We start from the raw sequence: 115,343 nt of genomic DNA, 5'->3' as shown, positions 1-115,343 counted from the left end.
CATGGCGCCGGAGCAGGCGCGTGGGTCGAAGGTCGACGGGCGCGCCGACCTCTACGCTCTCGGCGCGATCGCCTATCGCTGCGTCACGGGGCGGCCGCCGTTCGACATCGACGACGCCGCGGCGGCGCTGCACGCGGTGCTGACGTCGGAGCCGCCGCGGCCGCGCGCGATCCTCCGCGAGCTGCCGGAGGCGTTCGAGATGGTGCTGCAGCGGGCGATGGCGCGCGAGCCGGCGCAGCGCTACGCGGACCTCGAGGAGTTCGACGCCGCGCTGGCCGGCTTCGTCGCGCCGGCCGACCCGACCGAGGCGGTCGCGCTGCGCGCGTCGACGTCGCTGGCGGCCCGCAGTGCCACCGACATCGACGAGCTGTCGGCGGTGGCGCGGCGCGCCCGGCCGGAGATCGCGGCTTACTCGGGCATCGGCGCGGCGCTCCTGATCGGCGGCCTGGCCGATGTGCTGGCGCTGATCTTCTCGGCGTCGTCGGTGCCGGGCGGGCTCGCGGTGGCGGCGGCGTTCGGGGTGCTGGCCACGCCGGGCTACCTCTACGTCCGCTACTTGCAGCGCGAGGTGTGGAGCAACAGCCCGCGCGCGGTGGCGTGGGCGCGCTCGCTGGCGGCGATGGTCAGCGCGGCGGGGATGGTCTACGCGGCCTCGTTCCTGTGCCTGCGCCTTCTCGACCTGTCCCTCGGGTCAGGTGATGGTCCGGGCGGGTGGGGCCGCATCCCGCCGTGGGTGCTGGCGCTCGGCGCGGCGGTGGCGGTCTGGCGGCTGCGCCAGCAGGCCCGCTCGACCCGCGAAGAGGCGCTCCTGTCGATCTCGGTGTTCTGAGGCCCCTGCAGCCGCCGCACGCCGCGCCAAAGGGGGTGCGGGTTCTCCGCCGAACGAGCCGCCGGCCCCGGAAGTTGACGCAAAGCACACTTTGCGGCAGCGCCGGGGACGCCGCTTCGACGCGTCGCGCAGCGGTGCTCAGACTCCCAGAACCATGACGGAGGGGGGCCCGTGACCGACCTGGTGGACCCACAAGCCCGGAATTTCTACGTCCGCACGATGCAAGCGCTGACGGCCGCCGAGGTGCCGTTCATGGTCGGAGGCGCCTACGCCTTCGCCCGCTACACCGGCATCGAGCGCCACACCAAAGACCTCGACATCTTCGTCCTGCCCGAGGACGCGGAGCGCACGCTCGCGGTGCTGGCCGCCGAGGGCTACACAGTCGACATGGCGTTCCCGCACTGGCTGGGCAAGGCCCACTGCGGCGAGGACTTCGTCGACGTCATCTTCAGCTCCGGCAACGCAGTCGCCCGCGTCGACGCGCAGTGGTTCGACCACGCCCGCCGCGACCTGGTGCTCGACCAGGACGTGCTGCTGGTGCCGCCGGAGGAGATGGTGTGGAGCAAGGCGTTCATCATGGAGCGCGAGCGCTTCGACGGCGCCGACGTGGCCCACGTGCTGCGCGCCTGCGCCGACGAGCTCGACTGGTCGCGCCTGGTCCGTCGCTTCGGCGACCACTTCCGCGTGCTGCTGTCGCACCTGATCCTGTTCGGCTTCATCTACCCCGGTGAACAGAGCAAGATCCCCGGCCCGGTGATGCTCCACCTGCTCGACCGCCTGCGCCGCGACACCTACGCGCAGAAGAGCGTGTGCAAAGGGACATTGCTCTCGAGACAGCAATACCTGACCGACATCGACTGCTGGGAGCTGGCCGACGCGCGGCTCGAGGAGCGCTGGATGTCGCGCGAAGACATCGCCCACTGGACGGCCGCGATCGACAAGCACGGGAGGTGACGGATGGACGCAGCGACGGGTACGACCATCCGGATCGCGGCGGTGAGCGATCTGCACTGCACCAAGCAGTCGCACGGCGCTCTGTCGCCGCTGCTGCAGCAGGCCGCCCAGGCCGCCGACGTGCTGGTGATGTGCGGCGACCTGACCGACTACGGCCTGCCCGAGGAGGCCCACGTATTGGCGCGCGAGCTCCACGGGCTGCGCGCGCCGATCGTGGCGGTGCTCGGCAACCACGACTTCGAATCCGGCCACGAGACGGAGGTGAAGGAGATCCTCACCGCCGCCGGAGTGACGGTGCTCGACGGCGAGTCGGTCGAGGTCCGCGGGGTCGGGATCGCCGGGATCAAGGGCTTCTGCGGCGGCTTCGGCCGCTACTCGCTGGGCCCGTGGGGCGAGTCCGGGACCAAGGCGTTCGTCCGCGAGACCCTCGACGAGGCGCTCAAGCTCGAGTCGGCGCTGGCCCGCCTGCGCACGCCGCAACGCCTGGCGCTGCTGCACTACTCGCCGATCCGCGCGACCGTGGAGGGCGAGCCGCTCGAGATCTTCCCGTTCCTCGGCTCCAGCCGCCTCGAGGAGCCGCTGATGCGCTACCCGGTGTCGGCGGTGATCCACGGCCACGCGCACAAGGGCTATCCCGAAGGGACCATGAGCAACGGGGTGCCGGTGTACAACGTGGCGCTGCCGCTGATGCGCCGGCTCCACCCCGACGGGCCGCACTTCCGGCTGATCGAGCTGCCCGCCGCGGAGGCGTGAGCCGCGAGATGGACATGTCCTGAAGGACATGTCATGCTTCGACCCCACGTCTTCGCTCGCAGGCGTCGACCTCGGACATGTTCTGAAGGACATGTTCTGATCGACAGCGCGCGGTCGGGCGCAGTCACTGCGCGGCGATGGCGTTGGCAGCGAGCAGCCGGTCGAACAGCTCGGCGGCGACGGGCTCGCCCGCCAGCGGCCGCGGCCAGGCGGGCAGCCGCAGGTCGCTCCAGGCGTAGGCGTCGAGCACTGCGCGATCGAGGAGGTCGTGAGCGGCCCGCAGGTCGTCGAGCAGCGATTCGCGGCGCGGGCCGAGGAGGGCGTTGTAGAGGGCTGTCAACGAGCGCGCGGGGCCGGCGAGGGCGGCTGCGCGGGCGGCGAGCAGTCGCGCGGCCGAGGCCGCCAGGGCGGGGCTGTCGACGCGCGGGCCAGCGGCGGGGAACGGGAAATTATTAAAACAGTCGGAGATCGAGTAGCGCAGGTCGGTCTTCATCGACGAGGCGAGGTGGCGGGCCCACAGCTCGTGGACCCGCGACTGCAACACCGCGAACAGGCTGAGCGGGGCCGGGCTGGCGTAGACGTAGGTGGTATGGCTATAGACATAGTCGGTGGCGACGAGGTCGAAGACGAGGTGCTTGCCGACCTGCGAATTGACGACACAACGGTCGAGGCCGCGGAGGGCGGCGTAGAGGCCAGGCGCGGGCTCGCCGAAGCGCCACCAGTGACGCCGGCGGACCTCGCGGGGATTGCGGTCGCGCTCCGGCTTGACGCGCTCGCGCACGAGCGCCAAAAGGTCGGGCCAGGCCTCGGCCTCGGCCAGGCTGCAAGCGCCGAAGTTGATGACGAAGCGCCGCGGGCCGCCAGCGTGGGCGATGTCGTCGCCCCCGAGGTAAGGGAAGATCCGCGCGCCGTTGCGCGGGTCGCGAGCGAGCAGCTCGGCCCGCTCGGCGGCGGTGAGCAAGAAACCCTGGCCGTAGACCTTGCTGCCGGCGAAGGCGATCCTGCGGTTCGCCGCGAGCGGACGCGGATCGGGCCGCTCGCTCCCGGCGTGCAGGTGGGAGGTGAGGCCGGCGACGAGACGCACGCGGTGGGTGGAGGCGGGGGGTTCGTCGGCGACGGGTCGATGGGACAGGTCGAGATCGAGGGGGTCGATGAGATTGGATGGTTTTTGGGACAGGTTATGCGCTGGCTCGCGCAGCAGGTAGGGAGCGGCCGCAGCCGCCGCGGGGCCGCGGGCGAGGTGGACGACCGCGACCGTGACGACTGCCGCCTCGGGCCAGGGCAGGTCGCGGGTGACGTCGTAGAGGACGTGGCCGCGGGCGAGCAGAGGCTGCAGGCCGGTGGTCCGCGTGTCACCCTGGCCGATGGTGTTGGTGGCGATGAAGCCGATGGTGCCGCTGGCGGCGAGGAGGCCGTCGACGCGGCGGAGGAAGTGCGCGCACAAATCGGCGTTGCCGTGGGCGCCCGGGTGGAGGGCGAGCAGCCACGCGAGGTAGGGATCGCCGAAGGCGCCGGAGATCTGGCTGCCGCCGAGGAAGGGCGGGTTGCCGACGAAGGCGTCGAAGGGGTGGGAGAAGGCGAGCGGCCAGTGGAGCGGCGGGGCGAGCGGGGCGGGCGCGGGGAAGGCCGGCAGATCACCGCCGCGGGCGAGCGCGGCCTCGACGGCGAGGAGCCGGCGGCGGCGCTCGCGTTCGCGGTCCCGATCTGTCCGCTGGGACAGGAATGCGCCGACGACGAGGTCGCCCAAACGAACGGCGAGCTCGGGGTCGCGGGCAATTGCAGCGGCGATCGCCGGCTGCGCGGGAGCAGGCCGCCAGTGGAAGGCGCGCAGGGCGGCGAGGTCGAGGCCGAGGAGGGCGTCGCCGTGTCGAAGGTTTTTTAAAAGGAAGCCCGCCGGCGGGTCACCTGTCCCGAAGAGCAGCCAGAGCGAACGCCGGGCGAGGGCGACTGCGAAGGGGTCGGCGTCGACGCCGAAGACGCAGCGCTCGACGACGAGCCGGCGCGCTCGCCGGTGCCGATCGGGCGAGAGGTCGCCGGCGCGCTCCCAGGCGGCGACGAGGTGGAGGGCGAGGCGGCGGGCGACTGCGAGGAGGAAGGCGCCGCAGCCCATGGCCGGGTCGCAGACCTTCAGCCGGAGCAGTTGGTCGGCCGTCGGCGCGGGGCCCAGCGCGGCGAGCAGGGGTCGCAGGGCGGCGCAGACGACGGTGTCGGCGAGGTAACGCGGGGTGTAGTGAGCGCCGGCGCGGCGGCGGTCGGGAGATGGCTGAAAGACCAGGTCACCCGGGCGGCCGGTGGCTGGCGGATCGCCGCGGGCGCGGGCGAGGACCTTGCGGGCGAGGGTCTGGTCGTCGACACCGGCGAGCCCGCTCACGCACCGCCGGGCGGCCTCGCGCGAGAGGCCGAGGCCGCGCAAATGGTGGGCGCGCGAGGCGTGAGGCGCCGCCAGGAGCTCGGGCAGGGAGATCCAAATGGTACGACCGTAAAGGTCGCGCAGCGGGAAGGCGCCGACGTCGAGGCGGACGATCCGGCGGCCGGCGAGGGCGGCGTAGACCTCGCCGAGCGCCTCGACGGGGAGCGGCGGCGAGTGGGTGCGGGCGGCGATCTCAGCAGTCCCAGGGGACAGGTCGGAACGGACAGGTGACTCGTTCGCCAAGGCCGGTGGATCGGGGCCGGGGAGGGCGAGCGGCGTGGAGGTGAGGGGCCGGTCTCGCAGTGCGGCGGGATCGGGACCGGGGTGTGAGGAAGGTGGCCGAAGGGGCAGGTCGCGCCATGCGGGGTCCGGCGCGGGCGGATCAGGGCCGGGGAGGGCGGCCGAAGAAGATGATCGAAGGGGCAGGTCGCGTGATGCGGAGGCCGGCGCGGGTGGATCGGGGCCGGGGAGGGCGACCGAAGGAGATGACCGAAGGGACAGGTCGCGCGGCGCGGGCGGATCGGGGCCGGAGAGGGCGACCGCAGAAGACGACCGAAGGGGCAGGTCGAGCGGCGCGGGCGGATCGGGGCCGGGGAGGGCGATTGAAGAAGATGACCGAAGGGACAGGTCCTGCGGTGTAGGCGCGGGCGGGTCGGGCCCGGAGGCGGTGACTTCTATGTCTTCACCAAGATGAGATGGCCGAGGGGGCAGGTCCGAAGCGACAGGTGGGTCGCGCGTGCGAGGCGGATCGTGATCCGGCCATGGGTCTGTCTCAAAAGACAGGTCGGGAGGAACAGCCTCCAAGAAGAGCTCGGGCGGGATGGCGAGCAGGGCGCGGGCCAGGAGCTTGGCGTGGGCAGCGGCGCCGTCCTGCGCGGCGGCGCGGACGAGTTCGGGGCTCGGCGCGACGAGGGCGGCGTCGAGGGCGGCGGCGACTCGCTCGAGCAGGGCGCGCGGCGGCGACATGGGGGCTCAGCGCGCGGCGGCCCGCTCCTCTTCGCGGAGGCGACGCTCGAGCACGAAGGCGCCGAACGGGATGACGCTGGCGATGAAGGCGCCGGCGATCTTCGCCAGCGGCCAGCGCGCGGCGGTCGAGGCCGACAGCAGGGCGAGGATGAAGAGCACGAACAAAAGGCCGTGCGCCCAGCCGACGTAGCGCACCGCCTCGGGGATGCCGGCGGCGTACTTGAGCGGCATGGCGATCCCGAGCAGCACGAGGAACGAGATGCCTTCGAGGAGGCTGACCAGGCGGAACCGACCGATCTCGGTGTTGAGCATCGAGCGTGAAGCTAGCGCGTCCGCGCCAGCGCGACCACCGCTCTGCTGGCTGCGACGATCCGCCGCGGACTCACTGGCAGGGCGGTCTCCCGGCTCGGGGACGACGATCGGCCGCAGACTCACTTGCAGGCGAGTCGTCGATCTCGCGGTCGCACGCGCGGACGAGAATCCGTCCGCGGACTCGCTGGTAGGGACGTTTTTCGTGATCTCGCAGTCGTACACGCGAGGCGACGTTTCGCTGCGGACTCACTGGCTGGGTGGTCGCGGACGGCGATGTGCCTGCGGACGGGCAGGCAGGCGCGGTTCTCGAGATCTCGCGGGGGCACGCGCTGGAAGGGGCCCGGGGGCCCCGGCGGGGCGGGGCGACAGGCCGGGGCGGGTGCGCTAGGCTCGGTCATGGCCGAAGAGCTACAGATCGAAGACATCGTGGTGGGCACCGGCGAGACCGCGGAGCCGGGCAAGCAGGTCAGCGTGCATTACACCGGCTGGCTGGTCGAGGGCGGCACGAAGTTCGACAGCTCGCTGGACCGCGGGCGTCCGTTCAACTTCCAGCTCGGCGCCGGCGACGTGATCAAGGGCTGGGACCAGGGCGTGGTCGGCATGAAGGTCGGCGGCAAGCGCCGCCTGACGATCCCGCACCACCTCGGCTACGGCCGCCGCGGGTTCTCCGACGTGATCCCGCCACACGCAGCGCTGCTGTTCGAGGTCGAGCTGCTGGCCGTAAAGTGAGCACGACTCGAAGCGCGGCGAGCCGCGCGACCGAGGTTGCGATCGACGAGGCGACGAGGGCCCGCGGCTCTCGGCGAGCGCGAGCGCGACTTCGAGGTCGCGCTCGCGGGGCGGCGAGGGCTGGCGCTACTCGGCGAGCGCGAGCACGAACTTGAGGTAGCGGCCCTCGGGGAAGTGCAGCGGGGACGGGTGATCGGGCGGCTCGTGGCGCACCTCGAGCAGCCGCAGCGGGCGACGGGCCTGGCGCGCCGACTCGCTGAGAATTTTTAAGAACATGTCCATCGGGACATGGCTCGAACAGCTGGCGGCGGCGAGCAGGCCGCCGGGGCGGACCTGGCGCAGGGCGCTGGCGTTGAGCCTCGCGTAGGCGGCCTCGGCGGCGCGCACTGCCTTGTGATTCGGCGCGAACGAGGGCGGGTCGACGATGACGAGGTCGTAGGTGGTGCCCGCGGTGTCCTCGAGGAAGGCGAAGGCGTCGGCGGCGACGAAGCCGTGCGCGGCCGGGTCGAGGTCGTTGAGGGCGAAGTTGTCGCGCGCGGCGTCGACTGCGTTGCGCGCGAGGTCGACGCTGGTGACCCGCGGGGCCCCGCCGAGCGCGGCGGCCAGCGAGAAGCCGCCGGTGTACGAGAACAGGTTGAGGGTCTCGCGCCCGCGCGCGACCTGGCGGATCAAGCGCCGGTTCTCGCGCTGGTCGAGGAACATGCCGGTCTTCTGGCCGCGTCGGACGTCGACGTGCATGCGCATGCCGTGCTCGCGGATCTCGACGCGCTCGGGCGGGGCCTCGCCGGCGAGCACGCGCGGGCGCTGGGCCGCGGGCACATCGTCGCCGCCGCGCTGGCCGCTCAGGCCCTTGAACCACAGCGAGCGCGGGCGGACGACGTCGACGATCGCCTCGGTGAGGTCGCCGAGGTGCGGCAGCCAGGCCGGGGTGTCGAGCTTGAGCACGGCGCAGCCGGCGTAGAGGTCGACGACGACGCCGGGCAGGCGGTCACCCTCGCCGTGAAGGACGCGGAAGGCGTCGGTGGCCGCGAGGTCGAGGGTGGTCTGGCGCAGGCGCCAGGCGGCGTCGATGCGCCGGCGCCACAGCGCAGGCCCGGGCTGCTCGTCCTTGCGGGTGCCGACGACCCGCAGGGCGATCGGCGAGTCGGCGTCGAACAGGGCGTGGCCGATCGGCCGCCGACCCTGGCCGAGCAAGGTGACGAAGTCCCCGTGCGGGCGCCGACGACCTCGGGGACGGCGTCGACGTACAGCCACGGGTGGCCGGCTGCCACGTGGCGGGTGAGGCGGTCAGGGACGAGGACGGCGGGCACGCGAGGCCGAGTCTACGCGATCTCGCGCGCAGGGAACCCGGGCCCGCGGAGGCGCTCGCGACAGCGACGTGAGCAGAGCGGCGCCGCGGTAAGAGCCGGCGCGGGGCGCTCCCGGGGCGGCTGGCGCCGGACCTGCTGCCTACGCGAAGACGAAAACGTGCCCCGCGCGCTCACGCCGTGAGCAGAGGTTCGGCCGCGCGAAGAAGAGGACGTGCCCCCGCATGCTCGTGAAATCTCTTCCACGGGCGACTCGTCGCGAGCAGAGGATTCGGCCGCGACGCGAAGGAGAGGAATGTGGATCAGCAGCGGTGCGAGGAGCATGTCCGCGCCCGTGCGTGGCGTGCAGCCACGGGCGTGCAGGGAAGACATGCACCGAAGGACATGCATTTCGTCGCCGGCCGCAGGTCCGACTGCGGCCAGCGGTTCGACAGGACATGCCCCGACGAACATGCCCTATTCAACATGCCCTTGCGGGCATGTTTTTTGGAGCATGCCCGATCAGGCAGCCGGCTCGGCGCGGCAGACCTCGTCGGTGTCGAACTCGGCGGTGTAGTCGACGCCGGGGATGGAGAAGCCGCGGGTGCGGGCGTACTCGTCCATGAAGCTCTGGTAGAGCTCGGGGTCGAACGGGTCGCCGGGCTTGCCGGCGAAGAAGCGCCGCGAGAGCTCGGATTGGACGGCCTCGTCGAGCTCGACGTCGTCGAGACGGACCAGGCCCTCGGCGTCGACCACGGGCTCGCCGCCTGCAGGCAGCTTGTCGCGGAACAGGCGGAGCATGGAGGCGAGCGGGTCCTCGAAGCGGTCGCCGAGGACGTCGCGGACGAGGGCCATGTAATAGGGGACTCCGGGGATCCCGCCGGACGCCTCGGTGACGACCGCGGGGCCTTCGACCGCGACGGCGCGGCCGTTCACGCGCGCGCGCAGGACCGCGTCGATGGCCCGGGTGTAGAACTCGAGGTCGGCCTTGGCGAGGCCGATCAAGCCGTTGCGGTAGACGGCGGCGTTGAGCGGGTTGCCGCGGTACGAGATGGTCGCCAGCGTGAAGCCCGGCGCCAGCAGGTCCTGCTGCAGCAGCGCCTCGATCCACTGCTCGACGATCCGCCCGCCCATGACGAACTGGGTGGCCACGGCCTCCTCGGGGCTGCCCGGCGGCAGCTCGAGCTCGACCAGCTTCGGCGCGTCCTCGGGCGTCTCGCCGCGGCCGCTGAAGGTGCGCACCGTGGCCGGCTTGCCGAGCGGCCTGAGGGCGCTCTGGACCGGCTTGCCGGTGCGTGGGTCGGTCGCCCGCGGGGCCGCCAGCGCCCACACCAGGCCGTGCAGCTTGCCGCCGAAGTGCTCGCGGATCTCCTGGATCGCGGCCGCCAGCACGGCCGGGTCGAACGCGTCGCCGAGGACGGTGCGGTGCACCGTCCCGCGGGCCCGCAGGCGCCGCTCGATCGCCAGAGTGCGGTGGAACCCGGGCGAGCCGATCTTGCGCAGCTTGTTGGAGCTCTCGGGCTGCGGCGCGGGGTCATAGGAGACGTTCAGCGTATGTGCTCCGAGACATGTCCCCAAGACCACACGCGCGGCGCTGCCGAAGCCGCCCGAGCCGCCGATCACCAGCCAGGCGCCGGGCTCGCCGCCCCCGCGCGACAGGCCGCTGGCGGCGGCGCGGTCGACCAGCGCCTCGGCCGAGCGCTGAACACCGACCGGATGGAAGTTGCCGGGGTGGATGACGTGGCCGAGCGAGGGCACGAAGCGGAACTGGAACTTCGGGACAGCGAGGCGCATGACGGGGCGCCTTCTACCACGCCCGCGCCGCCGCCGGGGAGCGCGGGGCGAGGGCGCGCATCCGCAGGCGCGACCGGGCCTGCGCGGGCGCGCTGGCGTTCGCACGCGCGTGCGGACGGCCGTGCTGCGGGCGCGGACGGCGCAAAGCGGTCGCGCGACGCAGGTTCAGGCGGGCCGCAGAGCAGTGTGAGACGCGTCGGAGTGGGGCGGAGCGTGACGGGGATCCGCGGTGGTCGAGCGGAGGTCTCGAGTCATGCTGCAGGTCATGGCCAACATCAGCATCCGCCGTTCAAACGCCCTGGGGAAGGCGATGGCGCGGCAGAAGACCGAGTCCCTGGCCCTCAGCATGGAGGCGAAGCTGGGGATCCGCTGGCACTGGAGGGGCGATCAATTGAACTTCGACACGCCGCGCGGCGCGGCGCGCGGGACCTCGGGGACGGTCAGCGTCGATGACACCAGCGTGCGCGTGGAGATCGACCTGCCGCTGGTGCTGCGCGGGTTCCGGGGCGCCGTCGAGGGCAAGATCCAGGACGAGCTCGATCGCCTGCTGCGATAGCGCGGCGGACAATGGACAATGTTCTTCGGGACATGTCCCGGAGTTTTTTTGCGCTCACACCTTGGCAGCGACCGCCTTGAGGCGGGCGGCGGTGAGCACCTGACGCACGCGCGCCAGCTCGCGCCAGGGGTCGCGGTGCAGCTTGGCGAGGCGGGCGACGGTGCTCTCGAGGTCGTAGGCCTGGGGCGTGGTCAGGCCGGCCAGCTCGTTCCAGCGCAGCGGGACGGACACCGAGGCGCCGGGGCGGGCCCGCGGCGAGTAGGCGGCGACGCTGGTGGCCTTGCGGTCGTTGCGGAGGTAATCGACGTAGATCTTGCCGCGGCGCTTGTGCTTGGAGGCGACGTCGACGAAGTGCTCGGGGTCGGCGAGGCTGAACTCGTGGGCGATCGCGCGGGAGAACGCCTTGACCTCGGCCCAGCTCTGGCGACCCGCGGTCAGCGGGACGACCACGTGCAGCCCCTTGCCGCCGGTGGTTTTTAAGAAGCTGTCGAGGTCGAGCTGGGCGAGGCGCTCGCGCATGGCCACGGCTGCGCCTTTGACCATGTCCCACGGGACATCCTCGGCGGGGTCGAGGTCGAGGACCATGCGGTCGGGGGCGTCTGGGTCGGCGACTGTGGCGCCCCAGGCGTGCAGCTCGAGCGCGCCGATCTGGGACAGGCCGATCAGGCCGCGGGCGTCGCGGACGTAGACGTAGGCCGGCTCGTCGTCGTCGTCGAGGTCGATCGCCTGGATGCCGTCGGGCAGGTCGTGCTTCATGTGGCGCTGGAAGAAGCACGGCTTGCCGATGCCGTCGGGGCAGCGCACCAGGCTGAGCGGACGGTCGGCGACCTGCGGGAGGATCCACTCGGCGATCTTCTCGTAGTACTCGGCGAGGTCGCGCTTGGTGATGCCGTCGTCCGGCCACAGCACGCGCCCCGGGTTCGACAGCGGGACGCCGAGGACCTCGAGGCCGCCGGTGCTTTCGGGGGTCGGGGCCGGGGCCTCGCGGTGGACCTGCTTCGGCCGCTTGTCCTCGCGCACCCCCTCGTAGACGGCGTGGCGGATCCGGTCGTCGCGGGTCCACTCGCCGAAGCGGACCTCGACCACGACCTCGGGGCGGACGAATTGGACGTCGCCGAGGCCGGTGGGCAGACGACCGGCGAACGGGGAGCGCGAGGTGTCCTTGTCTGCCAGCAACTTCTTGAGGCGCGCCGCCTCGGCGAAGTCGAAGCCGGTGCCGACCTTGCCGGCGTATTGCAGCTTGCCGTCGTCGTCGAACACGCCGACCAGCAGGGCGCCGAGGGCCCGCGGGCCGCTGCGCGCGGTCGCGTAGCCGCCGACGACGACCTCCTGGCGGCGACCGCACTTGATCTTCAGCCAGTCGCGGGTGCGGCCGCTCCTGTACGGAGCGTCGGCGCGCTTGGCCAGGATGCCCTCGAGGCCGAGCGAGCAGGCGCGCGCGAGCAGCTCCTCGCCGCCGCCGACGATGTGCTCGGACAGGCGCACGCGCCCGGGGGCGTCCTCGGGCGGGAGTAACGCGGAGAGCAGCTGCTTGCGCTCGAGCAGCGGCAGCGCGCGCAGGTCGTTGCCGTCGAGCCACAGCAGGTCGAACGCGTAGAACACGAGCTCGCCGGGGCGCTCGGCCGCCAGCGCTGCCTGCAGCGGGCCGAAGCGGGTCAGGCCGTCCTCGTCGACGTGAACCAGCTCGCCGTCGACCAGGGCCTGGTGCTCGCCGAGCCGCTTCTGCAGCGATTTGGCGAGCGGGGCGAGCCGCTCGGTCCAGTCCTGCTCGCCGCGGGTGATGAGGCGGACGTCGCCATCTTCGAGGCGCGCGAGCAAGCGGTAGCCGTCGAACTTGATCTCGTGGCACCACGCCTCGCCGGCCGGGAGTTTTTCGATCAGAGTGGCCAGCTGCGGGGCGACGCGCTCGGGGAGCGGGCGCTCGGGTGATTTTTTTCCCGAGGCGGCGCGCTTCTTGGCGGACTTCTTCTTGGCCGCGCGCGGCCGCTTGGTGGTCTTCTTCGCGGCCTTCTTGGCCGCGGTCTTCTTGGCGGCGGTCTTCTTGCTCGCTGCTTTTTTGGCGGTCTTCTTCGCCGTCGGCGGGCGCGCGGGCTCGTCGGATTTCTTCGCGGCCGACTTCTTCTTGGTCGCCTTCTTCGCCGTGGGCAGGCGCGCGGGCTCTTCGGATTTCTTCGCGGCCGACTTCTTCTTCTTGGTCGCGGGCTTCTTGGCGACAGCCTTGACTGCAGCGTTGGCGGCGTCGCGCTTGGCCGGCTTGTTGCCGCCGGCGCCTCGGATCGACTTGTTGCTCGGCTTGTCCGCGGCCGTCTTGTTGGTCGTCTTGCGCGGCTTCTTCTTGCCCGGCTCGCCGGCGGCGATCTCCTCGACCGTGCGGCCGCTGACGACGCTCTCGGGTCGGTCGCGCACGAGGGCCTCGCCGTCGTCGCTGGCCTCCTCGTCGTCCTCCTTGATCAGCAGCCAGTTGTCGTGGTCGTCGTCGCGGCGGCCGTGCATGCGCACCAGGGTGTAGGAGCCCTGCAGCTTGTGGCCGTCGAAGCGGAACTTGAGCTTGCCGGCGCGGTAGTCGGCGCGCGCGTCGCCCTCGGGGTACCAGCGGCCGCGATCCCACAGGACCACGGAGCCGCCGCCGTACTCGCCCTGCGGGATGGTGCCCTCGAATTCACCGTACTCGAGCGGGTGGTCCTCGACATGGACCGCGAGCCGCTTGTCGTGCGGGTCGAGGCTCGGGCCCTTGGGGCAGGCCCAGCTCTTGAGCACGCCGTCGATCTCGAGGCGGATGTCGTAGTGAAGGCGCCGCGCGGCGTGCTTGTGGATGATGAACTCGCCCTGCGCGCGGCTCCTGGGCGACTTCCCGCGCGGCTCCGGAGTGACGGCGAAGTCGCGCTTCCGATGGTAGCGCGCGAGCGACATCAGGCCGCCTTTCGGCGGGACGTCTTGGCCCGCTTGGCCGTCTTCTTGCGGTTGGTGGCGGAGGCCTTCTTGGCCTTCGCCGGGCGCGGGTTACGGGCCGCCGTGCGCTTCGGCTTGTTCTTCTGCTTGTCGGCCGCCTCGGCGGAGGCCTTGCCGCCGCCCTGGAGGCTCTTCTTGAGCAGCGCCATCATGTCGACCACGTTGGTCGCCGGCGCCTCGGCCTCGACGTCGACCTCCTCGACCTCCTCGCCCTTCCACTTGCGCTTGATGAAGGCCAGGAGCTCGTCGCGGTAGGTGTCCTTGAACTCCTCCGGCTTGAACTCGGCGGTCATCTCGTCGATCAGCCGCTCGGCCATCTTGAGCTCGGGCGCCGAGATCTTCGGGGCGTCCTTGCCGGTCGGCAGGTCGTAGTCGGCGAGCGAGTGCAGCTCGTGGCTGTAGCGCAGCAGCTCGAGCACGAGGGCGTCGTCCTTGACCATCACCGCCGCCAGGCTCTCGCGGGTGCGGATGACGACCCGGGCGATGCCGACCTTGCCCGACTTGCGCAGCGCCTCGCGCAGCAGCACGTACGGCTTGGCGCCGCGCTTGCCGGGCACCAGGTAGTACGGCTTCTCGAAGTAGGTCGGGTCGATCGCCTCGGCGTCGGTGAACTGGACGATGTCGACAGTCTGGGTCGCCTTGACGTTGGCGCGCTTGAAGTCCTCGTTCTCGAGGATCACGTACTCGCCCTTCTTGACGGCGTAGCCCTTGACGATGTCGTCCCAATCGACCGGCTCGCCGGTCTCGCGGTTGTACCGCTGATAACCGACGGGCGACATGTCGCGCTTGTCGAGCAGGTCGAAATTGAGCTCGTCCCGCGATTCAGCGGAGTACAGCCCGACGGGGATCTGCACGAGACCGAAGCCGATGGTTCCTTCCCAAATTGCTCTGGCCGCCATGCCGGGCTTGTTAGCGCGCGAGGCCGCGCTGTCAAGCCGCCCGGCCTGTCAGATGCGGCCGAGGCCCGACGAACGCTCGCGTTCGCGGCGAGTCCGGGAGATGCCGACGAGAGCAGGCTCAGCGCGGCGGCAGGGCCCTCGGCCCCAGGGCGGTGATCACGCCCGCGGGCCCTGCAGGCCGCGCGGCGGTCGCGGACGCGGCGGCGAGGCCAGGGCCTCGCGACAGGACGGAGATGTCCCGGGGGACAGGTCGGCTTGACACAGGCGACCCGGTGGCGGTCAGCTCGCAGCATGCTCCGCCCCGCGTGGTTCCTCCCTGTCGTCCTGTCGGCCTGCGGCGGCGCCTCGGGAGCGACGGCCGGCGGGAGCGAGTCGGAGACCGGCGCGAGCACGACGACCACGGGCGCGGCGCCGACCACGAGCGAGGCGCCGGGGACCACGAGCCCGGGGACGGCCGAGCCGACGAGCTCGACCGCGACGAGCACGACCTCGACGAGCTCGACAGTGACGACCTCGGAGCCGACGACGACGACGGACGCGACGACGGAGGACGCGACGACGGAGGACGCGACCACGGGGGACGAGGCGAGCGGGCCGCGCTATCACGAGGTGCGGCAGAAATCGTCGCACAACGCGTTCCAGCGGCACGAGGCGCTGTTCGACCAATTCGTGTACCACCGGATCCGCTCGCTCGAGTTCGACATCTTCACGAGCAAGGCGTTCGAGTCGGCGCTGACCGGCGATTGGTTCGTCTATCACATCGACGTGATCGACGACGACACGCACTGTCGCACCCTGTCGCAGTGCCTCGGCCAGGTGGCCGCGTTCGCCCGCGCGGTGCCCGAGCACGAGGTCGTCACTGTGTGGATCGACTTAAAAAACGGGTTCGGCGACGGGCACCAGCCGGAGGACCTCGACGCGCTGCTCGCGGCCGCGTTCGCCGACGCGCTGGTGCGGCCTTCGGAGCTGCTGGCGGCCTGCCCCGGGGCGACGACGCTGCAGGAGGCGGTGACGACCCGCGGGTGCACGTGGCCGCATCTCGAGAGCTGGCGCGGGCGGGTGATCGTGATGCTCACCGGCGGTGACCTCGCCGATCCGTCGGGACCGCTGGCGACCTACGTCGGCGCCGACGCCGGGGCCCGCGCGGCCTTCGTCGCCCCGGGGCTGAGCGACGCGCAGGATCTGTTCACGCATCCGGAGGCGATCGTGCACAACCTCGAGTTCGGGGACGTGGCAGTGGCCTATGCGGTGCGGTCGGCCGGGATGGTCAGCCGCGTGTGGGTGGTCGACGACGAGGACGCGTGGGCGGCGGCGGCGGGGACGGGGGTGAATCACATCGCCACCAACCAGATCAACCGCGGCGAAGATCCATGGGCGAACACGGCGGGGCCGCAGGGTTGGCCGTTCGAATGCATCGACGTCTGCGAGGCGCCGGCGAGCGAGTCGGCGGCGATCGTGACGCTGACGGTCGACTCGGGCGACCTGTGGGACAGCAGCGACGAGGGGCTGTTCGCCGCTGTGGAGGCCGGGGCGGGCGAGGTGGTGTGGACTGCGGCGATCGCCGCGCCGAACAGCCACGTCGAGCCGTGGGCCAAGGCGTGCCTGGCGGCCCGCGCGGGGCTCGCGGCCGACGCGGCGTACCTGGCGATCTGTCGGCCCGCCGACGAGCATCCGCTGCGGGTGCAGCTGCGCGAGGCGGCGGGGGCGGGCACGGAGGCGTTCGAGTTCGCGGGCGTGTCGGGGTTGACGGGCGAGTCGCCGGCGTTCGTGCGGCTCGAGCGGACGGCCGACGGGACCTGCGTGCGCGGGCTCGGCTCGAGCGACGGGGTGGGCTGGACGGCGATCGCCGAGCACTGCTTCGCGGAGCCGCTGACACATGTCGGACTGGCGGCGGCGTCGCACGGGGCGGGCTCCCTGCCGCTGCTGTTCGTGGCGCCGACGGCGACCCCGGGCGGGCCGGTGGTGGCGACCGATCTGGCCCTGACGTCGCTCGGGGCCGGCGTCGGCGGGGCCGCCGACGGCTGGTGAGGATGTCTCGAAGGACAGGTGCGCCGGCGAGCGAGGTCGGCAGGCCACGCGACGGAGGCGCGCGGCTCCGGTAAGCTCGTCCACCATGACTCACGACGAGCGCGACTCCGGGCGACTCTGGCAGCGTGTGCGGGATCGACTGGCGACGGCGGTGCGCGGGCGCTTGCCCGATCCGCCGCCCGACCTGCAGCTGCTGCGGGTCAGCTGCGAGGTGGCGCCGGCCGCCCTCCGACCGCTGCTCGAGGCGCGCCGGCTGACCGAGGCGATCCTCGGCGAGGCGCGGCCGAAGCCGCCGGACCGGGCCAAGTCGCTGCGCCGGCGCACCCTGTTCGGCGAGGCGCCCGAGCGGGCCACCGAGGCGGTGCTGGTCGAGCTGTGGAATCACCTGGCCCAACAGCCAGGTTCGCGGTGGGTCGTGGTGTTCGACGCGGTCGAGCAGGCCGACGAGGCGACGCTGGCGGCGCTGACCCAGATCGTGCGGCGGCAGGGGTGGCTGCAATTGCCGCTGGTGCTGGTGTTCCACGGCGAGCCGAAGGAGGCGGCGGCCGAGCTGCTGCTGGCGGTGCGGACGCGCGACGCGGCGGGGGTGCTGCGCGGGGAGGAGCCGCCGAGCGGCGAGGCGCAGGCGATCCAGTGGCGCACGCTGCCGCCGGAGGTGCTGCGGGTGCTGCGGGCGGGCGCGCTGATCGGGCCGGGCTTCGAGACGCGGATCGTCGCCGACCTGCTGTCGCTCGAGCCCGTGGTGGTGCTCGAGCTGCTGCAGCAGGCGACCGACCTCGGCCTGCCGGTCGAGGATCGCGGCGAGGGGCGGTTCTCGCTGCCGACGTCGGCGCTGACGGCCCTTTCGACGTCCTTGATGCCGTCGCTGGCGCAGGCGTGGCACCGCAAGCTCGGGCGCCTGCTCGGGGCGCGCGCCGGCGAAGAAGTCGCGGGCGCAAGGCCGCCGCGGCCGCCCGTGCCCAAGCCGCGCGGGAAGATCCCCAGCGCCGCCCACGTCGCCGAGATCATCGACCTCTCGGCCGAGGTCGTCGACCTGGTCGACGAGACCGGCCTCGCCGCGCAGGTCGCCAGCGAGATGGCCGCAGGGACAGGTGTCGACAATGCCGCCGGCGAGGCGGGGGCACCGAGCGACGTGTCCGCGGGGACAGGTGCAGGTGATTCGACGGAGGTGTCCGAAGGGGCAGGCGGCACGACCGATGCCCCGAAGTGGACCGTGCCGCGCCAGGGCGAGCGGTCGGGGCCGATCGACGTGTCGCTGGGGGCGAGCTCGTTGAAGGGGATGCGGGCGACGAGCTCGGACATGACCTCGGAGACAGGTGTGAAGGAGCAGGTGGAGGAGCGCCCGGCGGGCTGGTCGCCGGCGCGGCGCAAGACGATCTTCGCGGCGCCGGCCGTCGAGCCGCGGGCGGAGGAGGCCGATCCGGCCGGCTGGGGGGCGCCGTCGCGGGTGGTGCCGACGCGGCTGGAGGACCCGCTGGTCGACGAGGCGCGGGCGGCCGAGCACATGCGCCTGGCGGGAGAGTTCGACGCGGCGGCGCAGCACCTGTGCGAGGCGGCGCGCAAGGCCGCGGAGATGGGGGCGCCGCAGGCCGCGGCGCAGCACGCTCAAAACGCGCTGTCGCTGCTGGCGACGCTGCCGGCCAGCGCGACGCGGCGGCTGTTGCGGGTGCAGGCGTTGATCGAGCTCGGGCGGCTGCAGTGGCAGTCGGCGGGCTACGAGTTCGGGTTCACGCTGACGCAGGCGCAGGCGACCCTCGACACCGCGCGCGCGGAGCTCGGCGCCGACGCCCCGGTCGTGCTGGGGGCCGACCTGGCGCAGGCGATCGCCGGGGTGTGCTTCGACCTCGGCGATCCCGGCTCGCTGGGGCGCGCGCACGCCGAGCTGGTCGCGGCCGGGAGCATGCTGCAGGCCGCCGGCGACGCGATCGGCGCGGCCTGCCTGCTCAACGACCAGGCGGCGGTGCTCGTGCGCATGGGCGACCCGGGGCGCGCGCTGCAGCTGCTCCGGCAGTCGCGCAAGGTGTTCGACCCGCACGTCAACAGCGACCCGGTGGCCCTGCGCGAGCTCGCCGAGACCGAGCATCTGTTCGCCCGTCTGCCGTTGCACGCGCAGCTGCGGGCCGGGCGCGAGGCGGAGGGCTTCGAGATGGGGCTCGACCACGCGCGGGCGGCCGAGCGCGCCTATCGCGACCTCGGCGAGGTCCGCGAGCTCGGGCGCGTGTGGGAGACGATGGGCCGCCTCGAGCTGCGCGCCGGGCGGACCGAGACTGCCAAGCAGCGCTTCGACGCGGCGGCGGAGGTGCAGACCCAGCTCGGCGACCTGACCGGCCTGGCTCAGACGACGGAGGGGCTGTCGCAGGTGCTGGCGCTGCTCGGGCGCGACGCCGAGGCGGTGACGCTGCTGCGCGACTCGGTGGTGTTCAACCGCGACAAGGGCTCGCCGCTCGGGCTGCAGCGGAACCGCAGCGCGTTCACCGAGCTGTCGGAGCGGCTGGCCCAGCGGGCGGAGCACGCGGCAGGCCTGCAAGAGGTGGCGATCCTGCTGTCGGCCGGCGAACGCGAGCTCGGGGCCTTGCTGCAGCCGTCGGCATAGGCAGCCGGATCGCCGCCGCGCGGCCGACAGGCGGATCGTTCACCCGACGTCGCCGCACCTCGGCCGTCAATGTCATGAGCCGCCGCGAGGCATGACATTGGCGGCCGCGCCGGCGTACGCTGGCGGCGGAGGTTGGTCGTGATGCGAGACGAGGACTCCGCGAGGATGATGGCGGCGGTGCGTGATTTGGGCCCGACGATCGCCGGGCGAGCCGGGGAGATCGATGGATCGCGGCGGGTGCCGCCGGACCTGCTGGCGCAGCTCGAGGCGGCGGGGCTGCTGCGAATGTTCGTACCGCGCAGCCACGGCGGGGCCGAGCTCGAGCTGCGCGCGGGCCAGGAGATCTTCGAGGCGCTGGCGCGGCTCGACGGCTCGACGGCGTGGACGGTGATGATCGGCGCCGAGAGCCCGCAGGTGCTGGCGCTGCTGCCCCGGGCGCGCTTCGACGCGATCTACGCCGCCGGCCCCGACGTGGTGCTGGCCGGCGGCTCGAGCGTGCAGGGCGAGGCGCACGTGGTCGAGGGCGGCTATCGCGTGACCGGCAAGTGGGCGTTCGCCAGCGGGTGCGAACATTGCGACTGGATGATCGGCAACTGCGTGGTGGTGCAGGACGGTCAGCCGCGCGCGGGCGCGGCCCCGGGGACGCCCGAGCTGCGCGGGATGATCTGGCCGGCCGCGGCCGGGCGCGTCGTCGACTCGTGGCACGTGCTCGGCATGCGCGGCACCGGCAGCCACGACATCGCGGTCGAGGCCCAATTCGTACCGGCCTCCGATTCGCTCGACCTGTTCGCCGGGGCGCCTTCGGTCGCCGGCCCGAACTTCGTCGCGCCGGTGCTGCACATCCTGGCCCACATGGCCGCGGTCGCGGTCGGCGTGGCCCAGGGCGCGCTCGACGAGGTGGTGACGCTGGCGCGAGGCGGCAAGAAGCGGGTGTTCGCCCGCGCGTCGCTGGCCGAGTCGCCGGTGTTCCACATCCACCTCGGGCGCGCCGAGATGGACGTGGCCGCCGCGCGCGCGCTGGTGCGGGCGACGAGCGAGGAGTTCTGGGCGGCGTGCGTGGCCGACCCGGCCGCCGTGCCTGCCATCGTGCCGCGGCTGTCGGCGATGCTGGCGTGGGTGGTGGAGACGTGCACCCGCGTGGTCGACGCCTGCTACCGGGCGGGCGGCGCCGGGGCGGCCCGCGACGCCTCGCCGCTGCAGCGCCGCTTCCGCGACATGCACACGCTGTCGCAGCACGCGGTGGCCGCGGAGGGCTTCCTCGGCCAGGTCGGCGCGCTGCGGCTGGAGCAGCCGGCGGGCTTCTGGAGCTGACGCCGCGGCCCGCGCTGGGATGTTTTAAAAGACATGTCCAGACAGACATGTAGATCCGAGCCCGGGCGGTCGCGTCGCCCGGGCGGCAGCGCGGCGCCCGCGCTCGCCCGCACGCGGGGCCATGGGCCGTGAGTCGGCCGGGGCTGCGCCGGGGCCCGGGCGCGTGATACCTCTGGGCGCCGTGATCGACGCGCTCGAGCTTGTCCGCCCCGACGACTGGCACCTCCACCTGCGCGACGGCGTCGTCCTCGCCGACGCGGTGGCCCACACCGCGCGGCAGTTCGCGCGGGCGATCGTGATGCCCAACCTGAAGCCGCCGGTCACGCGGGTCGAGGACGCGGCGGCTTACCGCGAGCGGATCGTCGCCGCAGTGCCGCCGGCGCTGGCTGGGCGGTTCACGCCGCTGATGACGCTGTACCTGACCGACGCGACGCCGCCGGAGGAGGTCGCCCGCGCCCGCGACTGCGGCTTCGTGCACGGCGTCAAGCTGTACCCGGCCGGCGCGACCACCAACTCGCAGTCGGGCGTGACCGACCTGGCGCGGGTGTTCCCTGTCCTCGAGGCCATGCAGCAGCTCGGCCTGCCGCTGCTGGTCCACGGCGAGGTCACCGACCCGAGCGTCGACGTGTTCGACCGTGAGGCGGTTTTTCTCGAGAGGCAGCTCGCACCGCTGCTGGAGCGCCTGCCCGACCTGCGCGTGGTCGTCGAGCACATCACCACCGCCGAGGCCGTCGCCTTCGTCCGCGCCGCCGGCCCGCGCGTGGCCGCGACGATCACCGCGCACCACCTGCTGTACAGCCGCAACGCCATGTTCACCGGCGGCGTGTGCCCGCACTACTACTGCCTGCCGGTGCTGAAGCGCGAGCGCCACCGCGAGGCGCTGGTCGAGGCCGCGACCAGCGGCGAGCCGAAGTTCTTCCTCGGCACCGACAGCGCCCCGCACCCGCGCCGGGCCAAGGAGAGCGCCTGCGGCTGCGCCGGCATCTTCACCGCCCACGCGGCGCTCGAGCTGTACGCCGAGGCGTTCGAGCGCGTAGGGGCGCTGGAGCGGCTGCAGGGCTTCGCCAGCGAGTTCGGCCCGCGCTTCTACGACCTGCCGGTGAACCGCGACAAGGTGCGGCTCGAGCGGGCGACCTGGGAGGTGCCGGCCGCCTATCCCTTCGGCCAGGACGAGCTGGTGCCGTTGCGCGCCGGCGAGCAGCTCGCCTGGCGCCTGGTCGATTGAGCTCTTTTCAAAGGGCATGTCCTTCGGGGCATGTTCCCGGGAGCATGCTGCGAAGGACAGTTCAGCGCCCGGTGAGCAGGTGTTCGCCGCCGCGGCCGCCCTCGTGGGCGCGGACGGGCGGGAGCTGGCCGGTGGCGATCCAGTAGCGGAGGTACCGGGCGATCAGCGCCCGGTCCATGGCGACGAAGCGGACGCCGCTGCCGGCGAGCGCCTCGTTGGTGTTGCTGGTGTCGTACTGCGGCATGTCCTCGTAGAGCTCCCAGCGGGTCAGCTCGTCGCGGTAGACCCGCTCGAACAGCATCGGCAGCAGCGAGCACAGCGGGTTGTCGCGCTCGCGGGCGTCGCGGATGGTGCGGTCGACCCACTGCGCGTAGGTCCACTGCCCCAGCGAGTAGCCGAACTCGCAGATCATGGCGAAGAACTGGTTGAGGTCGGGCGACTGGCGCAGCTCGGGCGGGACCAGGTGATAGGCGCGGCCGTGCGTGCCCGCGGCGCCGGCGATGTGGAGGATCGACCGACTGACGAAGTCGACCGGCACGAACTCCTTGCGCTGCCGCGGCAGGTCCGGGTAGCCGCCGATCTGCACCGCGCCGCGCACCGAGCGGCCGACGAAGTCGTCGGCGTTGCCGGCCCCGCTGCGGCTGTCGCCCATGATGAAGCCCGGGCGGTAGACCGTGACCGGCAGCCCGAGCGCGCCCGCCGACCACACCGCCTTCTCGGCGACCCACTTGCTCGCCGAGTAGCCGATGTCGAGCACCAGGTACTGCAAGTGGTCGTCGAGCGGGTCGTCCTCGCGGACCACCCGCTTGCCGCCGAAGAACCCGCTCGGGCCGAACACCGCGATCGACGACACGTAGTGCAGCGGCTTGAGCCGACCGGTGGCGGCGAATCGCAGCACCTCGAGCGTGCCGCCGACGTTGGTCGCGCGGTGGGCCGCGTAGGGCTGGACGTAGTTGACCTGCGCGCCGGCGTGGAGGACCGCGTCGACGCGGCCGGCGAGCGCGGTGAAGGTCGCCTCGTCGAGGCCCAGGCGCGGCCGGGACAGGTCGCCGAGGACGGCCTCGATGCGCGCGGCGAACTGCGGCTGCCACAGGCCGTACTTGGCCAGCGCCTGTTTCAGTCGGACCATCCCTGCGTGGTGGTCGGGTGCGCGCACCAGGCAGTGCACGCGGGCCTGCGTGTGCGTCAGCAGGTCGCGCAGCAGGAAGGCGCCCAGGAAGCCGGTCGCGCCGGTCAGGAACAGCTCGCCGGTGCGCCACGCGTCAGCCGCGGGGCGCGGCTGCTCGGCCGCGCGGACGATGAGGTCGCGGACGTCGTCAGGGATGCGGGCGTCTGCCTGCCACGTCTCCGGGCCGACCACTGTGGCGCTGCGGATCGCCTCGCCGCGCAGCGCTCGTCGCAGCTGGGCCGCGAACTCGCGCAGCGTGCCGGCCTCGTACAGCGCGTAGACCGGGAAGCGGACGCGGTAGACGTCGCGCACTCGCAGCACCAGGCGCGCGGCCAGCAGCGAATTGCCGCCGAGGCGGAAGAAGTCGTCCTCGGGCAGGACCACCGGCACGCCCAGGAGGTCGGCCCACAGCGTCGCCAGCTCGCCGATCAGCGGATCGTGCGTGGCAGCGAGCATCGCATTGAGGCTGAACACCCCCGAATGCGCCTGGCCGGCGACCAGCGCCTTGCGGTCGACCTTGCCGTTGGCGTTGAGGGGCAGGGCGTCGAGCTCGACGAACCGCGACGGTACCATGAATCGCGGCAGCTTCTGCTGCAGGTGCTCCTGCAGCAGCGAGGCGCGGAAGCCGGCGCGATCGCGCGGGACCACGTGGGCCACCAGCGATTTGTCGCCGCTCGGGCTCTCCTGCACCGTGACCGCCGCGGCGGAGACCATCCCGCTGGCGAGCAGGGCTGCTTCGATCTCCTCGAGCTCGATGCGATGACCGCGGATCTTGACCTGAAAATCGGTGCGTCCGACGAATTCGACGAGGCCATCGGGGCGCCAGCGGACCTGGTCGCCGGTGCGGTACAGACGAATCGGCGCAGCTCCTGTCAATCCTGCCAGTGAGACGAAGCGCTCGGCGGTGAGCTCGGGGCGATTCAGGTAGCCGCGGGCCAGGCCGTCGCCGCCGATGTAGAGCTCGCCGAGCTCGCCGACGCCGACCGGCCGCTGCTGCTCGTCGAGGACGAAGGCCAGGGTGTTGCTGATCGGGCGCCCGATCGGCACGTTGAGGCCGGCCGCGCGCTCCCGGTCGAGCTCGCAGGTGACCGCGAAGGTGGTGCTCTCGGTCGGGCCGTAGCCGTTCAGCAGGTGGCGCGGCGGGGCGGCCTCCAGGACCGCGCGGATCGCCTCGGCGTTGAGCTTCTCGCCGCCGACCAGGAGGTAGCGCAGCGACGCGAACGCGTCGGGGCAGACGCCGGCGACCAGGTTGAACAGCGCGGTCGTCAGGAACATCACCGTGACGCCGCGGGCGGCCAGCTCGGACTTCAGTTCATGGGGGTCGAGGGCGCGCCGGCGGGGAATGAGGACAATCGCGGCGCCGTTGAGCAGCGCGCCCCAGACCTCGAAGATGGCGGCGTCGAACGAGAAATTGGCGATCTGCGCGACCCGGTCGGTCGGCTCGAACTGCACGTAATTGGTGCAGAGCACGAGGCGGCTGACCCCGCGGGCGACGATCTCGATGCCCTTCGGTTTGCCGGTCGAGCCCGAGGTGTAGAGGATGTGCGTGCGTTGCTCGGGGCCGCCTTGGACCCGCGGGAAGGTCGGCGGGTTGCGTTCGAACTGCAGGCGCTCGCGGTCGACGCACAGCTCGCGCCGGCCGCCCAGCTCGAGCCCGAAATGTCGGCGGTCGGTGAGTACCAATTCGACCCCGGCGTCGGCGATCATGAACTCCAGCCGCTCCCGCGGATAATCGGGGTCGAGCGGGACGTAGGTGCCGCCGACCAGGCAGATCGCCACCTGGGCGACGATCTGCTCGATGCGCGGACTCATGAAAACCCCGACAGGCGTCTCCAGGCCGACGCCAGCGGCCTTCAGCGCGTGCGCCATCTGACTCGCGCGACGGTCGAGCTCCGCGTACGACAGCCGCTCCTCGCCGGCATCCACTGCCAGCGCATCCGGGCGGCTCCGAACCTGTCGCGCCAGCAGCTGCGCGAGCCCCTCCGCGTTCGGATATGGGGAAAAACCGCCGGTCCACGCTGCGTCGATGGGGGGGGCGTCAAACTCCTTCATTCCAGTCCTCCGGCGAATCGAGGTCACGACGGCGGGCGCAGGCCACGGCCGTCCCAGCGTCTTGATCCTGTCTTGATTATATAGACTACTATGATTTAATCATGCACAATTTTCGGCCCCCGCAGGCGTGCCCCTGGCGTCCGCCCGCGACCGACGTGTGGGTGAGCACTTTTGCCACTTTGTTACTATTGCACGGGCCTGATTCCACTCATGCGTCTGTGGCAATCACCACACCAGCGGTGACCGCCACACATCGGCCGCGCCTCGCGCAGCGCCGAAAGCGGCCGCAAGCCCCCGCCGACGGCCGTCCGACGAATGCTCGCACGACGTCCTGGGTCGATTCGACCCCACGGCGCACCGGGGGTGTTGCCACCCCAGAATGTACTGACAGCGGCGTCAGCCTTGCTGCATGGCGAACGCGATGCCGCTCTGCAGGGTCGCGCGAGTGACGATGCCCTCGAGATTCGTCCCGAGGTTGACCAAAGTCTGCGCGACGTCGGGGCGGATCCCCGTGAGAATCACCTCGGCCCCGAGCAACCGCACCGCGCGGGCGGCCTTCAGCAGCGCGTCGGCGACCTGCGTGTCGACCACGGCCACGCCGGTGATGTCGAGGATCGCGGTGCTGGCCCGGGCCTCGCTGATACCCGAAAGCAGGGTGTCGATGATCCGCTGGGCCCGCGCCGCGTCGACCGAGCCGATCAGCGGCATGGCCACGATCTTGCCGCTGATCGGGATCAGCGGCGTCGACAGCTCGGCCAGCGTCGCCGCCTGCACGGCGATCACCTCCTCCTGCAGCCGGCGGCGCTCGTCCTCCTCCCGCTTGCGATCGGTGACGTCGACCCCGAACGACACCACCTCCTGCAGCGAGCCGTCGGCCCCGAAGCGGTGATACGAGTTCCACGCCAGGACCCGGCGCTCGCCGGTGTGCGACTCGATCATCAGCTCGTAGTCGCTGACGTCCCCGCCCTCGGCCGCGATCTTGAAGTACTCCTCGACCGCAGGGTACAGGTCGCCCGGGTACAGCAGCGGCATGATGTTGGTGCCCGCGATCTGCTCGGTCGTCTTGCCGATCAGCCGCTCGCACGTGGCGTTGGCGTAGATCATCCGCCCGTCCGGGGTCATCCGCGAGATGAAGGCAGGCGCGTGATGCACGACGTGCTTGAAGACGTCGCGCTCCTGCTCGAGCGACGCGACGCTGCGCTCCAACTCCGCCACGCGCCGCCGCAAGGCCTGGATCTCGGTGTCGGATTCCGGGTGGTTGGAGGCGCTTTTGTCGTTCATCGGAACCGCTCCGACCCGGCGTGCGGGCCACAATCCAGGGTATATAGCCGGCTCCGCGCTGACCAGCCCCCCCTCGATTGGTGAACAGCGCTCTCTGCGGTCGCGCAGGCGCCTACGCGATCGCTTCCGCGCGAGGTCGGTGCCGCGGCGGTATCATCGTACATACGGTGTTATGATCAATACATTGTTCTGCGCAGTACAATGCATGTTTGTTCGCACATGTGTGAACAGACATTGAACAGGTTTCAACGCGCCTGCGAATGGGACTGCAGGCGTTGCGCTCGCCGCCAAAAATGCCGCTCCGCCGCAAATTCGCCGCTTCCTCGCGCTCGGCGGGGAGGCCGCGGCGCGCCCCCGCGGCGGGCGCCGAGCCGCGAAAGTTGTGCGAACGCTGTCTCATCCCCTGTGCGATATGGTGGCAGCGACGCGAACGACCAAATCGCACTGATCATACGGATCCATCCGGCTCGTCCGGAGCATCGTCCCGCTCAGGAGCGCAGACCAGGTAAACCCGTGAGCCAGTCTCCGCGCCGCTCCGTACCGTGCAGACTCCGGGTACTGGCCAGGACATTACCCCGGTTCTCCGGCGAATCGCCGGATGTGCCGATCTCCCTGCTGCGCGTCGGGATGAAGGTCTGTTCGCTGCTCGCGCCGCTTCGGCTGTACCCCCGCGCGGCCACGCTCGCGCCCAGCGGGCTCAGCCGCGGCGGAGCGGGCGCCCCGCGGCCTCGAGCACGCGTTCGCGCGGGGGAGCGAGCGTCCCCCTGTCATCCTCACGCGGCTCGCCCCGCGGCCCGCGTGTCGATACCATCTCCACCATGTCAGGACCGCATTTGCGCGATTTCAAGCGCATCGTGTTCTTCACCGGCGCCGGTATGTCGGCCGAGAGCGGCGTGCCCACGTATCGCGGGGCCGGGGGGATCTGGAAGGAATACGACTATCGCCGTTACGCCTGCCAGGAGGCGTTCGTCCGCGATCCCGCGGCAGTGTGGGAGTTTCACAACTACCGCCGCGGCCTGGTGGCTGCCTGCTCGCCGAACCGCGGTCACCACATCGTCGCCCGCGCCGGTGAGCGCTCGGCTCGCGTCACCGTGGTCACCCAGAACATCGACGGTCTGCACGCGCAAGCGGGCAGCCGCGAGATCTGCGAGCTCCACGGCAACCTGTGGCGCGTCCGCTGCGACACGTGCCGCGTCAAGCAGCAGGACGGCCACGTGGTCCGCGAGGAGCTGCGCTGCGACGGCTGCGGCGGCTGGTGGCGGCCCGACATCGTGTGGTTCGGCGACCATCTGCACGAGCCGATCCTCGACGCCGCCCAGGCCGCGATCGAGGGCTGCGACCTGTTCGTCTCGATCGGCACCTCGGCCGTGGTCTACCCCGCCGCCTACCTGCCCGAGTACGCGCGCAAGGCCGGGGCCGTACGCGTCGAGATCAACCCCGACGAGACGCCCGCGTCGTACCTCTACGACGTCCACCTGCGCGGGCCGGCGACGGAGATGCTGGCGCGGCTGGCCGACGGCGACGCGGAGCTGCTGGCGTGACCGCGGTCCGCGCCCCTGAGACGCTGACCACCGCGCGCTTGCGGGGCGCTCGCATCACCGCCGACGACGGGCCGTTCTACCGCGCCGTGTGGCAGGACCCGGCCGTCGCGGCGACGCTCGGCGGCCCGCGCACTCTGGCGCAGATCGACGCGAAGATCGATCGCCTGCTGGCGATGTGGCCGGACCGCGGCTACGGCGTCTACACCCTCCGCGAAGGCGACGTCGCCTGCGGCTACGCCGGCCTGGCCCCGACCGACGCCGGCGGCCGCGAGAGCGTCGAGATCCTCTATGGATTCGCCCCGCAGGTGTGGCGCCGCGGCCTGGCCACCGAGGCCGCAATCGCCCTGGTCCACCTGGCCCTCGCGGCGCTCCGCCTGCCCGAGGTGTGTGGATTCACCTGGACCGAGAACCTCGGCTCCCGCCGGGTGCTCGAGCGCGCCGGGCTGGTCTATCGATTCGACTTCGAGCGCGCCGACCTGCCGCACCGCTATTACAGCCTGTCGCGCGCGTCCTCGTAAACTGCTCAGGGCGCTGCGCTGATGGATTCATCGCACCAGCGAGCTCGGCCTCGGCTCCGCGCGAGGCGCGAGAGTGCCGATGTCGGCGAACTGCAGGTCGATCCGAGAACATGTCTTTTCAGTCATGTCCAAGCAGGCATGACTCGAAAAAGAATCACTCCGGCACGAACACCGCGAACAGGGCCGCGTCGCCGCAGCAGCCGCCGGTGCGGACGGCGCTGTCGAACACGTTGGCGCCGACGGCGAGGTCGACCGCGTGGGGGCCGGCGCCGGGCAGCAGCGCCTCGTTGGCGAGCACCAGGTGGCCCTGGCCGCCCGAGGCCGGCAGCAGCATCTCGGCCTGGTGGAGCACCGCGCCGCCGTCGCGCAGCTGGCTGACGAGGGTCTGCGTCTCGGCGCCGCACACCGCGTTGGGGTTCTTGTCGGGGCTGCCCTCGACCACCGACATCAGCAGCGCCTGCGTCCCCGGCGGCGTGTCGATCGCCAGCGCGAGGATCGGGCTCATCATCGTCTGCCACACGTAGGTCGCCTCGAAGCCCTGCGTCGCGTACCAGCTGGTGTAGGCCACGCGCTCGCAGCCCGGCGTCGGGTCGGCGTACCACACGGTCAGCGTCGAGCCGGTGCGGACCGCCAGCGCGCCGTCGGTGCACGGGGCCGAGCCCTGGTACATCGGCACCTTCACGCGGTCGCTCGCCTCGGTGAGCACGCCGTAGCCGAGGTTCTGCCGGGTCACCGGCTGGTAGCCGCTGCACAGGTCGTCGCCGATCCCGAAGCCGTACTGCGACTCGCCGACCAACACGGTCGCGTTCCAGAAGTGGATCTCCGGCACCGACTGCGTGTGCTCGATCGTCAGGGTCGCGCGGGCGACCGCCGGGCCGCGGTGGCGCAGGGGCACGTCGAACACGTCGACCGCCGCCATCGCTCCGCACGCGAGCAGCACGTCCTGCGCGAGCGTGAAGGTCTCGCTGGTGACCGGCGCGCATTCGCCCGGACCGGTGGTGATCGCCGTGGTCGCGACCTCCGTGGTCGAAGTCGCCTCGCTCGTGCTCGTGTCGCTCGTCGTCGAGGTCGAACTCGACGTCGTCGGTGCAGCGCTCGTGGTCGCGCTCGCGGTCGTCGTGGTCGTGGTCGTGGAAGTCGTCGAGGTCGACGAATTCGCGGTCGTATCGCCGATCGGGCTGCCCCCCGCGCAGGCCGAGGCGATCAGGAGAAGCCCGCACGCGCGCGCGGGTCGATACCTGACTGCGGGGGTCATGCCCCGTCATCGTACGCGAGCGTGGGGGTCGTGGCGACCGTGTGAGAACTCGCGCCCGCACCTCGCCCGCGTGGGTGGGTGCGGGTCCTATCGTGAAGCTCCGCTCGAGGTTCTTCGCATGCACATCGTTTCTCCGCGGCTCGCTCCCCTCGGCTCGTTCCTGCTCCTGCTCGCTGCCTGCAGCGACGACGGCCGCAACGAGACCTCCGCTCCGATCACGGGGGTGTCCTCGATCGCCAGCCTCGGCCCGACCGGCAGCCCGACCACCGAAGAGCCCGGCACCGAGTCCGCGAGCGGGCCGACCAGCACCGGCGGCAGCACCACCACGCCGGCGGGGCCGACCGAGGCGACCTCCGTGAGCAGCGACTCGACCCCGAAGTTCGACTTCGGCAACGAGATGCAGCCCGACTTCGGCGGGCCCGACGAGGGGCCGATCATCCCCGAGACGTGCGACCAGGCGTCGGCCGGCAAGAGCACCGTGGGCTGCCGCTTCTACGCCGTCGACATGGACTCGCACGACTCGGTCGAGACCTCGCAGTACGCGATCGCCGTCGCCAACGTGCAGCTCGCGGCCTCCGCCAACGTCGTCGTCGAGGTCAAGAACGGCGGCGTGTGGAGCCCGGTCGGCGGGCCGCAGGCGGTCGCGCCGCTGTCGCTCTTCACCTTCAACCTGCCCGACCGCCACATCGACGACTCCGGCGTCAACCCGGGCGGGTCTTACCGCGTCACCTCCGACGTCCCGGTCGTCGCCTACCAGTTCAACCCGGTCGACGGCGCCTCGTCGTTCCTGTCCGACGCCGCCATGCTCTACCCCGCGGCCGCGCTCGACACGATCAACCGCGTCACCGCGTGGAAGTCGATGTACGACAACACCAACGGCTTCCAGCACAGCTACGTCACCGTCATCGCCACGGTCGACGGCACGATGGTGCAGGTCGAGCCGAGCGTGGTGACCGCGGCGGGCCCGAGCGTGCCGCAGGGCGCCCCCGGGGCCCCGTTCACGATCCCGCTCAACGAGGGCGACGTGCTCTCGGTCGCGGTGCAGTCGATCCCCGACAGCATGACCGGCACCAAGATCAACAGCAACGAGAACCACCCCGTCGCGGTGTTCGCCGGCCAGGAGTGCGCGCTCATCCCCGAGTCGACCTGCTGCTGCGACCACATGGAGGAGCAGCTCGCCGGCGTGCGTCAGTGGGGCAAGCACTTCATCGCCTCGCGCATGCCGATCCGCAGCGGCGGCGCGCCCGAGAACACTCTGTGGCAGATCTACGCCTCCGAGGACGGCACCAACGTCACCATCCACGCCGACGCCGGCGTGACCGGCATCCCCGCCACCAACTTCGTGCTCAACGCCAACCAGATGAGCGAGTTCTACGCCACAGGTCCTGCGACCGAGCCCGGTGACTTCGAGGTCATCGCCGACAAGCCGATCGCGGTCTACGGCTACATGGTCGGCGCCGAGGCGTTCGGCAGCTCGATCGGCGACCCGGCGATGGTGCAGATGGCCCCCGTCGAGCAGTACCTGCCGCGCTACGTCGTCCTCGTGCCCGGCACCTGGATCACCGACGTCGCCGTCGTCACGCGCCCGGTCGGCGCAGTCATCACCATGGATGGTGTCCCGATCTCCGACGCCGAGTTCAACCCCGTCGGCGCCAGCGGCTACGAGGTCGCCCGCATCGCCTGCCCCGACGGCGTCCACGTGTTCGACGGCGGCGACTCGCCGTTCCAGGTCATCATCGTCGGCTACGACCAGCACGACTCCTACGCCTATCTGGGCGGCACCGGCACCGGCAAGATCAACCCCAACCCCCCGGGCTGAGCGATGGACCTGCGCGCGCTCGTCGAGGACAGGCTCGCCGCCTACCCGGGCGACGCTCTGTGGTTCACGCAGGGCCATCCGCTGCCCGAGGCGTGCCTGTCCTATGAGACATATCGCGCCCGCGTCGCCGCCGAGACCGCGCGCAAGCTGGCCAAGGATTGGTCCCACGTCCCGACGCCCGACCGCGCCACCATCGAATCGTGGGACCGTCCTAACGAGGGCGACGAGCGGCTGCGCGGCATGGCCGGTGCGGTCTACCTCCGCCTGCAGATGTACGGCGGCGACGGTGGGCCCTGGCTGTCGTCGGTGCGCTGGCGCGAGTACCTCGCGGCCCTCGAATCACCCGAGCGCTGGCTCGCGGCCGGTCGCGCGCGCGAGGCCGAGGGCTGGACGATCGAGGCGAACGCCTGCTTCGCCGCCGCTCGCTGGCTCGCGCCGGGCTGCGCCCGCGAGATCGCGGCGATCGTCGCGGCTCGACCGGCCGGCCTGCCGGAGCTGGTCCTGAGTCAGCCGCTCGCCGACTTCCCGCAGATGAAATTTCGTGCGCGTCACTCGCAGGCGTGGAGCATGAAGACGGCCGGTCGCCTCTACATCCCGTCGCTGCTGCGCTGGGAGTGCGACCCCAACTTCTCGGTCCGCGCCCGCCTCTACCGCTCGCTCGGCCAGCGCCCGCACCCGGCCGCGATCGCGGCGCTGCGCGAGGGGACCGACGATCCGCACCCGTTCGCCCGCGCCCAGGCGGTCCGCTCGCTCGGCTGGTGCGCCGACCCGACCTTCGTCCACCGCCTCCGCGAACTGGCGGTCGCCGATCCGCACGCCGACGTCCGCCGCACCGCCGCCAAGGCGGTCCAGCGAATCGTCGGCTACTGGACCTGGTATGGTGAATGGTCGGCGATCGCCGCCAGCAAGGCGCGCACGGTCGCCGTCGTCCACGCAGCGGCGGCCGCCGGACTGCCCGCATTCGCGTACGAATTGGCGTTCCGCTCCGGCTGGGTCGACGACGGCGAGCTCGCCACCTTCACCGAGGCGCTCGAGCCCGAGGCCCTGTGCCGCGACCTCGCCGACCGGGCCGGCAACTACGACCACTGGTTCGCCGAAGCCGCGGCCGTCGAAGCGAACCCCCTACCCGTGCTCACCGACGCCGCTGCGCTGGCCGCCTGCTCCGAACCCGGCGCCGAGGGCTTCGAGGCGCGTCGGGTGCTGCGTCAGCGCGAGCTGGGGACGGGCGCCCAGCGCCGACGTCACCTGCTCGATGGGCCACAGGTCGTGGCGACCCCGGAGTCATGAATCGGCGGTGACGATCTCCAGGCGACTCATCGCTGAACGATGAGCTGCAGCAGGTCCCCGACCTGGCGGTGGGCGGCGATCGAGCGGCGCAGCGGCTGGCGCTGATGCACCAAATAGCGATTCCGGCGACCGTTCCGCTCGCGCGTGATGTAACCCGAGGTCGCCAGTTCCTTGACGATCCGCTGGACGCCGCGTTCGGTGAGGCCGACTTCGGCCGCGACATCGCACAAGCGAATCTCCGGGTCTTGCGCCAGGCACAGCAAAACGTGCGCGTGATTGGTAAGGAAGGTCCAGCTGTCTGGGTTGTCGGGCATGAGTTCGCTCATCATCGGAAGCATCCAGGGGGTCTTCGATGTTGCGGCAAGGGGCTGGAGGCGTCAACGTCGAGGGGCCCGCTCGCCCGAGAGCCTGTGCATCGAGGTGCACACTCGTCGCTCACGACCGCCGCGACTGCGGCGCACGACAATGAGGTGGGCGCGAAAGATGAACTCGAATGCGCCGATCGGCGGGCGCAAGTCGCTCAGGGCGAGCGACGCGGAATTTCGCCGAACCGTTCGGGCCCGCGAAACAATGCGTGGCCGCGCCTGCCGCCCCGTGAGAAACAAAGTAGCCGGAGAGCGCGCGGCCTGCGAGGAAAAACCCCGGGGGCCAGCGGACGCGGCCGTGATCGATGTGCCCCGCCCGCGCAAGCAGCTTTCGGCGGCCGCCTTTCGGTCCTGTCATACGAGCCGAACGGTATGTAGTAAATGCCGGCACCCTCGCGCACCTGTTTGTGCCAGTGGCCGCTGGTGCGACGGCGTCGTTGAGGCGACGCACGACCGATCGGTCCCCGGTCGTGGCCGCCCGCGCGAGCGCCGGAGCGGCGCCTGACCGCCGCAAGGTTTACGCGTGCGCGGCCCGGCGTTCGCTCCCATCCCGGAGCATGGCCCGCGCGGCCGCGAAATCACATGTCCCTGCGGACAGCTCCGATCGCGCCGCCAACCTGCGCGTCGCCGCGGTGTTCGGCGAGATCGCCGACCTGCTCGAGGTCGAGGGGCAGAATCCGTTCCGGGTCCGCGCTTACCGCAACGCGGCGCACGAGCTCGGCGGACTCGGTCGCGACCTCGCGGCGATGGTCGCGGCCGGCGACGACCTCACCGAGCTGCCCGGCGTCGGCGACGACCTGGCCGGCAAGATCGCCGAGATCGTCGACACCGGCAGCTGCGCCGCGCTCGACGAGCTGCATCGGGCGTGGCCCCCGACCATCCACGACGTCATGCGCGTCCCCGGCGTCGGCCCCAGGCGCGCCCGCAGCCTGTTCGAGCAGCTGGCGGTGCGCACCCTCGCCGACCTGCGGGCCGCCGCCGAGCAGCGGAAGATCCGCGAGCTGCCCGGGTTCGGGGCCACCAGCGAGCGCAACATCCTCGACGCGCTGGCCGGCCTGCTCGGCACCGGTCGCCGCCTGCCTCTGGCGGACGCGCGCGTCCATGGTGAGCGCCTGCTGGCCCGCCTGCGCGCCGCGCCCGGGGTGATCGAGGCAGTGATCGCGGGCAGCTACCGCCGCGCGCTGGCCACGGTCGGCGACCTCGACTTCCTCGTCACCGCTCGCAGCCACAACGGCGCGATCGCGGCGCTGGTCGGCGCGCCCGACGTCGTCCACGTGCTCGCCGAGGGCCCGACGCGCGCGACGGTGGTGCTGCGCTCGGGCTTGCAGGTCGACCTGCGCGTGGTCGGCCGCGACAGCTTCGGCGCCGCGCTGCACTACTTCACCGGCAGCAAGGCCCACAACATCGCCGTCCGCCGCCTCGGCGTCGCTCGCGGCTTGAAGATCAACGAGTACGGGGTGTTCCGCGACGAGCGGCGGATCGCCGGGCGGACCGAGGCGTCGGTGTTCGCCGCCGTCGACCTGCAGTTCATCCCGCCCGAGCTGCGAGAGAACCGCGGCGAGATCGCGGCCGCCCGCGCCGGCGAGCTGCCGCGGCTGGTCGCGGCCGAGCAGCTGCGCGGCGACCTGGTGCTGGTCGAGGTCGGCGACGAAGCGAGCGCAGTGGTCGCGGCCGCGGCCGCCGCGGCGCGAGCTCGCGGGCAGGAGTACCTGCTGATCGTCCACGAGGTGCCGGCCCGCGCGCGCGCCCACGTCGACTGGGCCGCGCGTCTGAAGGCCGCCGCGGCCGCCTGCGCCGAGCACGAGCTCGCGCCGCTGCAGGGGCTCGAGCTCGACATTTCTCAAAGGACATGTCCCGACGAGCATGTCGATTTCGTGGCCGCCCGCCTGTCGCACGCCCCGCGCGGCGCGTCGCACCCCGCGCTGCTGCGGATCGTCGGCGGGGCGCGCGAGGGCGACGCGGCGCGCGACCCGACCGCGCTGGTGCGCATGGCCGTCGGCGGGGCGCTCGCGGTCGTCGGCGACCCCGCACGCCTGACTGCGCTCGAGCCCGAGCTGCAGGCGGCGCGTGCAGCCGGGGTGCCGGTGGTGCTCGGCTCGGGCGGCGAGCCGGGCGGGGGCCAGGCCTCGCGCCTCGAGCTGGCGGTCAGCCAGGCGCGCCGGGCGTGGTTCGAAGCCGAGGCGGTGGTCAACTCCCGGCCGCTGGCCGAGGTCCGCGAGCTGCTGGCGCCGCGGCGCCAGGCCCGGCGGCGCGCGTGACTGCGCGGGCTCTTCGTCATGTCCGATCGGGCATGCCCGATCGGACATGTTCGTGAGTCACTCCGCGGCGATCGGCAAGGTCAGCACCGGCGCGGTGTTCTTGATCTCGCCCGACTGCAGCTCGAGCACCTGGGTGATGAACGAGAACGTCGACTTGGAGTCGAGGTCGTTGTCGGCGATCCAGAACCACAGGCCGCGGTAAAACACCGAGACGTAGGCGTTCTTGGGCTCGCGCGAGCCGTGGTGCACGCGCATCAACGCGCCGGTCATGCGGGCCCAGTCGAACACGTTGCCGTCGCCGTCGCGGGTGGTGGGCACGCGGCCGATCGCGTAATCCTCGGCCGGGACCTCGACCCCGTGCGATACGTAGTACATGCCGCCGAGCAGCGATCGCGTCACCAATTGCACCGCCCCGACCTCGTCCGGGCGCGGCGCCTCGGTCAAGATGATCTTGTAGGTCGGGCCCGGCAATCCCAGCAGCGCGCACAGCCTGGCGATGCGCGCCTCGGAGTCGGTGCGGGCCGTCAGCGTGAGGGTGAGGCTGTTGCCGGCGACGCTCGGCAGGAAGCTCAGGTCGACCAGGCCGTCGGCCCACAGCGAGCGCATCAGTTCGGTCGCGGCGAAGAACGACTCGAACTCGGGCGCATTGTGAGGGGTCGGCCCCGACGCGCGCGGGGCGTTCTGCAGCGGCCCGAGCTTCTGCACGAACAAGCGGAAGATGCGGTCCATCGCCCAGCCGGCGTGGTAGAGGAGCAGGATGTCGCTCAGCTCGACCGGGCTGAGGAATTGCGTGCCGAAGCGCGAGCCCTGCAGCGGGGCGTAGGTGATCGTCGGGCGATCGATGTAGGTCACCGCGGTGCCGGGGGCGACCGAGCTGTTGGCCCGGCCGACGGTGCCGCCGAGGCCGGCGCCGAGCTCGAGCGAGAGGCTGCTCGAGATGCTGGTGACCTCGAGGAACAGCGGTGAATCGCGGTAGCGCAGGCGGACCAGGTTGAGGAGCAGCTGCTCGCTGTTGGTCTGCTGAATCGCGGTATTATAGGTCCCGCGGCCGTAGCGGAGCGAGCGCGGGCCGACGACGCCGCAGGCGAGGGTGAGCGCCGTGGCGGTGACGAGGGCCAGGGGAGCTGCTTTGGGCCTCACTGCGGGCGCGAGGATACCCGAGAACGCGGCCGTCGGCGGCGCAGGGCCAGGGGCGCGAGCAGGAGGCCCAGGGGCGCCCCGCGGCCGTTCGCCGCGCAGCCGCAGCCCTGGTCGCCGACCGCGGCGCCGCCGCTGTCGCTCGCCCCGCTGCTCGTGCCCGGGTCGTCCGTCGTGCCCGAGCTCGCGTTCGCGGTCGACGCTTCGCCTTCGCCGGTGCCGCTGCCTCCCCCGGTGGTCTGCGCGCCGGTCGTCGGCGCGCAGGCGAGGTCGCCCTCGCCGTCGCAATCGTTGTCGATGCAATCGTCGGGGTCCTCGGGCGCGCCCGGCGTGCGCGCGGGGTCGGCGTCGTCGCAATCGCCGGCGCACTGCAGGACGCCGTCGCCGTCGCCGTCGACCTCGCCGCCCGGCACGACGTCGTCGCAATCATTGTCGCGCCCGTCGCAGGATTCGGTCGCCCCGGGGTGGCGCGCGGGGTCGGCGTCGTCGCAGTCGTCGCCGCCGCAGACGCTGGCGAAGTGCCCGTCGCGGTCGCCGTCGGTGCACGTGCAATAGAGTCCGGCGGCCGCGTAGCCGTCGATCATGCCCCAGCCGCCGTCGTTGTCGGGCGCGTCGGGGTGCGACGCGGTCGCCCGCAACAGCGCCAGCATCTCGCCGGGCGTGAGCTCGGGCCAGGCTTCGAGCAGCAGCGCGCCGACGCCCGCAGCCAGCGGGGTGGCGAAGCTGGTGCCGTTGCCCGCGAGATATTCATTCGTGGTACCCGGGCGGACTACCCATACATCCTGGCCCGGCGCCAGCAGGTCGGGCTTGACCCGCCCGTCGCTGGTCGGCCCGCGCGACGAGAAGTCGGCGACCACGCCGTCGAGGTTGGTCGCGCCGAGCGCGATGATGCCGTCGACGTCCGCCGGGGCGATCAGCGTGCCCGGCTCGGGCCCCTCGTTGCCGTTGGCGGTGAACATGACGAGGCCGTTGGCGATCGCCACCACCGCCGCCTGCGACACGACCGCGGTCTTGCCGTCGTACTGCGGGTGCTCGTACCAATTGAAGTAGCCGAGCGAGGCCGTGAACAGATCGGCGCCCATGCCCTCGATCCACTCGAGGCCCTCGACGAACAGGTCCTCCTCGTACGGCTCCTCCTCGTCGATGCGCTCGGTCTTGGCCAGGATCACCGACACGCCCGGCGCGGCCCCGGAGTAGGCGTCGCCGTCGTCGCCGGCGAGCAGCGACAGCACCATCGTGCCGTGACGGTCCTGACCCTCGCCGTCGCCCGGCTCGTCGGCGACCACGTCGTCGCCCTGCACGAAGTCGCGGGCCGCCAGCACGTGCAGCCCGGCGAACGCGGCGTGCTGCAGCGAAAAACCGCTGTCCTGCACGCCGATCACCACACCCGCGCCGGTCAGTCCGCACTCGCGCAGCGCCGGCACGCCGAGCAGCGCGAGCTGGGTCTCGGCCACGCCGAAGGCCGCGGACGTCGGCGATTCGGCGGTCCACACCGGGCCGTGATCGGCCCGTCGCGTGCGGGCGACCGGCCGCAGACCGGCGACGAACGGCAGCCTGGCGATCGCGGCTCGCTGCGCCGCGTCGGCCTCGATGCTCACTGCATTGAGCCAGCGCGAGGCGGCACGGATCCGCGCTCCAGTCGCCGCGACCGCCTGCACGTACTGCGAGTCCGGTGAAAGATCGCGGACGTCGACCCCGCGATCGCCTCGCGTCCGCATGCGCCGGCGCAGCGTTCGCGGCGCCAATTCGTCCGTCCGTCGCGCCAGCGCTGCCTCCAGTTCGTCCGCGGTCAGGTGCTTGTCGGCGAAGAACACCCACGTCGGCGGGTCGGGGGTCGGCGTCGGCGCCAGCAAGATCGTGGCGAGGGCGAGAGCGGCGATCGGCGGCACGAGGAGGGTCCTTTCTCGCGACCGGACCGCGCCGGCACACGACCTTCGCATTATCGCCGGCCGGCCGTGAGCCACCGGCCGGGCAGGGAGGCAAAAGCGTGAGACTTGTCTCGGCCTTTCGCCCCCAGGCAGCAATTGATGGCACTTCACGGTGCGAGGTATCGCGGGCCCCGGTGTGCTGCGATCGCAGCGATGGCGCCGCTCTCGCTTTGATAAGCTGCGGGCCTGTGACGGACCGAGACGAGGAGATGGCGGCGTTGCGCGCGGCCCTGAGCGCGGCGGAGGCCCGGGCGGCCGAGCTCGAGCGCGACCGGGACGAGCTGGCGCTGCGCGAGCGACTGCTGCGCGAGCGGCTCGACGGGCTGGCCGCCCACATCCCCGGCATCTTGTGGGAGAGCTACTTCGAACAATCGGCCGCGAAGATGACCGTCGATTACGTCAGCGATCGCATCGAGCCGCTGTCCGGCTACACGATCGAGGAATGGAAGCAGCCCAATTTCTGGCTCGAGCTGGTCCACCCCGACGATCGCCCGGGCGCGATGGCCGACGCCGGGAAGGTGTTCCATGCCGGCCGCGGCGAATCGTCGTACCGCTGGATCACCCGCGACGGCCGCACCCTGTGGGTCACGAGCCGGATGTCGCTGATCTACGGCGACGACGGGACGCCGATCGGCCTGCGCGGCGTGACGATGGACGAGACCGCCATCAAGCAGGCCGAGGCCCAGCGCCTCGAGATGCGCATGCGAGAGGAGGTGATCCGCGCCCAGGACGAGGCCCTGCTGGCGCTGTCGACCCCGCTGATCCCGATCGACGACGCGACCGTGGTGATGCCGTTGATCGGCACGCTCGACCCTCGCCGCGTCGAACGAGTGCTGCAGACCCTGCTCGACGGGGTGGCCGCGACGCGCGCCCGGATGGTGATCCTCGACGTCACCGGGGTGCCGGAGATCGACGCGCCGACCGCCGATGCGCTGCTCCGGGCCGCCCGCAGCGCGGCGCTGCTGGGCGCCGAATCGGTGCTCACCGGGATCCGCCCCGGCCTGGCGGCGACGCTGGTCGACCTCGGGGCCGACCTCGGCTCGGTCGTCACGCTCGGCACGCTCAAGGCGGGTATCGCCTATGCGATGAATCGCCGCCGCGGCTAGCAGCCGCCGCGAGGGTCGGCCCGTATGGCGTCTTGCGGCGCTGTCAGGTGCCGGCGGCCCTGATCATGGCACTGGGCGAAATCGCGCTGAATGTGAAGAGGCCCGAGCCCCTGCGCAGAATTGCCCCGCGATGCGCCGCCTGTGGTATGAGCCGGCGATGCGACGCTCCGCCCCGCTCCTCTGCGCCTTCGCCCTCGCCTGCGGCACCGACGACGCCACCACCGATCAGGCCGCGACCGCCACCGCGGACACGACCACCGACGCCACTGCGAGCACCGCCGAGACGGACACCACGAGCGACAGCGCCAGCACCGGCGATGGTGGCACGATCGGCACGACCACCGAATCGTCGCCGACGACGACCACTGCGCCGACGACCACCGAGGGCCTGACCGAAGGGACATCCACGACCGAGACCGTGACCTGCCAGCCGGGCGAGGAGAATGCCTGCTACACCGGCGACCCGGCCCACGCCGACGTCGGCAACTGCAAGTCGGGCGTCGCGGCCTGCGAGGACGGCGAGTGGGGCGCGTGCGTCGGCGACGTGATGCCGGCGCCGGAGACCTGCGAGTCGGAGGGTGACGACGACTGCGACGGCGTCGACCCGTGTACCGGCGACGGTGCGGCGGCGTGGCACACGACGTGGGGCGATCCGAGCGACCAGCGGGCGCTCGCGGTCGCGTTCGACCCGGACGGGGCGGTAGTGGTCCTGGCCCAGGGCGCGGGCACCTCGAACTTCGGCGGCAGCGACCTGGCCAGCGTGGGCAACTACGACGTCTACGTCGCGAAGTTCGCGCCCGACGGCGCGCACGAGTGGAGCAAGAGCTTCGGCGATGCGGTGGTCCAGCTCGGCGACGGCTGGGGCCTCGCGACCGATCCGAGCGGCGACATCGTGCTCACCGGCGACTTCGCCGGCACCGTCGATTTCGGCGGCGGCCCGCTGGTCGCCGCGGGCGACCGCGACGTGTTCGTGGCCAAGCTGTCCGCGACCGGCGAGCACGTGTGGAGCGCGGCGCACCCGTCGACGGGCTCGGCGATCCCGCGCGACCTGGCGATCGACGCGTCGGGGGCGATCGTGGTGGTCGGCTACTTCACGGGCTCGCTCGACCTCGGCGGCGGGCCGCTGCTGGGGCAGGGCGACTCGCTCGACGCGTTCGTCGCCAAGTTCGCGCCGACCGGCGAGCACGCGTGGAGCTTCCACTTCGGCGACGACACCGAGCAGGACGCGCGCGCGGTCGCGGTCGACGGCGACGGCAACGTCTACGTCGGCGGCTCCTTCCAGGGCACGATCGACCCCGGCAACGGCCCGCTGGTCAGCGCCGGCAGCAGCGACGTGTTCCTCGCCAAGCTCGACCCCGACGGCGCCGCGCTGTGGGCCGCGAGCTGGGGCGACGTCAAGGAGCAGAAGCTGTCGGCGATCGCGGTCGATCCACAGGGCCGCGTGACCACCTCCGGCCACTTCGTCGGCGCGCTCGACTTCGGCGGCGGCGGGCTCGAGGCGCCGATGTACCGCGGCTTCGTCGCCCAGTTCGCGGCCGAGGACGGCGCCCACGCGTGGTCGAAGCTGCTCGGCGACGGCATCGTCTGGCCGGCCCATCTCGCGGTCGACGACAGCGGCACTCTGGTGATCGCCGGCCACTACTACAGCGAGAACGACTTCGGCGGCGGCGTGCTGCCGTGGGCCGGCATGCGCGACGCATTCGCGGTCAAGTACACCTCGGCCGGCAGCCACGTGTGGAGCAAGCACTTCGGCGACGCGACCGAGCAGGAGAGCGACGGCGTCGACGTGCGCCCCGACGGCACCACGGTCGTCTCGGGCGCGTTCTACGGCGCGGCCGACTTCGGCGGCGGGCCGGTGACGAGCAAGGGCTTGTTCGACGGCTTCGTCGCCGTGTTCGCGCCGTGAGCCCCGCGAATCATCACACCCGCGCGTGAGCGCGCGCGATTGACCATAGCGCGGGGCCTGCGGGCCTCTGGTGATCGATCGCGCCGCGGGCGACAATCACCGCGATGCCGCCGCCCGCAGCAGCGCCCACGCCCGCCGGCACCTTCGTGCGCGTGCTGCTGACCGGCTGCTTCCTGGCGCTCGCGCTCGGCTTCCCGGCCTTCGCGGTCGCCTCGGCGCTGAGCGGCGGGCCGCTCGGCGCGGTCGCAGTGGTCAAGGCGATCATGGTGGCGCTGCTCGGGGCGGCGATCACGACGTGGATCGTGCGCGGCGCGGTGAGCCCGCTGTGGATCGCGTGGGTCGGCCTGCTCGGCGGGTTCGTGCCCGCGGCCCTGGCGGCCCCGCGCTCGCGCTGGATCGGCCTCGCTGTGGCCCACCTGGCGGCCGGCGGTCTGCTCGCGCTCGCGGGCCTGCGCCTGGTCGCCGTCGCAGTCGACGCGGCCTCCGACACCTGGTCGTTCTTCGGCCTCGTCACCGCGCTGGTCGGCCTCGGCCTCGGCCTCGGCGGGGCGGTGCCACGGCTTTGGTGGGCCTGGCGCGGCGGCGAGGTCGAGCCGGCCGACGACGCAGTCGCCCGCGATCTGCAATGGTTGTTATGGCTGGCCCTGGCCGCGCTGTCGCTCGCGTCCGGGCTGGCCGAGACGCTGCCGACGGCGCTCCACTTCGACGGCACGATCGCGCTGCGACGCGGCCACTGGGAGCACGGCTGCACGTCGACGCTGCAGGCGGTCCAGGACATCTGCCCCGAGCAGCGCCGCTACTCGCTGCGCGCCCGCGGGGAGGCATCGATGCAGATCGAGTGGCGATTCCCCCGCGATTGCAGCGTGACGATCGCCGCCGACGGGGCCTCCGAGACCTTCGCCGAGTCATCGTCGTACCAGGTCGAGGTCGGGCCCGAGCGCGAGGTGCTGGTGACGGTCGCCGGGCTGTCGTACGAGTCGTGCTGGTATCAGCTGCGGGCCCGGCCGGTCGCGGGAGGGGCGCGGTGAGCCTCGCCACGCTGCACTGCCCGGGTTGCGGGGCCGCGGCGCCGCTGGTCGCCGGGGCGGCGATCGATTGTCGCCACTGCGGGCGGTCGATCGCGGTCCCCGAGACCTGGCGCGCGGCCGCCGAGGGCCATGCCGCGGCGGCGCAGGTGCGCCGCGAGGTCGAGCCGCGCTGGCAGCAATTGGCGGGCGGCGTCGGCACGCCGGTGCTGGCGGCCGCGAAGGCGCTGCTGCTGGTGCTCCCGCCGCTCGCGACCTGGCTGGTCCAGTCGCGGATGGTCCCGCCGCCGACGCCGGTCGAGAACTTCGGTTACGTGGCGTTCCCGGCGCTGCTGCCCGGAGCGCTGTTGTGGTTGTGGGCGACGACTGTCAACGCCGCCGTGCTGCGCGTGCGCCGGGACGTCAGCGCCCACGAGGCCGCCGGCGCGCTCGCCTGCCGCAGCTGTGGCGCCCCGCTGGCGCCCGAGCCCGAGGCTCTGGCCACGACCTGCCTCTACTGCGGGACCGACAGTCTGGTCCGCGACCTGCCCGCGAGCACGCGCGCCCGCGACCACGCGGTGCGCACTCTGGCCGAAGCCGCCGGCGTGCTGCGGCGCCGCCGAATCAACCTCGGCCTCGGCGTGGCCCTGCTCGGCCTCGGCGTCGCCGCGATGGTCGTCGCCGCGGCGCTGGCCCTGTCGCTCGCGTTCGGGGTGTAATCTGTGGGAATGACAATGTCTTCAAGAACATGTCCACAAAGGCATGTCTTGAAAGACATATGAAAAATCAGAAGGCCGAGACCATGACGCCGGCGTCTCGCGGGTCGCGGGCGGTCGCGGGCACCTGGACGCGGAACACCGAGCCCTGACCGAGCTCGCTCTCGGCGCTGATGTCTCCGCCGATCAGGTTGCAGTAGTGGCGGCACAGCGCCAGGCCGACGCCGAGGCCGCCGAAGCGGCGCGTCGGCGAGTCGTCGGCCTGCGAGAACGGGGTGAACAGCCGCGGCATGTAGGCCGGGTCGATGCCGACGCCGTTGTCGCGGACGCTGAGCAGGTACACCGGGCCGGTGGCGGTGACCATGGGCTCGACGCGCAGCTCGACGAGGCCGCCGTGGGTGAACTTGCAGGCGTTGCCGAGCAGCTGCACGAGCACCTGGCGCAGGCGCGTGCGGTCGCTGCGGATCGTGCCGAGCTGGCGCGACAGCTTGAGCTTGAGCTTGTTGTGCCCGCGCTCGGCCAGCGGCGTCACGGCGGCCACGCACTCGTGGACCAGGTCGAGCAGCGCGAACTCCTCGATCTGCAGCTCGAACTTGCCGGCCTCGAGCCGCGCCAGGTCGAGCACGCTGTCGATCAGCGCCAGGAGCTCGTGCGCGGCCCCGAGGATCCGCGTCAGGTCGGCCTGCAGCTCGCCCGGCTCGGCCTCGTCCGGGTGCTCGAGCAGCAGCTCGGTGTAGCCGACGATCGCGTTGAGCGGCGTGCGCAGCTCGTGGCTGATCTTGAGGAGGAAGGAGGTCTTGGTCCGACTGGCGTCGAGCGCCTGCTCGAGGACCCGCCGCCCGCGCTCGACCTCGGACTGCAGCGCCTGATTGGCCCGCGTGAGCGCGACGAGCCGGCCCTCGGCCCCGGCGACGTGCTGGCCTCGGAGATCTCGCAGCTCGCTCCGCACGCCGGCCAGCTCGTTCTCGCGGCGCCGGAGGGCGTCGTCCCGCGCCTCGCCGCGCCGCTGCTCCGCTGCAGCGAACAGACCGACCGCGGCGATCGCTACGGCCGCCGACAGCGCGATCGATCCTGCTCCCGCGATGAAGAGGCCCGCACCTGCGGCCGCCCCGAGTGCGACCGCGGTGATCCCCGTAGCCAGGCTGGTGGCATGCACGGAGACCGCCGCGATCGGCAACAACAATAACCAGAGCGGCGTCGTCGCACCCGCGACCTGCGGCCCCGCGATCGCCACCGCCGCGACGATCACTGTCCAGAGGAGCGCACCGATGCGACCCCTCGAACCCTCCCCGCGCCCCAAGAACACCGTGGCCGCGAGGTGTCCTCCGAGGAGGAGCGCGCCGCCGAAGGTCGCGACCAAACGATGTTCGCTCGCAGCGGCCACAGCCACGCCGAGGAGCAAGGCGAGGCTTGCGATCACCAACACCAGGCGCAAGCCGGTGTCACGCGACGACACCGCACTTGCGGATCGTCCTTCTCGTCGCGCGTGGTCTTCGCCGGTCGTCATCGGAGCAGAGGACACCTCCATCATAGAAGGTGCGACCCGTGCCGCGCCACGTCCCGACGTGAGCCGACCCGACGCCCACCAGGAAGCCTCTGACGCCCGTGAAAGACGCACGCGCGTTCTCGCCCGGCGCCCGAGCCTTCACGCCGCCGAAACCCAGGGATAGGATCGAAGATCAGCAGGGCTTTCTTTTTGTGGAGGATGGAACGATGGCGTTCAAGACCGGCGTGGTGAGTTGTGCGGTGGTGCTCGCGCTCGGATGTATCGGCTGTGACGAGGCGAGCATCGAGGACGAGGCGGTCGGTTTCGGCGAAGGCGTGGTCTCGGCCCGCGATACCGTGTGGAACGACTTCCGCATCAACGACTTCCGCATCAACGACTTCCGCATCAACGGCTTCAGGCTCGAGTCGGCCAAGCTCTACAGCACCGACTCGAGCGAGTGGATCGAGTTCTACGACTTTTACACGGACGACGGCGACTACGTCTACGACGGGCAGGTCGTCAACAGCGAGCTCAAGATCGACGGCAACTGGCTCACCGGCACGGGTGTCGTTTACTCGACCTTCGACTTCAAAGTGAAGCAGGACGGCGTCACGAGCTGGCGCTACGTGTGGATCAAGGACGCCGACAAGGTGGCGGGCACCGATGTTTGGGAGTACGACCTGGACCTGCAGATCGGCGCCGGACCATGGCAGCCGCTGTGCGTCGATCCGCTCGGCAACCCGACTCGCGCGATCCTCCTCAACGATGTCTGGGATCCGGTCACCGGGGCCAAGATCTCGCCGCGACCGAACAAGGCCCTCACCTTCGCCTGCAAGTCCGCTGCTCTCGCCAAGTGCGTCGACTTCGGGTACCGCCCGTGGGCGAGTAAGAATGGCGTCTCGCTCGCCGACTACCACCAGGCCTGCACCCGCATGGTCCGCGCCGACTACTGCGGCAACGGCACGCCGCACACCGTGTCGGGTACGCCGATCCATGTCCTCGATCAACTCGGGATCCAGACCGCCGCCGTGAACACGTCCTACGTCGTCGAGGCCGAGTGGGGCCCGAACGGCGCGGTCTGTCTGAATACGAGCAACACGCGCCTGGCGAACCAGACCATCGGCTGCAACATCCCGGCCTGTGGCGCCCCGTTCGCGTCGGGCGGTTTGATTCAGAGCGGCAAGATCGTACCCTGAAGGGCGTGACCGAAGGCGCAGAGCCCGCCGCGATCGGCCCGTTCGTCGTCCTCCGCAAGCTGGGCGAGGGCGGCATGGGGGTCGTCTACGCGGGCTACGACGTCGCGCTCGACCGCAAGGTCGCGCTCAAGCTGATCCGCCGCTCGTTGATCGACCGCAGCGAAGTGCGAGCCCGCATGGTCCGCGAGGCGCAGGCGATGGCCCGCCTGTCGCACCCCAACGTGGTCCAGGTCTACCAGGTCGGCGAGCACGGCGACGGCATCTACGTCGCCATGGAGTACGTCGAGGGCCAGACGCTCACCGCGTGGCTGCGCGCCGAGAAGCCCCCGTGGCAGCTGGTGCTGCGCACGATGATCGGGGCCGGGCGCGGCCTGGCGGCGGCCCACGCGGCCGGGCTCGTGCACCGCGACTTCAAGCCCGACAACGTGCTCGTCAGCAAGGACGGCCGCCCGTGCGTCCTCGACTTCGGCCTGGTCCACGCGGAGAGCAGCCCCGCGCTGCCGCTCGGCGGCATCGACGTGCGCACCTCGGTCACCGGCCTGCCGACGATCTCCCGCATGTCGACCCAGCCGTCGGGCCCGCCGTTCAGCTCCACCGGCAGCGGCCAGACCGACCGCGGCGACGTCCTCGACATCCGCCTCACCCGCGCCGGCAAGGCCCTCGGCACGCCGGCGTACATGTCGCCCGAGCAGCACTTCGGCGACGAGGCGGTCGGCCCGGCGTCGGACCAGTTCAGCTTCGGCACGACGCTCTACGAGGCGCTGTACGGCGCGCGCCCGTTCCCGGGGGCGACGTGGGAGGAGATCAAGCGCGAGGTCCGGCGCGGGATCGTGCCGCCGCCGCCCCGTGATTCGGCGGTGCCGGGGCGGATCTTCCGCATCCTCGTCCGCAGCCTCGCGCCGACGCCCGACATGCGCTGGCAGAGCCTCGAGCACATGCTCGACGCGCTCGAGCGCGACCCACGAAAGTCGATGCTGCGCGCGGCGGGCATCGTCGCGGTCGCGGGCACGGCAGCGATCGGCAGCTACGCGTTCGCGCTGTCGCAGCGCGAGGCGTCGATGCAGTGCAAGGGCGCCGCGGCCGAGCTCGCGGGGGTGTGGGACGACGCGCGCGGGGCCGCGGCGGAGCGGGCCTTCGTCGCCAGCGGTTCTCCGTTCGCGGCCGACACCTGGCGCCGTGTCCACGCCCGCCTCGACGCCTATGCCCTCGCGTGGACCGAGGGGCGCACGCAGGCGTGCGAGGCCCACGCGAGCGGCTCGCAGTCGACCTCGCTGTTCGACCGCCGCACCGCCTGCCTGTCGCGCCGTCGCGCCTACCTGTCGGCGTTGGTCGACGTGTTCATCGCCGCCGATCGCTCCGTGATCGAAAATGCCGTGCAGGCGGCCGCCGCACTGCCGAGCCTCTCCTCGTGCGCCGACGCCGACGCGCTGCTGGCCGCCGTCGCTCCGCCCGACGATCCGCACGCTGCGGCCCAGGTCGAGACGCGGCGCAGCCAGCTCGCCCGCGCGGCCGCGCTCGAGAACACCGGGCAATTCACGGAGGGTCTGCAGCTCGCGCGCGAGGTCGGAGCCGCCGCCCAGGAGCTGCGCTATCCGCCGCTGACCGCCGAGGCCGCCCTGCGAGAGGGCAGCCTGTTGATGGAGATGGCACGCGATGCCGACGCCGAAGCTGCGCTGAGCCGGGCGATGCGTGAGGGGTTGGTTCACGGCCTCGATGCCATCGCGGCGGAGGCCGTGGCCAAGCGGATCTTCGTCGTCGGCGAGCGGCAGGGACGCCGCGAGGTCGCGCTCGATGCCGAAGCCCTGGCCGAAGCGCTGAGCGAGCGCGCCGGCGATGACGGCAGGATCGGCGGCCTCGTGCACAACAATTTGGGCGTGGTCTATTCACGCGACGTCACCGACGACCGGGCGCGTCTCCACTACTTGCGCTCGATGGAGCTGTTCGGTCACCGCAGCGACGGGCCCGATCCGATGATCGCCGCTGCGCATCACAACCTCGGCGGTCTGTACCGCAGTCAGGGTCGACTGGACGACGCGCGCAAGCACTACTCGCAGGCCGTCGCGGTGGTCACGGAGCTCCTCGGCGAGCAGCACCCGATGGTCACGCACCCGCTCGGCGGCGTCGCCGACATCGACCTGCTGCAGGGCCGCAGTGCCGAGGCCGCTGCGGGCTATCGCCGTCAGCTCGCCCTGATGGAAGCGACCTACGGCCAGCAGCACCTCTATCTGCTTCACCCGCTGGTCGGTCTTGGCAAGGTCGGCCTCGCCGCCGGGGCGATCGACACCGCGGCCGCCGAGTTCCGCCGCGCCGTCGCCATTGGCGAGCAGCTCGGCACCACCCACTCGATGTACGCGGAGGCGCTGGTCGGCCTCGCCGAGTGCCTCGCCGCGGGCGACCTCGCCGAGGCGCGCAGCTTGCTCGCCCGCGCCATCACCGTCTACGAGGCCGACGGCGGGCCCAAGCACCCGGCGATCGCCGCGGTGGCGGTGCGCGCCGGTCAACTCGCGGCGAAGGCGAAGGACCTCCCGGTCTCGCGGCAATGGTTCGAGCGCGTGCTGGCCGATGCGACAGGTTCCAAAGAACAGCTCGAGTCGCGCTCGCTCGCGGCCCTGGAGCTCGCGCGCTTGCTCTTCGATGCCGGCGAGCGTCAACGCGCTTGTTCCTTGTTGATCGACGCGCGCGTCGGCCTGACGGGCGAGGCGCACAAGGCGGAGCTCGCGGAGCTCGAGGCTGCCTGCGCGCGTGGGGCGTGAGTCACACGTTCGGCTATGATCGCGCGTCCCCGTCCATGACCGAGCGCGCGCCAACTTTCCGGATCGGCCCCTTCGCCGTATCGCGCAAGTTGGGCGAGGGAAGCATGGGGATCGTCTATGCCGCCCACGACGCCGCGCTGGCGCGCGAGGTAGCGATCAAGGTCCTGTCGCGACGGCACTTCGACAACCGCCAGATCCGCGCTCGCATGGTCCGCGAGGCGCAAGCTCTGGCGCGGCTGTCTCACCCGAACGTCGTGCAGGTGTATCAAGTCGGCGAGCACGACGAAGGGATCTACGTCGCCATGGAGTACGTCCACGGCCAGACGCTGCGGTCGTGGCTGCGCGCCGAGAAGCGACCGTGGCGACAGGTCCTGCGCACGCTCATCGGCGCCGGGCGAGGCCTCGCGGCGGCCCACGCGGCGGGGCTCGTCCACCGCGATTTCAAGCCCGACAACGTCCTGGTCGGCGAGGACACGCGTGCGCGCGTGGTCGACTTCGGCCTGGTCCACGCCGACGGCTCGGTGCTGACTGCGAGCCTCGAAGAGCCGCTGCCGCAAGCGACCGAAGCGATGTCGTTGTCGCACGCCTCGACGCAACTGCAGCCGATCGCCGAGTCGCAGGAGGAACTGCTGGGCGGTCGGCTCACGCGTACCGGGATGATCGTCGGGACGCCGACGTACATGTCGCCCGAGCAGCACTTCGGCGGCGCCATCGGGCCGGCGTCGGATCAGTTCAGCTTCGGCGTCACGCTCTACGAGGCGCTGTACGGGACTCGCCCTTTTCTCGCCGCGAGCTGGGAGGAGCTGCGGCAGAAGGTCCGGCGCGGGATCGTGCCGCCGCCGCGGCGCGACTCGCCGGTGCCGCGGCGGATCTTCCGCATCGTCGCCCGCAGCCTCGCGCCGACGCCGGAGTTGCGCTGGCCGAGCCTCGAGCACATGCTCGACGCGCTCGAGCGCGACCCACGAAAGACGATGCTGCGGGCGGCCGGGATCGTGGCGGTGGCCAGCGCGGCGGCGGGGGGCAGTTACGGCTTCGCGCTGTCGCAGCGCGAAGCGTCGATGCAGTGCAACGGCCTGGCGGCAGAGCTGTCCGGAGTGTGGGACGAGACGCGCGCGGCCGCGGCGGAGCGGGCCTTTGTCGCCACCGGCTCGCCGTTCGCGGCCGACACCTGGCGCCGCGTCGACGCTCGCCTCGACGCTTACGCGACATCATGGACCGAGGGCCGCACCCAGGCGTGCGAGGCTCACGCGAGCCGCTCGCAGTCGACCTCGCTGTTCGACCGCCGCACCGGCTGCCTGTCGCGCCGCCGCGCGTATCTCTCGGCGCTGGTCGACGTGTTCATCGCCGCCGATCGCTCGGTGATCGAGAACGCGGTGCAGGCGACCGCCGCGTTGCCGAGCCTCGAGTCGTGCGCCGACGCCGACGCGTTGCTCGCGGCCGTCGCTCCGCCCGACGACCCGCACACGGCGACCCAGGTCGAGACGCGGCGCAGCCAGCTCGCGCGAGCGGCCGCGCTCGAGGGCACCGGGCAATACACCGAGGGCCTGCAGCTGGCCCGGGAGATCCGCGCGGCCGCCGGTGAGCTGCACTACCCGCCGCTCACCGCCGAGGCCGCGCTCGGCGAGGGCAGCCTGCTCATGGCGGTCGCGCGCGCCGAGGAGGCCGAGGCGGCCTTGGCCGCGGCGCTCAAGCTGGCGCTCGTCCATGGCCTCGACGCAGTCGCGGCGGAGGCGGCGGCCCGGCGGGTGTTCGCGCTCGGCGACGGGCTGGGCCAGCGGACCGCGGCGCTCGCGGGCGAGGTGGTCGCGGAGGCGCTGGTCGAGCGCACGCGCGACGACGGCCGCGTCGCGGCGCTCCTCCACAACAACCTCGGGGCAGTCTACGAGCTCGACGGCGCGAACGCTCGCGCGCGCGAGCACTACCTGCGGACGATCGATCTGCTGGGTCGCCGCACCGGCGGGGGCGATCCGCTGCTCGCGGCCGTGCATCACAACCTCGCCGGACTACTGCGGCGCGAGGGTCGCCTCGACGACGCGCGCGAGCACTACTCGCAGGCCGTGGTGCTGTTCTCCGAGATGCTCGGCGAGCAGCACCCGATGGTGGCGCACCCGATCGGCGGCGTGGCCGACGTCGACGTCCTGCAGGGCCGATACGACACCGCGGCCGCCGGCTACCGCCGCGCGCTCGCCCTGATGGAAGCGACCTACGGCCAGCAGCACCTCTATCTGCTGCACCCGCTGGTCGGCCTCGGCAAGGTGAGCCTGACCGCCGGGGCGATCGACACCGCTGCCGCCGAGTTCCGCCGCGCCGTCGCCATCGGCGAGCAGCTCGGCACGACCCACTCGATGTACGCCGAGGCGCTGGTCGGCCTCGCCGAGTGCCTGGCCGCCGGTGACCTCGCCGAGGCGCGCAGCTTGCTCGCCCGCGCGATCACCGTCTACGAGGCCGACGGCGGGCCCAAGCACCCGGCGATCGCCGCGGTGGCGGTGCGCGCCGGTCAACTCGCGGCGAAGGCGAAGGACCTCCCGGTCTCGCGGCAATGGTTCGAGCGTGTGCTGGCCGATGCGACAGGTTCCAAAGAACAGCTCGAGTCGCGCTCGCTCGCGGCCCTGGGGCTCGCGCGCCTGCTCTTCGATGCCGGCGAGCGTCAGCGCGCTTGTTCCTTGTCGATCGACGCGCGCGTCGGCCTGACCGGCGAGGCGCACAGGGCCGAGCTCGCGGAGCTCGAAGCCGCCTGCGCGCGCTGAGCGTGAGCCAAAGGTTGGCCGTGCTCGCGCCCCGGTGGGCCGTGCGTCCCGGTCAGCTCGCGTTCGCTGCCAAGGACGTCCTTGCAGCGCGTCAGTGGTTCGAGCACGTGCTGGCCGATACGACAGGTGCTAAAGGACAGACTTCGTGGCGGGCCTGTCCGCCCTGCTGAACTGTCCTAGCGGGCAGGTGCTTCCGCGGCCAGGGTCGACGCGTGGTTCTCGACCAGCGCGACCAGGCGTGACAGGCCGAGCTTGCGCACCAGCACCGCCGGCCGCGAGCGCTCGCGCAGCAGCTTGCGGGTGGTCTGCACTGCGCCGTGGCTGTTCACCTCGGTGACGATGACGACGAGGTCGCTGCGTTCGACGAGCCGCTCGAGCTCGAGCGAGGCGTGGCCCCGCATGTAGCCCGTGTGGTGCTCGAGCTCGTGGCCCATCGCGCGCACAGCGCGCTGGTAGCTCTGTTCGCTCCGGTCGAGGCCGCCGACGATGCCCACGCGCATGCCAACACAGTATTTCATTAAAATGGAATTTTCAAGTCGCTGAACAGGAACGGCGTCCCTTGCGAGGTTGGCGCCAGGCGGCAGACGCGGCCGTGATGGCGCAACGCGAGGCGCCAGGGACTACGAGAGGAAATGACGAGCGAGCTCAGCCGGCTCCATGGCACGAGAGAAATTTCCGCTATTCTGAAATCGTGCGATCCCCCGCGTCCCCGCCATGCTGACCCTGCTTCTCGTGAGCCTCTGGCGCGCGCACCTGCGCCGACGCCGCGCGGCGGCGCTGCCTGCCGCTTGAGCGGGCCGGGGGCCGAGCGAGTTCGCGCGAGCGCGTCGGCAGCGAGGGGGTTCTGCCCGCGTCAGCCGACGCCTCGCTATTCTTTTCTAGATCTGTCCTCAGGGACAGATCCCATCGCGCTCGCCGGCCCAAGGGTTCGTCCGTGGCATCTGTCCCATGAGACAGGCGCACACGGTCTCGCCGGTGTCTCGCCGAGCGCCTGTCCCGTGGGACAGGCGAGAGCGCCCGCCGCTCAGCGCAGCTCGACCACCGCCCCGACCTCGACGAGCGTGGCCTGCAGCTGGCGCGCGGCCGCCAGCTCGAGCTTCGCCTTGATCAGCGTCGGCGCCGACTCGACCAGGTCCTTGGTCTCCTTGAGCCCGAGGCCGGTCACTGCGCGCACCTCTTTGATCACCGAGATCTTGTTGGGCCCGACGCTCTGCAGGAACACGTCGACCTCGGCCGCCTCGCTGCGGCGCCACATCTCCCGCACCTCGACTGTGGCCCCGAGCGCGATCAGCTTCTGCGCCAGGGCGTCGGCCTCCGGGCGGCCGATGCCGTCGCGCAGCAGCGCGCCTGGCGTTTCGGACAGGTCCTTGGCCTCCTTGAGGCCGCAGGCGAGCTCCTCGCGGATCACCTTGATCACCATGATCTTCTGCGGCCCGCAGTCGCTGAGGATCACGTCGCACGGCGTCGTCGCGTCGGGGACGTCGTCCTCGTCGTCCTCCTGGCCCGTGGAAAATGCCGGGCTGCGGACCTCGACGCGCGCGCCCACGGTCGTCAGCGCCTGCGCGAGCGCCCGCGCCTCGCTGCCGCCGAGGCCGTCCTTGATCAGCACGTCGGTCGACTCGGCCAGGTCCTTGGCCTCCTTGAGCCCGAGAGCGGTGGCCTCGCGGATGAGCTTGATGACGCTGATCTTGTGCTCGCCGCAGGACCGCAGCACCACGCCGTAGCCGACCGTCGGCTCGGGCAACCGCGACGGCTCCGGCGCCGCCTCGCCGCGGATCGACACGCGCGCGTCGACGGCCGTCAGCGCCTGCGCTAGCTTCCGCGCCTCGTCCTCGCGCAGGCCGGCCTTGATCGTCACGTCGGTCGACTCCGACAGGTCCTTGGCGTCCTTGAGGCCGAGCCCCGTGGCCTCGCGGATCAGCTTGATCACGTCGATCTTGCGCGTGCCGAAGTTGTGCAGCACCACCTCGAAGCCCCCGGTCGCGCTGACGGGCAGGGGCGCCGCCGGGGCCGCGCTGCGGACCGACGCGCGCGCGTCGACGGCGGTGAGCGCCTGCGCGAGCGACCGCGCCTCCGGCTCGCTCAGGCCCTGCTTGACCACCGCGTCGGGCGACTCGGACACGTCCTTGGCGTCCTTGAGCGTGAGCCCCGTGTGGTCGCGGATCACCTTGATCACGTCGAGCTTGCGCGGGCCGCATTGGTGAAGGATCACCGCGAAGCCCCCGCCCGACTGGCTCGTCGCCGTCCCCGTGCGCGCCGGCTCGCTGCTCGCCGCGCCCCACGTCACCGCGGTCGACTCGCCGCTCACCGCCCGCTCGGGCGGCGCGCTGCTCTCGTGGCCGCGGACGTCGACGGTCGCCCCGGCCTCGACCAGCTCGTGGCGCAGCGCCTCGGCCTCGTCCTGACCGATCCGCCGCCGCACCAGGCACGGCGCGTCGTCGACCAGCTCGACCGCCTCGCGCAGGCCGAGGCCCATCATCATCTTCAGGGCGCGCACCACATTGATCTTGTTGGCGCCCTTGTCTTGCAAGTACACGTCGAAGAACTCGGGGGCCGGCGCGGCGCCATGGGTCCGCAGCTCGACGGTCGCGCCGGCGGCGACCAGCTTGACGCGCAGCGCCTCGGCGAGGGCGGGGGCGATCCGCGTGCGGACCGTACTCGGCGTGCGCGCGACCAGCTCCGCCGCCGCCGCCGGCTCGAGGCCCGTCATCGCTCGCACCACCTCGGTGACCGCCGCCGGGTTCGACCCGGCGTCGCGCAGAATCACGTCCTGCGGGATCACTTCGCCCGACTGACCTCCGACCGTCATCGCTCGCCCTCCGCGGGCGACGATACCCGAAATCGCCGCCCGACCGGCAGCGAGCGCGAGCGCACCGCCCGGGCCCGCGGTGGTCTCGGGTCGCCACGGGCGATCTCCCGTCGGCGGTCGCGGCAGGTCGCGAGCGACCTGTCCTCGCGGGCATCCGCATCATCCGCGGGCGTATGGTCGATGCCGAGCTCGCGCATCCGGCGAGCGCCCGGCCGTGCGGGGCGATCTGCCGCCGGCAGCAGCGAGCGACCTGTCCTCGCGGACATCCGCCTCATTCGCGGACGAACGGCTCGCGGTCGATGCCGAGCTTGCGCATCTTGCTCTGCAGCGTGCCGGGCTTGAGGCCGAGGGCCTGGGCGGCGCCGCCGGGGCCGTAGATCCGCCCGTCGCAGGCCTGCAGCGCGGCGGTGATGCAGCGGCGGATCGCCGCCTCGAGCGGCTCGACCGCGGCCGGGGTCGGGGCGGGCGCGGGCTCGACGGCGAGGGCGGCGTCGAGGGCCAGGGTCGTGCCGCGTCCGAGGATGATCGCCGCCTCGAGCACGTTGGCGAGCTCGCGCACGTTGCCGGGCCAGTCGTGGCGGGCCAACCGTACCAGCGCCGCGGGCGGCACCGGGGGCGCGGGCAGCTTGAGGCGGGCGGCGACGTCGGCGACCAGCGCGGCGGTGAGGGCCGGCAGCTCCTCGAGCCGCTCGCGCAGCGGGGGGACGCGGATCGGGAACACACATAGCCGGAAGAACAGGTCACGGCGGAAGCTGCCGGCGGCGACCATCGGCTCGAGCTCGCGGTGGGTGGCGGCGATCACCCGCACGTCGACGCGCACCCGCTCCTCGCCGCCGACGCGCTCGAACTCCTGCGACTGCAGCGCGCGCAGCAGCTTGACCTGCACCTCGAGCGGCAGCTCGCCGACCTCGTCGAGGAACAGGGTGCCGCGGTCGGCCCGCTCGAACACCCCGTGGTGGCGCTTCGTCGCGCCGGTGAAGGCCCCCGCCTCGTGGCCGAACAGCGCGCTCTCCACCAGGTTGGCCGGCAGCGCCCCGCAGTTGATCGCCACCATCGGTCGATGCCCGCGCGCCGACAGCCGGTGCAGCCGCTGCGCCAGCAGCTCCTTGCCCGTGCCCGACTCGCCGGCCAACAGCACCGTGGTGTCGAACGGCGCCACCGCGTCGATGCGGCGCAGGACCTCCTGCATCGCCGCGCTGCGGGCCACCAGCGGCCGCTCGCGCTCGCCGTGGCGGGCCTGCTCGCGCAGCTCGCGGTTCTCCGCGTGGGCCCGACGCGACAGCTCTGCGACCCGCTGCGTGACCTCCTGGCCGCGCAGCAGGTGGAACAGCACGTCGCCGAGCGTCGCCGCGAGGGCCGGCGTCAGCCGCCCGCCGGGGCCGAGCGACAGGGCGACGAACATCGCCGCCCCGGCGCCCCCGAGCGGGACGACCAGCCGCTCGCGCCCGCCCGGCCCGCGCCGCTCCGCCTCGTCGACCCGACCCGAGCGCAGCGCGGCGATCTCCCGCTCCTGCAGCCGACGGCGGGTCGTCGCCACCGCGCCGCCGTCGGGCGCGCCGCTCACGACTTCGACTTCGTCGGTGCCCTCGATTCGCTCCCCGAGCTCGAGCCGCGCCAGAGGCAGCGCCCGCGCCAGCACCTCTGCCACCCGCCGCACCCACGTCCGCCGCGTGTGCGCCTCGCTGGCGGCCGCCACCAGCGCCGCCAGCAGCTCGACCGGCTCCAAACCCGCCTCCGCCATCGCGCAGCGCACTGTAGCTCAAACACACTGAAATATCAGTGCGCTGTCACTGAAATTTCAGTGTGCCGACCTCGGAGCGTCGCCACCCGCTCCTAAGTGGCTGTATTTTCCAGGGTTTCTTCTCGTCGACGATCGGCGCGAGGCGTGCTGGGGCAGCCTGCAGAGGAGAAATTTTTAAACGATGCCGCACGTCATCACCCGTCACTGCGCTGGCACCTGCGACACGGTCTGCGCCGAGGTTTGTCCGGTCGAATGCATCCACGGGCCGATCGCCCACGCCACCCTGCGCACCGTCCCCGCGGCCGAACGCGGCGTGCGCTTCCCCGGGGTCCAGCTCTACATCGATCCGGACGAATGCATCGACTGCAGCTGCTGTGTGGCGGTGTGCCCGGTATCGGCGATCCACATGGATTACGACCTGCCGCTCGAGCTGCGGGACGACATCGAGGCCAACGCGCGCTTCTTCGGCCGGCGGGGGCGATGAACCGCGCCGACGCCGCGGGCGTGGGCCGTCCGATCGACGCGTGACGAGGTGGCGCGGGGCTTCTACACTTCTCGGCGTGCTCCGCCGCGTCGTCGCTGCTCGTTATGTGGTCCCGCTGCGCGAGGGCGGCTCGTTACCCGCGGTCGTCGAGGCCGAGGACGGCCGCTCTTACGTCGTCAAGTTCCGCGCCGCCGGTCAAGGCGCGCGCGCTTTGATCGCCGAGGTCGTGGTCGGCGAGCTCGGGCGCACGCTCGGCTTACCGGTGCCGGAGCTGGTGATCATCGAGCTCGACGCGGCGGTCGGCCGCAACGAGGGCGACCCCGAGATCCGCGACCTCGTGGTGGCGAGCGCCGGCGACAACGTCGGCATGACCTTCCTGGCCAGCGCGATCGGCTTCGACCCGGCGGCCAAGCCGAAGCTCGACCCCACGCTCGCGGCCCGGATCGTCGCCTTCGACGCGTTCGCGCAGAACATGGACCGCACGGCCAAGAACACCAACCTGCTGTGGTGCACCGGCCAGCTCTGGCTGATCGACCACGGCGCGGCGCTCTACTGGCAGCATGACTGGGACGGCGGCATGGGCGGCGCCGATTCGAAGTTCCCGCTGATCGCTCGCCACGTGCTGCTGCCGTGGGCCGGCCCGATCGCCGCCGAGGCGGAGTGGTTGACCGCGGGCCTGACCGACGCGGCGATCGACGCCGCGACCGCGGAGGTGCCCGACGCGTGGTGGACGGCCCCGCCCGCGCTGCCACCCGACGAGTACCGCGCCGCCTTCGCGGCCCGCCTGCGAGCCCGCCGCGACGCTGCGTCCATCTACCTCGAGGAGGCCGACCGTGCGCGCGCCGTTTGATTACGCGATCGTCCGCGTGGTGCCGCGAGTCGAGCGCGAGGAGTTCGTCAACGTCGGCGTGATCGTCCACGCGCCGACGCTCGGCTTCCTCGGCTGCGCACTGGCCCTCGACCGCCACCGCGTGCTCGCCCTCGCGGAGAAGGTCGACCTCGAGGCGCTCACGCGCCACCTCGACGCCTTCCGCGCGGTCTGCTACGGCGACCAGGGCGCCGGCTCGATCTCCGCGCTGCCGATCTCCGAGCGCTTCCACTGGCTGGTCGCCCCGCGCAGTACGATCATTCAGACCTCCGCGGTCCACGGCGGGGTATGCAGCGACCCCACGTTCGCCCTGCGCGACCTGTTTAAAAAGCGCGTGGCCTGAGCGGGTCAGTCGTCGACGACCTGCGCGAGAGTGCGGGTGATCGTCCGGCGCTACGTCTTCTCGTGGGCGTGCGAGGCGGTACAGGGGCTCGGCGCGGGCGGGCGGGCGATCTGCGGGCCGTCACGGCTGGGGGAGCGCGTGCGAGCCGTTGCAGTGGCACCGGATTCTCGAAATACAGGCGCTCGCGGCGTCGCTGCGCCTGCCCGCGAGCTGAGTGCGGGCGGCACTGCATGGCCGGGCGGGGCACGTTTCGTCTTCGGGAGGCGCCCTGTCTTCGGTGCACCGACGGCGCCTGCGACCAGGGGGAAAGGTGAGACCCGCTTCGGGACGCTGTATTCGTGCCATGCGCGAGCACGGCGATTCTATTGGTCGTCGGCTGAAAAATTGGCGTGACTCTTCCCGCCGTCGATCTCGGAAGTCACCCTCGTTTGTGATTCGCGGCCGACAGGGGCGCGTGCTATCCCCTCCCGTTCGATGACGATGAAGCTACGTGCCACCCGCGCTATTCCTGGGATTGCCACGCTCGCGCTGATCGGGGCGTTCGGCGCCGCCTGCGGGTTTCCGCTGCCTCCGGCCCAACCCGAAGAGGCCGACTATCTGGCGCAATGTGACCTCCCGTCCGGGCTGTCGGCCTATTGCTCGGCCTGCGCGGGGGGCAGCGCGGGGGCCTGTCTCGCGGTCGCACGCGCGTACGAGCGGGGCGAGGGGCTCGGGCGCGACGTACTGGGGATGGTCGCCTTCGAGCGCCGGGCGTGCGACCTCGGCTCCGGCCGCGGGTGCACGAATCTGGCCGGCTCCTATCGCAACGGCGAGGGCGTCGAGCGGCACAGCGGGCAGGGCGACATGCTGTGGAAGTACGGCTGCGGCCTGGCGGAGCGCACCTGCCAAAAGCAAGACCTCGCCTACGAGTGCGTGGCGGCGGGCCAGTGCCGGATCTCGCGGAACGAACCGCTGGCGGCGCGGCACGTCGAGCACTCCACGGTGGCCTGTGAAAGCGGCGACCGGCTCGGCTGCAAGGTCGCCGTGGACGTGGCGATGCGCGGCCCGCAGGTCGATCCGGCCGAGGTGGCCGGGCTGTTCGTCCACATGTGCGAGTCCGGCTCGGAGTTCGGCTGCGAGGTCGTGGCGATGCAGCAGTGGCTCGGTCTCGGGGTCGTCGCCGAACCCGAGGCGGCGCGGGCGACCTTCGCACGCCTGTGCGCCGGCGGCCTGCAGTCGTCGTGTCACGCCGAGCGCGGCTACATGCACCTGCTGCTGGTGTCGCCGTTCATCGCCGGGGCCGCGACGCCGTACCCGCACAAGGCGATCGCCGCCGCTCTGGCGCGGAGCCGCGGGCCCGTGAAGGACGGCGGCATGGTCGGCTTCTGCGTCGCGCCCGACGGTACGACCGACAAGACGGTCGTGCTCGACAGCTCGGGCAGCGAGGAGGTCGACGGCGAGGTGATCGCGGCGGTCAAGACCTGGCGGTTCCCGAGCCGCCTCGACATCCCGCAGCCGGAGCTGTGCATGCAGACCGCGTTCCAGCTGCCGCGGACCCGCTGAACGGCCGATGCGAGGGTGACCCCCGATCGGTCTCCGCGATCGGGCGCCCTCGGCGTCCTCGCCGGACGAGCGCTGCGCCCTCGTCCGCCCCGGCCTTTCCGCCTCGCGGCGCGCCCGCCTCGGCGCGCGGAGGACGGTGCGTCCATCCATACATAAAACATGTCTGAAGGGACATTCACCGCAGTCTCCGCATCTCCGCGCCGCCCGCCCCGGCGGCGCCTGGATTCGAGTGAGGACGAATCATCGTCGTCGCGGGCGCCGCGCGAGGCTGCCGGGCCCCGGGTGATGAATTCTCCGTCTCGGCCCACCCCGTGACGAGCATCCCGGGCGGTGCTCAGAATCCTCGCTGCGCCGTCGGCGAGCGACATGGTTATCCGCGGAGAAAATCGACAATGCGCAAAGCATCGATCGTCACCGTTTCTGCATTCGCGCTGTTCGGCTCGCTCGCCGTCGCGGCCCCGCCGCCGTTCAATGCTCTCCCGACCTTCACCGACAATGGCACGACGTTGACCGCCGCAGGGAGCCTCAACGGCCTCGGCGGCGGCGACCTCGAGATCACGATCGAGGCCACGGGCACGGAGACCGTGGTCTGCGCCGACCCCGTGGGCGTGGATCCGCCGGCGCCGGCGGAGGTCATCCTGGTCGGCTCGAAGGTGGTGACGGCGACGGCGAACGTGCCCGTCGCGTTCGCCGACCTGGTGTCGTCGCTCCCGCCCGCGCCGGCCTGCGCGCTGGCCGAGGGCGAGGGGATCGCCCCGCAGCACGACGTGACCTTCACGAAGGCGTCGCTGAAGATCCGTCCGGTTCAGACGGACCCCATGCTGCCCCCGCTGAAGATGCTGCGGTGCATCCAGTGCACGTTCAAGGCGCCCACCCTCGACGGCCCGGCGAAGCCGCAGCACTGCCTGAGCATGACGGTGTGCTGATCTCGCAGCAGCGGCGTCGACGGGCCGCCCGGCGCGAGCTGTCCCGTGCGCCGCCTGTCTCGCAGAAGGAGAGCCCGGGCGGGCGGAAGCCGACGCCGAGCTCGCTCGGGTGCTGACTTTCACCTGCCCGAAGGGACATGTCTTTCCGCGCCGCGGCCCCAGGCTCGCTCGCGCGGGGGAGGCCACCGGGGCGCCCACGGCAGCGCGCGCCGGCCCTACATCACCGGCGGCCCCGACGCGGCGGGGCCTGACCTGGGCGTCATACCTGTCCTGACAGACATGCTCCTGAGGACATGACCGTCACGCCATGTCCCCGAGAACATGCCCGCGAGGACATGTCTCTGGCCTCAGCGGACCGTCGCCCGCCGGCCGCCCTGCGCGCCGCGGCTCGGCGCCGCGGCGGAGCGCTGCTGCTGCGGGCGCGCCTGCTGGGCCCGCGGCTGCTGTTGCTGACGCGGCTGCTGCGGCTGCTGACGGGCCTGCTGCTGGCGCGGCTGCTGGCGCGCCTGCTGCGGCTGCTGGCGGGCGGGCGCGACCTCGGCGACCATCCCCGCGAACGGGTGGTTCTGCACGACCGGCACGCGGCGCTGGATCAGCCGCTCGATGCCCTTGAGGCGGGTCTGCTCGTCGCCGCTGCAGAACGACAGCGCGACGCCCTGCGAGCCGGCCCGGGCGGTGCGGCCGATCCGGTGCACGTAGGCCTCGGGGTCCATCGGCAGGTCGTAGTTGATGACGTGGGAGATCCCGCTGACGTCGATGCCGCGGGCGGCCAGGTCGGTGGCGACGAGGACGCGGACCTCGCCGTCGCGGAAGCGGGACAGGGCGCGCAGGCGGGTGTTCTGGGCCTTGTCGCCGTGGATCGCCTCGGCGTGGATCTGGCCCTGCGCGAGCTGGCGAGCCACGCGGTCGGCCCCGTGCTTGGTGCGGGTGAAGACGATCGCCCGCGTGACCGCGCGGTCGCCGAGGACGTGGCGCAGCAGCTCGCGCTTGTGCTCCTGCGCGACCAGGTAGACCGACTGGGCGATGGCGTCGGGCGCCGACGCGACCCGCGTCGCCTCGATGTGCAGCGGGTCGCGCAGCACCTGGGCCGCGAGCGGGGCGATCTCGGGCGGCATGGTCGCCGAGAACAGCAGGGTCTGGCGCTGCTTCGGCAGCACGCCGACGACGCGGCGGATCGACGGCAGGAAGCCCTCGTCGAGCATGCGGTCGGCCTCGTCGAGGACGAAGAACTCGACCCGCTGCAGGCGGACCAGGCCCTGGGCCATGAGGTCGACGAGCCGGCCCGGGGTGGCGACCAGGAGGTCGACGCCGGCGCGCAGCGCCTGGACCTGGTTCTGCATGCCGACGCCGCCGTAGATCACCGCGTGGCGCAGCCCGCTGAAGCGCGCGTAGACGCCGATCCGCTCGCCGATCTGGGCCGCCAGCTCGCGCGTCGGCGTCAGGATCAGCGCGCGGACGCCCGCGTCACGCGTGGCCGGGCGCTGCAGCATCTGGTGGACGATCGGCAGCACGAACGCCGCCGTCTTGCCGGTGCCCGTCTGGGCGCAGCCGAACAGGTCGCGGCCGGCGAGGGCAGGGGGGATGGCCGCCGCCTGGATCGGCGTCGGCGTGGTGTGACCCTCCTGGCGCAGCGCGCGGAGCAGGGTCTCGGACAGGCCCAGAGCGGCGAAGTCCGACGCGTGGGCAGGGGGAACGACAGGAAGGTTGTCTTGCACGGAAAAGTTTCTCGAACGGCCCGTGAGGGCCAGGTCTTCGCGCGGCGCAGCGCTCGCGGCCGCGAACGCGGGCTCGCGGTCGACCCGTTCATTCGCCGGTCGAGGCGGCTGCAGGCCTCGCGCCGTGGAGGGCGGGAGGCCTTGCGCCGCGGACGAAGGCCCGCGGACGGGTACCACGCCTGGACGGCTGAGGCAACGAGACGGCGCGGACGGCCGCGCCGGGGGTCTAGCGGCGCTCGGTGGCGATGTTGACGACGATCGAGGAGCCCTTGAGGTCGGCGCCGTTGAGCGCCTCGATCACCCGCGGGGCGTCCTTGCGATTGGCCATCGTGACGAAGCCGAACCCGCGCGAAGCGCCGGTCTCGCGCTCGGTCATGACGACCGCGTCGGCGACCGGGCCGAGGGCGCCGAAGGCGTTGCGGAGGTCGCTGGCGGTGGTGCTGCTGCTCAGGCTGCCGACGAACAGGCGCACCGGAATGGTCGCCGCCGAGCGCTCCTGGCCGGGGTTCTCGATCGCCCGCATCGCGTCTTCGATCGAGGGCATGTGCCCCGTGAGGTCTTCGGCGGTGGCGATCGGGATCTCCCGCGGACCACGCTCGCGCCGGGCCTCGCGGGCCTGGGCCTTCTCTTGCTGCTTCTTGGCTTTGTTGGCCTCGCGGGATCGCTTCCCGGAAGAGTAGTAGTTGCTCACGTCTGGTCTCCTCGGTGAAGGTCGCGCGCGGGACGGCGGATCGAACTGTGATAAATGTTCAAATGCGTCTCGGAGGTTGGCGGCGAACAGATCGCCAGGTCCGTCCAGCTTACGGCAAAAACCGCCGCAGCGCCCCCCCCATCTCGCCGCCGTCGGCGCCGGTCCGCCCGAGCACGCCCGTCCCGCCCCGGTGAGGGGCGTTTGCGCCGCCAGCGTTCGCTTGCGCACACGCCGTAGAGGCCGTCAGGCGGGCCGTCAGGCGGGGCCGCGCTCCAGCGGGAACACGGCGACGGTGCACAGTCGGTTGCCCAGACGGTCGCCGATCGCCAGGGACCGCTGCTCGCGGGGCATGAGCCGCAGCCCGCGCAGGCTGGCGCCGGACGACCACACGCCGAGGTCGTGATCGGCGACTTCGGCGTCGGTGGTGAACAGCACCAGCACCGCGGCCCCGTGCAAGATGAGCGGGTCGGCGGCCAGCTTGTCGATGTCCTTCCAGACAGGTCGCTGCAGGGCGCTGGCGTAGGCGCGGTTGGGCCCGCGCTCGTTGTGCTGGGCCACGACCTTGACCTCGAGCCAGGCGGCGTCGACCAGCGCGACCGCGTCCTCCGGGGCGAACAGCCCGATCTGCTCGGCGGCGTCGGCCAGCGGCCGGCCACCTGGCGTGACGACCATGTCGCAACGGACACCCTCGCTGCGCCGCTGCAAGACCCGGTCGCGCGGGAACCGGACCTCGGCGGCGACGCCGTAACCCGCGGCCTGCAGGCCCCCGCGCAGCACCGGGTGCAGCTCGAGCTCGCTGCGCGCGTCGAGGCCGCGGACCGCCTGCTCGAGCTCGACGTCGGCAGCGGCGGCCCGCAGCCCCGCCGCCAGCGCGTCAGCGAGGTCGTCCCAGCGCCAGTCGATCGCGGTCGTCGTCACGGGGGGCGAGCTTAGCGCTGCGACCCCGCCGCGCCCGCACCGGCCCCCGCGGCCCCGACAGACGCGGAGGAGGTCGCCCCGGCGCGGTCGTCGAGGTCTGACTCACACGGCGCTCGCGTCGCAAACCGGCCGCGATCTCGCAAGGCACCGCTGGGCCCTGCGCCGCGCCCCGCGTCCCGGCGGACGTGAGGCGCCCGATGCAGCCGCCACGTCGGCCGCGAACGGCTGCGGGCCAAGGCACGGGGAGCGCCGCGCCATTTTCTCACTCCCGCCGGACTCGACCGCGAGACGTGGCGCAGGTGTCCCGCCTGCAATCACCTGTCCTTTCGGTCATCCGGTTGCGCCGCGCGGCCCGCCCGGCGCCGTTGTGCGGAGCGCGCGCTTGCGACGCGCGACGGGCCTCGGCTATGCCTCGCGCTCTCCGACAGGAAGGTCCCCCCAATGTCCCTGCTGACCCCGGGCATCGTGCTCCGCTACGAGATGGCCGACTTCGACGCCGCCGACAATTACGAATTCCAGATCCTCGAGACCGACGATCAGCTGGTGCTGTCGAGCGCGTTCGAGGACGGCGAGCCGGAGGCGGTGATCGCCTTCTCGAACGACAGCCTCGCCGACAGCCGCACGATCGCGGTGCTGTCGCAGGGATCGTGGCTGTCGCACGCGCTCGAGCAGCCGACGCGCGACGACGAGTGCGAGCGCCTCGACGCCGACCTGCCGCCGTTCCTGCTCAGCCGCACCCAGCTGATGGAGCTGCGGGCCGGGGCGACGCGCCTGCGGCCGGAGTGGTCGCCGCCGGGCAGCCAGCCGGAGGCGGTGACTCTGAAGGAGCGGATCGCGGTGGAGATCGAGGTCGACGACGAGCCGCAGGAGTTCACGGCGCTGGTGGCCGCGGGCGACGGCGTCGAGGTGACCGTGATCGACGACGAGGCGTGGCCGCTGGTGGTCGAGCGGGTCGAGGGCGACAACTACTGGCGGCTCCTCGCCATCGAGCACGGCGAGCTCGGCGACGGCGAGAACGACGACGACGACCTGCCGCCGCCCGAGCCCGCCGGTCCGCTGGCGGCCACCGGCCAGATCGACACCGACGCGTTCGTGGCCCTGTGCCAGCGCCTCGGGGTCGCCGGCATGGACATGGACTATCAGGGCTCGCGCTTCTCGCTGCTCGACGCCGAGCGCAAGATCGTGATCTCCGCCGAGTACAAGATCGTGCTCGTCGCCATGCCCGGCGGGGTGCTCCGCCGCGCCCACGTGTTCGACCGCTACATCCCCGACCAGGTGCTGGGCCAGCTCTCCGGCGACGACCCGGTCGACCAACCCGGCAACCTGAAGGACGGCCTCGCGGTCGCCGAAAAGCTGGCCGACCGCGCCGGCGCCGACGTGCTCTACCCCGACGCGCTCGGCCCGATGTACATCGCCCTGTTCAACGTCCGCGCCCTCGCCGATTGATCCGCGGGCGCGGCGAGCTTCGCTGCAGGCGAGTTCAGCTCGCAGCGAAGTCGGCCGCGCGAACGAGGCCGCGAACGCGTGGCGTCGGGACGACTGGCGGCACGCGGAGATCCTCATCCTGAGCGAGGCATCTCGCGGGGGTCGGCGCGTGACGAGGCCGCGCGCGTGAGCGTGGGACATCGAGATGCCGGATATCGCCGCGCATCCTCATTCCACGCGAGTCGGGACGAGGCGAGTTGTTTCGACCGGGGTCGCGTGGCATCGCGGTGCTCCGGCTCCGCGAGCCCGTGCGCTGCTCGCCCCGACCGGCCGTTGCGGCCGCGTGTATAGTCGCCCGCCTCGTGGCCGGCGACCGCTCTTTGACTCCTGCCGCGGCGATCGTCCTCGCCTGGGCCGGGCTCGCGCTCGTCAATGCCGGCTGCATCGCCGCTCGCGCGCTGCCCAACGCGGGCCTGCGGGTGCGCGCGCTCAATCACTTGTTCGACGCCGGCCAGCTGCTGGGCCTCGGCCTCGTCTGCGGCCTCGTGGTGACTCTGTGGCTGCGGCTGGCCCCGCGGCGCGCGTGGCTCGCCCCGCTGGCGCTGAGCCTCGTCGCGGTGATCCTCGCCCTGGCGATCCTCGCGCCCGACCTCGACAACTTCGCCCTCCGCCTCGCCGGCCGCGAGCGCGCCGGGCTCGTCGACCTCGTCTTGACCGTCGCGCTCGCCCAGGCCGTCCCGCTGGCGTACCTCGTCGGCCGGCGCGTGGCCCGACCGCGGATTCGCTGGATCGCCGCCGCGGTCGCGGCGATCGCCGCGCTCGTCAACACCCAGATCTTGCCGGTCGACTACCCGGGGGTGCATGCGTTCCTGGCCTGGACCGCGGCCACCCTCGCCGCGGCCGCGCTCGCGGGCATGCAGCGGCGCTGGCGGCTCTCCTCGGCGGCGCGGCGCGTCACCGTCGGCGTCGCTGGGATCTTCGCCATCGGCGCCGTCGTGATCGATCCGGGCAATGCTGTCCGCGTCGAGCTCACCCGCCTCGACTCGGCCCTCCTCGCCGCCCACGTCCCGCCCTGGCGCGCCGAGGTCGACAATTCGCAATACAGTCACATCCCGATCCCGCCCGAGCTGGCCCCGTGGTTCGAGTGGAGCGCCGACGCCTCGCCGATCGCCGCCAGCGAGCCGCCGCTCTTGCCGTCCGACGCGATCGTCCTGTTCTTCACCCTCGACTCGATGCGCGCCGAGGTGCTGCAGAACCCGGCCAACCGCGAGCTGCTGCCGACGCTGCACCGCTGGCGCGACGCCGGCTTCCACGTGCCGCGGGCGATCAGCCCCTCGACGGTCACGCGCTTCACCCTCGCCAGCCTGTTCACCGGCCTCGAGGTCCCGCAGCTGCGGTGGGCCCGCGACAGCGCGACCCAGGGCTCGCTCGTCAAGGAAGAGCGGCCCCGGATCGCCGACCTGCTGACCGCGCGCGGCGTCACCACAGTCCACGTCATCAGTCAGTTCGAGCTGGTCAATCACGTCAACAAGATCGGCCGCGGCTTTTCTGAAGAGATCGAGGTCCCGATCGCGCGCGGCGATCGCCTGGCCTACGCGCCGGCGGTGATGGACGCGATCCTCACGCGATTGCGGCAGCACGGGGACGGGCCGCTGTTCCTGTTCAGCCACTTCATGGACGCCCACCACCCGTTCGACTCGGGCGACCGCAAGGGCCGCGCCTACGCGCGCCACGTGTCCGAGCTGGCCAACATCGACCGCGAGCTGGCGCGCCTCGACGCCTGGCTCGGCGAGGCCGGGCTGTGGCCGCGCACGCTGATCGTGGTCAGCGCCGACCACGGCCAGGCGTTCGGCCAGCACGGCGTGCAGCACCACGGCGGCCCGCCCTACGAGGAGCAGTGCCGCGTCCCGCTCATCGTCCTGGGCCCCGCAGTGCCCGCGCGCGAGAGCCCGTGCGACCTGCCGCTGCTCGACCTCTCGCCGACCTTCCTCGACCTGTTCGGCCTCGAGGCCCCCGGCTGGTTCGTCGGCCGGTCGCTCGTGCCGGCGCTCCGCGGCGAGTCACCCACGTGCGGCCGCCCCGTCCTCAGCACCACCTGGGACGTGTTCGCCCTGCTCCTGCCCGAGGGTTTTAAAATTCTCGACAACCGCCGCAAGCGGACCCTCGAGGTCTACGACCTGCACGCCGACCCGCGCGAGGCGTTCAACGTGTGCGACACCGACCCCGCCGGCTGCGAGGCCCGCGTCGGCCTGCTGCGCCGCTACCTCGAGCTGCACGGGGCGATCGCTACGCCGCGCTGATTTTATGGACATGTTCTCGAGAACATGTCCACAAGTGCATGGATAGCCCCGGCTCGGCCGGTCAGCGCATCGCCGCGTAGAACACCAGCGCGCCGCCCTCGGCGGCCGCGGTGCCGCAGTTGGCCTGGCTCGCCGTCCACGAGCCTGGCGCGATGAAGCTGTCGTAGCCGGCGTCGCCGTCGCTCGTCGTCGCCGAGTAGCTATAGACATAGCGGCGCTGGCAGCCGCTATTGAACATGCACGCGAACGCGAGAGGCTCGAGGCGAGTCGAATTCATGAAAAGACCTCCGTACGCGCGAACGCGGGCTCATCGCACGCGACTTCGGTTCGCCGTCACTGGGGGACGACGCTCAGGAACTGCCCGCCGGTCATGTCCGAATAGACGTAGTGACCGCCCGCGACCATGACCTTCTGATCCCAGGCCACCGCGTCCTGATCGATCTTCCAGGCCCAGCCGGACTGGTCGACCAGCCACAGGTACTTCTCGATGTCGATCGAGATGCCGATCGCGGTGCTGCACTGCGGAGGGGTGTGCTTGGCCACCAGGGTGCGGGTCTGGCGATCGATCTGGACCAGGCCGCAGGGGCCGTTGGAGGCGACCCACACGTAATCGTCGCCGGCCCCGATGCCGCGGTGGCAGGCGTTGGTGCCGGGGATGGTGATCCACTGCGCGGTCTGGACGTCGTAGGTCGAGACCGGGCCGGTGCAGCCGCCGATCCACGGGTTGCCGTCCTTGTCGACGGTCATGCCGTAGGCCTGGATGTTGTTCGGCGCGGTGATCCGCGTGAGTGTGGCGGGGTTGTTCTCGGTGTTGACGCGGATCAGCTCGCCGCGCAGACCGGTGAACCACGGCTTGAAGTCGGGGTCGAGCGCGGCGCCGTAGGGCGCGTAGCTCGAGCCGACCCAGTTGTCGACGACGACGGTCTCCTCGACGATGCCGCTGACGCCGTCGATGCGGACGATGTGCGCCTGGTTGCTCGGGCCGGTGCGATAACCGAGCCACACCTTGGGGTCGACGTACTTGCACTCGTCGAAGCTCCACGTGCCCGGGGTCCAGGTGACGCCGCGCGGGTCGGCCTGAATGCCGGCACCGACGGGATGGGTGATCGACCAGAGCATGCACTCGTCCTGACCCCACGCGAGGATGTCGTTGAGGTTGGCCGAGGTGTCGATCACGCCGTTGCCGTTGTTGTCGATGCAGTCGGCCTTGTTGGCGGCGAACATGGTCGAGCGGCCGGTGCCGCGGGCGTTGACGACGACGAAGCGGCCGTCGGCGCTGACGGCGGTGCGCGACGAGCTCTCGGTGCCGCCCTGCGGGCCTGTGCGGTAGCGGGCCTCCTCGATCAGGGTGAGGGTGCTGATCTTGGAGATCTGGCCGAGAGTGTCGCTGGGGATCCAGATGTAGCTCTTGTCGACGGGACCCATGCCCATGCCGTCACCCGGCATGCACGGGATCGGCTCGCCGGTGGTGGTGCTGGTGCCGTCGGAGGTGCTGGTGGTGCCGAGAGTGGTGCCAGGACCGGTGGTTCCGCTCGTCGAGGTGGTCTCCGGATCGACGCCCATCGTGGTGGTGGTGCTGTCAGTCGCGGCGGTGGTCGAGGTGGTCGTCGACGTCGAGGTGGTCGTGGTGTCGTCGGTGGTGGTCGGCGCCACGGTGGTGGCGGTGCCGTCGCTGGCGCTGTCGCTGCCCTGGGTGGTGGTGGTGCCGGTGGGCCCGCTCGTCGGCGTGGCGGTGGTCGAGGTGCCGGGGTCGGTGGGCGACGTCGCCTGGCCTCACGCAGAGCCCTTGACAGGGGGCTCTGGGGGCCGTATTTAACCAACAAGTTTCTTAACCGATCGGTTATTAAGAAAAGATGCCTGCCAGCGACCTCGATGCCACCTTCGCCGCCCTCGCCGACCCCACGCGGCGGGCGATCCTCGCCCGCCTCGCGCAGGGGGAGGCGTCCGTCTCGGAGCTGGCGGCACCGTTCGCCATGAGCTTGCCGGCGATCTCCAAGCACCTGCGGGTGCTGCAGCGCGCCGGCCTCATCAGCCGCGGGCGCAACGCCCAGCAGCGGCCGTGTCGGCTCGAGGCGGCGCCGCTGCGCGAGGTCGCCGAGTTCACCGCGCACTACCGCAAGTTCTGGGAAGAGAGCTTCGACCGACTGGACGAGTACCTGCACGAGCTGCAGGCCGACGACAAGAAGCCGCGGCGCAAGCACTGACGGCGCGCCCTACCATCATTGAGCATCCCGGGCTCCGGCCCGGGCCCCCCGAGTATTGTCCGACTGCACGGATTGCACAGACGACAAGGAGAACGCATGCCCGCGAATATGTCCCGACCCCTCGAACCTGCCAGCGACCGCGAGCTGGTGATCACGCGCGTCTTCGCCGCTCCGCGCGAGCTGGTGTTCAAGACCTGGACCGAGCCGCAGCACGTGGTGCGCTGGTGGGGCCCGCGCGGCTGCACCACCACCATCCGCGAGATGGACGTGCGCCCCGGCGGCGCGTGGCGCTACGTCATGCACGCGCCGAACGGCGTCGACTATGACAACCGGATCCGCTACCGCGAGGTCGTCGCCAACGAGCGCCTCGTCTACGACCACGACGGCGACCGCGACGACGACCCGCGCGGGTTCCACGTGATCACCGAGTTCCACGCCCGCGGCGAGCAGACCGAGGTCGTGATGCGCATGCAATTCGCCTCGGTCGCAGCGCGCGACGCGGCACGCGACGCGGCGGCCAAGTTCGGGAGCGACGGCGCCAGCTCGACCTTCGACCGCCTGGGCGAGCTGCTCGGCGACCTCGAGGTCGAGTTCGTGCTCACGCGGACGTTCGCCGCCCCGCGCGAGCTGGTCTACCGCGCCCTCACCGAGGCCGAGCGGCTGGCGCAATGGTGGGGGCCGAAGAATTTCAAGATGGAGTCGCGGCGGCTCGACCTGCGCCCCGGCGGGCACTACCACTATTGCATGCGCGCGGCCGACGGCGGCGAGATGTTCGGCAGGTTCACCTACGTGGAGATCGATCCGCCGGCCCGCCTGGTCTTCACCAACGCGTTCGCCGACGCCGAGGGCAACACGGTGCGCCCGCCGTTCGAGGACGACTGGCCGCTCGAGATCCTGCACACGCTGACGCTCACCGAGCAGGACGGCAAGACGATCGTGACGCTGCGCGGCGTGCCCCACAACGCCACGCCGGCCCAGCGCGCGACCTTCCTCGCCGGCCACAAATCGATGGACGGCGGCTACTCCAGCAGCTTCGAGGAGCTCGCGCGCCACCTCGCCGCAGGTTGACCCGCAGGTCCTCGATCCTGTTCTTCCGCGACGTGCACAAGGAAGTGGCGCGGCTCGCCGGCGCACCGGGCGTGGAGACACGGAGGTCTCCACGCCCGGCGCTTCGCGGGCCCGCCGGCCAGATATTCAATGTCTGGAAGAACATGTCCGAGAGACAATGTGTGAAAGGATATGTTTTATAGAATGGGAGGCGGGTCGCTCACCGCGTCGCGCGCCAGGCCTCGATCTCGCGCAGCAGCGCGGCGTCGGCCGGTGAATCTTTTAAAATTTCGGCGGCCACGGTGGCTTCGCCACGGGCGCGGATCGGGCTCTCCGGCCACAGCGCGCGGGCCATGTCGAAGTGGGCGCTGGCGATCCGCTCCGGCGTCAGCGGGCGCGGGGCTGGTGGCAGCGTCGCGGCGCGACCCAGCGTAGCGACCGCCGCGGTTCGTTGGCCGCGGAGCAGCTGCACGTGGCCGAGGGCGCGAAGGATCGCCGCCAGCTTCGGATCTTCCCCGCCGAGGCGTTGTTCGGTCAGCTCGAGCGCCTGGGTGTAGTGATCCGCCGCGAGCTCGAGCTGCTCGCGGGCCTCGGCCAGGCGGCCGCGATCGAATTGCAGCGTCTCGAACTTCGGGTGGCCCGCGGGCAGGTGTGCGTTCCAGATCGCCTCCGCGCGGCCCAGCTCGAGCTCCGCGGTGTCGAGATCGCCGGCCTCGCGCGCGGCGTCGGCGAGGTTGCGGTGGGCGCTGGCGACGATGTCATGGTCGGCGCCGTAAGCGGCCTGGCGGATCCGCAGCGCCTCCACCAACAGGCGGCGGGCCTCCTCGTGGTGGCGCTGTTCGAGCGCGAGGTTGCCGAGGCCCGTCAGCGTCTCGGCGACGTCGGGGTGGTCGGGGCCGAGGATCCGCAGGCGGATCGCCAGCGCCTCGTGCAGCGCCGCCTCGGCCTCGCCGTGGCGACGCAGGTCGGCCAGCGCCTCGCCGACCTGCGACAGCGAGAACGCCGTGCGCGGGTGGTCGCGGCCGTACGCGCGCAGGCGGATCGCCAGCCCGCGCTGGAACAGCGCCAGCGCCTCGTCGGCGCGCCCGAGGTCGAGCAGCGCGGCCCCGCGGTTGTTGAGCGGCACCACCACGCTCGGGTGCGACTCGCCGAAAGCTGCGCGCAAGATCTCCTCGTCGCGCACGAACGCCTGCATCGCCTCGTCCACGCGGCCGAGGTCGCGGAGGGCGATCCCGCGGAGCAGGTGGACCCGCGCCAGCTCGAACGCGTCGGGGCCGAGCGCCTGCTGCAGCGTCGTCAGGGCCCGCTCGAGGGCCAGCAGCGCCTCCGCCGGGCGGCCGGCGTCGCTCAGCGCCTCGCCGCGGCGCAGCTCGAGCTGCGCCAGCGGGACCTCGCCGAGCTGGCCGCGCTGCAGCGCGTCTTCGGCGTGGTCGAGCCACTCCTCGGCGGCCGCGAACCGGGCCCGGCGTGACGCCACTTCGGCCAGGGCGATCGCGGCGCGGAAGCCCAGCTCGTCGTCGCCGCGGCGGATCGCGCCGTGGAACGCGGGGTGCAGATCGTCGGCCGCGAGGTCCAGCTGCAGGCCGGCCAGCGCCGCGCGCCCGCGCCAGTAGTGGGCTTCGTCCTTCAGGACAGGGTCGGAGAGACCTGAACCTTCGGACATGACCGATTGTGCCAACGCGAGCGCCCGCGCGTCGTCGCCGGCCGCCAGCTGGGCGCCGACGTCGGCCAGGCGGGCCTGCAGCGCCGCGGCTTCGCGGCCGGCGACGCGAGCCTCGGCGGCGCGCGGCTGCAGGCAGCGGTCGGGCCGCGGCAGCGCGCGCACGGCCGGCAGGGCCCGCTCGGCCGCGGCCGGGTCGGCCAGCACCGCGAGCAGCGCCTCGAGCTCGCGCAGGCGCTCGCGCAGGCACGCGCCGCGGCGGTCGAGCAGCTCGCTCGAGGCCTCGTGGCGGATGTGCGTGGCGACGCAGGCCTGCTCGGCGGTGCTGGCCCAGCGAGCGGCGTAGGCGTCGAGCTCGGCGACCAGCGCCGAGGCCGACGCGCGCGCGTAGGGCAGCGGACTGCGGGCGAAGCTCGCCAGCAGCGCGTCGTGTCGGCCCGGGTTGTAGACCTCACCGACGCCGGCTGCCGCGGCGCGACAGTCGATCGGCGCCGGCTGGACCAATGCAGTGCCGGCCGCCACTGCCACCAGCAGCGCCGACAGCCCGGCGACAGCCTTGTGCGTGCGATACGGGTCGCGCGCGAGGGCGGAGAGCAGCGCGGTGAAGTCGGGGTGACGCGCGCCCGGGTCGATGTGCAGGCCCGTCTCGACGGCGCGGCGGATCGCCGTCGGCACGCGGTCGTGCGCCGGCGCGGCCGGTCGCCCGCGCAGCAGCGCGCCGCGGATCTGCTCGACCGTGGCGCCGGGGAACGGCCGCTCGCCGTAGAACGCCTCCCACAGCGTCACGCAGTAGCTGAACTGATCGCTGCGCGCGTCGGTCGGCGTGCCGAGGAATTGCTCGGGCGACATGTACGCCGGCGTGCCGACGAAGCCGCCGTCCTGGGTGAGCAGCAGGTTGGACACGCGCATGTCGCCGAGCGCGTCGAGCTCGGCCTGGCGATCGATCGGCGCCGCCAGGCTGAAGTCGAGCACGCGCACGCGGCCGTCGGCGCCGACGACGATGTTGTCGGGCTTGATGTCGCGGTGGACCACGCCGCTCGCGTGGGCCGCCTGCAGGCCCGCGCCGACTTGCATGAACACCGCCAGCACCGCCCGCCAGTCGCGCGGCGCGTCGGCCAGCCACTCGCGCAGCGTGCGGCCGTGGACCAACTCCATGGCGATGTAGATCCCGCCCTCGACCGGGCCGACCTCGTAGATCTGGACCACGTTCGGGTGCGACAGCCGGGCGAGCGCCTGGGCCTCGCGTTCGAGGCGGGAGGTGCCGAGCTGGTGTTCGCCGGGGTACTTGTCGCTGAGGACCTTGATCGCCAGGCGGCGGTCGAGCTTGGCGTCGTACGCGGCGTAGACGACCCCCATCGCGCCTGCGCCGAGCTCCCGCAGGACGACGAAGCGGCCGATCCGCGACGGCGCGAGCAAAGCCTCGACAGTGTCGCCGCGGCCCGCAGGCGCGACAAGGTCCCCGAGCGCGTGTGCGCCGGTTGCTGCGCCCGGGGTGACGCGGCGACGAGGGTTTGTCCGCGAGGCGAGGACGGACGTCGACGTCGTCTCCGCCGCCGCGGCGACCCGCCGGGGCCCTGTTACAATGCGGCCGTGACCCATGCTTCGCTGCCGTCGGCGGACCTCCGCGCGCGCCAGGTGAGGCGGCGCTCGCTCGCCGTCCTCCTGTTCGTCCTCCTCGCCTTCAGCGCCGCGCTGGGCCGTCCGGTCGAGCCCGCTGGCGCGGTGCTCGACGAGTCGGCGCTGATGCAGGCGACCGCCGACGCGCCGCCGATCGAGGTCGAGGCTCCGCCGACGCTCGAGCAATTGCAGGCTCGGGTGGCCGCCGTGCTCGCGCGGGAGGGTGTCCCCGGCGTCGGCCTGGCCGTCGTCGATCGCAACGGCGTTCGCTGGGCCGGCGGCGTCGGCGTCGCCGATCTCGGCACAGGCGCGCCCGTCGGTCCCGACACTCAGTTCCGCGTCGCCTCGATCACCAAGAGCTTCGTCGGCCTCGGCGTCATGCGCCTCGTCGAGCAGGGCCGCCTCGACCTCGGCCGCCCGCTGCGCGAGTTCATGCCGGACATCGCGCTCACCAACGACTGGGAGGCGAGCTCGCCGATCACCCTCGCGCACGCGCTCGAGCACACCACGGGCTTCGACGAGATGCGCTTCAACGAGTACTTCGCCGCGGACGACGCGACGGTGCCGCGCGACGCCCTGGCGATCAACCCGCGCTCGCGCGTCGCTCGCTGGCGGCCCGGCAGCCGCAGTTCGTACGCGAACCCGGGCTACACTCTGGCGGGCCACGCGATCGAGCTCGCCACCGGCGAATCGTACGAGACTTACCTCGAGCGCGAGGTGTTGCGCCCGCTCGGCATGCCGACGGCCCGCTTTCGTCGCACCCCCGAATACCAGGGCCGCCTGGCCACCGGCTATCACGATCCCGACCGTCCGGCGGTGTTCCGCGCGATCTACCACGCCCCGGCCGGCGCCCTGCTGGCCTCGCCGCGCGAGCTCGGCCAGCTGGTCCACTTCTGGCTGCGCCGCGGCGAGACCGGCGGCCCGGCGATCGTCGGCCCCGAGTCGCTGGCGCGCATCGAGCGGACCGAGACCGTGTCGTACCGCACCACCGACACCAACTACGGCCTCGGCAATTACGGCGACGTGATCCACCCGGCCCGCAGTCGCGGCCACGACGGCGGCCTGCCGGGCTTCCTGTCGTGCTACCGCTATTTCCCGGAGCTCGGGGTAGGGTACGTGATGCTGCTGAACAGCACGCATTCGCTGCGGGCGTACCTCGAGATCCGCGCGCTCCTGTTCGGCTACCTCACCGGCGGGCGCACCGTGGTGCCGCCGCCGCCCGTCGAGCCGGACCCCGAGGCGATCGCGGCGCTCACGGGCTATTACGGGTACGCCAGCCCGCGCGTGCAGTTGTTCGGGTTCGCCGAGCGGGCGATCCTGGGGATCTCCGTCCGCCCCGACCCCGCCGGCATCCAAGTCGAGATGCTCACCGGCGGCCGCGCGCAATTGGTCTCGACCGGCGACGGCGGCTTCCGCCACTGGCGCGAGGGCGGTACCAACATTCGCCTCACCCGCGGTGACGACGGTCGGCGGATCCTCGTCGGCGGCCTCGCCTACTTCGAGGAGGGCTCGTACGCGTACGCCCGCGCGCGCCTGCTGCTGCTCGGCGCGGCGATGGTGCTGCTGCGGGCCGCCCCGCTGTGGGCGCTCGGGTGGGCCGTGTTGGCGCTGATCCGCCGCCTGCGCGGCCGCGCGATCGCCAGCGGCGAGTTCGCCCTGCACGCCTGGCCGGCCGCCGCCGGCTTGGCGTGGGCCGTGCTGTTCCTGATGTTCGACCACATGGCGCGCGCCGAGGCGTATGGCACCGCCAATCCGCTGAGCGTCGGCGTGTGCGTCTGCAGCCTGGTGTTCGCCGCCTGCTCTGCCGCCGCGGTGGCCGAGGTCGTGCGGGCCGGCGTGGCCGGCACCGTGCCGCTGGCGCTGCGTCTGGTCCCCAGCGCCGCGGCGATCGCCAGCTTCGGCATGACGCTCTATTTGATGTTCCACGGCATCATCGGCCTGCGGATCTGGGCCTGGTGAGCGAGTCTCGCGAATGCATGATCGTGCCGGTCTGCCCGGCTTCCCCGAGCAGAACCGGCCGCCGGTCATCGAATGGATGGTGCGACGATTGTGATGAAGCCGGACGGAGGGCGCTGCGAGGGCGCCCTCCGCCGCGAGGCTCTCAATTGCACAGCTGATTGCGCGGCACGCAGCCCTCGAAGTCGCCGCAGTGGCAGTCGTAGTTGGCCTGGCACGGGCCGCAGGTCGGCTCCGGGGGCGCGCAGTAGCCCTTGACGTCGTTGATCTTCCAGGTCGAGTAATAGTTGCTGGCGGCGTACGCGTACGACTGGCAGGAGGACGTCGCGCTGGACAGGGTCGAGGACGAGCCGCAGCCGACCGAGAGGCCGGTCTTCGGGCCGCAGCTGTGCGTCGTGGTGACCACGCCGCAGGTCGCGTAGGTGTAGGTCTGGATCGTCTCGGTGGTCGCGTTGCAGGCGTTGTTGTAGGTGACCCCCGCGTTGGCCTGGACCGCGTTGCACGAGGCCGGGCCGGCCAGGGCGGTGTGCGTCAGCTGGGCCTGGCAGCGGAACGACGCCTCGTCGCTCGGGGCCGCGATCTCCGTGTTCTCGATGTCGACGATGATCGCGCGGATCTCCGCCAGCTGGGCCTGCGACGTCTCGCTGCCCTCGGCCTCCGCCGCGATCGCCAGGTGCTCCTCGGCCGCGTACAGGCTCGCCAGGCCGTGCAGCTTGCCCGGCTCGCCGACGCCGACGAACTCCTCCACGCCGTCGGCGCCGATGCGGCTCCACAGGCCCCGATCTTGCTCGACCCAGCCGTCGCCGAGGCCGAGCTCCGCGGGCGTGCGCAGCGTCGGCTGCGACTCGGGGGTGGCGCCGCCTTCGGGGGCGTCACACGCGGACAGAGTGAGCGCCGAGGCGGCGGCGCAGAGGAAGGAGAGGGCGAAGAAGTTACGGATGTGCTTGTGCATGGTGACCTTCGGGGAAAGTGCGCTGGGTTCGGGCGAACGAACCCCGACGCTCGACCGCGAGGGTCGAGCTGGAATCACCGTGGGAATGCCCACAGTCGTCGGGCCTCGTTCGTGCCGGGCGAGTAGAGCGTCCGGCTTCACGAGGGGGTTGCTCGGCCGCGACGATTCCTGACAGCCGAGCTTTCGGATTTTCTACGAGGCCCGTGGCGCGGTCTCGGGTCGGGCGGACCCGGTCACCGCGACGCGCCGGTCAGGTCCGAAGCGAGGCCGAAGCGAATCGCGTCGAGGTCGGGCTCACGGCGTCGTCGATCGGCGCAGCGTCGAGGTGATGCGAGCGAGCGTCGAGGATGCGAGCGCGATGAAAGTGTTTGAAAGGACATGTCGCGATGAAAGCGACTGAAAGAGCATTTTGCGTCAGACGTGCGAAGCACGGAGCGGCGCTCCGGGGCTTGAATTCGAGCGGCCGGGAGGCGGCTGTAACGAGTTTCTCGCCGGAGACAACCCACACCGGCCTGCAGGTCGGACTGCGAGGGTGGCGCACTCGGGGAGGACGCAACGTGGCGGCCTGCAGGGCGCGCGGCTGTGCCCCGTCGCGACATTGTCCTGCGGCGGAGATGTTTGATGGCGGCGGCCCGGCCGCATCTTGATACGGGCGGGGGCTGAATAGATGCGCGTGCGACGAGCGACTGCGTTGGGGTTGATAACTGCGGCCATGGCGTGTGATGTAGACGACATCCCCCGGGCGGACCTGTCCGACGAGGTGAGCGTCCGCGAGCTCGAGATCAACGGGTTTCGGCTCAACGGATTCCGCCTCAACGGGTTTCGCCTCAATGGATTTCGTCTCAACGGATTCCGCCTCAACGGCGATAGCGGCACCGGCAATTATATCGACCTCGAGATGTTCCAGCTCCACCAGGGCTGGACCGTGACGAACGCGTGGCTCGAGGGCAGCGAGCTGCGGGTCCAGACCTCGAGCGGGGCGACGCTCGTCGGCACCCAGCTGGTCGGCGCGATCTTGCATTTCGGCCTGGTCGACGGCGCCCCGAAGAAGCGCAAGGTGAAGATCGTCGGGGCCACGGCGCAGGCCTCCGGTTTGTGGCTGTACGACCTCCAGATCAAGGACGACGTCGGCGCGTGGGAGCCGCTGTGCATGAACGCCTTCGGCAGCGCGACGCAAGCGATCATGGTCGGCGAGGTCTGGGACCCGGAGACGGGCGATCGCGTGCCGCCGACGAGCGGGCTGGTGACGCTCGCCTGTCGCGACGCGGCGATCGGCAAGTGCGCGGAGTGGGGCTATCGCCCGTGGGAGTGGGCGGACCACCACCAGGCGTGCACGCGGATGGTCCGCGCCGATTACTGCGGCGACGGCGAGTCGCACACGGTCGACGGCATGGTGATCCACGTGCTCGACGAGATCGGGGTCGAGAACCCCGAGCCCGGCACCAACTACGCAGTGGAGGCCGAGTGGGGCCCCGACGGGGCGACTTGCCTCAACTTCGAGCACACCCGCCTCGTCGGCTCGACCCTGGCCTGCGAGACGGCGGCCTGCGGCGAGCCGTTCGCCTCGGGCGGGCTGATCCAGTCGGGCGTCACGGTGCCCTGAATCGCGGCGATGTCGGAGTCACAGGCACAGCCCACGGCGATCGGCCCCTTCGTCGTCCTGCGCAAGCTGGGCGAGGGGGCGATGGGGGTGGTGTACGCGGGCTACGACGTCGCGCTCGACCGCAAGGTGGCGCTCAAGCTGGTGCGCCCGTCGCTGCTCGACAACGAGTCGGTGCGCGAGCGGATGAACCGCGAGGCCCAGGCGATGGCTCGCCTGTCGCACCCGCACGTGGTCCAGGTCTATCAAGTGGGGCCGCACGAGCGCAGCCTCTACATGGCGATGGAGTACATCGAGGGCGAGACGCTCGGCGCCTGGCAGCGGGCGCACTCGCGGACGTGGCCGGCGGTGCTGCGCACCGTCTGCGAGGCCGGCCGCGGGCTGGCGGCGGCCCACGCGGCGGGGCTGGTCCACCGCGACTTCAAGCCCGACAACGTGCTGGTCGACGCCGACGGTCGGGCGCGCGTGGTCGACTTCGGGCTGGTGCAGGCTGGCGCGGGCGAGGAGCGCGGGCCCGAGGACGAGCCGACCGAGGAGCCGGTCGAGCAGTCGACCTTGCCCATGGGACAGGTGAGCGGCGAGCGCTCGGGCGGGGTGCGCTGGTCGGCGCGGCTGACCCGCCGCGGCAATACGCTCGGCACTCCGCTGTACATGTCGCCCGAGCAGCACTTCGGCCAGCCGGTCGGGCCGTGGTCCGATCAATACAGCTTCGCCCTGACGCTGTACGAGGCGCTGTACGGCGAGCACCCGTACTGCGCCGATTCGTGGGAGGGCATCCGCAAGCAGATCCGCGTCGGCACGGTGCCGCCGCCGTCGCCGGGTTCGCCGGTGCCGTGGCGGCTGTTCAAGGTGATCCAGCGCGGGCTGGCCTACCGGCCGGAGGACCGCTGGCCGAGCCTGGCGGCGATGATCGCGGCGCTCGAGCACGACCCGTGGCGCCGGCCGCTGGCGGTGACCGCGGTGGTCGGGCTGCTCGGGTTGGCGTCGGCGATCAGCTACGCGGCCGCGAGCCGCGGCAAGGAGGCGCCGCGCTGCCAGGCGGCCTTGCACGAGCTCGCGGGCGTGTGGGACCGCGGGCGCGCCGACGCGGTGGCGGCCGCGTTCGCGGCCACGCAGGCGCAATTCGCCGGCGAGGCGCTCGAGCGGGTGACGAGCCGCCTCGACGACTACGCGCGGTCGTGGACCGACGCCAGCCGCGAAGTGTGTGAGGCGCACGCCGTCGGCAGCCAGACCGGGAGGATGATCGATCTGCGGAGCGCCTGCCTCGGCCGACGCAAGGCCCACCTCGCCGCGCTCGTCGACGTGCTCGCCGCCGCCGATCGCGACGTGGTCGAGCACGCGGTCCAGGCGGCCGCGGCGTTGCCGAGCATCGGCGCGTGCTCCGACGCGGAGGGGCTGATCGGAGGTACCGCGCCGCCCGACGATCCGCGCGCGGCGGCCCGCGTCGAGGCGCTGCGCACCAAGACTGCGCGGGCGGCCGTGCTCGAGGCGACCGGGAAATTCGAGCCCGGGCTGGCGCTGATGGCCGGGGTGCGGACCGAGGCCGACGCGGTCGGCTACGGGCCGGCGATCGCCGAGGCGGCGCTGGTCGAGGGTCGGCTGCAGGTGGGCGCGGCAGATCCAGCAGCGGCCGAGGCGGCGCTAGTGCGGGCGATTCGCCTCGGGATCGCCCACGACATGCACGCGGTGGCGGCCGAGGCGGCGGCGCTGCGGATCTTCGTGCTGGGCGAGGGGCTGAACCGGCGGGCGGAGGCGTTCGCGGCGGAGGTGTTCGCGGAGGCGCTGGTCGAGCGGGCCCACGACGACGGGCGGCTGCAGGCGCTGCTGAGCAACAACCTCGGCGCGGTGCACGACCTGCAGGGCGACACCGACACCGCGCGGGACTACTACGAGCGCTCGATCGCCGGGCTGGGGCGGCGACCGGGGCCGCCCGATCCGCTGATTGCGATCACCCACAACAACCTCGGCAGCATGTACCACGAGCGCGGCGACTTCGAGCGCGCGCGGGGCCATTACGAGTTGTCGATGCAATTGTTCACCGCGATCCTCGGCGACGGCCATCCGTTCGTGGCCCACGCGCTGGCCGGGCTCGGCGACGCCGACGCGGGCGGCGGGGAGCTCGAGCGGGCGCAGGACAACTACGAGCAGTCGCTGACGCGGATGGAGGCGGCCTACGGCGCGCGCCACCTCTATCTGCTGCAGCCGCTGACGGGGCTCGGGCAGGTCCACGCGCAGCTCGGGCGGGCCGCGGAGGCCGAGCAGGCGTTCGCGCGGGCGGTGGCGATGGCCGAGGGCCTGAAGCTCAGCCACCCGCTGCTGGCGCAGGCGCTCGAGGGCCTGGGCGACCTGGCGGCGCAGCACGGCGAGAGCGCCCGCGCGGCGTCGTTTTACGAGCGCGCGGCGGAGGTGTGGACGACCACTGGCGACGTCGAGGCGGGCCAGCGAGCTGTCCTTCGGGCCAGGGAGCTCACGGGCGCGCCGACGGCGAGCGGGCGCTAGCGATCGCGGCGACGATCCGCCGGTCACTTCGCCGGTTCGAGGGACCGAGCCTCGTCGCGCGGGCGTCCGGACGCGAGGCCGAATCGAAGCGCGGCACGACGACGCTGCCAAACTTCGTTCGAGAGGCATCAATAAAAATTGAGGGTGACGCGCAGCACACCTTGTTCATCTTTGTCTGCAGAGCGGCTGCGCCGATCTTTTTGAAAAGACACCATGCGACACACCATTGTATTCGCGTTCGCGTTGACGATCTCTTGCGGCAATGCCGATTCCTCCGAGGGGATCACGGATACGGAGTCGGGCGGCGAGACGACGAGCGCCGATCCCGGGGCGGGGAGCTCCGGGGACAATGGCGCCACCGAGAGCGACAGCGCCAGCGTCACCGACAGTGACGGCGGAGACTCGGTCAGCGAATCGGCGTCGACGTCGATGCCGACCACGACGGCCGGCGACGACTCTGCGACCAGCGGCCTGCCCGGCGAGCCGAGCGACTTCGACCCCAGCGGCTCGGGTGATGCGACCGCCACCGAGAGCGGCCCGGGGCCGGACGGAGGCGAGGACGGCGACGAACCGGACGACCCCGGGAGCGACGACGGCGGCAGGGACGAGGCCGGCGACGACGGCGGCAGGGACGAGGCCGGCGACGACCCCGTCGACGACGGCGGAGGCGGCGACGACGGCGAGCATGATGACGACGGGGGCGGCGACGACGGGGGCAGCGACGACGGCGAGCATGATGACGATGGCGGCGGCGACGACGGCGAGCATGACGACGGCGGCGAGGACGACGGCGACGACGGCGAGCATGACGACGGCGGAGACGACGACGGCGAGCATGACGACGACGACGACGATAACGACGGCGGCGGCCGAGGCGACGACGACGACGACGACGATAACGACGGCGGCCGGGACGACGACGACGATAACGACGGCGGCGGCCGAGACGACGACGACGACGACGACGATAACGGCGGCGACGACGACGACGACGACGATAACGACGGCGGCGGCCGAGACGACGACGACGACGACGACGATAACGACGGCGGCGGAAAGCACGACCACGGCTGCTGAGACGACGACGAGCGATGCCGTCGTCCGTCTGCGCCGTGGTCGGTCAATCCCGCGGCCTTACCGCGGGCGAGCTCACTGCGGGATGATGCCGCAGCTGTCGACCTCGTTCGGGACGCAACCCATGCAGTCCCAGCGGAACTTGTCGATGATGCCGACGGTGTCCCACACGGTGTCGCCGAGGTCGAACACGGAGATGGCGAGCGTGAAGCTCTCGCCCGGGGCGGCGGAGCCCTTGGCGGTGTACCAGCCGGTCGCGGCGCCCTCGCTGTCGCCGGGGAAGCCGGTGCCCGCGAGCAGCGGGTCGCCGGGGAGGATCGTCATGTACGGGTCGAGCGCGGTGACGGTCAGCGGCTGCTCGTCGATGAAGGTGACGTTGCCGGTGAAGGTCTCGCTGGTCGACCAGACGATCAGCATGTCGTTGACCGTCTGGTTGACGTAGACCGGCCACTCCTCGGTGAAGTACACGAAGTCGAGCAGGTAGCCGTGGGTGCCCTGCGGGACGTCGAGGTCGAACGACATGTAGAAGACGTCGTGGGCCACGCCGGCGCCGATCCCGTTCCACTGGTCCGCGATCGTGTCGGAGCAGTCGTGGACGCCGTCGCAGTTCATGAAGGGCGTGCCGCCGGCGCCGTTGTTGCTGCCCATCTCGTGGTGCATGACGCCCGGCAGCTGGTACTGCTCGTCGGGGTTGCCGTTCGGCTGGCTGTCCTGGCCGTTTTGTTCGACGAGGCCGCCGTCGCCCTCGAGGTTCGGGAAGGTGCCCGAGCCGATCACGAGGAACCGCGAGCCCTCCTTCGGCGCCCACGCCCACTGGTTCGGGTCCATCGGATCTTTGGCGGTGCCGAAGTGGGTGGCGACGCGGTAGCTGCTGGTGTCCGGCGCCATGATCACCGGGTTCTTGATCGGGATCGCCATCGCCGGGTTGTCCGAGCAGTTGAGGCCGATGGCCTTAAAAATGTCGTCGCCGGCCTCGTCGCACGGCGGCTGCGTCGCCGGCGCTTGACACTCGTCGGGGATGCCACCGGTCTCGTTGCCGGTGGTCGTGTCGTCGGTCGTCGACGAGGTGCCATCGGTCGTCGTGGTCGCGTCGTCGGTGGTCGTCGAGGTGTCGTCGGTGGTCGTCGCGGTGTCGTCGGTCGTCGTGCCGGTCGCGGTCACGTCCGCGGTGGTGCCGGTCGGGGGCTCGGTCGCCGACTCCGAATCACTCATCGTCCCCGACGGGTCGGTGGTGTTGCCTTCGGTCGGGTCGTCCACGCCGGAGGTCGACGTCCCGGGCAGGGTCGGGTTGAGCGTGGTGATGTTCGCGGTGTCGGAGATCGATGGGCCGCCGTCATCGCCACAGGCGGTCAGAGTGAAGGTCAAGCAAGCAGAGAAGGTAAGGGTTCGTGTATGTCGCATGTCGGTGTCGTTGCCGCCTCGCGTGGAGGCCGCTCGTCATGAGCGGCCGGCGAGGTCGTCACGCCACCTTAGCCTGCTTTGCGGCGCTGCATCTGTCGTACGTGCAATCTCTCGATAGAGTGAGATCGCAATGAGGGTATCTCCGTGATGGCGACCCGGACGAGTGACTTCGCCGACCTACGATGAGTCGCCGCTCCCTGCATGGACCCAGGAAGCGGTGTCCAGAAGCGCCGGTGAGCTCGCGGCTCACCTGGCTCTTGGGTCAGCTGAGGCGGAGCGTGCCGGTCGGCGAGCGCGCACCCGGGGGCACGCTGGCGACGCGGTCGGAGTAGCGTCGTTGCGGACGCAAGGCGACCAAAAACGCGGGCATCGGGCGAGGGCGAGTCTTGCCCGGGGGCGAGGAGGCCGAGCTGCTGCAAAGCCTCGCGGCGGACCAGCACCTGCGTGGGCGGGGCGCCGGGCGGCGTGTCGGCGGCGAACACGGCCTGGGCGGGGGTCCAGACCGCGCGGAAGTGGGGCGCGCGGTCCTGCATGACCGCGACGATGCCGGGCTGAGCCGAGGGGTCGGGCTCGCCGACGACGGGCGCGTAGCCCTGGGTGTCGCGGACGATGGTGATCTGGTCGGTGTCGGCCTCGTAGTGCGGGCCGCCGTCGAACGGGTCGACGCGGCCGCTGTACTGGAAGCCGATGCTCTCGAGCAGCCGCTTGGCGCCGACGGTGTTGGGCCCGACCTGACCGATGATGTCCTGCACGCCCTCGGGCAGCAGGCACGCGTGGATCGGCATGGTCGGGAACAGCCGCCAGATGAACTCCTTGTTGAAGCGGCTGAGGCGGTCGGCCTCGTGGTAGGTGAGGCCGGTGAACTTGTGGCCGAGCGCGTCCCACAGCGGCGAGCGCGTGGTCCCGCCGGGCACCTGGACCAGGGGCGGCAGCAGCTCGGCGAGCAGGCGGTCGCGGAACCACCCGCGGTGGCCCGAGATGAAGACGAAGCGCGCGAGCGACAGCAGGCGGCCGAGCTTCTCGGGGTGATGCCGCAGCTCGGGGCGCAGCACGAGGCCGCCGAGCTCGGTCGGGCCGTCGTAGGTCTGGCCGAGGTACAGCATCGTGTGCGTCATGTGGACGTCGTGCACCTCGGAGTTCGGGGTGACGCGGAGGTCGGCGTAGCGCTCCTCCTGCATGACGCGGAAGAACACGTGCGGCTCGTCGGTGTCGCCGTGCTGGGCGTGGATCATCGACGTGCCGACGACCTGACCGTCGTCGCCCTCGAGCACGAACAGGAAGCGGCGGGTCGGGTCGAAGTCGGGGCTGCCGCGGAACGAGGCCAACGAGCGCTGCAGCAGCTCGTGGATGTAGGGCCGCTCGGGCGGCAGGTTGAGGCTGTTGAGGTGGCGCGCGAGCTCGAAGATCGCGTCTTCGTCGCTCATTGCTGCCTCGCGGAACAGGAACATCGGGACACCTTCCGGGGGCTCGATGGAGCGCGTCGTGGCGCTCCGAATCGAAGCTTTCGCCCCAGAGTGTGGCACCGAGGCACGCATGCGGGCGCTCGCAGTGCGAGCCCTCACTGCGTCCGGCACTCACATCACGGTTCGCGCAGCACCGTGACCTTGTCGCCGACGATCTCGAGCGCCTCGGGGTGACCGCCATAATAAGCGGCCATGCCGACGTCGATGCACCACACCGCGCCGTCGCAGGCCGAGAACACGCCCTCCTTGTGGACGGTGTGACCGACGACCAGTCGCTTGGCCGGCACCGCGGCGAGCGTCTCGCGCAGCACGTCGCATTCGGCCGGCTTGGGCTCGAGGCAGTAGCGGCGCACCCAGACCGGGCTCTCGTCGTCCTGCAGCAGCTCGGGGGAGATCTCTCCGTCGCCGCGGAGCCAGCGCTGGACCTCGTCGTTGATCGTGTCGAGGCCGCGACGCACGTGTTGCGGCAGCAGGCCGCCGTGCGTGAACACGGTTTCGCCGACGACGAGGACGACCGGGCGGGTCGCGAGCTTGCGCGCCCACGGGCCACCCGGCGCGAAGGCGAGCCAGCGACCCCGCATCGGCTCGGGCACGCGGGCGGCGCGCGGGTCGGCGAGGTCGACGCCGGGCTCTTGCTCGAAGTCGAGGAAGCCGCCGGCGGTCACGTAGCGCAAGTCGCCGGCGGCGTTCATCAGCTCGTGATTGCCGTTCAGCACGTGCAAGGCCCCGCCCGCGGCCCGGGCCTCGGTCTGCAGGCGCTCGAGCAGCTCGAGGATCTTGCGCTCGCCGTCGCCCCGGTCGAGCTGGTCGCCGGTCTGCACGACCATCAGCTCCTTGCCGATCCACTTGTCCTGGGGGTCGATCGCCCCGGCGAGCCGCAGGGCCGCGCGCGTGGCCTCGAAGTCGCCGTGGAGGTCGCCGAGAGCGACCAGGCGCGCCGGCGCTGGCAGACGCGTGGTCGTGGGCGCGGGGGCCGGCGCCGTGGTCGCAGGCGAAGGCGAGGCCGGGTTTTGCTCCGCGGCCGCCGCCGGGCGTGCGGCCTGTTGCGCGCTCGGAGGCCGGCGCGCCGAGTCGCAGGCCGCGAAGGAACATGTTCCGAACGCCAGGATCGCCCCGCACAGGGCAGTACGCGTCGCTCGCCGCGGGTCCTCACGCATGGACCGGGAGGGTAACACGGCGCGCGGATCCGCGGGCCCCGCGGGCGCGGCGATCCGCGGTAACGTCGGACCATGGACAGCGGCGCTCCGCAGCTCAACGGCGGCCGGATCCTCGTCGTCGACGACGAGGCGACGATGCGCCGCCTGCTCGAGAAGTTGCTGCGCCTGGAGGGCTACGACGTCGCCCTCGCCAGCTCGGGAGAACAAGCGCTGCAGGAGGTGTTCGCCCGCGGCGCCGACACCGTGCTGCTCGACATGCGACTGCCGGGCATGAGCGGCCTCGATGTATGTCGAAACATCCGCTCGCACCCGCGGGGGTTACACACGCCGATCGTGTTCATCACGGCGGTGAACGACCGCGAGCTGCGCCGCAAGGGCATGGAGGCCGGCGCCGACGACTTCCTCAGCAAGCCGTTCGACGAGGTCGAGCTGCTGGCCAGGATCCGCAACAGCGTGCGGGTCAAGCGCTACTACGACAACCTCGAGCTGCAGAAGGGCGCGCTGGCCCGGGCGATCGACGACCGCACGACCGAGCTGGCGGCGGCGGTGGCCGAGCTGACGCGCATGCAGAGCGAGCTGCGGGCCTCGCACGAGGAGACGATCTATCGCCTGTCGCGCGCGGCCGAGTTCCGCGACGACGAGACGGGGCAGCACCTGCAGCGCATGAGCTGGTACTGCCATTTGATCGGCAGCAAGATCGGCCTGTCCCCGAGCACCTGCGAGCTGCTGCGGATCGCCAGCCCGATGCACGACGTCGGCAAGCTGGGCATCCCCGATCGGATCCTCCTCAAGCCCGGGCGGCTGACGCCGGAGGAGTTCACGATCATGAAGACGCACGCGGAGATCGGGTACCGGATCCTCCACGGCTCGACGGCGGAGCCGCTGGAGGTGGCGGCGACGATCGCCCACACGCACCACGAGAAGTGGGACGGCAACGGCTACCCCCGCGGCCTGCGCGGCGAGGAAATCCCGCTGCCGGGCCGGATCGCGGCGATCGCCGACGTGTTCGACGCGCTGACCAGCGCCCGCCCGTACAAGCCGGCGTGGCCGCTCGAGGCCGCGCTCGACCTGATGCGCAAGAACGCGGGCTCGCACTTCGACCCGCACCTCATCGACGTGTTCTTGACCAACATCGACGAGGTCCTGGCCATCCGCGACCGCTTCGTCGACGGCCACCCGGAGCCCCACCCGGAGTCGGTCGCCCTGGTCGGTTGAACCACCGACCTCGCGCCCGGCGCCCCCGCCCGCGGGCTCGGTGAAGCCACCAGAGGAGGCGTGGCGCGAGAAAGTCGCGCGGTCGCCAAATTGATCGGCCGCCGGGGACCACTGACCCGATGAGAGGCGTCCTCGGCGGGCGCGCAGGCGCGGGCATGGGACGACCGCGACCGGCGCGCCGCGCGAGGGGATGCCGACGTATCTCCAGCGAGACGAGCGGACGATGTTCGGAATTTTTTATAATAAGGATAGAGGCAAGCGTAAGAGCGGCTATGTGCATTGTCTTGGCGTCGCGGCGGTGAGCCTGGCGCTCCTGGGTTGTTCCGGCGGCGGCGGCGGCGGGACCGAGGCCGCGCCGAGCACGGGCGACGAGACGGGCTCATCGAGCGACACGTCGAACCCGTCGACGGACAGCTCCAGCGATCCGGGCGGCACCGACACCACGTCGCCGGGCGAGGTGCTCACCGAGGGCGATCCGACGGAGGGCGACCCGACCGAAGGCGACCCGACGGTGGGGCCGACGACGGAGACGACGACGGAGCCGCCGGTCGAGGCGTGCCACCTTGCCGACGACAACGTCGAGTGCAACCCGCTGGTCGACCGCAGCGCGGAGCTCGCGTTCTCGCCGGAGCACCTCTATCCGCACGCGAGTGAGTTCAAGGCGGCGGACGAGCCGACGGCGCTGGAGGCGTGCGACATCTACGCCCAGGACTGCCCCGAAGGCCAGAAGTGCACGGTCATCGGCCAGCAGTGGGACCAGGTCGCGTGCGTGCCGCTGACCCAGTTCCCGCGCCAGCTCGGCGAGTACTGCGGCCAGGAAGGCGACGGCGACACCTGCGACACCGGGCTCCTGTGCCGCTGGGACCCGCTCGTCAGCAGCCAGATCTGCCAGCCGCTGTGCGGCTGCGGCGCGACGAGCCCGACCTGCGGCGAGAACGAGCGCTGCGTGATCTACAACGGCGGGGCGCTGCCGATGTGCGAGCGCCTGTGCGACCCGCTCGATACCTCGACCTGCAGGGACGGCGAGGTGTGCATCAAGGGGGCGTGGGTCAACGACTTCTTCTGCAAGATGGACGTGTCGGGCGAGACCGGGAAGCTCGGCGAGGCGTGCGAGGCGGCCAACGGCTGCGACCCTGGCCTGTCTTGCGAGGCGCCGGAGTACGTGCCCGGCGGCTGCCCGGAGGGGGCGATCGCTTGCTGCACGCCGCTGTGCGACCTCGAGAATCCGCAGTGCCCGGAGGACTCGAAGTGCCACGATTACTTCGGCGGCTTCGGGCTCGAGCCGGCGCAATGCCTCGAGGACGTCGGCTTCTGCACGGTCGAGACGGCGCCGCTGGTCGAGCGGGGGGACTTGCGATTGTCGATTTGAAGGGGGCGCGGCGATCGGGACCTGGGGTCCGCGAATTGCCGACTGCGCCTCGCGGGGGGTCCGGGGAAGTGCCGGCCGCGAGTTAACCGACAGGATAGACGCTCGTTCCTCGCGCCCCCGTCAAGCTCGGCACACTCGCCCTTCAGGAGCTCCCATGACGTCCCACTTCGCCGCCCTCGCGTCGTCACTGTGCTTCGCCTTCGGGCTCGCTGCCTGCGGCAGCTCCGGCGACGAGCGCACCGTCACGGATCAAGCCGGCCGCACCTGCACCATCCCGGCCTCGGGCTCGCTGACCATCGAGTGCGACGCGACGCCGATGCCGAAGAACGCCTGCTCCGGCGGCGCCACCGCGTGCTTCGTGACGGGCGTCGTCAACAGTTCCCCCGGCATGATCGGCCCGGAGGCGGTGTGCGCCGCGTGCTGCGACGGCGACGAGAGCGTCAGCAGCGAGGAGGACTGCTCGCAGATCGACTGCACGACGATCGACGACTGCCCGCTCGGCACCACCGAGTGCAAGAACGGCGGCTGCTTCTAGCCGCCGTATCGCGCTGCCGTCCTGTCACCCGCGAGCGGCGCTCTCCTTGCGATCGCAGCGGGGCGAGCTGCTGCTGCAGATCGACGGTCTGGGTCGCGGCGAGGGTCGGACCGAGGGTGCGCTGTACCGAGAGCGCGGGGTCCTCGACCCTGGCCGCACGTTCCACGCGCACGAGAACGCGCTCCTGGCGAAGATCCGCCCGCGCCCTGGATCGACGCCGTCGCCCGCTCGGCACCGACGAGTTGCTCGTCCCGCTGTTCCAGGCGCTCGTCGCCGGGTGAGCTCGCTACTGTCAGCGACTCTCCAAGGACTGTCCTGCCGCTTGACCGCCCTCAGCGCGTCCGGGCATATAGCGCGCATGCATCCCCTCCGCCGCCTCTCCTTCGTCCTGTCGTGTGTCAGCAGCGTCGGCCTCGCCGCGTGTGGCAGCGATCCCGATGTCGGCGAGACCGCGACGACCACCGCCGCAACGGACGACACGGGCGAGACCGGCACCACTCCCGCGGCCACGGCCGAGGTCACGAGCGAGCCCACGGACAGCGACCCCGGCACGGCCACGACCGAGGGCGGCGACACCTCGACCACCAGCAGCGTCCCGACCACCGGCAACGACCCGACCACCGGCGTCGACACCACCACGATGGGCGTCGACACCACGACGATGGGCGTCGACACGACCACGACGATGGGCGTCGACACGACCACGACGATGGGCGTCGACACCACCACGACGATGGGCGTCGACACCACCACGGGCGACGACACGACCACCACCGGCGTCGACACCACCACGGGCGACGACTCGACCTCCACCGGCGCCGACGACCCCTGGGACTGCGAGGGCGGCGAGCCCGTCACCGTCAACGCAATTGGCAAGTACTCGACCCTGGCCGCCGCCATCGCCGCCGCGCCGAACGACGCGACCATCACCGTCTGCGCCGGCACCTACCACGAGGCCGTCGTCATCGACCGGCCGATGACCCTGCTCGGCGCGGGGCAGGACAAGACGTTCCTCGACGGCAGCGGTGCCGAGACGCCGATCTTCATCGACTCGGTGAGCGTGACGATCGAGGGCTTCACCTTCCAGCACGGCGAGGCCGAGCACAACCCGCTGGGCAACTCCGTGTGCGGCGGCGCCCTGGCGATCGACGACGCCGCCGTCCCGATGACCGTCACGGTCAAGGACTGCACCTTCACCGACAACCACAGCGAGAATTACGGCGGCGCCATCTGCTACGACGGCAGCGGCAACAACGACATCTCGAAGCTGGTCCTCGAGAGCGTCACGATCACCGGCAACAGCGCCGACCTGAACGGCGGCGGGATCTTCTCGTACTCGCCGACGACGATGACCGACACCACGATCGTCGACAACACCGCCGGCATGCAGGGCGGCGGGCTCTACTTCAGCTACTGCGACGCCACGATCACCGGCGGCGTCGTCGAGCAGAACACCGCCGCCGAGGGCGGCGGCATGTTCCTGCAGTCGCCGGTGAAGGTGAACGTCAACATGAGCGACTGGGGCTTCGGCCAGAACCAGGAGAACGTGCCGAACGACGTCCAGCACTACGCCAACGAGTACGGGTTCTTCGGCGACAACGTGTCGTTCTTCTGCGAGTACATCGTGTGGAACGCCGGCATGTGTGCCCTGAAGTAGCGCCCCACCCCCGCCGCGTGCGCGGCGGCGTGGGGCCTCACACGCCGCCGCAGACCACGGGGGCGCGCAGCTGTGGCTCCCTGGCATCACACCCGTTCTCCCAGGTGGACCGCCGATGCTTCGAGGCGGGCCGACCACCGGGCTTCGCCGTCCTCGCCGAGGAGAACGTACGGCGGTAGAAAGGCCAAAATTCTTGGTGATGTGGTGTACAACCCCAGCTAGACCGCCATACGGACGCGAATTCGAGGGGTTGTCTCGAAAACTGCCCAGAACGCTACAAAATCGGGACGAACCTTCGCTACAACCAGGAGATCGCGCCGTCGCGCATCGGGGCCTCCAAGCCACCCCAGCCACCCCGCTTGACCAAGCTTTCAGGCCGCCGGTCGCCCGGCCGTCGAGACAAGTGGAGTGGGGACCGGAGACGGGAAAGTTCGAGCGACGGGCGATCGGCGACACAGAAGCCCAGCACAGCGTCGGCGTCGCATTCGCCGGCTCAACAACGTCCTCGACGGCGACGCCGCACCTGCGAGGACGAGGAGTGCGGCGGGCAGGAGGTGCTCCACTAAACTAACCCCGATCCGCGCGCCGAGCGCCGCCCCCACGAGCCGCCTCGCTCGCACGGGCGCTCCAGACGTCGAGCCTGCTCGTCGCGGAGCACCTGGACGCCAGTACCACGCGCCCACCGAGGCCATCGAGCTGCCCCTGGCCGCCTTGCGCAGATGATCGACCGGGACGGCTGGTCTTTCGTCGGCGGCAGGTTCCTCGAGTTCGAGGGAAACCACAATGACACCTTGATCTACGCGCCGTTCGTCGTCGTCGGGGTCCATGGCGGCGATCGTCTCGCTCACGATTCAGACCGCGCGGCCCCCCGAAGCCACCGCAGCACGCCCAGAGCCAACGACGAGCGCCATTCCTCCTGAGGAACGAATCTCTGCGGAAAAATCGTCGACGAGCTAGCGACGTGGACCACGTGGACGCAGCGACCAAGCCACGCCTCGCCGGACAGGATCCGGCACCGATACCCCCGCGTGCGGGCGTACCGAGAAAAGACGTAGTCCTCGCCGTGGTTGCGGTCCGGGAACGGGCATTCCTGCCACACGAGCCGGCGGTATCCATACGAAAACCCAAAGCCCCAGGACGTCGATTCCACGAAACCGTCGACGTCGACGTACGCCGCCATGCCGCCGATGTGCGCCGCCATGTCCTCGATCCACCGATACCCGGTGCGAGAAACGTGAGCGTGCGCGGCGTCGACCCGCGTCGTGTCCCAACGCCACATCGTGGCCGTCGCTTCCTGCCACGCGTGCCACTCGCCGAGCGTCACGAAATCATCGTCAGCCAGGGCTTCCGCCATCCTCGCGAGGTAGTCCGGCGCGTAGTAGTCATCGTCGTCGAAGTGCACGACGACCTCGCCGCGGGCGCGCGCCACCAGCATGTTGCGCTTGGCGCCGATCGACTGACGTACCGGGAGGTGTTCGTAACAGACGCGCGGGTCGTCGAGCGCCAGGAAGAAGGACGATGGCTCCGGAGAATCGTCGAGCACGAGGAGCTCGCTATCGGCGTGGTCCTGGTGGAGAAAGGCTTCGTACAGCAGGGCATGGCGGTCGGACCGGGCGTAGGTGGGGCAGATCGCACTGATCAACACGGCGTGCCTTATCTACCACGACGAGGTACGTAGCCACCCGAGACGGGCTCCACGACTGAGCGGGCGCACGGTGCCTGGCCACGCGCCGTGTGAGCGCGTCCCCTCGGCCGCGGGGCAAGCGCGTGTCGACATCCGTCGCCCTGCGCGGGTGGGGCCCACGTCGACGGGCCCGCGTGACATGAGGGGCGCAGTAGCGCGAGCCCTGATGCCCTCCGGATCGATTCGCCCGAAGGATCTCCTGTCCGCGTCGAAATTTACCCTGCCGGGGTTCTCGCCAATCCAACGATCGTGCATCGTACATGGCAGGGAGCCCAGAAGCGCGAAAACGGCGATCTGTTCACGAACGAGTCCATGTCGAGAACTCAAGATCCGAACTGCAAGTTGGCGATCCTGGTGCCGATATTCAATGAGGATGAGCGTACGATCGCTCGGCTCCTCGATTCATTGACGAGGCAGAGAGAGGTCGCGCCTTCCGAATTCGAGGTGATCTGTCTCGTGAACAACGATCTGCCCGGGACCAGGAAATACGAAGAAGTATACGGGGCCAACCAGAGAGTGCTGAGAATGGAGCGGCTCACGGATCCCGGCGACGAGCACCGCATCACGGTCCTGGATTGTAGTTCGCCGGGCAAAGAGATCGCCGGCTGCAACGTCGGGAAGGCGCGTAATCGCCTCGTTCATGAGGCGACGAAGCGGTTCCGCGGCAACGGTCGCAACGGCGTCTTGTCGCACGTCGACGCGGACGTGTATTTCAACGACGCGCTGTTCCTTCGCAGGGCCATCGACATGTTCGACGACCATGATGTCATCGGCGTCGCGGGAGGTAAGTGGCGTGAGGCGTTCCTGGCGGACTATCCCGAGTACGAGCCAGAGCCGCTCCGGGCTGCGCTGAGGCAGATCGGCCTGTGGAAACAGTGCGTGGAGTTGGCCAATTATCTAAACGGCGAGCCGGTGCTGCAAGCTTTCGGCGGCTCGAACATGCTGAGCCGGTGTTATGAGTCGGTCGCCGTGGGCGGCATCCGGAGCCTGGAGGTCGATGAGGACAAAGAATTCGGCCGGCGCATGTGGCGATATGCGGAAGCGAACAAGCGGAAGATCTTGGTCAAGAAGACCGAGCTGAAGGTCGTGGCGTTGCTACGGATTTCGGAGCGCACCGGCAGTTCTTTCAAGGCGCAGGTCGAGACGGTCCTACGGGGCAAAGAGCTGGTCGTCGGACATCCAGACAGTTCAGGGGCGCTCGTCGTGAATCGCGATACTTATGAAGTGTTGAAATTCCGCGCATTGGAACGGACGGGCGGGCGTGAGTTGGTCGAGTATGTCGAAGATTACGGCTCGGTATGGATACATTGACCCATGATCGCTGCACGATAGTGTCGGCCGAGCCATCCGCGCCACCTCCGCGCCGCCGCCCTCTGGCGCCCCGCACCCGCGACGCGGTGACGCTTGACAGCCGGCGCGGGAGTGGAACCGATTCCACTTGGATCAGCCCCCAGTGGCTGCCCACGCGGTTCCACGGCGGTAGAAAGCCCAAATCCTTGGTGAAATCATGCACAGGCGGCGCTAGACACCCCTACGGACCCGTTTACGATGGGACGCCTCGAAAAGAGCCAAAATCGCGACGAAATCGAGACGAATTTTCGAGACAGCCGGGAGATCGCGCTGCCGCGCATCCGGACCTCCAAGCCGCCCTAGACCCCCCGCTTGACCAAGCTTTTGGGCCGCCGGTCACCGGGCTGACGAGACAAACGGAACGGGGACGAAGTCCGTGCAACGGGCGACATCACGCTCGCCGGTGTCACTCGGTGGGTGCCCAGGCCAAGCGCTTAATGTGAACTAAAGGACAGGCGATTCAGGTCCGATCGTCGTACGCCCGCAGCCGCCATGTCGCCCGGCGTCATGGCGCCGCGGCCTGATCTTACCTACTGTCCTCGACCACGCCGCGTCGAAGCTGCGCATCGCCGTTTGCCGGCGAGCTCCCGCTCGACGGGTTGGGAGGGATCTACATGGTCTTGTATTGGCTCAGCGTGAACGGGACAGAGGGTGTGTTGACGAACGGAGAGGCTGAGGGTGAAGTGGAGGGTTGCGAGGAGTTACGCGGCAGCGCCGAGGTGGTCCAGTTCTCGGCGCTTGCGGCGGAGCTCGCGGGCCGCCTCGAGCTTGCGATCGCGGCCTGCCCAGATCTCGGTCTCGCAGCCGAGGAGTTTGTCGCGCGGGCTAACGTAGCCGATCGCGCTGTGAAGCCGGTGGTGGTTGTAGTGGTCGATGCGCGCGGCGATGGTGGCGTGGGCGCCGTCGGGTGTGACGGCGTGGATGGTGTCCTTGTCGAGGGTTCGGTGGTAGCGCTCGATCTTGCCGTTGCCTGGGGGTAGTTCACCGAGGTACGGACGTGGGTCAGGCCGGCGAGGTCGATGAAGCGGCGGAAGTCGCCGGCGATGAACTGCGAGCCGTTGTCGGAGATGATCCGCGGCTGAGCGCCGGGGTGAGCCTCGAGAGCGCGCTGCAGGATGAGTTCGATGTCGGCCTCGGTCATGCGATCGAGGAACTGTGACTCCTGCTTTGCACGCGGCTCGCATCGTGCTACAAGGCGCCATATGATCACCAAGCGCACTGGAAATCGAGCACGAAGCTTGTGCTCTGACGTGTCGTTGGCCTTCGTCCTGAGCAGCAGCATTTTTGCCTGCCAGAATGAAGGAGAGGACTGCGTAACCTTCGGACCTCGTGCCGAGGCCCTCGTGCCTGAAGACGCTGTGTTTTGCGGCGCTTCGTCTATTCCAGATGACATAAAACATAAGGACAATATTGCGGCCTGTTTGACGAAACACCTGCAAGACTGTACCCCGGCTTGGGGTCGTTTTCTCGTGCCGCACCAGAACGATATATATCTGGCGATTTACTACGTCATTGTCAATGACTCGTGCGAAGCGACAGTGCTCGTGGCGCTGGATCCCGAAGCGCCCGACGACGCCTTTACGGAAGTCACGTGCAAGAAGTTAGAAGCTACAGGTGATGGCGGTAGTGTCTCCACGAGCGAGTGCGGGGCGAAGATCGCCTATCCCCGGTGTGACACATCCTCGTAGGAAGGTAGGCAGGTAGGCTGCATGACGAACTCATGCGCTTGGATATCACGGAGGAGTTGTTTGCCATTTGTTGTTGACATAATAAAGGGGGGATTTTCCGTCTTGCCACACCAGGTGGGTGTAAAGCGCGCAGCTCTCCTCCATCGAGAAGTTCAAGTTCATAAACCATGCGGCGTATGACTCGATGTTGAGAGTCACCAAATCCGGCCTGGGCGGATTGACAATGAGCGGGTCGACCAGATACCAGGCTATTCCCCGCTCCGCGTGGATGTTGTACCCCGGTATCTGTTGGTCCGCTAGATCTGGATGAACTTGCGTCCGCTGCCGCCCCTTGCCCTCTGTCGTGCGCGGTGCACCTCCCGGTGCACACCCCAGACAGCGCGCGTCCAGCGGCTCCGAGCTCGTGAAGTTCGGGACGCGGCGTCGTGGTCATGGGGCACCTCTGTGCTTCGCCAGGAACGCCTGGACCTCCGCGAGTTCCTTCGACTTGCCCTCGCCGGCCGCGCGGAAGCCGTCGGCGGCCCTGCGCGCCTCGGAGAGCGCGCGGGTGCGGCCGCCCTTGGTGAGGAGGAGAGCCCTGGCGAGGGAGAAGCGGGTCTCGGACTCAAGCGGCTGCATGCCCTCGTCCGCGTCGTAGATGGTGACCGCGCGCTCGAGCAGCCGCCGCGCAGCGGACGGTTGGCGCTGCACGAGCGCGAGGTCGCCGAGGCTGCTGAGGGAGTCGGCCAGTAAGGGGTGTACGGGGCCCAGCGCCTTCTCCCGGATGGCCAGCGCCCGCTCGTCCGCCGTACACGCCGGCCTCGTGGACTGCCACCACGTTGGGGTGCTGCAGCCGCGCCATCGCCTGCGCCTCGCGCAGCAGACGCTCGGTCGCGTGCTCGCCGGCCGTCGTCGGCTGGATCAGCTTCAGCGCGACGGTCCGCCCGAGCTGCGGGTCGGTCGCCGCGTAAACCACTCCCATGCCGCCGGAGCCGAGCATGCGCTGGATCTGGAATCGCCCGATCGCGGAGGCCGGCGCCGTGTCGCCGAACAGCGCGGCCGCGACGTGGCGGCGCACCTGGTCGATCGGCGCCAGCAGGCCGGGCACGGCGGTCAGGCGGACGGTTGGGGGCACGGGGATCAGGGTCGCACGCGTGTGCACGAAGGTCACCTCGAGCACGAGTTCCCGATCCCGTCTCGGCGATCACGGGCCCTCTCGATTTTTTTTCGCGCGCCCCCGCGTCGGGTTACCGTCGCCCGGTGGACAGCGACGAGGTGCTCCTCTCCGCCTGGCGCGGCGGCGACGCGAAGGCCGGCCGGACGCTCTTCGCGCGGCACGTCGACGGCGTGACCCGGTTCTTCTTCAGCAAGGTCCAGACCGGCGTCGAGGACCTGGTCCAGCGCACCTTCCTCGCCCTGCTCGAGCGCACCGAGGCGCCCGAGGCCGGCGTGCGCGCCTACCTGTTCGGCATCGCCAGGAAGCTGCTGCTGCGACGCTTCCGCGACGAGTACCGCAGCCCGATCGACGCCGGCACGGTCTCGGTCGCCGACCTGCGGACCTCGCCGAGCGACATCGTCGACCGCCGCCAGCACCTCCAGCTCCTCTACCGTGCGTTGCAGGCGCTGCCGCTCGACCTGCAGATCGCGCTCGAACTGTTCTACTGGGAGTCGCTGACGGCGGCGGAGATCGGTGCGGTGCTCGACCTGCCCGAAGGGACAGTGCGCGGCCGCCTGCGACGCGGCCGTGAGCTGCTCGCCGCGCAGATGCAATCACTGCCGGCCGCGACCGTCGCGGCCGACCTCGAGACATGGGCCCGCGAGCTCCGCGAGCGCGTCGGGCGGTGAGCGCCAGGCCGCCAGGCAGCTGGCCGCCGCGATAAGGAACCCCACCTGTCGCACTTGAGGTTGGATGAATAGAGCGGACGCGCCTCGAAGAGACATTTCAGGCTCTGCGGCGAGACCGCCGCAGCCTCACGGACGGCGGCAAGGGCCCGCTGGAGCGCTGGTGGATGCCGAACGTCATCAAGCTGCTGCTCGACAGCATGGTGATGAAGGACCCGCCGGATCACCGGCGCCTGCGCAACCTCGTGCAGAAGGCGTTCACGCCGGCGAGGGTCGAGGCGCTGAGCGGGCGGGTCGAGCGGATCACGGAGGAGCTGCTCGACGCAGCCGCCAGGAAGCCCGTCGTCGATCTGATCGCGGACCTCGCCCTGCCGCTGCCGCTGACCGTCATCTCGGAGATGCTCGGCGTCCCCGCGCCGGAGCGGATGCAGTTCCGCAAGCTGCTCGCGCGGGTCGTCGATCCCGGGAGCCAGCACCCGGTCGGGTTCGTCCTCAACTACCCGCACATGGTCCGGCTCAATCGGCTGTTGCGGCGCCTGGTCCAGCTCCGGCGCGAGCAACCGGGCGACGACCTCATGACGGCGCTGGTGCAGGCCGAGGAGGGCGGCGAACGGCTCGGCGAGGACGAGCTGATCTCGATGGTCTTCCTGCTGCTGTTCGCCGGGCACGAGACGACGGTGAACCTGATCGGCAACGGCGTGCTGGCGCTGCTGCAGCACCCCGACCAGCTCCGATTGCTGCGCGACCGCCCCGAGCTGATCGACGGCGCGATCGAAGAGCTGCTGCGGTTCACCAACCCGGTCGGCACGGTGTCGCCCCGCTTCGTGCAACTCGGCGAATTCGCTTCCCACGACGGACGGGTGGCCACACGGACCGATGGCGAGCCCCGCGGCGTTGTCGGGCCCCTGGCCCGGCCCGTTGCGGACGACCTCCCAGACGTGCGCGCCGAGCGGGCCCGGGATGGCGAAGATCCACGCGTCCATGTCGGTGGCCACGCGCGGGGCCGACTGAGGCTCCGGCCCGGCGCGCGCGATCGCGGCCCTCGCCTTCGGAGTCCAACATCGACCGAAGCGGTGACACCGGTAGCCCAACGGGTGTACAGAAATCTCATGGGTCTGTTTGACATGCACTGTCCCCTGTCGGCGCTCCCGCTTCGAGGGCCCACGCAGGTCGTCCTGGTCCAGAGGAAGGGGCCCCGCTGGATCCCCTGGGTGGCGCCCATCCGCGGCACCTACGACCGCAGCGGCTTCATCGACGAGCCGCGGGCCGAAGCCAGCCAGTTTGCGGCGTTCGTCGCCTGGGCTCGTGACGCCGCGGAGCGCGACCATATCTGGGACGCGCTGCAACGGCTGATGGAGGACGGACTCGATTGGCGTGGCCACAGGATCGGATACGCGCTGGTCGACGCGGTAGCCTTTGAAGCGTTGGCGGGACGTGATGTCGAAGCGGCGACGAACGGCGCCGATCTCGCCGTGCTTCCGGAGGCGCTTCGCGTGCCGGTGGCCCGCGGCATCGACGAGCTCCGCCCGTCGTCGGCAAGGCACTTGGGCCAATACTCTGGCTACGACGGGGAGTTCGGGTGCAAGAAGGTCATCCTCGCGGCACGGCGACGCGCGACCGCCAAGCCCGATCTCCTCGAGGCGATCGAACGCTGTGAGGAGCGCTGGCGCCGCTGAGGACAAGATCATCCGCTTCTCGCGGATGCACCGCGTGATGCCCGTCGCGCTTCTCGTCAGGCGACGAGGAGTCGTCCACGATGAGAATCGGGACGAACCTCCTCCAGAACAGTAGCGGCCGTCTGCCGCGGTCGCAGCGTCGGGGGCAGCTCGCGTTCGGCCCTCGCTGTCGACAAAGGCTTCGGTGATGCCGAGGGTGCACTCGATCGCGCAGCCGACCTTGTTGGCTTCCGACATGACGCCGCAATCGACCAGGAACCCACACAGGGCGAGGCAGGCCGGCCGCGCACAGGGACCGCCGCGACCGGTGCGCCGACCCACACCGCGTGTGCACGACGGACCCCACCGCCGACGCACGCGCCCGTCCTCCGCCCCGCGCACTTCCTCGCCGGGACGCTGCTTGCGTGTGCCCCAGACGGCGACGCGGCCAAGACGACCCGTCCGACGCTCAGCTTGGTAGGACTGGAACGGCGGCAGAGAACGCGGTTCCACTTGGAACGCGCGGAGCGGCCTACAACCGAGCTTAAGCCATAGTTACGCGAAGAACTTGGTGATGTGATAACCGCGCCGATTCCAGATCCGGTTCCCTCTGTGTGGTTTTTCCGCACATCAGCGTTGCCAGGGCGTTGCCCGGCCGCTCCGTTGCCAACCTCCGAGCGGGCTGCATCGGGCCACGGCGGGCGACCCAAACCCTCACCGAACACCGATCTGAGCCAGGAGACGAGGGGCCGGGGATCGGGGTGGTCGGGGAGGATTCAGTTGCCGACTGCGCCTCGCGGGGGGTCCGGGGAAGTGCCGGCCGCGAGTTAACCGACAGGATAGACGCTCGTTCCTCGCGCCCATCCCGTCTCTAATTCGCGGCCGGCACTTCCCCGGACCCCTGGCACGGCTGCAGCCGTGAGGGGCCGACACCCCGTCGCGGGCTCCGATGGAAGCTGGCCTTCGGGGCAGGTCGTGGGGCGCCTGCTCGACGGCCAGGGCTGGCCGCCGAACAGGCGCTTTCTCGCGTCACTACCGGGGTGTCTCGGCGGCGCGGCGATCGGGGCCTGGAGTTCACGAATGGCCGACTGCGCCTCGCGGGGGTCCGGGGGCCTGGCCCTACTGTGTGCTCAGCATCTCCGGCAGATCGGTCAATCGCTGTCTACGGGACAGACTTACTTCACCAGGATGTTGCCAGCATTGATGGCCACGCCATCGATCGTGTCGGCCTCGCCGGTGTCTCTGTTGTCCGTGAAGACTAGGCAGCCTTCTTCTTCTTCGAGCGCCTCCTCGCGCGGCGCGTGAACGACCACACCGCAGACCTCCGCGCTGTTGTCGGAGAGAAAAGTAAGACTCGTCACATCGATGATCCAAGGGTCGGCGGGTCCCCCCTTGTCCTGTGGGTCCCCAGGCACAAACGCGAAGTCGCCGATCCAAATGATCCTCCCGTGGGCGCCCTCGCTGTCCAGCCACGCGTTGATGCTGATCTGGCTGGGTAAGAGAGCTCCTTCTTCGGTAGACGGCACTTCGCCGTGCCCGCGGACCACGCCTGTCGCGGCGTCCTTGGCGTTCACGTCGAGCGGGAGGGCGGCGGAGAGGAGAGGAATCATAAAAATGAGGGGGATGCGAGACATCGCGGTTTCCTTCTTGTTGGGGCTGCCTTCGAACGTCGCGAACAACAGGTTCATAGAAATGGGTCTCCGATCGAGCGCCTCGTCCGTGCGGCGGAATCGGAGGTGTTGCCGGTGGCGACGGTCGGGACTGCGGCACGAGAATATCGTCAGTGCGAGCATGCGCGAGAGACATGTCCGAGACTGTATCTACAGTCGCACCTGATCGGGGGTAGGCGAGACATTGCGAGCAGATAGCGCAGGGGGCGCCAACGCCCCTCGATCAGGATGGCGGCGTTTCGGGGCGCTATCCGCGTTCCGGCTCGATTCGCCTGCGGCTCCGGCAGAGCTCGGTGGACCACTCGGCAAACTCTTCCCGGTCATGTGATGCGATGCACTCGCAGCGCAGGCGATGTCGTCGGGTCGGTGACCACGTCGACGACCGGGGCGGGGAGCAGCTCGTCTCAGGTCACGTCAAATCGTGACGCTATTCACAATATGGTGTTCTGCTGCGGTGAACGAAGGACGGAGTGTCGCGCGGCGCGGCAGGCGGCGCGCATCGCGTCAGCCGGGCTTTGCGGCCTGGCCCTTGGGACCTGCCCGATCGACCAGCATGCCCTCGCGCAGCATGCGGTCGCGGTGGCGGCGCATGCGGGCGAACTCCGGCTCGGCGAAGCTGAGCTCACCGGTGAGCCAGGCGACGCGCGGGGCCTTGTTCATCAGGCTCTCGTCGTAGGTCGAGTGGGGCAGACCGAAGAAGTGGCCGAGCTCGTGGGCGAGGGTCAGGGCGCCGGCGATCTTCGATAGAATGACCCACCGGCGCGAGCGGTCGGCGCGGAAGCGCCAGTGGACGCCGCGGATCTCGCTGCCCGCGACGTCGACGTCGGCGAGGCGGCCGACGACGAACACGTGGGCGACGCCGCGGCTGAAGTGCGGGTCGCCGAGGGCGTCGCGCTCGGCCCGGTCGTCGATCTCGGCGTCGGTGGCCGGCAGCGGATCGGCGGCGACGATTTCAAAGTTGACGTCGATGGTGGCGAAGCGGGTGTTGGCCTCGGCGATCTGAGACGAGACCCACTCGACCGTCTGGATCGCCGCGCCGGCGGTGACGACGAGGTGGAGGTGGACGCCGAAGCAGCGCGGGACCTCGGCGCTGCAGCGCGGCGTCTGCTGCACGTAGGCGGCCAGATCGGGGCTCGTCGGCGAGGCCGCCAGAGACGCCGCGAACGTGGCTGCCAGCAGCATCATCGTCACACCGCCACGTGGGCGAGCCGCAAGATCTCGAAGATCGCGCGGGTCGCCGGCGACTTGTTCAGCGTGTAGAAGTGAATGCCCGGGACGCCCGGACGCGGGGTCGAGAACGGGTCGCCGACCGGCGGGGTGAGCAGCGCGCGGCACTGGTGGGCGGCGTACGAGACGCCGGTCCAGAACACCTCCTGCGGGTCGCCGTCGGTGCTCTGCAGGCGCTGGCGCAGCGGCGCGGGGATGGTCGCGCCGCACATCTGGGTGAAGCGCTGGATCTGCTCGTAGTTGGTCACCGGCATCACGCCGGCGAGGATCGGCACGGTGATGCCGGCCTCGGTCGCGCGGCGGACGAAGTCGTGATAGGTCGGATTGTCGAAGAACAGCTGGCTGATGAGGAAGTCGACGCCGGCGTCGACCTTGTGCTTGAGCCACTTGAGGTCGGCGGCGCCGCTCTCTGCCTCGGGGTGGACCTCGGGGTAGCAGGCCGCGCCGATGCAGAACGGGCCGCGCTCGCGGATGAAGGCGACGAGCTCGCTGGCGTGGCGGAGGCCGCCCTCGGAGGCGACGAAGTGCTCCTCGCCCTTGGGCGGGTCGCCCCGCAGGGCGAGGATGTTGCAGATCTCGCGGTCGCCGAGCTGGTCGATGGTGCGGGCCAGCTCGTCGCGGGTGGCGCCCACGCAGGTCAGGTGGGCCATCGGCTCGATGCCGAGCTCGCGCTTGATGCGGGCGACGATGTCGAGGGTGCGGGTGCGGGTGCTGCCGCCTGCGCCGTAGGTGACGGACACGAAGTCGGGGGACAGCGGGGCGAGCTGTTCGAGGCTGCGCCACAGCACGGCCTCGCCTTTTTCGGTCTTCGGCGGGAAGAACTCGAAGCTGAACACAGGCCGTTTGTGGGCCAGGCGCTCGCGGATCAGCATGTCCCCGTCCTCGTAGCACGGGCCCCGGGTCCTGGTCCAGCGGCGCGCGGTTTGGTACATCGGGCCTCATGCGCTGGTTCCAACGCGGCGACATCGACGGGTTCTTCGGCCTCGCGGTCGACAACCTCGTGCAGCTCCTGCTCATCGACGCGCTGTGTCGCCACGTGCTCGGCTTCTCCGACGCGTTGCTCTACGGGCAAGTGCTGCCCGGCGCGGCCGTGTCGCTGCTGGTCGGCAACCTCTACTACGCGTGGCAGGCGCGCCGCCTCGGCCAGGCGCTCGGCCGCTCCGACATCTGCGCGCTGCCCTACGGCATCAATACGGTGTCGGTGTTCGCACATGTCTTTTTGGTCATGTTGCCGGCGAAGCTGGCGGCGACCGCCGCGGGCGCGGCCGACCCGACGACGATCGCGTGGCAGGCGGGGCTGGTGGCCTGCTTCGGCTCGGGGCTGATCGAGCTGTCCGGCGCCTTCGTCGCCGAGCGGCTGCGCAAGGCCACGCCGCGGGCGGCGCTGCTGTCGACGCTGTCGGGCGTGGCGCTCGGGTTTATCAGCCTCGGGTTTTTGTACCGCAGCTTCGCGCGCCCGGTGGTCGGGCTCGTCACTCTCGGGGTGCTGCTGCTGGTGTACTTCGGGCGCCTCAAGTTCAAGGGCGGCGTCCCGGGCGGGCTCGTCGCAGTCGCGCTGGGGACGCTGATCGCGTGGCTGACGGGCATCGCTCCGGTGGGCGAGGCGCCGGTGCACGGCCACGGGCTGCAGGTGCCGCTGCCGGTGCTCGGGCCGCTGATCGACGCGCTGACCGGCGACATGCTGTGGGCCTACCTCGCGGTCATCGTGCCGATGGGCGTGTTCAACGTGGTCGGCTCGCTGCAGAACATCGAGGCCGCCGAGGCCGCCGGCGACCCGTTCCCGACCACCCCGTCGCTGGCGATGAACGGCCTCGGCACGCTCGCCGCGGCGCTGTTCGGCTCGTGCTTCCCGACCACGATCTACATCGGTCACCCCGGCTGGAAGGCCATGGGTGCGCGCGCCGGTTACTCGATCCTCAACGGCGTGTTCGCCACGCTCGTGTGCCTCACCGGCACTCTGGCGTACATCGCCTGGGCGGTGCCGATCGAGGCCGGCATGGCGATCATCCTGTGGATCGGCATCGTCATCACCGCGCAGGCGTTCGAGGCCACGCCGCGAGAGCACGCGCCGGCGGTGGTGATCGGTATCCTGCCGGGGGTCGGCGCCTGGGGCGCGATGATGGCGAAGGCGGGCCTGCGCGCCGGCGGCGTCGACGGCATGACGAGCGCTATGTCACCCGCGCTGGTGCCCGTGTTCCAGCGCGCCGACGTGTGGATCGACGGGGCCTTCGCGCTCGAGCAGGGCTTCATCTTCACGTCGATGTTCCTCGCGGCGGCCACCGTCGCGGTCATCGAACGTAAGCTGCGACAGGCCGCAGCCTGGTGCTTCGCCGGCGCCGCGCTGTCGGCGCTGGGATTCATGCACTCGTACGTGTGGACGCCGGCCGACACCGTACTATCCTTGTCGCCCGCCTGGCCTTTCGTACAGGGCTACTTCCTGATGGGCCTGGTGTTCCTCGTCGCCCCGCTGGTCACCACCCGCAGCGACGGCCCCGCCCACTGAGAACCGCCTTGCTGACGATCGCCTCCTGGAACGTCAACGGCCTGCGCGCCCTGGCGCGCAAGCAAGCCCTCACGCCCTGGCTCGCCAGCGGGCCGACCATCGTCGGCCTGCAAGAGGTCCGCGCCAGCGCCGAGCAGCTCGGCGAGCTGGCCCGCCCCGATGGCTGGCCTTTCGCACATGTCTCATCGGCCAGGAAGCTTGGCTACAGCGGAGTCGCGCTGTTCAGCAAGCTCGCGCCCGACAGCGTCGACACCCAGCTCGGGCCCAAGTTCGACGTCGAGGGCCGGCTGCAGCTGGCGCGCTTCGGCAAGCTGGTGGTCGCCAACGTGTACTTCCCCAACGGCAACGGGCAGGACCGCAGCAACGACCGCGTGCCGTACAAGCTGTCGTTCTACCGCGCGCTGCGCAAGCGGCTCGACGCGCTGCGGAGCGAGGGCCTGCGGGTGCTGGTGATGGGCGACTTCAACACGGCCCATCAGGAGATCGATCTGGCCCGTCCGCGCGACAACCTCGGCACCAGCGGCTTCCTGCCGGAGGAGCGGGCCGAGCTCGACCGGTGGTTGAAGCGCGGCTACCACGACACCTTCCGCAAGTTCGAAACGGGGCCAGGGCACTATTCGTGGTGGTGCCAGCGCGGCGGCTGCCGCCAGCGCAACGTCGGCTGGCGCATCGACTACGTGCTGGCGTGCGCCGAGGCGCTGCCGTTCGTCAAGGCGGCGGCGATTCACCCGAGCGTGCTCGGCTCGGATCATTGCCCCGTCAGCGTCACGGTCGATCCGGACATCGTGCGCTGAACGCTGGGGGCTCCGGCCCAGCACGGGCGGCGAAGCCTCGTGTACCTCGTGTTCATGGACCCGTATGCGCCCGCGGTGGTTTCGCCGCCGCCTGCACGCGAGCCCATGCGGCGACTTCGGCGTCGCGGGATTTCCGCTGACAAGCGCGGCGACGCGAAGTATGGTGCCCGCCATGCTCCGCACACGCGTCGCCGCAGTCTTCGTCCTCTCGTCGCTCCCCGTGATCGCCTGTCAGGGCGGCGACGAACAACCGCCGCCGGCGGCGCAGAAGGGCAAGCCGGCGCGGGCCAAGACCGAGGCCAAGGCCGAGACCAAGCTCGACAGCAAAGAGGTCGAGAAGACCGGGCCGAGCCAGGCGGCCGAGGCCAAGGCGTTCGTCGATCGCGTCGACGGCGAGCTGCGCACGCTCGCCGTCGCGGCCGGCAAGGCCGAGTGGGACAAGAACACCAACATCACCGACGCCACCGAGAAGGCCGCGGCCGAGGCCAACGAGAAGCTGATGGAGTTCATGGCCAAGACCATCAAGGAGGCCACGACCTTCACCGGCAGCGACATCGACCCCGAGACGCAGCGCAAGCTGCACCTGCTCAAGGTCGCCGCCAGCCCGCCGCCGGCCCCCGGTGACGCGGAGAAGCGCAAGCGGCTGGCCGAGCTCGGCGCCAAGATGGAGGGCATCTACGGCAAGGGCAAGGCGTGCGAGGGCGCGAAGTGCAAGGACCTCGGCGCGCTCGAGGACATCATGGCCTCGAGTCGCAAGTACGACGAGCTGCTCAAGGCGTGGACCGGCTGGCACAAGGTCGCCACCGAGCTGCGGCCGCTCTACCAGGAGTTCGTCGGCCTGGCCAACGAGGGCGCCAAGGAGATCGGCTACACCGACCTCGGCGAGCTGTGGCGCGCCGGCTACGACATGAGCCCGGCCGAGTTCGAGCAGGAGACCGAGCGGCTGTGGACGCAGGTGCGGCCGCTCTACGACAAGCTGCACTGCTACGTGCGCGGCAAGCTGGCCGACAAGTACGGCAAGGACAAGGTGCCGGAGGACGGCCTCATCCCGGCGCACCTGCTCGGCAACATGTGGGCGCAGGAGTGGGCCAACATCTACCCGCTGGTCGAGCCGTTCCCCGGGGCGGCGAGCCTCGACGTCACCGGCGCGCTGAAGAAGGCCAAGTACGACGAGGTCAAGCTGGTCAAGCTCGGCGAGTCGTTCTTCACCTCGCTGGGCCTCGACCCGCTGCCGGCGACCTTCTGGGAGCGCTCGATGCTGCAGAAGCCGAAGGACCGCGAGGTAGTGTGCCACGCGAGCGCCTGGGACGTCGACCTCAACGACGACCTGCGGATCAAGATGTGCATCAAGATCAACCAGGAGGACATGGTCACCGTCCACCACGAGCTCGGGCACAACTATTATTATCACTACTACTACAAGCTGCCGGTGCTGTTCCAGAACGGCGCCCACGACGGCTTCCACGAGGCGATCGGCGACGCGATCGCGCTGTCGATCACGCCGGCCTACCTCAAGCAGATCGGCCTCATCGCCGACGTGCCGGCCGACGACAAGGGCCTCATCAACCTGCAGATGCAGGACGCGCTCGAGAAGATCGCGTTCTTGCCGTTCGGCAAGCTGATCGATCAGTGGCGCTGGGACGTGTTCTCCGGCAAGACCGCGCCCGAGAAGTACAACGAGGCGTGGTGGGCCCTGCGCGCCAAGTACCAGGGCCTCGCGCCGCCCGAGGGCCGGCCCGACCCCGACTTCTTCGACGCCGGCGCGAAGTACCACATCCCGGCCAACGTGCCGTACACCCGCTACTTCCTGGCGCGGATCCTCCAGTTCCAGTTCCACAAGGCGCTGTGCGAGGCGGCCGGCCACACCGGGCCGCTGCACGAGTGCTCGATCTACGGCAAGACCGCCGCGGGCGACAAGCTCAAGGCGATGCTCGCCCTCGGTTCGAGCAAGCCGTGGCCCGAGGCGATGGCGGCCATCACCGGCACCAAGAAGATGGACGGCGGCGCGCTCATCGAGTACTTCGCGCCGCTCGAGAAGTGGCTCGACGAGCAGAACGCGGGCAAGAAGTGCGGCTGGTGAGCTGAGCGCCCTCTGGAGATTCCAGGCGGCGTCGGCGATCGCTGGCTGGGGCCGCGTCGCGCGGGCCGTCGCCCGGTCGAGGCGACGGCCTGTCGGGTGCCTGAGGGCAGCGCCTGGGGCGCGGCGGGCTACTCCGGGATGTTCGGGATGAACTTGAGATCGGCCCCGCCGGGGTACCAGTAGCTGGTGTACTGCCCGTAGCCGTAGACCTGGATGCCGAACTTCTGGTCGCCGGTCAGCGCGTGCGTGCCGTCGCCGGCGTTCGAGAGCTGGGCGCGGATGACACCGTAGCCGGTTGCGCCGATCGGGGTCGGCGCGGGCAGGGGCACGCCGTCGAGGGTGATGCTCGCGCTCACCGGCGCGGTGACGTTGACGAACGAGCTCTCGTAGTTGACCGGGGCGTGGAACAGGTAGTCGGTGCGGTACTGCTTGAGCGGCACCGCGATCGTCATCGCCGGGTCGCCGGTCATGCCGCCCGCCTGCTGGCCCTGCATGTACTCGGAGACGACGACCTTGGCGCTGGCGGTGATCATGAAGTCCTTGTCGGTGGCCGCGAGCTCGAAGTAGTCGCCGGGGTTGGCGAGGGTCGTCGGCGCGCCGTCCTGCGGCGGCTCGTAGCTGATGGTGGTGCCCGCCTCGGTGGCGATCACCCGGACCATGCGCGGCTTGATGAACGGCTCCTGGCCCAGTGGCTTCACGAACGGGGTGGTGACGAGGTACTCCCTGGCGAGGCTCTCGTACGGGAGCATCGACTCCTCGAGGTGGTCGCAGGCCTCGACGTCGAACGGGATATAGGTGCAGTGATGAGCCGCGATCACCTGGATCGGCTTGTCGGCGGTGACGTGGGTGCCGGTGAGGTCGGCGATGTCGGGCATGGAAGGCTCGCCGCCGCCGTGCCCGGAGAGGACCTGCAGGACGTCGCCCTCGTCGAGCATGACGACGCCGGTGCCGTCGGCCGCGATCCCGCCGCCGGGGTTGACGATCTTGCCGGTCGCCGACGGGGTCACCGTCACCTGGGTGCCGTCCTGGCTGGCGACCACGGCGTAGCCGCCGGGGTTCCAGCCGCCCATGGTGTTGCGGATCGCCACCCAGTAGTCGCCGCTCCAGACGTTGACCGGCACCAGCAGCGAGGCGTCGTTGGCCATCGAATACTCGTCGTCGATGACGTACTCGAGCGGGCTGTACTGGTACAGGGTGATCGGCTGGGTCGAGCGCACCCGGTAGGCGCCGTCAGGAACGAGCCCGCTGTCCGCGACATCCCTGAGCTCGCTGACCCACGGGAGGGTGATCACCTTGACGCTCTCGCTCGGGACGTCGTCCTCGGTGACCGTGGTGGCGCCGCGGGTGATCGTGACGTGGGCGCCCTGATCGGTGGTGTTGGAGACGACGACGGCGAAGTGATACATGAGACCGACCCTGGTGGTCGTCACCGTCGGGTAGTAGTCGCAGCCGATGTACGAGGTGCCGAGGTTGGCGGGGGCGCAGGCGCCGACGCAGTGGCCGAGGTCCGGGTCGCACGTCACCCCCTGGACCTCGTCGCAGTAGGTGTCGACGTAGCCGTCGCCGGCGTCGTTGCAGACGTGGGCGACGTCGCCGTCGCACACGCCCTGGCCGGGGTTGCACAGGAGGCAGCCGAGGCCGTCGACGCAGACATCGTCGCACGGGGTCTGCTCGGAGAAGCCGCCCATGCCGTCGCACACCTTCTTGGTGTCGCCCTCGCAGACGATCGCGCCTTCGGGGCAGACGGGCGGGATGGTGTCGGCGCCGCCGGTCGAGGTGCCGGTGTCGGTGACGACCCCGGAGGTCGTCGGCGCCGCGCCCTGGGTCGTCGAGGTGGTCGACTCGGTGGCGGTGACTGTCGTGACGCCGGTCCCGTCGCTCGCGCTGCTGACGGGGTTGTCGCCGTTGCAGGCGACGAGGAGGACGAGGACGGACGAGAGTGCGAGCTCGAAGTGCATCGCCGAATCATTGCACCGGCCGCCGGGCCGCGAAAGCGCCGGTGCGCCGCGTCGCGGCGCGCGGCGATGCACCCCCTTGTGTAAGCGCGACTTACTTGCTAAGTAAGTCGTATTTACTTCGGAAGAGAGCGCGAACCCACGCAGGCGAGGAGACGGGTCAAGAAGAAGTCCGCGGACGCCTGTCGGTATGCTCGTGGCGTTCGTCGCCTCGCCGCTCGCCTGGACCGCCGCGTGGGGCTGCGCGGCTTGAGGCGGGGGCTCGCTGTCTGGAGGGACAGGTCACTCCGGGATGACCTCGACTTCGTTGATCGCCTTGAGCCTGGCGCCGGCGGGGTAGGCGTAGGAGACGTACGCGGTGGAGAAGTTCTCGCTCTTGAACGAGCCCCAGCCCCACACGGTGACGCCGAAGGGGTTCTCGCTCGAGATCTCGTGGCGGCCGTTCGAGCAGTTGCCGACGTCCTGGAAGTTGCCGGTGACGAGGTCGATGCGGGTGTACTCGAAGTCGGCGCCGAGCGGCTGCCAGCCGGCCAGGGCGCCGGCGCACTGGAGGTTCACGTCCGCGAACGCGCCGTCGACCTTGCTGCGGGTGATGACGAGGTGGCTCTCGGAGTAGGTCGGGTCGGTGAAGAACACGTACTTTTCGAGGAACTGCTCCGAGGGGACGACGTTGACCCACTCGGGGTCGCCGACGCCGTTGTAATACCCGCCGCCGGTCATGTACGCCGCGAGGTAGAAGGGGTGGTCGGCGTCCTGGCTCTGCACGAGGAAGGGCCCGGGCGAGTTGAACTCGGCGACCTCGCCGCGCGCGAGGGTGTCGGGCGCCCCGTTCGGCTTGGCGGGCGTCCACGTCAGCTGCGTGTTCGCGACCGTGCCGACCAGGCGCCAGGGCGGCGACTCCTCGTCGACCGTGCGGTTGCGGTAGCGCACCCCCGCGTACGCGTGGCCGAGCGCCTTGACCGGCGGGATCTGCTGGTGCGCCCCGTCGCAGGCCAGGGTGTTCTGCGGGATGTTGAGGCAGCTCGCGCCGCCGAACACCCCGACGCGCTTGTTGGCGAAGAGCGGCGAGCCGGTGAGCTCGGTCGGCTGGCTGAACTGGATCGTCTGCCCGCGGTTCAGCGAGTACTTCAGCGGCACGCCGGCCGGGCCGCCCTGCAGGCCGTTCCCGCCGACGACCTCGACCTTCGGGTCGAGCGTGATCTCGGTGCCGTCCTCGTCGGCGACGACGACGAAGAGCGGGTTGGCGTCCGGGACCAGGGCGCTCTTCTTGTAGGCGTTGATCGCCATGTAGTTGACGTCCCAGACGCTGGTCGGCAGCAGCAGGGTCGCCGAGGTCGCCGCGACCGAGCCGCCGCCGTAGGGCAGCATCTGGTAGGCCGCGACCGGCTGGTCGGTGGAGATCCGGAAGGCCTTGCCGAGCCCGGTGCCGACGACCTGGACCTCCTGCTGGATCCCCGCCGGCGCCGGGCAGTCCGGGAAGTCGCCTGGCCCGCGGGACAGGAACACGATCGCCACCTCGCCGACCGGCAGCCCGGCGACGGTGTCGTAGGGGGCGTAGGTCAGGCCGCTGCCCTGGCCCTGAGGGATCCGCGTGAACTCGGCGACCGGCAGCGCCTGGCCGTCGTACTCGACCTCGATATGCACCGGCTGGTCGGCGGTGTTGGCGATGAAGGCCGCGAAGCAGGTGCCGGTCGCGTCTTTGAGCAGCTCGGTCTTGACCGACCAGAAGTTGCAGCCCTGGCTGCCCTTGAGCAGCCCGGCGGCCTCGCACGCGCTCAGCGGAGTGCAGACTTCGTCGACGCAGTAGGTCCCGTCGCCGCAGCTCTCGACGACCTCGCCGTCGCACAGCACCTCGGAGAAGTCGTCCGAGCACACCGATGGCCAGCATGCCCAGTCGGTGGTGCCGAACGTCTCGTCGACCATCCCGGTGGTCGGCGTCGTCGCGGCGGTGGCGGTCTCGCCGGTGGTGCCGAGCGTCGGCTCGCTCATGCTGCCCTGCGACGCCGACGCGCTGCCCTCGGTGTTGCTGCCCGCGGTGGCTGTCGGGTCGTCTGTGGACGAGCCGCCGATCGTCGGCGCGGTCCAAGCCGCGGTCTCGCCCCCGCTCGAGTCGCCGCAGCCGAGCGGGACGCACGCGAGAAGGATGAGGGCGCTGTATTGCAAGCTGTGCAGTCTTCGCATTCCCGCCACGGCAAAGGGCGCCGGCCGGCGTGTCGCAGCCAGGAGGTTCCACGAGATGAAAGGGCGCATGGACATCGGTATCTCCACGTTTCGGCGAATGTCAGTCAGACGTCGACTCCATACTATCTTCCAGATACATCCTCAATAAGTAAATCCGCGCAGGTCGTATGTGAGCAGTCCACGAGGAGCCGATCCGCTTCATGCCCGAGCCCTGAGCTCGGCCGTCTCTCACGTGATACTGGCAGGTAGGTGTTCGCTGCCGGGAGCCGACGACCGCATCGGTGAGCGCCGCAAGCCGCGGCGACGCGCCTCGAGCTCGTGCCGTTCGAGAAAGAGAAGAGCCGACCTCTCGCGGCGCGAGAGGTCGGCTCGTGGAGCTCAAAAAGTCGGAGCCGACCTCGCGGTCCCGGGCTCGACGCTGACGGCTACTCCGAGACTGTCGACATTCACGACAACCAGCTCGCGAACAACGGCCTCGCGCCTGCCGAGCTGTTCCGCGACGTGTTCATGCTCGACCCGATGACCCAGCTGGCGTGAGACGGCGTCGTCGACACAGCCAAGGACAACGGCGACGGACACCTGAATCTTTGCATTCGCCAAAACGACGACGCCGACTTCGTCGACTTCGACGCGCTCGGGCTCGGAGCGGGCAAGTCGTTCGACCTCGCCCCGCACGACTGCGCCCACCCGCCGTTGCCGCCGGTCGAGGTGCCGTGAGCGACGGCGAAACGGTTCGTTGAAAAAAGAGAGGAGCCGACCTCCTGCGCTCTGGCGGGCGCGGAGGTCGGCTCGATGTCGCGTCGCTCGGTGCGGCGCTTACGGGCAGGCCTTGGTGCGGCCGACCTTGAGCTGGCAGATCGCGTCGGAGAAGGCGGCGGAGAACACGTCGCGGCGGACGCCGGTCTGGTTCTTGCCGAGGTTGTCGAGGTCGGGGCTGAGCTGGCCGAGCTTCTCGCGGAGGGTCGTCTCGGTGGTCCACAGCTCGGCCGCGGCGCGGCGGAGCGCCACGTCCTCGTCGAACGCGTTGAACACGGTGACGATCGGCTCCTTGTCGCCGCCGAGGGGCACGCCGGCGGCCTTGACGGCGAGGTTGAAGCGGTCGGCGTCGAGCGAGAACAGGATGTTGAAGTCGTCGCGCGTCGGGTAGAGGGCGCGGATGGCGTCGAGCTCGTTGTCGTCGAAGTCGCCCTCGCCGAGGTTCTCGTCGACCTCCCAGCGCAGGTCGTCGTCCTTGTTGATCATGCCGACGTTGTGGCAGCCCATGCACGACTTGCCGTTGCGGACCACGCCGTCGGGGGCGTTCTTGTCCTGGACGATCTGGATCGGCGCGTCGTCGATGCGGCCGCCGAACTCGTCGACGATCATGTAGCCCTGGAGGCCGTTCGGCAGGTTGTAGATGATCTCGCTGCCGTCCTCGACGAAGTTGAACGGGTCGACGAACACGTTGGCGTCGCCGGCGTTGCTGCCGAAGTCGTAGCTGATCCAGTACGAGCGGTTGCTGGCGTTCGGGAAGTCGTGGCGCTCGATCACGCGGTGGTTCTCGGACACGCCCGAGTCGTGGAAGGCGCCGCGCGCGACCCGGTTCGGGTTGGTGTCGACCTCCTCCTGGATGTTGGCCTCGACGTCGATGCCGAAGCTCGCCTCCAGCTCCTGGCGGGTCAGCGGGATCCGCAGGACATCGTGGTAGAGCGGCGGCTGGGCCGCGACCTCGACGAACGCGTCGGCCTGCAGCAGGAAGAACTTGGTGCCGGTGGCCTGCTTCACGTCCTCGGCGCTGTCGCCGATGAACTCGATCGCGTACGGGTCCTTGGCGGCGATGAGCTCCCAGGTGTCCTTGAACGTCTCGGTGACGCTGCCGACGGTGGGGTCGAGCACGTTGCCCGGGGCGTCCCAGTCGTAGTCGCGGATGTCGATGCGGAAGATCAGGTTGTCCGGGTCGATCGGCGTCGGCGCGACGACCTTGATCTCGTTCGACAGGCTGTTGACCAGCTTCGACAGCGCGTGGCGATAGATGTCGATCTGGTCCGAGCACCAGCCGTAGTTGTAGAGGTGGACCAGGCTGAAGTAGCGGATGAAGGGCCGCGCGTCGGCCGAGATCTCCTGCGTATTGAGCAGGTCGGCGCGGATCATGTCGATCACCGCCGAGCGGGTGATCCACGGGTTGTCGCCGCAGCCGGTGACGCCGGCGCACTCGCCGATCCACTGCTCGACGACGCGGAGGTCGTCGTCGGTCGGCCGCTGGGTCTCGGCCTCCGGGGGCATCGGCGCCATGGTGGCGGCCATGCGGCGGTACAGCGCCGAGTTGTTGGGCTGACCGGGGACGACCTTGCCGTTCTTGATCAGGGCGTCGAGGTTGGTGATGTAGTTGATGCTGCCGAGCGCGGCGCTGTCGGGGCCGTGGCACTTGGAGCAGTTGACGTCGAGGATGTCGAGCGTCTTGGCCGACAGCTCGCCGCAGTTGGCGGAGCCGGTCTGGCCGTCGGTGCCGCCGTCCGTGCTTCCAGCGCCGGGTCCGGTGGCGGAGTCGGTGCCTTCGGTGCCCTCGGTCTCGTCGCCGCTGTCGTTGCCGGGCAGGACGACTGTCTTACAGGCGCCTGCGGTGAAGAGGGTGAGCGCGGCGGCGGCGAGCGGGATGATGGAGTACGTACGCTGGGACATGGTCGAATGCGTTCGTGAGGGAAATGGACGGGTGGCCTCGCGCCGGGGAACGTCGCGCCCTCCGTGGCGCCCCGAGCGAGCAGGCCGCCTCACGAGCGGCACCACCCGCGGTCCGAGTAACGCCATGCGTCCGGCTCGATCACCGCGGTCTGCAGAAAGTTTAAAAGGTGCCTATAACGTGCATTTGGCCGCTGCTACGCGTTGCGGACATCTGTAGCCGGAATTCGCGAGCACGCCAATGCATTCAAGTCGATGAAGTCCTATGACGCATTTCTCTGTTTTTCGTTCGCGGACCGACGCTCTGCGCGAATGGCCGCTGCTCGATTCGTCGCCGAGAAATCACGGCTCCTGCGACGCGGGAGCGCGGAGGATCGACTCGCGGCAGTATGTCCTTCGGGACAGGATGCGCAGGAGCCCGTCGCTGCGCAGCGATCCGAGCGATCGATACCCGGATGTCCATCGGGACATGTCCCGAACGCCCGGCGACCGCTGGCACGATCGGCCGGCCGCCTCGAATATTCTTTAAAAAAGAAAACGCCGGCGTCACTCGCCGGCGTGGCCCGCTACCGGCTCAGAGGGCGGCGCTGCCGGCGAAGGTCGGCTGGTCGCTGGTCTCGCGGTGCAGCCATTCGATCGCCTGGGTCTCGTCGGTGAACATCAGCATCGGCAGCGGGCCGGTGTTCTGGGCCATGAAGTAGCGGCCGAGCTGGTGGCCGCCGGGCGTGGCGACCAGGAGGGCGACTGCGGCACAATGCCGGTTCAGCTCCTCGGGGTCGGCGTAGTGCTCGCGGACGCCGGCCTGCAGCGCGCGGATGATGCGGATGTCGAGCAGGACCCGGCGCGGGTGTCCACCGGCGATCCGCACGAGCGCGGAGGTGTTCTCCCGTGCGTCGGTGAGGGTCTGCGTGCGAGTGGTCAGCAGCCGCTGGACGATGACGCCGTCGGCGCGCTCCTCGTAGCGCGAGGTGCTGGTCGTGAGAGACCGGAGGATTACGGCCATGTTCATCGTTCTGTCTCGGTTGGGGGGCATAATCCACAATGCCGTGGTGCCCGGCAACCGCCGATCGTGCGCGCCCGCCTTTGCGCACGGTGACCGGACTCCCATGCGCGCGAGGCGGCGAGGGCGCGCGGGGGCGCGCGCGTTGACTCGCCCGGGGCTTCGGCAACACACTGCGCGCCCATGAAGCTCGGCATCGACACGCTGCGCGACCCGACCCGCGTCCTCGACATGTGGAAGAGCCTGTCTGCAAAGACATTCGGCAAGCAGCTGTTCGCGCGCGCCATCTCGCTGGCGGTGCCGTACACCGGCAGCATCTCGCCGCTGGTGCTGGAGCTGGAGGCCGGCCGCGCGAAGGTGCAGATGCGCGACCGCTGGGGCGTGCGCAACCATCTTCGCTGCGTCCACGCCGTCGCGCTGATGAACCTCGGCGAGGCCGTGACCGGCCTGGCCGTGATGAGCCTGCTCCCGCCCGGGGCGCGAGGGATCGTCCGCGAACTGGCGATGGAGTACGTGAAGAAGGCGCGCGGAACGATCACCGGCGAGGCCCAGGTGCAGGTCCCCGCTGGCCCCGGGACGCACGAATTCGAGGTCACCGGCGAGCTCCGCAACAGCATCGGCGAGGTCGTCGCGCGCGTGCGGGCCCGCTGGCGCATCGACGTGCCCGAAGCCAACGTCGCCAATGCCGAGACCGGCGCCACAGCCGCGTCCTGAGGGATCGGGCGCCGACGCAATCAATTCCAAGGCGCGGCCATCGTGAAGGTGCAGGCCGAGCTCACGGAGCCGACGCACGCG

General features: G+C 70.9%; 84 protein-coding genes and 2 pseudogenes (1 of these 86 only partly in view). 48 read left to right on the top strand and 38 right to left on the bottom strand.

Features of this window, described 5'->3' with window-relative positions:
• From OV090_RS21570 to OV090_RS21560, 3 genes are all read left to right on the top strand, one after another.
• Positions 1-829 carry the 3' portion of a serine/threonine-protein kinase gene (locus OV090_RS21570; protein WP_267705923.1) on the top strand. It extends 680 nt beyond the left edge of the window, so the window shows 829 of its 1,509 coding nt (coding positions 681-1,509); the start codon falls outside the window, past its left edge; its stop codon occupies positions 827-829.
• A 171-nt stretch (positions 830-1,000) separates the two neighbouring features.
• Positions 1,001-1,783 carry a nucleotidyltransferase family protein gene (locus OV090_RS21565; protein WP_267705922.1) on the top strand — a complete coding sequence of 261 codons (783 nt, stop codon included), beginning with the start codon at positions 1,001-1,003 and terminating at the stop codon, positions 1,781-1,783.
• A 3-nt stretch (positions 1,784-1,786) separates the two neighbouring features.
• A complete protein-coding gene (locus OV090_RS21560; protein WP_267705921.1) occupies positions 1,787-2,536 on the top strand; it encodes a metallophosphoesterase in 750 nt (249 codons plus the stop codon).
• 124 nt (positions 2,537-2,660) lie between these two features.
• On the opposite strand, the gene OV090_RS21555 is transcribed toward OV090_RS21560, so the two are convergent.
• Both OV090_RS21555 and OV090_RS21550 read right to left on the bottom strand, forming a co-directional pair.
• The gene (locus OV090_RS21555) at positions 2,661-5,189 is read right to left on the bottom strand and encodes a type IIL restriction-modification enzyme MmeI (protein WP_267705920.1); all 2,529 of its coding nucleotides are present in this window, start codon (positions 5,187-5,189) and stop codon (positions 2,661-2,663) included.
• A 729-nt stretch (positions 5,190-5,918) separates the two neighbouring features.
• Positions 5,919-6,224 carry a DUF3817 domain-containing protein gene (locus tag OV090_RS21550; protein ID WP_267705919.1) on the bottom strand — a complete coding sequence of 102 codons (306 nt, stop codon included), beginning with the start codon at positions 6,222-6,224 and terminating at the stop codon, positions 5,919-5,921.
• 396 nt (positions 6,225-6,620) lie between these two features.
• Between OV090_RS21550 and OV090_RS21545 the strand changes: the two genes are divergently transcribed.
• Entirely contained in the window at positions 6,621-6,953 is a 333-nt protein-coding gene (locus OV090_RS21545) for an FKBP-type peptidyl-prolyl cis-trans isomerase (RefSeq protein ID WP_267705918.1), read from the top strand.
• 126 nt (positions 6,954-7,079) lie between these two features.
• Here the strand turns inward: OV090_RS21545 and OV090_RS21540 are convergent, their stop codons facing one another.
• Positions 7,080-8,147 carry a class I SAM-dependent rRNA methyltransferase gene (locus OV090_RS21540; protein ID WP_267705917.1) on the bottom strand — a complete coding sequence of 356 codons (1,068 nt, stop codon included), beginning with the start codon at positions 8,145-8,147 and terminating at the stop codon, positions 7,080-7,082.
• A gap of 614 nt (positions 8,148-8,761) precedes the next feature.
• Complete coding sequence (locus OV090_RS21535; protein WP_267705916.1) at positions 8,762-10,033, bottom strand: hypothetical protein; 1,272 nt, start codon at positions 10,031-10,033, stop codon at positions 8,762-8,764.
• A gap of 265 nt (positions 10,034-10,298) precedes the next feature.
• On the opposite strand from OV090_RS21535, the gene OV090_RS21530 reads away from it, so the two are divergent.
• The gene (locus tag OV090_RS21530; RefSeq protein WP_267705915.1) at positions 10,299-10,589 is read left to right on the top strand and encodes a polyhydroxyalkanoic acid system family protein; all 291 of its coding nucleotides are present in this window, start codon (positions 10,299-10,301) and stop codon (positions 10,587-10,589) included.
• Between the two features lie 54 nt (positions 10,590-10,643).
• Here OV090_RS21530 and ligD read toward each other — a convergent pair whose 3' ends face one another.
• Together ligD and OV090_RS21520 are read right to left on the bottom strand one after the other, a co-directional pair.
• Complete coding sequence (ligD, locus tag OV090_RS21525) at positions 10,644-13,499, bottom strand: DNA ligase D (protein ID WP_267705914.1); 2,856 nt, start codon at positions 13,497-13,499, stop codon at positions 10,644-10,646.
• Positions 13,499-14,437, bottom strand: coding sequence for a Ku protein (locus OV090_RS21520; RefSeq protein WP_267705912.1), 939 nt, complete (start codon positions 14,435-14,437; stop codon positions 13,499-13,501). The genes ligD and OV090_RS21520 overlap by 1 nt, the downstream gene beginning before the upstream one ends.
• Before the next feature lie 291 nt (positions 14,438-14,728).
• On the opposite strand from OV090_RS21520, the gene OV090_RS21515 reads away from it, so the two are divergent.
• The 4 genes from OV090_RS21515 (at position 14,729) to pyrC (ending at position 21,594) form a co-directional block, all read left to right on the top strand.
• On the top strand, positions 14,729-16,465 hold the full coding sequence (locus tag OV090_RS21515; RefSeq protein WP_267705911.1) for a Ca2+-dependent phosphoinositide-specific phospholipase C: 1,737 nt from the start codon (positions 14,729-14,731) through the stop codon (positions 16,463-16,465).
• A gap of 85 nt (positions 16,466-16,550) precedes the next feature.
• Entirely contained in the window at positions 16,551-19,058 is a 2,508-nt protein-coding gene (locus OV090_RS21510; protein ID WP_267705910.1) for a tetratricopeptide repeat protein, read from the top strand.
• 168 nt (positions 19,059-19,226) lie between these two features.
• Entirely contained in the window at positions 19,227-20,369 is a 1,143-nt protein-coding gene (locus tag OV090_RS21505; protein WP_267707141.1) for an acyl-CoA dehydrogenase family protein, read from the top strand.
• Positions 20,370-20,553: 184 nt separating this feature from the next.
• A complete protein-coding gene (pyrC, locus tag OV090_RS21500; RefSeq protein ID WP_346660395.1) occupies positions 20,554-21,594 on the top strand; it encodes a dihydroorotase in 1,041 nt (346 codons plus the stop codon).
• Positions 21,595-21,655: 61 nt separating this feature from the next.
• Here the strand turns inward: pyrC and OV090_RS21495 are convergent, their stop codons facing one another.
• Together OV090_RS21495 and OV090_RS21490 are read right to left on the bottom strand one after the other, a co-directional pair.
• A complete protein-coding gene (locus OV090_RS21495) occupies positions 21,656-24,814 on the bottom strand; it encodes an amino acid adenylation domain-containing protein (protein ID WP_267705908.1) in 3,159 nt (1,052 codons plus the stop codon).
• Between the two features lie 396 nt (positions 24,815-25,210).
• The gene (locus OV090_RS21490; RefSeq protein WP_267705907.1) at positions 25,211-26,095 is read right to left on the bottom strand and encodes an STAS domain-containing protein; all 885 of its coding nucleotides are present in this window, start codon (positions 26,093-26,095) and stop codon (positions 25,211-25,213) included.
• Between the two features lie 818 nt (positions 26,096-26,913).
• On the opposite strand from OV090_RS21490, the gene OV090_RS21485 reads away from it, so the two are divergent.
• Both OV090_RS21485 and OV090_RS21480 read left to right on the top strand, forming a co-directional pair.
• A complete protein-coding gene (locus OV090_RS21485; RefSeq protein ID WP_267705905.1) occupies positions 26,914-27,636 on the top strand; it encodes an NAD-dependent deacylase in 723 nt (240 codons plus the stop codon).
• Complete coding sequence (locus tag OV090_RS21480) at positions 27,633-28,154, top strand: GNAT family N-acetyltransferase (protein WP_267705903.1); 522 nt, start codon at positions 27,633-27,635, stop codon at positions 28,152-28,154. The genes OV090_RS21485 and OV090_RS21480 overlap by 4 nt, the downstream gene beginning before the upstream one ends.
• Positions 28,155-28,308: 154 nt before the next feature.
• Here OV090_RS21480 and OV090_RS21475 read toward each other — a convergent pair whose 3' ends face one another.
• On the bottom strand, positions 28,309-29,409 hold the full coding sequence (locus tag OV090_RS21475; protein ID WP_267705901.1) for a hypothetical protein: 1,101 nt from the start codon (positions 29,407-29,409) through the stop codon (positions 28,309-28,311).
• 118 nt (positions 29,410-29,527) lie between these two features.
• On the opposite strand from OV090_RS21475, the gene OV090_RS21470 reads away from it, so the two are divergent.
• Positions 29,528-31,228, top strand: coding sequence for an IgGFc-binding protein (locus OV090_RS21470; RefSeq protein WP_267705899.1), 1,701 nt, complete (start codon positions 29,528-29,530; stop codon positions 31,226-31,228).
• A gap of 3 nt (positions 31,229-31,231) precedes the next feature.
• On the top strand, positions 31,232-32,515 hold the full coding sequence (locus OV090_RS21465) for a HEAT repeat domain-containing protein (protein WP_267705897.1): 1,284 nt from the start codon (positions 31,232-31,234) through the stop codon (positions 32,513-32,515).
• A gap of 26 nt (positions 32,516-32,541) precedes the next feature.
• Here the strand turns inward: OV090_RS21465 and OV090_RS21460 are convergent, their stop codons facing one another.
• Positions 32,542-32,841 (bottom strand): winged helix-turn-helix transcriptional regulator, encoded by a 300-nt coding sequence (locus OV090_RS21460; protein ID WP_346660394.1) that lies wholly within the window; start codon positions 32,839-32,841, stop codon positions 32,542-32,544.
• 596 nt (positions 32,842-33,437) lie between these two features.
• On the opposite strand from OV090_RS21460, the gene OV090_RS21455 reads away from it, so the two are divergent.
• Positions 33,438-35,138: a helix-hairpin-helix domain-containing protein gene (locus tag OV090_RS21455; protein ID WP_267705893.1), complete on the top strand. Its 1,701-nt coding sequence runs from the start codon at positions 33,438-33,440 to the stop codon at positions 35,136-35,138.
• A 57-nt stretch (positions 35,139-35,195) separates the two neighbouring features.
• Here the strand turns inward: OV090_RS21455 and OV090_RS21450 are convergent, their stop codons facing one another.
• Together OV090_RS21450 and OV090_RS21445 are read right to left on the bottom strand one after the other, a co-directional pair.
• Positions 35,196-36,278, bottom strand: a complete 1,083-nt coding sequence (locus OV090_RS21450; RefSeq protein WP_267705891.1) for a hypothetical protein — start codon at positions 36,276-36,278, stop codon at positions 35,196-35,198.
• Positions 36,275-38,164 carry a S8 family serine peptidase gene (locus OV090_RS21445; RefSeq protein WP_267705889.1) on the bottom strand — a complete coding sequence of 630 codons (1,890 nt, stop codon included), beginning with the start codon at positions 38,162-38,164 and terminating at the stop codon, positions 36,275-36,277. The genes OV090_RS21450 and OV090_RS21445 overlap by 4 nt, the downstream gene beginning before the upstream one ends.
• 227 nt (positions 38,165-38,391) lie before the next feature.
• Between OV090_RS21445 and OV090_RS21440 the strand changes: the two genes are divergently transcribed.
• The 4 genes from OV090_RS21440 (at position 38,392) to OV090_RS21425 (ending at position 42,938) form a co-directional block, all read left to right on the top strand.
• On the top strand, positions 38,392-39,309 hold the full coding sequence (locus OV090_RS21440) for a PAS domain-containing protein (protein WP_267705887.1): 918 nt from the start codon (positions 38,392-38,394) through the stop codon (positions 39,307-39,309).
• A gap of 157 nt (positions 39,310-39,466) precedes the next feature.
• Positions 39,467-41,215 (top strand): hypothetical protein, encoded by a 1,749-nt coding sequence (locus OV090_RS21435; protein ID WP_267705886.1) that lies wholly within the window; start codon positions 39,467-39,469, stop codon positions 41,213-41,215.
• A 104-nt stretch (positions 41,216-41,319) separates the two neighbouring features.
• A complete protein-coding gene (locus OV090_RS21430) occupies positions 41,320-42,243 on the top strand; it encodes a hypothetical protein (RefSeq protein WP_267705884.1) in 924 nt (307 codons plus the stop codon).
• Positions 42,240-42,938, top strand: a complete 699-nt coding sequence (locus tag OV090_RS21425; RefSeq protein ID WP_267705882.1) for a hypothetical protein — start codon at positions 42,240-42,242, stop codon at positions 42,936-42,938. Before OV090_RS21430 ends, OV090_RS21425 begins: the two co-directional genes overlap by 4 nt.
• Before the next feature lie 67 nt (positions 42,939-43,005).
• Here the strand turns inward: OV090_RS21425 and OV090_RS21420 are convergent, their stop codons facing one another.
• Positions 43,006-44,184, bottom strand: coding sequence for a HAMP domain-containing sensor histidine kinase (locus tag OV090_RS21420; RefSeq protein WP_267705880.1), 1,179 nt, complete (start codon positions 44,182-44,184; stop codon positions 43,006-43,008).
• Between the two features lie 464 nt (positions 44,185-44,648).
• Here OV090_RS21420 and OV090_RS21415 point away from each other — a divergent pair, with 464 nt between their 5' ends.
• The 3 genes from OV090_RS21415 to OV090_RS21405 are packed head-to-tail and all read left to right on the top strand — an operon-like array spanning position 44,649 to position 51,117.
• A complete protein-coding gene (locus OV090_RS21415) occupies positions 44,649-45,617 on the top strand; it encodes an ADYC domain-containing protein (protein WP_267705878.1) in 969 nt (322 codons plus the stop codon).
• Positions 45,618-45,622: 5 nt separating this feature from the next.
• The gene (locus OV090_RS21410) at positions 45,623-48,370 is read left to right on the top strand and encodes a serine/threonine-protein kinase (protein WP_267705876.1); all 2,748 of its coding nucleotides are present in this window, start codon (positions 45,623-45,625) and stop codon (positions 48,368-48,370) included.
• 35 nt (positions 48,371-48,405) lie between these two features.
• Positions 48,406-51,117 (top strand): serine/threonine-protein kinase, encoded by a 2,712-nt coding sequence (locus OV090_RS21405; protein ID WP_267705874.1) that lies wholly within the window; start codon positions 48,406-48,408, stop codon positions 51,115-51,117.
• Between the two features lie 176 nt (positions 51,118-51,293).
• On the opposite strand, the gene OV090_RS21400 is transcribed toward OV090_RS21405, so the two are convergent.
• The 3 genes from OV090_RS21400 to OV090_RS21385 form a co-directional block, all read right to left on the bottom strand.
• Positions 51,294-51,617, bottom strand: a complete 324-nt coding sequence (locus tag OV090_RS21400; protein ID WP_267705872.1) for a DUF2325 domain-containing protein — start codon at positions 51,615-51,617, stop codon at positions 51,294-51,296.
• A 524-nt stretch (positions 51,618-52,141) separates the two neighbouring features.
• On the bottom strand, positions 52,142-53,926 hold the full coding sequence (locus OV090_RS21390; protein WP_346660371.1) for a ribosomal protein L7/L12: 1,785 nt from the start codon (positions 53,924-53,926) through the stop codon (positions 52,142-52,144).
• Between the two features lie 271 nt (positions 53,927-54,197).
• Positions 54,198-55,667: a sigma-54 dependent transcriptional regulator gene (locus OV090_RS21385; RefSeq protein WP_267705870.1), complete on the bottom strand. Its 1,470-nt coding sequence runs from the start codon at positions 55,665-55,667 to the stop codon at positions 54,198-54,200.
• Positions 55,668-55,848: 181 nt separating this feature from the next.
• Between OV090_RS21385 and OV090_RS21380 the strand changes: the two genes are divergently transcribed.
• The 5 genes from OV090_RS21380 to OV090_RS21360 all read left to right on the top strand — a co-directional run bounded on the left by OV090_RS21380 (position 55,849) and on the right by OV090_RS21360 (position 59,830).
• Positions 55,849-56,151 carry a ferredoxin family protein gene (locus OV090_RS21380; RefSeq protein WP_267705868.1) on the top strand — a complete coding sequence of 101 codons (303 nt, stop codon included), beginning with the start codon at positions 55,849-55,851 and terminating at the stop codon, positions 56,149-56,151.
• A gap of 76 nt (positions 56,152-56,227) precedes the next feature.
• Positions 56,228-57,001 (top strand): HipA family kinase, encoded by a 774-nt coding sequence (locus OV090_RS21375; protein WP_267705866.1) that lies wholly within the window; start codon positions 56,228-56,230, stop codon positions 56,999-57,001.
• Positions 56,985-57,362, top strand: coding sequence for a DUF3037 domain-containing protein (locus OV090_RS21370; protein WP_267705865.1), 378 nt, complete (start codon positions 56,985-56,987; stop codon positions 57,360-57,362). The genes OV090_RS21375 and OV090_RS21370 overlap by 17 nt, the downstream gene beginning before the upstream one ends.
• Before the next feature lie 474 nt (positions 57,363-57,836).
• Positions 57,837-58,904: a hypothetical protein gene (locus OV090_RS21365; protein WP_267705863.1), complete on the top strand. Its 1,068-nt coding sequence runs from the start codon at positions 57,837-57,839 to the stop codon at positions 58,902-58,904.
• Between the two features lie 392 nt (positions 58,905-59,296).
• On the top strand, positions 59,297-59,830 hold the full coding sequence (locus tag OV090_RS21360) for a hypothetical protein (RefSeq protein ID WP_267705861.1): 534 nt from the start codon (positions 59,297-59,299) through the stop codon (positions 59,828-59,830).
• Between the two features lie 347 nt (positions 59,831-60,177).
• On the opposite strand, the gene OV090_RS21355 is transcribed toward OV090_RS21360, so the two are convergent.
• From OV090_RS21355 to OV090_RS21345, 3 genes are all read right to left on the bottom strand, one after another.
• The gene (locus OV090_RS21355) at positions 60,178-61,545 is read right to left on the bottom strand and encodes a DEAD/DEAH box helicase (protein WP_267705859.1); all 1,368 of its coding nucleotides are present in this window, start codon (positions 61,543-61,545) and stop codon (positions 60,178-60,180) included.
• Between the two features lie 226 nt (positions 61,546-61,771).
• Positions 61,772-62,236 carry a hypothetical protein gene (locus OV090_RS50780; protein WP_267705857.1) on the bottom strand — a complete coding sequence of 155 codons (465 nt, stop codon included), beginning with the start codon at positions 62,234-62,236 and terminating at the stop codon, positions 61,772-61,774.
• Between the two features lie 255 nt (positions 62,237-62,491).
• Positions 62,492-63,154 carry a hypothetical protein gene (locus OV090_RS21345; RefSeq protein WP_267705856.1) on the bottom strand — a complete coding sequence of 221 codons (663 nt, stop codon included), beginning with the start codon at positions 63,152-63,154 and terminating at the stop codon, positions 62,492-62,494.
• Between the two features lie 441 nt (positions 63,155-63,595).
• Here OV090_RS21345 and OV090_RS21340 point away from each other — a divergent pair, with 441 nt between their 5' ends.
• Together OV090_RS21340 and OV090_RS21335 are read left to right on the top strand one after the other, a co-directional pair.
• Positions 63,596-64,600 carry a hypothetical protein gene (locus OV090_RS21340; RefSeq protein WP_267705854.1) on the top strand — a complete coding sequence of 335 codons (1,005 nt, stop codon included), beginning with the start codon at positions 63,596-63,598 and terminating at the stop codon, positions 64,598-64,600.
• Positions 64,601-64,941: 341 nt separating this feature from the next.
• A complete protein-coding gene (locus tag OV090_RS21335; RefSeq protein ID WP_267705852.1) occupies positions 64,942-66,879 on the top strand; it encodes a sulfatase-like hydrolase/transferase in 1,938 nt (645 codons plus the stop codon).
• Between the two features lie 61 nt (positions 66,880-66,940).
• Here OV090_RS21335 and OV090_RS21330 read toward each other — a convergent pair whose 3' ends face one another.
• Positions 66,941-67,156: a hypothetical protein gene (locus OV090_RS21330; protein ID WP_267705850.1), complete on the bottom strand. Its 216-nt coding sequence runs from the start codon at positions 67,154-67,156 to the stop codon at positions 66,941-66,943.
• 56 nt (positions 67,157-67,212) lie between these two features.
• Positions 67,213-68,532, bottom strand: a complete 1,320-nt coding sequence (locus tag OV090_RS21325) for a lyase (protein ID WP_267705849.1) — start codon at positions 68,530-68,532, stop codon at positions 67,213-67,215.
• Between the two features lie 200 nt (positions 68,533-68,732).
• On the opposite strand from OV090_RS21325, the gene OV090_RS21320 reads away from it, so the two are divergent.
• Entirely contained in the window at positions 68,733-69,083 is a 351-nt protein-coding gene (locus OV090_RS21320; protein WP_267705848.1) for a metalloregulator ArsR/SmtB family transcription factor, read from the top strand.
• 108 nt (positions 69,084-69,191) lie between these two features.
• Complete coding sequence (locus OV090_RS21315) at positions 69,192-70,151, top strand: SRPBCC family protein (protein WP_267705845.1); 960 nt, start codon at positions 69,192-69,194, stop codon at positions 70,149-70,151.
• Positions 70,152-70,350: 199 nt separating this feature from the next.
• On the opposite strand, the gene OV090_RS21305 is transcribed toward OV090_RS21315, so the two are convergent.
• Positions 70,351-73,206: a serine/threonine-protein kinase gene (locus OV090_RS21305; RefSeq protein WP_276604467.1), complete on the bottom strand. Its 2,856-nt coding sequence runs from the start codon at positions 73,204-73,206 to the stop codon at positions 70,351-70,353.
• 174 nt (positions 73,207-73,380) lie between these two features.
• On the opposite strand from OV090_RS21305, the gene OV090_RS21300 reads away from it, so the two are divergent.
• On the top strand, positions 73,381-75,366 hold the full coding sequence (locus OV090_RS21300) for a serine hydrolase domain-containing protein (RefSeq protein ID WP_267705843.1): 1,986 nt from the start codon (positions 73,381-73,383) through the stop codon (positions 75,364-75,366).
• A gap of 142 nt (positions 75,367-75,508) precedes the next feature.
• Here OV090_RS21300 and OV090_RS21295 read toward each other — a convergent pair whose 3' ends face one another.
• Entirely contained in the window at positions 75,509-76,315 is an 807-nt protein-coding gene (locus OV090_RS21295) for a hypothetical protein (protein WP_267705841.1), read from the bottom strand.
• A 712-nt stretch (positions 76,316-77,027) separates the two neighbouring features.
• On the opposite strand from OV090_RS21295, the gene OV090_RS21290 reads away from it, so the two are divergent.
• Together OV090_RS21290 and OV090_RS21285 are read left to right on the top strand one after the other, a co-directional pair.
• A complete protein-coding gene (locus OV090_RS21290) occupies positions 77,028-77,918 on the top strand; it encodes an ADYC domain-containing protein (RefSeq protein WP_267705838.1) in 891 nt (296 codons plus the stop codon).
• 9 nt (positions 77,919-77,927) lie between these two features.
• On the top strand, positions 77,928-80,414 hold the full coding sequence (locus tag OV090_RS21285; protein WP_267705836.1) for a tetratricopeptide repeat protein: 2,487 nt from the start codon (positions 77,928-77,930) through the stop codon (positions 80,412-80,414).
• A 128-nt stretch (positions 80,415-80,542) separates the two neighbouring features.
• Here OV090_RS21285 and OV090_RS21280 read toward each other — a convergent pair whose 3' ends face one another.
• Positions 80,543-80,854 carry a hypothetical protein gene (locus OV090_RS21280; RefSeq protein WP_267705834.1) on the bottom strand — a complete coding sequence of 104 codons (312 nt, stop codon included), beginning with the start codon at positions 80,852-80,854 and terminating at the stop codon, positions 80,543-80,545.
• On the opposite strand from OV090_RS21280, the gene OV090_RS21275 reads away from it, so the two are divergent.
• Entirely contained in the window at positions 80,844-81,491 is a 648-nt protein-coding gene (locus OV090_RS21275) for a hypothetical protein (RefSeq protein ID WP_267705832.1), read from the top strand. The two genes, OV090_RS21280 and OV090_RS21275, sit on opposite strands and share 11 nt — an antisense overlap.
• A 72-nt stretch (positions 81,492-81,563) precedes the next feature.
• Here OV090_RS21275 and OV090_RS21270 read toward each other — a convergent pair whose 3' ends face one another.
• The 3 genes from OV090_RS21270 to OV090_RS21260 all read right to left on the bottom strand — a co-directional run bounded on the left by OV090_RS21270 (position 81,564) and on the right by OV090_RS21260 (position 85,509).
• Complete coding sequence (locus OV090_RS21270) at positions 81,564-82,853, bottom strand: hypothetical protein (RefSeq protein ID WP_267705830.1); 1,290 nt, start codon at positions 82,851-82,853, stop codon at positions 81,564-81,566.
• Between the two features lie 104 nt (positions 82,854-82,957).
• Positions 82,958-84,337, bottom strand: coding sequence for an arginine N-succinyltransferase (locus OV090_RS21265; protein ID WP_267705828.1), 1,380 nt, complete (start codon positions 84,335-84,337; stop codon positions 82,958-82,960).
• A gap of 131 nt (positions 84,338-84,468) precedes the next feature.
• Positions 84,469-85,509, bottom strand: a complete 1,041-nt coding sequence (locus OV090_RS21260; protein WP_267705826.1) for a metallophosphoesterase — start codon at positions 85,507-85,509, stop codon at positions 84,469-84,471.
• Between the two features lie 72 nt (positions 85,510-85,581).
• Here OV090_RS21260 and OV090_RS21255 point away from each other — a divergent pair, with 72 nt between their 5' ends.
• From OV090_RS21255 to OV090_RS21240, 4 genes are all read left to right on the top strand, one after another.
• On the top strand, positions 85,582-86,724 hold the full coding sequence (locus OV090_RS21255; RefSeq protein ID WP_267705824.1) for a two-component system response regulator: 1,143 nt from the start codon (positions 85,582-85,584) through the stop codon (positions 86,722-86,724).
• Positions 86,725-86,914: 190 nt separating this feature from the next.
• Positions 86,915-88,093, top strand: coding sequence for a hypothetical protein (locus OV090_RS21250; protein WP_267705822.1), 1,179 nt, complete (start codon positions 86,915-86,917; stop codon positions 88,091-88,093).
• A 154-nt stretch (positions 88,094-88,247) separates the two neighbouring features.
• Positions 88,248-88,628 (top strand): hypothetical protein, encoded by a 381-nt coding sequence (locus tag OV090_RS21245; RefSeq protein ID WP_267705820.1) that lies wholly within the window; start codon positions 88,248-88,250, stop codon positions 88,626-88,628.
• Between the two features lie 358 nt (positions 88,629-88,986).
• Complete coding sequence (locus OV090_RS21240; protein ID WP_267705819.1) at positions 88,987-90,285, top strand: hypothetical protein; 1,299 nt, start codon at positions 88,987-88,989, stop codon at positions 90,283-90,285.
• Positions 90,286-91,129: 844 nt separating this feature from the next.
• Here the strand turns inward: OV090_RS21240 and OV090_RS21235 are convergent.
• Positions 91,130-91,930, bottom strand: a complete 801-nt coding sequence (locus tag OV090_RS21235) for a glycosyltransferase (protein WP_267705818.1) — start codon at positions 91,928-91,930, stop codon at positions 91,130-91,132.
• A gap of 288 nt (positions 91,931-92,218) precedes the next feature.
• Here OV090_RS21235 and OV090_RS21230 point away from each other — a divergent pair, with 288 nt between their 5' ends.
• The 4 genes from OV090_RS21230 (at position 92,219) to OV090_RS21215 (ending at position 95,007) form a co-directional block, all read left to right on the top strand.
• Positions 92,219-93,280, top strand: a complete 1,062-nt coding sequence (locus OV090_RS21230; RefSeq protein ID WP_267705816.1) for a glycosyltransferase family 2 protein — start codon at positions 92,219-92,221, stop codon at positions 93,278-93,280.
• Between the two features lie 653 nt (positions 93,281-93,933).
• A complete protein-coding gene (locus OV090_RS21225) occupies positions 93,934-94,299 on the top strand; it encodes a hypothetical protein (protein ID WP_267705814.1) in 366 nt (121 codons plus the stop codon).
• 17 nt (positions 94,300-94,316) lie between these two features.
• Complete coding sequence (locus tag OV090_RS21220) at positions 94,317-94,478, top strand: hypothetical protein (protein WP_267705813.1); 162 nt, start codon at positions 94,317-94,319, stop codon at positions 94,476-94,478.
• Positions 94,479-94,521: 43 nt separating this feature from the next.
• On the top strand, positions 94,522-95,007 hold the full coding sequence (locus OV090_RS21215; protein WP_267705812.1) for a hypothetical protein: 486 nt from the start codon (positions 94,522-94,524) through the stop codon (positions 95,005-95,007).
• Positions 95,008-95,436: 429 nt separating this feature from the next.
• On the opposite strand, the pseudogene OV090_RS21210 reads toward OV090_RS21215, so the two are convergent.
• Together OV090_RS21210 and OV090_RS50775 are read right to left on the bottom strand one after the other, a co-directional pair.
• Positions 95,437-95,794, bottom strand: a pseudogene (locus OV090_RS21210) (tetratricopeptide repeat protein); the annotation flags it as partial.
• 24 nt (positions 95,795-95,818) lie between these two features.
• Positions 95,819-95,986, bottom strand: a pseudogene (locus OV090_RS50775) (protein kinase); the annotation flags it as partial.
• 260 nt (positions 95,987-96,246) lie between these two features.
• Here OV090_RS50775 and OV090_RS21200 point away from each other — a divergent pair.
• Complete coding sequence (locus tag OV090_RS21200; RefSeq protein ID WP_267705811.1) at positions 96,247-96,831, top strand: sigma-70 family RNA polymerase sigma factor; 585 nt, start codon at positions 96,247-96,249, stop codon at positions 96,829-96,831.
• Positions 96,832-96,995: 164 nt separating this feature from the next.
• Positions 96,996-98,504: a cytochrome P450 gene (locus OV090_RS21195; protein WP_267705810.1), complete on the top strand. Its 1,509-nt coding sequence runs from the start codon at positions 96,996-96,998 to the stop codon at positions 98,502-98,504.
• A 1,154-nt stretch (positions 98,505-99,658) separates the two neighbouring features.
• On the opposite strand, the gene OV090_RS21190 is transcribed toward OV090_RS21195, so the two are convergent.
• The 3 genes from OV090_RS21190 to metF all read right to left on the bottom strand — a co-directional run bounded on the left by OV090_RS21190 (position 99,659) and on the right by metF (position 102,252).
• Positions 99,659-100,171 carry a hypothetical protein gene (locus OV090_RS21190; protein WP_267705809.1) on the bottom strand — a complete coding sequence of 171 codons (513 nt, stop codon included), beginning with the start codon at positions 100,169-100,171 and terminating at the stop codon, positions 99,659-99,661.
• 486 nt (positions 100,172-100,657) lie between these two features.
• Positions 100,658-101,338 carry a matrixin family metalloprotease gene (locus tag OV090_RS21185; protein WP_267705807.1) on the bottom strand — a complete coding sequence of 227 codons (681 nt, stop codon included), beginning with the start codon at positions 101,336-101,338 and terminating at the stop codon, positions 100,658-100,660.
• 2 nt (positions 101,339-101,340) lie between these two features.
• A complete protein-coding gene (gene metF, locus OV090_RS21180; protein WP_267705804.1) occupies positions 101,341-102,252 on the bottom strand; it encodes a methylenetetrahydrofolate reductase [NAD(P)H] in 912 nt (303 codons plus the stop codon).
• Positions 102,253-102,320: 68 nt separating this feature from the next.
• Between metF and OV090_RS21175 the strand changes: the two genes are divergently transcribed.
• The 3 genes from OV090_RS21175 (at position 102,321) to OV090_RS21165 (ending at position 106,757) form a co-directional block, all read left to right on the top strand.
• Positions 102,321-103,883, top strand: coding sequence for an NCS2 family permease (locus tag OV090_RS21175; protein ID WP_267705802.1), 1,563 nt, complete (start codon positions 102,321-102,323; stop codon positions 103,881-103,883).
• Positions 103,884-103,894: 11 nt separating this feature from the next.
• Positions 103,895-104,677, top strand: coding sequence for an exodeoxyribonuclease III (locus tag OV090_RS21170; protein ID WP_267707139.1), 783 nt, complete (start codon positions 103,895-103,897; stop codon positions 104,675-104,677).
• A gap of 172 nt (positions 104,678-104,849) precedes the next feature.
• On the top strand, positions 104,850-106,757 hold the full coding sequence (locus tag OV090_RS21165; protein WP_267705800.1) for a M2 family metallopeptidase: 1,908 nt from the start codon (positions 104,850-104,852) through the stop codon (positions 106,755-106,757).
• Between the two features lie 128 nt (positions 106,758-106,885).
• Here OV090_RS21165 and OV090_RS21160 read toward each other — a convergent pair whose 3' ends face one another.
• The 5 genes from OV090_RS21160 to OV090_RS21140 form a co-directional block, all read right to left on the bottom strand.
• On the bottom strand, positions 106,886-108,715 hold the full coding sequence (locus tag OV090_RS21160) for an IgGFc-binding protein (RefSeq protein ID WP_267705798.1): 1,830 nt from the start codon (positions 108,713-108,715) through the stop codon (positions 106,886-106,888).
• Positions 108,716-108,994: 279 nt separating this feature from the next.
• Positions 108,995-110,893, bottom strand: a complete 1,899-nt coding sequence (locus OV090_RS21155; protein WP_267705796.1) for an IgGFc-binding protein — start codon at positions 110,891-110,893, stop codon at positions 108,995-108,997.
• Positions 110,894-111,271: 378 nt separating this feature from the next.
• Complete coding sequence (locus tag OV090_RS21150; protein WP_267705794.1) at positions 111,272-111,580, bottom strand: hypothetical protein; 309 nt, start codon at positions 111,578-111,580, stop codon at positions 111,272-111,274.
• A 129-nt stretch (positions 111,581-111,709) separates the two neighbouring features.
• Positions 111,710-113,551, bottom strand: a complete 1,842-nt coding sequence (locus tag OV090_RS21145; protein ID WP_267705791.1) for a c-type cytochrome domain-containing protein — start codon at positions 113,549-113,551, stop codon at positions 111,710-111,712.
• Between the two features lie 571 nt (positions 113,552-114,122).
• Positions 114,123-114,551, bottom strand: coding sequence for a hypothetical protein (locus tag OV090_RS21140; RefSeq protein ID WP_267705789.1), 429 nt, complete (start codon positions 114,549-114,551; stop codon positions 114,123-114,125).
• Positions 114,552-114,731: 180 nt separating this feature from the next.
• Here OV090_RS21140 and OV090_RS21135 point away from each other — a divergent pair, with 180 nt between their 5' ends.
• Positions 114,732-115,262, top strand: a complete 531-nt coding sequence (locus OV090_RS21135; protein ID WP_267705787.1) for a DUF4442 domain-containing protein — start codon at positions 114,732-114,734, stop codon at positions 115,260-115,262.
• Positions 115,263-115,343 lie beyond the last annotated feature (81 nt).

It is taken from the genome of Nannocystis sp. RBIL2, from assembly GCF_026626745.1.
Lineage (GTDB): Bacteria > Myxococcota_A > Polyangia > Nannocystales > Nannocystaceae > Nannocystis.
The sequence above is the reverse complement of the archived record's forward strand: the minus strand, read 5'-3'. Positions and strand labels throughout refer to the sequence as shown.

Excerpts from the sequence above, each read along its gene's own strand:
- OV090_RS21405 (WP_267705874.1), top strand. The coding sequence starts at position 48,406 with ATGACCGAGCGCGCGCCAACTTTCCGGATCGGCCCCTTCGCCGTATCG.
- OV090_RS21140 (WP_267705789.1), bottom strand. The coding sequence starts at position 114,551 with ATGGCCGTAATCCTCCGGTCTCTCACGACCAGCACCTCGCGCTACGAG.
- OV090_RS21515 (WP_267705911.1), top strand. The coding sequence starts at position 14,729 with ATGCTCCGCCCCGCGTGGTTCCTCCCTGTCGTCCTGTCGGCCTGCGGC.
- OV090_RS21380 (WP_267705868.1), top strand. The coding sequence starts at position 55,849 with ATGCCGCACGTCATCACCCGTCACTGCGCTGGCACCTGCGACACGGTC.
- OV090_RS21165 (WP_267705800.1), top strand. The coding sequence starts at position 104,850 with ATGCTCCGCACACGCGTCGCCGCAGTCTTCGTCCTCTCGTCGCTCCCC.
- OV090_RS21315 (WP_267705845.1), top strand. The coding sequence starts at position 69,192 with ATGTCCCGACCCCTCGAACCTGCCAGCGACCGCGAGCTGGTGATCACG.
- OV090_RS21225 (WP_267705814.1), top strand. The coding sequence starts at position 93,934 with ATGGTCTTGTATTGGCTCAGCGTGAACGGGACAGAGGGTGTGTTGACG.
- OV090_RS21160 (WP_267705798.1), bottom strand. The coding sequence starts at position 108,715 with ATGCACTTCGAGCTCGCACTCTCGTCCGTCCTCGTCCTCCTCGTCGCC.
- OV090_RS21195 (WP_267705810.1), top strand. The coding sequence starts at position 96,996 with ATGCCGAACGTCATCAAGCTGCTGCTCGACAGCATGGTGATGAAGGAC.
- OV090_RS21175 (WP_267705802.1), top strand. The coding sequence starts at position 102,321 with ATGCGCTGGTTCCAACGCGGCGACATCGACGGGTTCTTCGGCCTCGCG.
- OV090_RS21330 (WP_267705850.1), bottom strand. The coding sequence starts at position 67,156 with ATGAATTCGACTCGCCTCGAGCCTCTCGCGTTCGCGTGCATGTTCAAT.
- OV090_RS21455 (WP_267705893.1), top strand. The coding sequence starts at position 33,438 with ATGGCCCGCGCGGCCGCGAAATCACATGTCCCTGCGGACAGCTCCGAT.
- OV090_RS21530 (WP_267705915.1), top strand. The coding sequence starts at position 10,299 with ATGGCCAACATCAGCATCCGCCGTTCAAACGCCCTGGGGAAGGCGATG.
- OV090_RS21415 (WP_267705878.1), top strand. The coding sequence starts at position 44,649 with ATGGCGTTCAAGACCGGCGTGGTGAGTTGTGCGGTGGTGCTCGCGCTC.
- OV090_RS21535 (WP_267705916.1), bottom strand. The coding sequence starts at position 10,033 with ATGCGCCTCGCTGTCCCGAAGTTCCAGTTCCGCTTCGTGCCCTCGCTC.
- OV090_RS21550 (WP_267705919.1), bottom strand. The coding sequence starts at position 6,224 with ATGCTCAACACCGAGATCGGTCGGTTCCGCCTGGTCAGCCTCCTCGAA.
- OV090_RS21430 (WP_267705884.1), top strand. The coding sequence starts at position 41,320 with ATGCCGCCGCCCGCAGCAGCGCCCACGCCCGCCGGCACCTTCGTGCGC.
- OV090_RS21215 (WP_267705812.1), top strand. The coding sequence starts at position 94,522 with ATGATCACCAAGCGCACTGGAAATCGAGCACGAAGCTTGTGCTCTGAC.
- OV090_RS21520 (WP_267705912.1), bottom strand. The coding sequence starts at position 14,437 with ATGGCGGCCAGAGCAATTTGGGAAGGAACCATCGGCTTCGGTCTCGTG.
- OV090_RS21495 (WP_267705908.1), bottom strand. The coding sequence starts at position 24,814 with ATGAAGGAGTTTGACGCCCCCCCCATCGACGCAGCGTGGACCGGCGGT.
- OV090_RS21385 (WP_267705870.1), bottom strand. The coding sequence starts at position 55,667 with ATGGCGGAGGCGGGTTTGGAGCCGGTCGAGCTGCTGGCGGCGCTGGTG.
- OV090_RS21390 (WP_346660371.1), bottom strand. The coding sequence starts at position 53,926 with ATGACGGTCGGAGGTCAGTCGGGCGAAGTGATCCCGCAGGACGTGATT.
- OV090_RS21365 (WP_267705863.1), top strand. The coding sequence starts at position 57,837 with ATGACGATGAAGCTACGTGCCACCCGCGCTATTCCTGGGATTGCCACG.
- OV090_RS21265 (WP_267705828.1), bottom strand. The coding sequence starts at position 84,337 with ATGTTCCTGTTCCGCGAGGCAGCAATGAGCGACGAAGACGCGATCTTC.
- OV090_RS21135 (WP_267705787.1), top strand. The coding sequence starts at position 114,732 with ATGAAGCTCGGCATCGACACGCTGCGCGACCCGACCCGCGTCCTCGAC.
- OV090_RS21460 (WP_346660394.1), bottom strand. The coding sequence starts at position 32,841 with ATGAGCGAACTCATGCCCGACAACCCAGACAGCTGGACCTTCCTTACC.
- OV090_RS21245 (WP_267705820.1), top strand. The coding sequence starts at position 88,248 with ATGACGTCCCACTTCGCCGCCCTCGCGTCGTCACTGTGCTTCGCCTTC.
- OV090_RS21505 (WP_267707141.1), top strand. The coding sequence starts at position 19,227 with ATGGCGGCGGTGCGTGATTTGGGCCCGACGATCGCCGGGCGAGCCGGG.
- OV090_RS21485 (WP_267705905.1), top strand. The coding sequence starts at position 26,914 with ATGTCAGGACCGCATTTGCGCGATTTCAAGCGCATCGTGTTCTTCACC.
- OV090_RS21490 (WP_267705907.1), bottom strand. The coding sequence starts at position 26,095 with ATGAACGACAAAAGCGCCTCCAACCACCCGGAATCCGACACCGAGATC.
- OV090_RS21320 (WP_267705848.1), top strand. The coding sequence starts at position 68,733 with ATGCCTGCCAGCGACCTCGATGCCACCTTCGCCGCCCTCGCCGACCCC.
- OV090_RS21545 (WP_267705918.1), top strand. The coding sequence starts at position 6,621 with ATGGCCGAAGAGCTACAGATCGAAGACATCGTGGTGGGCACCGGCGAG.
- OV090_RS21190 (WP_267705809.1), bottom strand. The coding sequence starts at position 100,171 with ATGAACCTGTTGTTCGCGACGTTCGAAGGCAGCCCCAACAAGAAGGAA.
- OV090_RS21400 (WP_267705872.1), bottom strand. The coding sequence starts at position 51,617 with ATGCGCGTGGGCATCGTCGGCGGCCTCGACCGGAGCGAACAGAGCTAC.
- ligD (WP_267705914.1), bottom strand. The coding sequence starts at position 13,499 with ATGTCGCTCGCGCGCTACCATCGGAAGCGCGACTTCGCCGTCACTCCG.
- OV090_RS21285 (WP_267705836.1), top strand. The coding sequence starts at position 77,928 with ATGTCGGAGTCACAGGCACAGCCCACGGCGATCGGCCCCTTCGTCGTC.
- OV090_RS21145 (WP_267705791.1), bottom strand. The coding sequence starts at position 113,551 with ATGTCCCAGCGTACGTACTCCATCATCCCGCTCGCCGCCGCCGCGCTC.
- OV090_RS21360 (WP_267705861.1), top strand. The coding sequence starts at position 59,297 with ATGCGCAAAGCATCGATCGTCACCGTTTCTGCATTCGCGCTGTTCGGC.
- OV090_RS21290 (WP_267705838.1), top strand. The coding sequence starts at position 77,028 with ATGGCGTGTGATGTAGACGACATCCCCCGGGCGGACCTGTCCGACGAG.
- OV090_RS21275 (WP_267705832.1), top strand. The coding sequence starts at position 80,844 with ATGCCGACCACGACGGCCGGCGACGACTCTGCGACCAGCGGCCTGCCC.
- OV090_RS21340 (WP_267705854.1), top strand. The coding sequence starts at position 63,596 with ATGTCCCTGCTGACCCCGGGCATCGTGCTCCGCTACGAGATGGCCGAC.
- OV090_RS21560 (WP_267705921.1), top strand. The coding sequence starts at position 1,787 with ATGGACGCAGCGACGGGTACGACCATCCGGATCGCGGCGGTGAGCGAT.
- OV090_RS21255 (WP_267705824.1), top strand. The coding sequence starts at position 85,582 with ATGGACAGCGGCGCTCCGCAGCTCAACGGCGGCCGGATCCTCGTCGTC.
- OV090_RS21465 (WP_267705897.1), top strand. The coding sequence starts at position 31,232 with ATGGACCTGCGCGCGCTCGTCGAGGACAGGCTCGCCGCCTACCCGGGC.
- OV090_RS21240 (WP_267705819.1), top strand. The coding sequence starts at position 88,987 with ATGCATCCCCTCCGCCGCCTCTCCTTCGTCCTGTCGTGTGTCAGCAGC.
- OV090_RS21250 (WP_267705822.1), top strand. The coding sequence starts at position 86,915 with ATGCCGACGTATCTCCAGCGAGACGAGCGGACGATGTTCGGAATTTTT.
- OV090_RS21185 (WP_267705807.1), bottom strand. The coding sequence starts at position 101,338 with ATGATGCTGCTGGCAGCCACGTTCGCGGCGTCTCTGGCGGCCTCGCCG.
- OV090_RS21510 (WP_267705910.1), top strand. The coding sequence starts at position 16,551 with ATGACTCACGACGAGCGCGACTCCGGGCGACTCTGGCAGCGTGTGCGG.
- OV090_RS21475 (WP_267705901.1), bottom strand. The coding sequence starts at position 29,409 with ATGACCCCCGCAGTCAGGTATCGACCCGCGCGCGCGTGCGGGCTTCTC.
- metF (WP_267705804.1), bottom strand. The coding sequence starts at position 102,252 with ATGCTGATCCGCGAGCGCCTGGCCCACAAACGGCCTGTGTTCAGCTTC.
- OV090_RS21260 (WP_267705826.1), bottom strand. The coding sequence starts at position 85,509 with ATGCGTGAGGACCCGCGGCGAGCGACGCGTACTGCCCTGTGCGGGGCG.
- OV090_RS21295 (WP_267705841.1), bottom strand. The coding sequence starts at position 76,315 with ATGCACAAGCACATCCGTAACTTCTTCGCCCTCTCCTTCCTCTGCGCC.
- OV090_RS21470 (WP_267705899.1), top strand. The coding sequence starts at position 29,528 with ATGCACATCGTTTCTCCGCGGCTCGCTCCCCTCGGCTCGTTCCTGCTC.
- OV090_RS21155 (WP_267705796.1), bottom strand. The coding sequence starts at position 110,893 with ATGCGAAGACTGCACAGCTTGCAATACAGCGCCCTCATCCTTCTCGCG.
- OV090_RS21435 (WP_267705886.1), top strand. The coding sequence starts at position 39,467 with ATGCGACGCTCCGCCCCGCTCCTCTGCGCCTTCGCCCTCGCCTGCGGC.